104 protein-coding genes and 2 tRNA genes (2 of these 106 only partly in view) are annotated in these 112,972 nt (G+C 63.5%); 56 read left to right on the top strand and 50 right to left on the bottom strand.

Going from position 1 to position 112,972, the window contains the following annotated elements; all coding sequences use genetic code 11:
• The 3 genes from LB545_RS13085 to LB545_RS13075 all read left to right on the top strand — a co-directional run.
• On the top strand, positions 1–221 hold the 3' portion of the coding sequence (locus tag LB545_RS13085; RefSeq protein ID WP_140495662.1) for an RNA polymerase sigma factor. 340 nt of this gene lie to the left of the window's left edge; only the last 221 of its 561 coding nucleotides appear in the window; its start codon lies off the left edge, out of view; its stop codon occupies positions 219–221.
• A 2-nt stretch (positions 222–223) separates the two neighbouring features.
• On the top strand, positions 224–2,338 hold the full coding sequence (locus LB545_RS13080; protein ID WP_224705201.1) for a vWA domain-containing protein: 2,115 nt from the start codon (positions 224–226) through the stop codon (positions 2,336–2,338).
• A gap of 207 nt (positions 2,339–2,545) precedes the next feature.
• Positions 2,546–2,809, top strand: coding sequence for a hypothetical protein (locus LB545_RS13075; RefSeq protein ID WP_181165302.1), 264 nt, complete (start codon positions 2,546–2,548; stop codon positions 2,807–2,809).
• 16 nt (positions 2,810–2,825) lie between these two features.
• On the opposite strand, the gene bmt is transcribed toward LB545_RS13075, so the two are convergent.
• On the bottom strand, positions 2,826–3,848 hold the full coding sequence (bmt, locus tag LB545_RS13070) for a betaine--homocysteine S-methyltransferase (protein ID WP_181165301.1): 1,023 nt from the start codon (positions 3,846–3,848) through the stop codon (positions 2,826–2,828).
• 115 nt (positions 3,849–3,963) lie between these two features.
• Complete coding sequence (locus LB545_RS13065) at positions 3,964–4,821, bottom strand: helix-turn-helix domain-containing protein (protein ID WP_140495665.1); 858 nt, start codon at positions 4,819–4,821, stop codon at positions 3,964–3,966.
• Between the two features lie 229 nt (positions 4,822–5,050).
• Here LB545_RS13065 and LB545_RS13060 point away from each other — a divergent pair, with 229 nt between their 5' ends.
• Positions 5,051–6,058 carry a fatty acid desaturase gene (locus tag LB545_RS13060; RefSeq protein ID WP_224705199.1) on the top strand — a complete coding sequence of 336 codons (1,008 nt, stop codon included), beginning with the start codon at positions 5,051–5,053 and terminating at the stop codon, positions 6,056–6,058.
• A gap of 91 nt (positions 6,059–6,149) precedes the next feature.
• On the top strand, positions 6,150–6,980 hold the full coding sequence (locus LB545_RS13055) for a phosphate/phosphite/phosphonate ABC transporter substrate-binding protein (protein ID WP_224705197.1): 831 nt from the start codon (positions 6,150–6,152) through the stop codon (positions 6,978–6,980).
• Here the strand turns inward: LB545_RS13055 and LB545_RS13050 are convergent.
• The 4 genes from LB545_RS13050 to LB545_RS13035 form a co-directional block, all read right to left on the bottom strand.
• Complete coding sequence (locus tag LB545_RS13050) at positions 6,945–8,300, bottom strand: M24 family metallopeptidase (protein WP_224705195.1); 1,356 nt, start codon at positions 8,298–8,300, stop codon at positions 6,945–6,947. The genes LB545_RS13055 and LB545_RS13050 overlap by 36 nt on opposite strands.
• Before the next feature lie 9 nt (positions 8,301–8,309).
• Positions 8,310–10,892 (bottom strand): FAD-dependent oxidoreductase, encoded by a 2,583-nt coding sequence (locus tag LB545_RS13045; protein ID WP_140728947.1) that lies wholly within the window; start codon positions 10,890–10,892, stop codon positions 8,310–8,312.
• Complete coding sequence (locus tag LB545_RS13040; RefSeq protein ID WP_140728946.1) at positions 10,889–11,374, bottom strand: endonuclease domain-containing protein; 486 nt, start codon at positions 11,372–11,374, stop codon at positions 10,889–10,891. The genes LB545_RS13045 and LB545_RS13040 overlap by 4 nt, the downstream gene beginning before the upstream one ends.
• A gap of 164 nt (positions 11,375–11,538) precedes the next feature.
• A complete protein-coding gene (locus tag LB545_RS13035; RefSeq protein ID WP_140521093.1) occupies positions 11,539–13,116 on the bottom strand; it encodes a trimethylamine methyltransferase family protein in 1,578 nt (525 codons plus the stop codon).
• Positions 13,117–13,332: 216 nt separating this feature from the next.
• Here LB545_RS13035 and LB545_RS13030 point away from each other — a divergent pair, with 216 nt between their 5' ends.
• From LB545_RS13030 to LB545_RS13000, 7 genes are all read left to right on the top strand, one after another.
• Positions 13,333–15,222, top strand: a complete 1,890-nt coding sequence (locus LB545_RS13030; protein WP_224705193.1) for a phospholipase D-like domain-containing protein — start codon at positions 13,333–13,335, stop codon at positions 15,220–15,222.
• A gap of 165 nt (positions 15,223–15,387) precedes the next feature.
• The gene (locus LB545_RS13025; RefSeq protein ID WP_224705191.1) at positions 15,388–16,563 is read left to right on the top strand and encodes an MFS transporter; all 1,176 of its coding nucleotides are present in this window, start codon (positions 15,388–15,390) and stop codon (positions 16,561–16,563) included.
• A 94-nt stretch (positions 16,564–16,657) separates the two neighbouring features.
• Positions 16,658–17,818, top strand: a complete 1,161-nt coding sequence (locus LB545_RS13020; RefSeq protein ID WP_224705189.1) for an MFS transporter — start codon at positions 16,658–16,660, stop codon at positions 17,816–17,818.
• Between the two features lie 104 nt (positions 17,819–17,922).
• Positions 17,923–19,983 (top strand): prolyl oligopeptidase family serine peptidase, encoded by a 2,061-nt coding sequence (locus LB545_RS13015; protein ID WP_140559630.1) that lies wholly within the window; start codon positions 17,923–17,925, stop codon positions 19,981–19,983.
• Positions 19,984–20,050: 67 nt separating this feature from the next.
• Complete coding sequence (locus LB545_RS13010; protein WP_140495676.1) at positions 20,051–20,191, top strand: capsid protein; 141 nt, start codon at positions 20,051–20,053, stop codon at positions 20,189–20,191.
• Positions 20,192–20,240: 49 nt separating this feature from the next.
• Positions 20,241–21,620: an aspartate aminotransferase family protein gene (locus LB545_RS13005; protein ID WP_140559631.1), complete on the top strand. Its 1,380-nt coding sequence runs from the start codon at positions 20,241–20,243 to the stop codon at positions 21,618–21,620.
• 136 nt (positions 21,621–21,756) lie between these two features.
• Positions 21,757–22,401, top strand: coding sequence for a cytochrome c oxidase assembly factor Coa1 family protein (locus LB545_RS13000; RefSeq protein WP_140579804.1), 645 nt, complete (start codon positions 21,757–21,759; stop codon positions 22,399–22,401).
• Between the two features lie 271 nt (positions 22,402–22,672).
• On the opposite strand, the gene mmsB is transcribed toward LB545_RS13000, so the two are convergent.
• Both mmsB and LB545_RS12990 read right to left on the bottom strand, forming a co-directional pair.
• On the bottom strand, positions 22,673–23,557 hold the full coding sequence (gene mmsB / locus LB545_RS12995; RefSeq protein WP_140665284.1) for a 3-hydroxyisobutyrate dehydrogenase: 885 nt from the start codon (positions 23,555–23,557) through the stop codon (positions 22,673–22,675).
• A 26-nt stretch (positions 23,558–23,583) separates the two neighbouring features.
• A complete protein-coding gene (locus LB545_RS12990) occupies positions 23,584–24,750 on the bottom strand; it encodes an isobutyryl-CoA dehydrogenase (RefSeq protein ID WP_140564135.1) in 1,167 nt (388 codons plus the stop codon).
• Between the two features lie 144 nt (positions 24,751–24,894).
• Here LB545_RS12990 and LB545_RS12985 point away from each other — a divergent pair, with 144 nt between their 5' ends.
• A complete protein-coding gene (locus LB545_RS12985; RefSeq protein ID WP_140670306.1) occupies positions 24,895–25,509 on the top strand; it encodes a dimethylsulfonioproprionate lyase family protein in 615 nt (204 codons plus the stop codon).
• Positions 25,510–25,512: 3 nt separating this feature from the next.
• Positions 25,513–26,988, top strand: coding sequence for a cobyric acid synthase (locus LB545_RS12980; protein ID WP_224705187.1), 1,476 nt, complete (start codon positions 25,513–25,515; stop codon positions 26,986–26,988).
• Here LB545_RS12980 and LB545_RS12975 read toward each other — a convergent pair whose 3' ends face one another.
• The 3 genes from LB545_RS12975 to LB545_RS12965 form a co-directional block, all read right to left on the bottom strand.
• Positions 26,989–27,405 (bottom strand): VOC family protein, encoded by a 417-nt coding sequence (locus LB545_RS12975; RefSeq protein ID WP_140670310.1) that lies wholly within the window; start codon positions 27,403–27,405, stop codon positions 26,989–26,991.
• Positions 27,406–27,490: 85 nt separating this feature from the next.
• The gene (locus LB545_RS12970; RefSeq protein ID WP_224705186.1) at positions 27,491–28,330 is read right to left on the bottom strand and encodes a helix-turn-helix domain-containing protein; all 840 of its coding nucleotides are present in this window, start codon (positions 28,328–28,330) and stop codon (positions 27,491–27,493) included.
• 307 nt (positions 28,331–28,637) lie between these two features.
• Positions 28,638–29,423 carry a TSUP family transporter gene (locus LB545_RS12965; protein ID WP_140670314.1) on the bottom strand — a complete coding sequence of 262 codons (786 nt, stop codon included), beginning with the start codon at positions 29,421–29,423 and terminating at the stop codon, positions 28,638–28,640.
• A 185-nt stretch (positions 29,424–29,608) separates the two neighbouring features.
• On the opposite strand from LB545_RS12965, the gene LB545_RS12960 reads away from it, so the two are divergent.
• Positions 29,609–30,040, top strand: coding sequence for a TerB family tellurite resistance protein (locus LB545_RS12960; protein ID WP_140495687.1), 432 nt, complete (start codon positions 29,609–29,611; stop codon positions 30,038–30,040).
• 95 nt (positions 30,041–30,135) lie between these two features.
• Here LB545_RS12960 and LB545_RS12955 read toward each other — a convergent pair whose 3' ends face one another.
• The 5 genes from LB545_RS12955 to LB545_RS12935 all read right to left on the bottom strand — a co-directional run bounded on the left by LB545_RS12955 (position 30,136) and on the right by LB545_RS12935 (position 36,709).
• Positions 30,136–31,758, bottom strand: a complete 1,623-nt coding sequence (locus tag LB545_RS12955) for an ABC transporter ATP-binding protein (RefSeq protein WP_140670316.1) — start codon at positions 31,756–31,758, stop codon at positions 30,136–30,138.
• Complete coding sequence (locus LB545_RS12950) at positions 31,755–32,624, bottom strand: ABC transporter permease (protein WP_140579797.1); 870 nt, start codon at positions 32,622–32,624, stop codon at positions 31,755–31,757. Before LB545_RS12950 ends, LB545_RS12955 begins: the two co-directional genes overlap by 4 nt.
• Entirely contained in the window at positions 32,621–33,568 is a 948-nt protein-coding gene (locus LB545_RS12945; protein WP_140495690.1) for an ABC transporter permease, read from the bottom strand. The genes LB545_RS12950 and LB545_RS12945 overlap by 4 nt, the downstream gene beginning before the upstream one ends.
• Before the next feature lie 229 nt (positions 33,569–33,797).
• Complete coding sequence (locus LB545_RS12940) at positions 33,798–35,276, bottom strand: ABC transporter substrate-binding protein (RefSeq protein ID WP_140670318.1); 1,479 nt, start codon at positions 35,274–35,276, stop codon at positions 33,798–33,800.
• Between the two features lie 158 nt (positions 35,277–35,434).
• A complete protein-coding gene (locus LB545_RS12935) occupies positions 35,435–36,709 on the bottom strand; it encodes an acetylornithine deacetylase/succinyl-diaminopimelate desuccinylase family protein (protein ID WP_140665270.1) in 1,275 nt (424 codons plus the stop codon).
• Positions 36,710–36,926: 217 nt separating this feature from the next.
• Here LB545_RS12935 and LB545_RS12930 point away from each other — a divergent pair, with 217 nt between their 5' ends.
• Positions 36,927–37,355, top strand: a complete 429-nt coding sequence (locus LB545_RS12930) for a L,D-transpeptidase (RefSeq protein ID WP_140665267.1) — start codon at positions 36,927–36,929, stop codon at positions 37,353–37,355.
• A gap of 46 nt (positions 37,356–37,401) precedes the next feature.
• Here LB545_RS12930 and LB545_RS12925 read toward each other — a convergent pair whose 3' ends face one another.
• From LB545_RS12925 to LB545_RS12900, 6 genes are all read right to left on the bottom strand, one after another.
• Complete coding sequence (locus LB545_RS12925; RefSeq protein ID WP_181175111.1) at positions 37,402–38,343, bottom strand: lipid A biosynthesis lauroyl acyltransferase; 942 nt, start codon at positions 38,341–38,343, stop codon at positions 37,402–37,404.
• Positions 38,344–38,382: 39 nt separating this feature from the next.
• Entirely contained in the window at positions 38,383–39,411 is a 1,029-nt protein-coding gene (locus LB545_RS12920; RefSeq protein ID WP_140521074.1) for a zinc-binding dehydrogenase, read from the bottom strand.
• Between the two features lie 37 nt (positions 39,412–39,448).
• On the bottom strand, positions 39,449–40,720 hold the full coding sequence (locus LB545_RS12915; protein ID WP_140495696.1) for a beta-ketoacyl-ACP synthase: 1,272 nt from the start codon (positions 40,718–40,720) through the stop codon (positions 39,449–39,451).
• 41 nt (positions 40,721–40,761) lie between these two features.
• Positions 40,762–41,949, bottom strand: coding sequence for a beta-ketoacyl-ACP synthase (locus LB545_RS12910; protein WP_140623294.1), 1,188 nt, complete (start codon positions 41,947–41,949; stop codon positions 40,762–40,764).
• Between the two features lie 17 nt (positions 41,950–41,966).
• The gene (locus tag LB545_RS12905; RefSeq protein WP_010909964.1) at positions 41,967–42,248 is read right to left on the bottom strand and encodes an acyl carrier protein; all 282 of its coding nucleotides are present in this window, start codon (positions 42,246–42,248) and stop codon (positions 41,967–41,969) included.
• A gap of 303 nt (positions 42,249–42,551) precedes the next feature.
• Entirely contained in the window at positions 42,552–43,100 is a 549-nt protein-coding gene (locus tag LB545_RS12900) for a histidine phosphatase family protein (RefSeq protein WP_140517227.1), read from the bottom strand.
• Between the two features lie 263 nt (positions 43,101–43,363).
• Here LB545_RS12900 and LB545_RS12895 point away from each other — a divergent pair, with 263 nt between their 5' ends.
• The 3 genes from LB545_RS12895 (at position 43,364) to LB545_RS12885 (ending at position 47,108) form a co-directional block, all read left to right on the top strand.
• Positions 43,364–44,314, top strand: a complete 951-nt coding sequence (locus tag LB545_RS12895) for an AEC family transporter (RefSeq protein WP_140521072.1) — start codon at positions 43,364–43,366, stop codon at positions 44,312–44,314.
• 228 nt (positions 44,315–44,542) lie between these two features.
• Positions 44,543–46,000: an NAD-dependent succinate-semialdehyde dehydrogenase gene (locus tag LB545_RS12890; RefSeq protein ID WP_140517224.1), complete on the top strand. Its 1,458-nt coding sequence runs from the start codon at positions 44,543–44,545 to the stop codon at positions 45,998–46,000.
• Between the two features lie 85 nt (positions 46,001–46,085).
• A complete protein-coding gene (locus tag LB545_RS12885) occupies positions 46,086–47,108 on the top strand; it encodes an aldose epimerase family protein (RefSeq protein ID WP_140495701.1) in 1,023 nt (340 codons plus the stop codon).
• A 3-nt stretch (positions 47,109–47,111) separates the two neighbouring features.
• Here the strand turns inward: LB545_RS12885 and LB545_RS12880 are convergent, their stop codons facing one another.
• Positions 47,112–48,032, bottom strand: coding sequence for a sugar kinase (locus LB545_RS12880; protein WP_224705184.1), 921 nt, complete (start codon positions 48,030–48,032; stop codon positions 47,112–47,114).
• A 152-nt stretch (positions 48,033–48,184) separates the two neighbouring features.
• Between LB545_RS12880 and LB545_RS12875 the strand changes: the two genes are divergently transcribed.
• Together LB545_RS12875 and LB545_RS12870 are read left to right on the top strand one after the other, a co-directional pair.
• Entirely contained in the window at positions 48,185–48,634 is a 450-nt protein-coding gene (locus tag LB545_RS12875) for a FixH family protein (RefSeq protein WP_224705183.1), read from the top strand.
• 7 nt (positions 48,635–48,641) lie between these two features.
• Entirely contained in the window at positions 48,642–49,841 is a 1,200-nt protein-coding gene (locus LB545_RS12870; RefSeq protein WP_224705182.1) for a cytochrome-c peroxidase, read from the top strand.
• Position 49,842: 1 nt separating this feature from the next.
• Here LB545_RS12870 and LB545_RS12865 read toward each other — a convergent pair whose 3' ends face one another.
• Positions 49,843–50,295, bottom strand: coding sequence for an Lrp/AsnC family transcriptional regulator (locus LB545_RS12865; protein ID WP_140564121.1), 453 nt, complete (start codon positions 50,293–50,295; stop codon positions 49,843–49,845).
• Between the two features lie 163 nt (positions 50,296–50,458).
• Here LB545_RS12865 and putA point away from each other — a divergent pair, with 163 nt between their 5' ends.
• The gene (gene putA / locus LB545_RS12860; protein ID WP_224705181.1) at positions 50,459–54,070 is read left to right on the top strand and encodes a bifunctional proline dehydrogenase/L-glutamate gamma-semialdehyde dehydrogenase PutA; all 3,612 of its coding nucleotides are present in this window, start codon (positions 50,459–50,461) and stop codon (positions 54,068–54,070) included.
• A 28-nt stretch (positions 54,071–54,098) separates the two neighbouring features.
• On the opposite strand, the gene LB545_RS12855 is transcribed toward putA, so the two are convergent.
• The 3 genes from LB545_RS12855 to LB545_RS12845 form a co-directional block, all read right to left on the bottom strand.
• Positions 54,099–54,413, bottom strand: coding sequence for an antibiotic biosynthesis monooxygenase family protein (locus tag LB545_RS12855; RefSeq protein WP_023763446.1), 315 nt, complete (start codon positions 54,411–54,413; stop codon positions 54,099–54,101).
• 71 nt (positions 54,414–54,484) lie between these two features.
• Positions 54,485–54,928 carry a hypothetical protein gene (locus tag LB545_RS12850; protein WP_140495707.1) on the bottom strand — a complete coding sequence of 148 codons (444 nt, stop codon included), beginning with the start codon at positions 54,926–54,928 and terminating at the stop codon, positions 54,485–54,487.
• Between the two features lie 2 nt (positions 54,929–54,930).
• Positions 54,931–57,120 carry a TonB-dependent hemoglobin/transferrin/lactoferrin family receptor gene (locus LB545_RS12845; protein ID WP_224705180.1) on the bottom strand — a complete coding sequence of 730 codons (2,190 nt, stop codon included), beginning with the start codon at positions 57,118–57,120 and terminating at the stop codon, positions 54,931–54,933.
• 201 nt (positions 57,121–57,321) lie between these two features.
• Here LB545_RS12845 and hemP point away from each other — a divergent pair, with 201 nt between their 5' ends.
• The 5 genes from hemP to LB545_RS12820 are packed head-to-tail and all read left to right on the top strand — an operon-like array spanning position 57,322 to position 61,431.
• Positions 57,322–57,528, top strand: a complete 207-nt coding sequence (hemP, locus tag LB545_RS12840; protein ID WP_023757683.1) for a hemin uptake protein HemP — start codon at positions 57,322–57,324, stop codon at positions 57,526–57,528.
• Between the two features lie 18 nt (positions 57,529–57,546).
• Positions 57,547–58,608, top strand: a complete 1,062-nt coding sequence (locus LB545_RS12835; RefSeq protein ID WP_140517206.1) for a hemin-degrading factor — start codon at positions 57,547–57,549, stop codon at positions 58,606–58,608.
• Between the two features lie 10 nt (positions 58,609–58,618).
• Positions 58,619–59,527, top strand: a complete 909-nt coding sequence (locus LB545_RS12830) for a hemin ABC transporter substrate-binding protein (RefSeq protein ID WP_140670328.1) — start codon at positions 58,619–58,621, stop codon at positions 59,525–59,527.
• 5 nt (positions 59,528–59,532) lie between these two features.
• On the top strand, positions 59,533–60,633 hold the full coding sequence (locus tag LB545_RS12825; protein WP_140670330.1) for a FecCD family ABC transporter permease: 1,101 nt from the start codon (positions 59,533–59,535) through the stop codon (positions 60,631–60,633).
• Positions 60,634–60,642: 9 nt separating this feature from the next.
• Entirely contained in the window at positions 60,643–61,431 is a 789-nt protein-coding gene (locus LB545_RS12820; protein ID WP_140517200.1) for a heme ABC transporter ATP-binding protein, read from the top strand.
• A 60-nt stretch (positions 61,432–61,491) separates the two neighbouring features.
• Here LB545_RS12820 and rirA read toward each other — a convergent pair whose 3' ends face one another.
• Complete coding sequence (rirA, locus tag LB545_RS12815; RefSeq protein WP_140495713.1) at positions 61,492–61,953, bottom strand: iron-responsive transcriptional regulator RirA; 462 nt, start codon at positions 61,951–61,953, stop codon at positions 61,492–61,494.
• Between the two features lie 398 nt (positions 61,954–62,351).
• On the opposite strand from rirA, the gene LB545_RS12810 reads away from it, so the two are divergent.
• From LB545_RS12810 to LB545_RS12800, 3 genes are all read left to right on the top strand, one after another.
• Complete coding sequence (locus LB545_RS12810; protein WP_140517198.1) at positions 62,352–63,647, top strand: DUF445 domain-containing protein; 1,296 nt, start codon at positions 62,352–62,354, stop codon at positions 63,645–63,647.
• A gap of 70 nt (positions 63,648–63,717) precedes the next feature.
• On the top strand, positions 63,718–64,146 hold the full coding sequence (locus LB545_RS12805; RefSeq protein ID WP_140517196.1) for a phasin family protein: 429 nt from the start codon (positions 63,718–63,720) through the stop codon (positions 64,144–64,146).
• Positions 64,147–64,394: 248 nt separating this feature from the next.
• The gene (locus LB545_RS12800) at positions 64,395–64,892 is read left to right on the top strand and encodes a MaoC family dehydratase (RefSeq protein ID WP_140495716.1); all 498 of its coding nucleotides are present in this window, start codon (positions 64,395–64,397) and stop codon (positions 64,890–64,892) included.
• 34 nt (positions 64,893–64,926) lie between these two features.
• On the opposite strand, the gene LB545_RS12795 is transcribed toward LB545_RS12800, so the two are convergent.
• On the bottom strand, positions 64,927–66,372 hold the full coding sequence (locus tag LB545_RS12795; protein WP_140521059.1) for an MFS transporter: 1,446 nt from the start codon (positions 66,370–66,372) through the stop codon (positions 64,927–64,929).
• A gap of 136 nt (positions 66,373–66,508) precedes the next feature.
• On the opposite strand from LB545_RS12795, the gene LB545_RS12790 reads away from it, so the two are divergent.
• Positions 66,509–67,399, top strand: coding sequence for a LysR family transcriptional regulator (locus LB545_RS12790; RefSeq protein WP_140728927.1), 891 nt, complete (start codon positions 66,509–66,511; stop codon positions 67,397–67,399).
• A 23-nt stretch (positions 67,400–67,422) separates the two neighbouring features.
• Here LB545_RS12790 and LB545_RS12785 read toward each other — a convergent pair whose 3' ends face one another.
• Positions 67,423–68,823, bottom strand: coding sequence for a PLP-dependent aminotransferase family protein (locus LB545_RS12785; RefSeq protein ID WP_140631149.1), 1,401 nt, complete (start codon positions 68,821–68,823; stop codon positions 67,423–67,425).
• 108 nt (positions 68,824–68,931) lie between these two features.
• On the opposite strand from LB545_RS12785, the gene LB545_RS12780 reads away from it, so the two are divergent.
• Complete coding sequence (locus LB545_RS12780; RefSeq protein ID WP_140555108.1) at positions 68,932–69,831, top strand: DMT family transporter; 900 nt, start codon at positions 68,932–68,934, stop codon at positions 69,829–69,831.
• On the opposite strand, the gene LB545_RS12775 is transcribed toward LB545_RS12780, so the two are convergent.
• The 3 genes from LB545_RS12775 to LB545_RS12765 form a co-directional block, all read right to left on the bottom strand.
• The gene (locus LB545_RS12775; protein WP_140517186.1) at positions 69,828–70,868 is read right to left on the bottom strand and encodes a zinc-dependent alcohol dehydrogenase family protein; all 1,041 of its coding nucleotides are present in this window, start codon (positions 70,866–70,868) and stop codon (positions 69,828–69,830) included. The genes LB545_RS12780 and LB545_RS12775 overlap by 4 nt on opposite strands.
• A 133-nt stretch (positions 70,869–71,001) precedes the next feature.
• Entirely contained in the window at positions 71,002–71,652 is a 651-nt protein-coding gene (gene maiA / locus LB545_RS12770) for a maleylacetoacetate isomerase (protein ID WP_140517184.1), read from the bottom strand.
• A gap of 4 nt (positions 71,653–71,656) precedes the next feature.
• The gene (locus tag LB545_RS12765) at positions 71,657–72,355 is read right to left on the bottom strand and encodes a fumarylacetoacetate hydrolase family protein (protein ID WP_140517182.1); all 699 of its coding nucleotides are present in this window, start codon (positions 72,353–72,355) and stop codon (positions 71,657–71,659) included.
• A gap of 226 nt (positions 72,356–72,581) precedes the next feature.
• Between LB545_RS12765 and LB545_RS12760 the strand changes: the two genes are divergently transcribed.
• Positions 72,582–73,265 carry a response regulator gene (locus LB545_RS12760; protein WP_140495724.1) on the top strand — a complete coding sequence of 228 codons (684 nt, stop codon included), beginning with the start codon at positions 72,582–72,584 and terminating at the stop codon, positions 73,263–73,265.
• Positions 73,266–73,274: 9 nt separating this feature from the next.
• On the opposite strand, the gene LB545_RS12755 is transcribed toward LB545_RS12760, so the two are convergent.
• Both LB545_RS12755 and LB545_RS12750 read right to left on the bottom strand, forming a co-directional pair.
• Entirely contained in the window at positions 73,275–74,615 is a 1,341-nt protein-coding gene (locus LB545_RS12755) for a hybrid sensor histidine kinase/response regulator (protein WP_140495725.1), read from the bottom strand.
• 8 nt (positions 74,616–74,623) lie between these two features.
• Positions 74,624–75,760, bottom strand: coding sequence for an FIST signal transduction protein (locus LB545_RS12750; RefSeq protein WP_140685886.1), 1,137 nt, complete (start codon positions 75,758–75,760; stop codon positions 74,624–74,626).
• A 304-nt stretch (positions 75,761–76,064) separates the two neighbouring features.
• On the opposite strand from LB545_RS12750, the gene LB545_RS12745 reads away from it, so the two are divergent.
• The 5 genes from LB545_RS12745 to LB545_RS12725 all read left to right on the top strand — a co-directional run bounded on the left by LB545_RS12745 (position 76,065) and on the right by LB545_RS12725 (position 82,783).
• On the top strand, positions 76,065–76,553 hold the full coding sequence (locus LB545_RS12745; RefSeq protein ID WP_140665239.1) for a (2Fe-2S)-binding protein: 489 nt from the start codon (positions 76,065–76,067) through the stop codon (positions 76,551–76,553).
• An 84-nt stretch (positions 76,554–76,637) separates the two neighbouring features.
• The gene (locus tag LB545_RS12740; protein ID WP_224705179.1) at positions 76,638–78,989 is read left to right on the top strand and encodes a xanthine dehydrogenase family protein molybdopterin-binding subunit; all 2,352 of its coding nucleotides are present in this window, start codon (positions 76,638–76,640) and stop codon (positions 78,987–78,989) included.
• 162 nt (positions 78,990–79,151) lie between these two features.
• Positions 79,152–79,949: an FAD binding domain-containing protein gene (locus LB545_RS12735; protein WP_140517171.1), complete on the top strand. Its 798-nt coding sequence runs from the start codon at positions 79,152–79,154 to the stop codon at positions 79,947–79,949.
• A gap of 192 nt (positions 79,950–80,141) precedes the next feature.
• Entirely contained in the window at positions 80,142–81,164 is a 1,023-nt protein-coding gene (locus LB545_RS12730; protein ID WP_140495730.1) for an acyltransferase family protein, read from the top strand.
• Positions 81,165–81,403: 239 nt separating this feature from the next.
• Positions 81,404–82,783, top strand: coding sequence for an OFA family MFS transporter (locus tag LB545_RS12725; RefSeq protein ID WP_140495731.1), 1,380 nt, complete (start codon positions 81,404–81,406; stop codon positions 82,781–82,783).
• Positions 82,784–82,938: 155 nt separating this feature from the next.
• Here the strand turns inward: LB545_RS12725 and LB545_RS12720 are convergent, their stop codons facing one another.
• Both LB545_RS12720 and LB545_RS12715 read right to left on the bottom strand, forming a co-directional pair.
• Positions 82,939–83,433: a GNAT family N-acetyltransferase gene (locus LB545_RS12720; RefSeq protein ID WP_140495733.1), complete on the bottom strand. Its 495-nt coding sequence runs from the start codon at positions 83,431–83,433 to the stop codon at positions 82,939–82,941.
• Complete coding sequence (locus LB545_RS12715) at positions 83,430–84,188, bottom strand: copper homeostasis protein CutC (protein ID WP_140495734.1); 759 nt, start codon at positions 84,186–84,188, stop codon at positions 83,430–83,432. Before LB545_RS12715 ends, LB545_RS12720 begins: the two co-directional genes overlap by 4 nt.
• A 199-nt stretch (positions 84,189–84,387) precedes the next feature.
• On the opposite strand from LB545_RS12715, the gene LB545_RS12710 reads away from it, so the two are divergent.
• Entirely contained in the window at positions 84,388–84,816 is a 429-nt protein-coding gene (locus LB545_RS12710; protein ID WP_140495735.1) for an SRPBCC family protein, read from the top strand.
• Between the two features lie 122 nt (positions 84,817–84,938).
• Complete coding sequence (locus LB545_RS12705; RefSeq protein ID WP_140495736.1) at positions 84,939–85,394, top strand: carboxymuconolactone decarboxylase family protein; 456 nt, start codon at positions 84,939–84,941, stop codon at positions 85,392–85,394.
• Between the two features lie 69 nt (positions 85,395–85,463).
• Here LB545_RS12705 and LB545_RS12700 read toward each other — a convergent pair whose 3' ends face one another.
• The 4 genes from LB545_RS12700 to LB545_RS12685 form a co-directional block, all read right to left on the bottom strand.
• A complete protein-coding gene (locus LB545_RS12700) occupies positions 85,464–85,910 on the bottom strand; it encodes a hypothetical protein (RefSeq protein ID WP_140521047.1) in 447 nt (148 codons plus the stop codon).
• Between the two features lie 229 nt (positions 85,911–86,139).
• Positions 86,140–86,571 (bottom strand): cupin domain-containing protein, encoded by a 432-nt coding sequence (locus LB545_RS12695; protein ID WP_140521046.1) that lies wholly within the window; start codon positions 86,569–86,571, stop codon positions 86,140–86,142.
• Between the two features lie 107 nt (positions 86,572–86,678).
• A complete protein-coding gene (locus LB545_RS12690) occupies positions 86,679–87,029 on the bottom strand; it encodes a RidA family protein (protein WP_140896064.1) in 351 nt (116 codons plus the stop codon).
• Between the two features lie 70 nt (positions 87,030–87,099).
• Positions 87,100–88,446, bottom strand: a complete 1,347-nt coding sequence (locus LB545_RS12685; RefSeq protein ID WP_224705178.1) for an NAD(P)/FAD-dependent oxidoreductase — start codon at positions 88,444–88,446, stop codon at positions 87,100–87,102.
• Positions 88,447–88,660: 214 nt separating this feature from the next.
• Between LB545_RS12685 and LB545_RS12680 the strand changes: the two genes are divergently transcribed.
• Both LB545_RS12680 and LB545_RS12675 read left to right on the top strand, forming a co-directional pair.
• Positions 88,661–89,662: an ornithine cyclodeaminase family protein gene (locus tag LB545_RS12680; protein WP_224705176.1), complete on the top strand. Its 1,002-nt coding sequence runs from the start codon at positions 88,661–88,663 to the stop codon at positions 89,660–89,662.
• A complete protein-coding gene (locus LB545_RS12675) occupies positions 89,646–90,809 on the top strand; it encodes an aminotransferase class V-fold PLP-dependent enzyme (RefSeq protein ID WP_224705174.1) in 1,164 nt (387 codons plus the stop codon). The genes LB545_RS12680 and LB545_RS12675 overlap by 17 nt, the downstream gene beginning before the upstream one ends.
• A 6-nt stretch (positions 90,810–90,815) precedes the next feature.
• Here LB545_RS12675 and LB545_RS12670 read toward each other — a convergent pair whose 3' ends face one another.
• Both LB545_RS12670 and LB545_RS12665 read right to left on the bottom strand, forming a co-directional pair.
• On the bottom strand, positions 90,816–91,820 hold the full coding sequence (locus LB545_RS12670) for a LysR substrate-binding domain-containing protein (RefSeq protein WP_140631167.1): 1,005 nt from the start codon (positions 91,818–91,820) through the stop codon (positions 90,816–90,818).
• Between the two features lie 152 nt (positions 91,821–91,972).
• Complete coding sequence (locus LB545_RS12665) at positions 91,973–93,268, bottom strand: amidase (RefSeq protein ID WP_224705172.1); 1,296 nt, start codon at positions 93,266–93,268, stop codon at positions 91,973–91,975.
• Positions 93,269–93,823: 555 nt separating this feature from the next.
• Between LB545_RS12665 and LB545_RS12660 the strand changes: the two genes are divergently transcribed.
• From LB545_RS12660 to LB545_RS12650, 3 genes are all read left to right on the top strand, one after another.
• Positions 93,824–94,609: a transporter substrate-binding domain-containing protein gene (locus tag LB545_RS12660; protein WP_140495742.1), complete on the top strand. Its 786-nt coding sequence runs from the start codon at positions 93,824–93,826 to the stop codon at positions 94,607–94,609.
• 73 nt (positions 94,610–94,682) lie between these two features.
• The gene (locus tag LB545_RS12655; RefSeq protein ID WP_224705170.1) at positions 94,683–95,405 is read left to right on the top strand and encodes an ABC transporter permease; all 723 of its coding nucleotides are present in this window, start codon (positions 94,683–94,685) and stop codon (positions 95,403–95,405) included.
• 1 nt (position 95,406) lies between these two features.
• Entirely contained in the window at positions 95,407–96,093 is a 687-nt protein-coding gene (locus tag LB545_RS12650; RefSeq protein WP_224705167.1) for an ABC transporter permease, read from the top strand.
• Positions 96,094–96,541: 448 nt separating this feature from the next.
• Here the strand turns inward: LB545_RS12650 and LB545_RS12645 are convergent.
• A tRNA-Asn gene (locus tag LB545_RS12645) sits at positions 96,542–96,616 on the bottom strand.
• A gap of 221 nt (positions 96,617–96,837) precedes the next feature.
• Between LB545_RS12645 and LB545_RS12640 the strand changes: the two genes are divergently transcribed.
• Entirely contained in the window at positions 96,838–97,098 is a 261-nt protein-coding gene (locus tag LB545_RS12640) for a hypothetical protein (protein WP_140495745.1), read from the top strand.
• 55 nt (positions 97,099–97,153) lie between these two features.
• Here the strand turns inward: LB545_RS12640 and LB545_RS12635 are convergent, their stop codons facing one another.
• Positions 97,154–97,405: a hypothetical protein gene (locus tag LB545_RS12635; protein WP_140579773.1), complete on the bottom strand. Its 252-nt coding sequence runs from the start codon at positions 97,403–97,405 to the stop codon at positions 97,154–97,156.
• 221 nt (positions 97,406–97,626) lie between these two features.
• On the opposite strand from LB545_RS12635, the gene LB545_RS12630 reads away from it, so the two are divergent.
• The 4 genes from LB545_RS12630 (at position 97,627) to LB545_RS12615 (ending at position 101,102) form a co-directional block, all read left to right on the top strand.
• Positions 97,627–97,700: transfer RNA gene (locus LB545_RS12630), tRNA-Cys, on the top strand.
• Between the two features lie 90 nt (positions 97,701–97,790).
• Complete coding sequence (locus LB545_RS12625; RefSeq protein WP_140495747.1) at positions 97,791–98,459, top strand: protein-L-isoaspartate O-methyltransferase family protein; 669 nt, start codon at positions 97,791–97,793, stop codon at positions 98,457–98,459.
• Positions 98,460–98,637: 178 nt separating this feature from the next.
• Positions 98,638–100,017: a TolC family outer membrane protein gene (locus tag LB545_RS12620; protein ID WP_140495878.1), complete on the top strand. Its 1,380-nt coding sequence runs from the start codon at positions 98,638–98,640 to the stop codon at positions 100,015–100,017.
• Positions 100,018–100,274: 257 nt separating this feature from the next.
• Positions 100,275–101,102, top strand: coding sequence for a PopZ family protein (locus LB545_RS12615; RefSeq protein ID WP_224705165.1), 828 nt, complete (start codon positions 100,275–100,277; stop codon positions 101,100–101,102).
• Positions 101,103–101,295: 193 nt separating this feature from the next.
• Here LB545_RS12615 and LB545_RS12610 read toward each other — a convergent pair whose 3' ends face one another.
• Positions 101,296–102,840, bottom strand: coding sequence for an FAD-dependent oxidoreductase (locus LB545_RS12610; protein WP_140517150.1), 1,545 nt, complete (start codon positions 102,838–102,840; stop codon positions 101,296–101,298).
• 43 nt (positions 102,841–102,883) lie between these two features.
• Here LB545_RS12610 and LB545_RS12605 point away from each other — a divergent pair, with 43 nt between their 5' ends.
• From LB545_RS12605 to LB545_RS12585, 5 genes are all read left to right on the top strand, one after another.
• Positions 102,884–103,381, top strand: coding sequence for a MarR family winged helix-turn-helix transcriptional regulator (locus LB545_RS12605; protein WP_140517148.1), 498 nt, complete (start codon positions 102,884–102,886; stop codon positions 103,379–103,381).
• 259 nt (positions 103,382–103,640) lie between these two features.
• Positions 103,641–106,424 carry a valine--tRNA ligase gene (locus LB545_RS12600; protein WP_140521040.1) on the top strand — a complete coding sequence of 928 codons (2,784 nt, stop codon included), beginning with the start codon at positions 103,641–103,643 and terminating at the stop codon, positions 106,422–106,424.
• Positions 106,425–106,783: 359 nt separating this feature from the next.
• Complete coding sequence (locus LB545_RS12595; RefSeq protein WP_140495753.1) at positions 106,784–108,013, top strand: OmpP1/FadL family transporter; 1,230 nt, start codon at positions 106,784–106,786, stop codon at positions 108,011–108,013.
• A gap of 307 nt (positions 108,014–108,320) precedes the next feature.
• Positions 108,321–110,045: a dihydroxy-acid dehydratase gene (gene ilvD, locus LB545_RS12590; protein WP_140495754.1), complete on the top strand. Its 1,725-nt coding sequence runs from the start codon at positions 108,321–108,323 to the stop codon at positions 110,043–110,045.
• Positions 110,032–110,859, top strand: a complete 828-nt coding sequence (locus tag LB545_RS12585) for a tetratricopeptide repeat protein (protein WP_140517142.1) — start codon at positions 110,032–110,034, stop codon at positions 110,857–110,859. The genes ilvD and LB545_RS12585 overlap by 14 nt, the downstream gene beginning before the upstream one ends.
• Before the next feature lie 36 nt (positions 110,860–110,895).
• On the opposite strand, the gene LB545_RS12580 is transcribed toward LB545_RS12585, so the two are convergent.
• The 4 genes from LB545_RS12580 to erpA form a co-directional block, all read right to left on the bottom strand.
• Positions 110,896–111,213, bottom strand: a complete 318-nt coding sequence (locus LB545_RS12580; protein WP_140564102.1) for a hypothetical protein — start codon at positions 111,211–111,213, stop codon at positions 110,896–110,898.
• Positions 111,214–111,277: 64 nt separating this feature from the next.
• A complete protein-coding gene (gene xth / locus LB545_RS12575; RefSeq protein ID WP_140495757.1) occupies positions 111,278–112,072 on the bottom strand; it encodes an exodeoxyribonuclease III in 795 nt (264 codons plus the stop codon).
• 7 nt (positions 112,073–112,079) lie between these two features.
• Positions 112,080–112,472, bottom strand: coding sequence for a VOC family protein (locus LB545_RS12570; RefSeq protein ID WP_140495758.1), 393 nt, complete (start codon positions 112,470–112,472; stop codon positions 112,080–112,082).
• Between the two features lie 7 nt (positions 112,473–112,479).
• On the bottom strand, positions 112,480–112,827 hold the full coding sequence (erpA, locus tag LB545_RS12565) for an iron-sulfur cluster insertion protein ErpA (RefSeq protein ID WP_140495759.1): 348 nt from the start codon (positions 112,825–112,827) through the stop codon (positions 112,480–112,482).
• A 127-nt stretch (positions 112,828–112,954) separates the two neighbouring features.
• Between erpA and LB545_RS12560 the strand changes: the two genes are divergently transcribed.
• Positions 112,955–112,972: the 5' end (the start) of a deoxyguanosinetriphosphate triphosphohydrolase gene (locus LB545_RS12560; RefSeq protein WP_224705163.1), read on the top strand. It continues 1,197 nt past the right edge of the window; the window shows 18 of its 1,215 coding nt (coding positions 1–18); its start codon is at positions 112,955–112,957; its stop codon lies beyond the right edge, outside the window.

The raw sequence follows: 112,972 nt of genomic DNA, 5'->3' as shown, positions 1-112,972 counted from the left end.
AGGATCCTGCCGAGAACGAGGATCCTGCCGAGGCGATGTGGGTCGCGGTGCGGCAACTGCCCGACAAGCAGCGCGACGCCGTGCTGCTGGTCTATGGCGAGGGCTTGAGCCACGCCGCCGCCGCCGAGGCGATGGCGATCTCGGAGACGACGGTTTCCTGGCACATCCATGAAGCGAAGAAACGGCTGAAGACGCTCATGCGTTCAGCCGGGGAAGTGTGACCATGGTCGACGAGAACGAACTCAAGAGGCTGCGCGACATAGTGATCCCGGCTCCCGGCGAGAGCGCGAAGGCGCGCGCCTTCGAGGCCGCCTTGCGCGCCTATGATGAGGAAAATATTTCCGCCGTCAGCCAAGGATCGGCCGGCGGCCTTCGTCTCACAGAGCGAGCACGAAAGCTCTGGAGCGAAATCATGCAAAAGAAACTCATTGCCACGCCGGCTATTGCCGGGCTCGTCGCGCTGCCGATCGCCGGATACGCCACTTTCCATATGCTGAGGGAACAGCCGTCCACTTTCGGCGGCGGCGAAAAGATCACCGAGACGCTGGCCGACAAGCCCGCCACGGTGAAGCCGCTGGCTAAACAGGCCACGGGCGATCAGGCGATCGACAAACCGCTCGCAACGAGCGCGCCTGAGAAAGACAAGAAGACCGACGCGGAAAGCCGCGACGAAACGGAGGCCTTGGCGGCGCCGAGCAAATCCGAATCGGCCGTTGCTGGAGGCCTGGCGCCGCAGAATGCGCAGGAACAGGTTGCGCCGGCGGAACCTGCGCCACCTGCGCCAACGGGCGAGTTCGCCCTGGATAGCACTGCCGCGCCCAGCACGTCGCGAGCCGCACGCATGTCCAAAATGATAGCACCGCAGCAGCCCGCCATGGCGCCGGCGGACCAGATCGCACCACAGGAGGAAAACCGCGATCGCGTCCAGGATTTTAAGACCAATCCGGTACATTCGGCACTCGAGGACCCGGTCTCGACCTTTTCGATCGACGTCGACACCGCCTCCTATTCCTTCGTGCGCCGTTCGCTGAAGGAGGGCTTCCTGCCGCAGGCCGACACGGTGCGGGTCGAGGAGATGATCAACTACTTCCCCTATGACTGGAAGGGGCCGGATGCGGCGTCGACGCCGTTCAATTCGACCGTCAGCGTCATGCCGACGCCGTGGAACGCGCACAGCAAGCTGATGCATGTCGCCATCAAGGGTTTCGACGTCAAGCCGGCCGAACAGCCCAAGGCCAATCTGGTGTTCCTGATCGACGTCTCGGGCTCGATGGACGAGCCGGACAAGCTGCCGCTGCTCAAATCGGCATTCCGGCTTCTGGTCAGCAAGCTGAAGACCGACGATACCATCTCGATCGTCACCTATGCCGGCGATGCCGGCACGGTGCTGATGCCGACAAAGGTTGCCGAGAAGGACAAGATTCTCAACGCCATCGACAATTTGCAGCCGGGTGGCTCGACGGCCGGCGAGGCCGGCATCAAGGAGGCCTACAAACTGGCCGAGCAATCCTTCATCAAGGACGGCATCAACCGCGTGATGCTCGCCACCGACGGCGACTTCAATGTCGGCCAGAGCGACGACGACGATCTCAAGCGCCTGATCGAACAAGAGCGCAAGAGCGGCGTCTTCTTGTCGGTGTTCGGCTTCGGCCGCGGCAATCTCAACGACCAGATGATGCAGACCATCGCCCAGAACGGCAATGGCACCGCCGCCTATATCGACACGCTGGCCGAGGCGGAAAAGGTGCTGGTCGAGGATGCCTCCTCGACGCTGTTCCCCATCGCCAAGGACGTGAAGATCCAGGTCGAGTTCAATCCGCAGAAGGTCTCGGAGTACAGGCTGATCGGCTATGAGACCCGCGCCTTGAACCGCGAGGATTTCAACAATGACCGCGTCGATGCCGGCGACATCGGTTCGGGCCATTCGGTCACCGCGATCTACGAGATCACGCCCAAGGGCAGCGGCGGCGAACAGATCGAACCGCTTCGCTATGGCCAGGCCGCGGTGAACAATGGCGGCGTCGCCAACGCGGACGAATACGCCTTCGTCAAGATCCGCTACAAGCTGCCCAACGAGGACGTCTCGAAGCTGATCACCACGCCGGTGACGTCGGCCAACGAGGTTGCGTCCTTCGACCAGGCCAGCACCGACCAGCGTTTCTCCGTCGCCGTCGCGGCATTCGGCCAGAAACTGCGCGACGAGGATGCGACGGCGAAGTTCGGCTATGACAGGATCATGGAGATCGCCACTGCCGCCCGGGGAGCCGACCCGTTTGGGTACAGGTCCGAGTTCCTCTCGCTTGTGCGCCTTGCCTCGGCGCTGGGCGGCAATCGGTAATGATGACGGCCGGTTTCTTTCAGATGAGATCGTTCTGACGTGAGAAACCGAACCACGGGCGGGTGAAGCAGGCCGGCGAGGGGACATTCCCTGCCGGCCCTTTTTCTTGCGGAATTTGCGATCGTTAAATTGCGCGGCATTTCCGGTACCGGATCGCAATTTCCTCTTGTTACGCCGGATAGGTGTGTGGGGCTGAGGGAGTCGGAATTGCAGATCAGGACTACCGCCAACTCGACACCGCCGGCACGGGACGCTTCGGCGGCCGCCCAATCAGCCGAATCCAGGCGCATCGGCGACGATGTCGCGCAGGCGCGCCACACCGCCATGTCGGCTCTGACCAACGATCGTTTCCGCATCATGCTGGAGCAGATCACCGATCCGGTTTCATCCGGAGCGCTGATGACGATGCGCGGCGCCAATGTCGTCGATCTTAAATCGGCGCAGTCGAGCTACGCCGACAACAGCGAATAATTAGAAAGCGGTGGCTTCAGGCCCGGCTGCGACGACGCTCGCGTCGGGCCTCACTGGTCTCGGCGGTGTTCGCCGTGGCCACCTTGTTGCGCATCGGACCGATGCGCTCGACGATCGTCTCGACGGTCGGACGATCCGCCTTGGTGTGGGCGTCGAGCGCCTTGCGCATGGCGGCCAGGTGCTGGAACGAGGTGCCGCAGCAGCCGCCGATGATTTTCGCGCCGCCGTCGACGGCAAGGCGCACATAGTCGGCCATCAATTCGGGCGTGCCGGAATAGTGGATCTCGGTGCCGCGGAATTCGGGAATGCCGCAATTGCCCTTGACGATCACGGTTGCCTCCGGTTTCGCCTGCGTCATGTCGAGCAGCGAGGCGAGGATGTCGGAAGCGCCGACGCCGCAATTGGCGCCGACGCCGAGAGGGGCTTGCGACAAGCCGTCGGCGACGCCGTGTATGTCCTTCGGCAGCAGGCCCATCATGGTGCGGCCGGCTGTGTCGAAAGACCCGGTATAGGTATAGGGCAGGCCGACGCGGATCGCCGCTTGGGCGGCGGCACGGATCTCGTCGGGCGCCGACATGGTCTCGATCCAGGCGACCTCGGCGCCGCCCTCCTTGAGGCCTTCGATCTGCTCGGCGAAGGCGTCTACCGCCTCGTCATAGGTCATGGCGCCAAGCGGCACCAGCAACTCACCAGTCGGGCCAACGGAGCCGGCAACGATCACCTTGCGGCCGGCCTTGTCGGCGACCGCGCGGGCGATCTCGGCGGCGCGCTTGTTCAGGGCGTGCACGCGGTCCTGCGCATGATGCAGCTTCAGCCGGTGACGGGTGCCGCCGAACGAATTGGTCAGGATGATGTCGGCGCCGGCGTCGACGAAATTCTGGTGCAGGCGGGTGATGGTGTCGGGCGCGGTCTCGTTCAGCAACTCAGGCGCCTCGCCAGCCTCCAGACCCATTGCGAACAAATTGGTGCCCGTGGCGCCGTCGGCCAAAAGCACGCCTTTTTGCGCCAGCAGCGCGTCGATCGGGTTGGTCGTCGTCATCGGATTGGCTTTCACATTCTGAAGTCGAATAAGGATATAAAGAAGTCTTTATGTCCAGTCAATGAAATAGCGACGGCGGAGTCGCAGTTGAAGGGCGCGGTTACGGGTGCCGCTGTCATGCGGAACCTGATGGAAACGACAGGCCAGCCAGATTGCGCGCGAAGCTTGCTGCCTCATGCGGGTTGACGTCGGCGGCCCGGATCAGATTGTCGAAATGCCGGGTCAAGGCCTGGACCGGCTGGGTGGCATTCAGCACGACGTACATGTCGCCGACATAGATGGCGGCGCGGTAAGGTCCGAAGATGGTGAGCGGGATCGAATAGCGCATGCGGCCGTCGTAGAGAAACAGCCGGAAAGTCGGATAGAGATCGTCAAGCAGCGTCGCCATATGGGCGAGTTGCTGCCGACGGTCGGCCTCCGGAAAGCGGTCCCAGACGCCGAGGCCGCGTGCGAAAATCTCCAGCGTGTGTCGCGGCATGCAGACTTCCATGTCGGTCTCTGGGCGCCGGTTGTATTCGATGCGGTATTGGGTCTCGCTGGCCTGTGCGAGCCTGCTCCTGTTGGTGATGTTTGCCTCATAGTCGACCAGCGCGTGCGTCCGCAGAAGATCGGGGATGCCGGCCGGCACATAGCGGATCTTGGTGCCTGCGGCCTCGGCGAACCATCTGGCCAGAAGCGTGCGGTCGAAACCGTCGGGGGCTTCCTCGATCTCCAGGCTTTCGCGGATTTCACCGGTGACGCCCTCGTCCTGGCTGAGGCCGAGCAGCCAATCCAGCGACACCTTGAACTCGGCCGCGATATTGAGGAGCGTTTCGGCCCGCGGCAAGCGCGTCGAGGCGCCCGACATCAGCTGCGACAGCGCCGACCGATCGATGCCGACGGCGGTGGCGAAGGCGGACTGGTTGAGGTCGGACCGTGTCAGGAGCAGCTTGAGACGCTCCCGAAAGATTGCTGACAAATCCCGTTTGTCCATTTTCCGACTCTCCGAATCATGAGGAAAAATTTTCGCTGGAAGGTCCTGACGGGGCGCTTCAGGCGCAAATGAATCCCTAGGTCTGTTTACAATCTGTAACATGTGCGGTTGAAAATGCGCAATCGCAACATTTTGTACACTTTGTCTCGTTGAGTGGAATCGTTTCTCCTGACACTATGCTGTCAGGAGCCGCTGGGGTTCCGGCGACTGAGGGGCAGTGGTCGATAGCATGACTGGCAAGAGCATAAGGCGACGCAATACACCGGCCATCGAGTGGCCAACCGCAGCCCTCGCTTTCTTCTGTTACGGAGCATGGCTCGCCACCGGTCTACTGCTCTGGCCGTCCTATCCGATCTTCGCGCTCGCTCTCCTCGGTTTCATCCTGGCACTTCAGTCGTCGATCATGCACGAAGTGCTGCACGGCCATCCGACGCGCAATGCCCTGATCAACGAGGCTTTCGTCTTCCTGCCGATCGGTCTGGTCTGGCCGTTCCGCCGCTTCAAGACGCTTCATCTGCGCCATCATGCCGACGAGCGCCTGACCGATCCGCTCGACGATCCGGAAAGCTACTACCAGGCGCTTTGGCAGCATGACGACCTGCCGCGAGCAATGAAATTCCTGCTCAGGATCAACAACACCATGGCCGGCCGGTTCTTTCTCGGTCCCTGGCTGTCCTGCATCGGCTTCTTCATCGACGACGCCAAACATATGATGGCCGGCGACAAGGCCATCCGCAAAGCCTGGCTGCTGCATGCGATCGGCCTCGCCGTCGTGGCGCCGATCGTGCAGTTCGGCTTTGGCATTCCGCTTTGGCTCTATATTCTCCCGGTGTGGCTCGGCCAGTCGCTGATCGCGATCCGCACCTTTGCCGAGCATCAATGGTCCGAGCATCCCGAAGGCCGCACGGTGATCATCGAGCGCTCGCCGCTGTCGTTCCTGTTCCTTAACAACAATTTGCACTTCGTCCACCACAAGACACCAACGGTGGCCTGGTACAGACTGCCCCAGCTGTTTCGTGAACGTCGCGAGGAATGGCTGCGGATGAACAATGGCTATGCCTATCCCAACTATTTCGCGCTGATCAGGTCCTATGCTTTCAAGGCCAAGGAGCCGATCGTGCATCCGGTGTTGCGGCGCCAGCCGGAGCCGGGCAGGGCGTTCAAGCCGCGCGTCAGGGCGCGCAACATCAGCGGGCTCGGCACCGCGCCAGTCCCGGCCGAGCCGCCCAAGGAATGAAGCCCGCGACACGACGGACGGTGTCGGCTATCTCAAATCCGACGCCGCGTTTTTGTGAACCTCTCTCCAGATTTAATGGTCAGATCCCGGCATGAGCGAATTCGTTGCAGCGCTGCCGATGTATGACTGGCCGGAAGTGCGCCGCGAGGTCGACGCCCAATGGGCACTGCTGCGCGACGCCTTCCGTCAAGGGGGGATAATCCATGCGCCGGAGACCGTCATTCGCCGCAACGGCGATCTGCCGCCGGTGCCGGGCGGCATTCATAGTGCCACCGGCGTTCTGATCGCGCCCGACCCCGCGACACTGCCGCCGGACGCGCTCGATTTTCACCAGCTCTGGCTGCATCCCGCACTGCTGTTCGCGCAGACTTGCTGGGGGCCGATGGAGCTTGGCCTCGCTGGCCATGTGCAGGTTGTCAGCCAGCCGAGCTATAATGCCTACGAAGGCGGGCAGGGGCCGCTTTATTCGAGCGCGCTTGTGATGCGGGCGGACGGCAAGGCGTCGGTGCCTGCGCCTGCCAATGGCAGGCCCGTCATCCCGCTCGATCTGATCCGCGGCAAACGCTTTACCTTCAACAGCCTCGATTCCATGTCCGGTATCATCGCGCCGACGCGAGACCTGGAGGCGCTGGGCGAAAGCCTCGACATATTTTCCTCGCGCAGCGAAAGCGGCGGACATCGCGCTTCGATCGTCGCCGTGGCCGAGGGCAGGGCCGATGTCGCGGCGATCGACTGCGAGAGCTGGGCGCTGGCGCAGCGCTTCGAGGGGGCCGCCCGGCAAGTGAAGGTCGTCGGCTGGACGGGCCTGCGCAAGGGCCTGCCCTTCATCACCGCGAAAACGACGCCGGAAAAAACGGTTGCCGCGATGCGCGAGGCCCTTGCCGGCTTAGCCGAGCAGCCTCGCATCCAGCGGATAGGTTGAAAGCTTTTCGTTGCCGGTGCCGGTGACCAGGATCTGTTCCTCGATCTTGACACCCTCGCGCCCGCCGAGCCTGCCGATATAGCTCTCCACGCACAGCACCATGCCTGGCTCGATCACGCCGTCGGGCGTGTCCGATGTCCAGTCGTCGGCATGCGGCAAGGTCGGGTATTCGTCGGCCAGCCCGACGCCATGGTAGAGCACACCATAGCGGGTCGGGAAACAGTCGCCGGGCGGCACCGCCGAGCGGTCGACAAGGTCGCGGAAGGCGGTGCCCGGCTGTATCAATTCGGTGTTGTGCGCGATCTGGTCGGCGGCGATGCGGAAAAGATCGCGCTGTTCGTCGGTTGGCTTCACATCCCCGCACAGCCAGGTGCGCGACAGGTCGGCGCAGAAGCCGTAGGGGCCGATCAGGTCGGTGTCGAAGGCGACGAGATCGCCCGCCTCGATGAGGCGCGAGGAGCATTCCTGGAACCAGGGGTTGGTGCGCGGGCCGGATGCCAACAGCCGCGTCTCGATCCATTCGCCGCCGCGGGCAATGTTGCCGCGGTGCAGTTCGGCCCATAATTCATTCTCAGTGGTGCCGGGCTTCAGCGCCTGTTCCATCTCGCCCATTGCCGCCTCGCAGGCGACGATGGCGCGGCGCATGGCAAGGATCTCGTCCGGCGATTTCACCAGCCGGGCGTTCTCCATCACCGCTTCGCCATTGCCGATGGAAATGCCGAGGCGCGCAAGTTCCTCGACGCCTTCCGGGTTGATGTGGTCGACCGCGATGCGGCTGTTGCCGCCGCCATGTTCCCGCACCAGATCGGCGATTCCGGCCGCCCAGCGGCGGACTTTCTGCTCGGTGAGTTCGCCGCTGTAGAGATACATCCACGAGACGGCGGGGCGAACCTCGTCGACGACGCCGGAATGGTCCGACAGATGTTCGCAGGAGAAATAGTCGAACAGCACCACCGGCCCGTCGGTGGCAACGAAACAATGCCGTGTCGGGTTGTGCGCCACCCAAAGCTGCATGTTCGTGGAATCGATCGCATAGCGGATGTTGACGGGATCGTAGAGCAGCGCGCCGGCATAGCCGCGGCGCTTCAGCTCGGCGCGGATGCGCGCCAGCCGGTATTGGCGCATTTCGGCCAGGTCGGGGGCGGCAATGCCTGCCGCCGCCCATTCCGCTTCGGCTGTCGCGCCGTAGCCCAGCACATGCTGGTTGAGATCAGCCGCCTTCCGGCGGGAGGCCTCGCGCAGCACCTCGATCGAGCCCGGCACAAACGGCATGATCTTGCGGTGGCGGCCGAAGCTCCCCTTTGGCGCCGCGCTGTCCATGGCGAAACCTCAGCTCCGCATCTTCTCGCCGCTCGGGTCGAACGGCGCCTCGACATTGATGCGGGCCGGACGGCGATGGCCGAGAATCTCGATCTCGAACAGGCCGGCGCTTTCATCCTGGGCCAGCGCCGCCGGCACGTAGCCCTGCGCCATCGACTTCTGGACGTAGTGGGCATAGCCGCCGGAGGTGACCCAACCGACCACGCGCCAGTCGCCGTCGACGATGCCGCGCACGGCGGATGCGCCTTGTGCCGCCTTGGAGCCCCGCACTTCCTTGCCGGCCGCATCGAAGCGCGGCGCGCCAAAGCCATGCGGCTTTTCCACCGTACCGTAGTCCTTGCCGACCTTGGCCCAGATCGGCTCGTCACCCATCACGTCGGCGTCGGCCGCCTCGACGATAAAGGACACGCGGCGCAGCTTCGGTCCTTCAGCCCGTTCCCTGGCGGCCGCGTCGCGGCCGATGAAGTCGTTCTTCTCCAGCTTGATGAAGCGGTCCATCGAGCCTTCGAACGGTCCGTAGATCGGGCGCAATTCGCGGAACCAGGTCGGGAAGTTCTTTTCCAGGCGCATGGAGAGCAGGGCGCGCATGCCGAAATCGACCAGGCCGAATTCTTCGCCTGCGTCCCTGATCGCCTTGTAAACCAAGCGCTGATAGGCCGGCGCCATCCAGATCTCGTAGCCGAGGTCGCCGGTATAGGTGATGCGGTTGACCATGCAGGGCGCGCCGCCGACCGCCATTTCGCGGAAATCCATGAAGCGGAAGGCCTTGGTCGAGATGTCGACATCGACCAGCTTCTGCAGGAGATCCCGCGACTTCGGTCCGGCAATCGACAGGCCGACAAGCGTCTGGTCGAAGCGGTGGATGCGCACCTCTGACGCGCTTGGACCATCCTTCGGCAGGTGCTTTTCGAACCAGCGCATGTGATATTTCTGCGCGGCCGACGAGCCCCAGATCATGAAGCGGTCTTCCGCGGCCTTGGCGATTGTGAAGTCGCCGATCAGCTTGCCGAATTCGTTGATCATCGGGGTCAGCACGATGCGGCCGGCCTTCGGCATGCGGTTGGTCATCAGCCGGTTGAGGAAATCCTCCGCCCCCGGTCCGGAGACTTCGTATTTGGCGAAGTTGGCGATTTCGGTGACGCCGACGCGCTCGCGCGTGGCGCGCACTTCCTCGCCGATCGGCCCAAAATCGTTGGAGCGGTGGAAGGACACGATATCCTTCGGCTCCTTGCCCTTCGGCGCGAACCACAGCGGGGTCTCGAGGCCCCAAGAGTCGCCCATGACGGCGTTGTTGGCGAGCATGGTGTCATAAAGCGGCGTCGTCTGCGCCGGGCGCGCTGCCGGCAGTTCCTCGTTGGGGAAGCGGATCGAGAACCGGCGCGAATAGTTCTCGCGCACCTTGGCGTTGGTGTAGCGCAGGCTCGCCCATTCGCCGAAGCGGGCGACGTCCATGCCCCAGACGTCGAAGCCGGGATCGCCATGCACCATCCAGTTGGACAGCGCCAGGCCGACACCGCCGCCCTGGCTGAAGCCGGCCATGACGGCGCAGGCGCACCAGAAGTTGGTCAGGCCCTGCACCGGGCCGACCAGCGGATTGCCATCCAATGCGAAAGTGAAGGGACCGTTGATGATCTGCTTGATGCCGGCCTTCTCGATGCCGGGGAAATGCTTGAAGCCGACCTCCAGCGACGGGGCGATGCGGTCGAGGTCGGGCTGCAACAGCTCGTGGCCGAAATCCCAGGGCGTGTTGACCGGCGACCACGGCTTGCACGCCTTTTCGTAAGTGCCAAGCAGGATGCCGTTGCGCTCCTGGCGGGTGTAGATCTCGCCCTTGAAATCCATCACGCCGATCATCTCGCGGCCGGTCGATTTGTTGAATTCCTCGACCTCCGGCATGGGTTCGGTCAGGAGATACATGTGCTCCATGGCGAGCACCGGCAGCTCGAGGCCGACCATGCGGCCGATCTCGCGCGCCCACAGGCCGCCGCAGTTGACGACATGCTCGGCGTGAACCGTGCCTTGTTCCGTGATGACGTTCCAGGTGCCGTCGACCTGCTGCGTCAGTTCGACGACGCGGTTGCGCAGCACGATCTCGGCGCCGAGTTTCTTCGCCGCCTTCGAGTACGCAATCGTGGTGCCGGACGGATCCAGATGGCCTTCGACCGGATCCCACATGGCGCCGACGAAATTCGTCTCGTCCATCAGCGGGAACATCGCCTTGGCCTCGGATGGCGTGATCAGCTCGGTATCCATGCCGAGGTAGCGACCCTTGGCGTGGGCAAGCCGCAGGAAGTCCATGCGCTCGGGCGAATCGGCCATCATCACGCCGCCGGTCAGGTGCAGCGAACAGGACTGGCCGGAAAGCTCCTCGATCTCCTTATAGAGCTGCACGGTGTAGGCCTGCAGCTTGGCGACGTTGGGATCGCCGTTGAGCGTATGGAAGCCGCCCGCCGCGTGCCAGGACGAGCCGGAGGTGAGCTCCGAGCGCTCGATCAGCATGATGTCTGTCCAGCCGGCCTTTGCCAGGTGATAGAGCACCGAGCAGCCGACGACGCCGCCGCCGATGACAACCGCTTTTACATGGGATTTCATGAAGCTAGGTCCGTTTTTGAAGAGATTGAATCGGGTGAGTGCGGTGTGAAAACAAAGCGGAGGTCGGATGCAGCGATGTTTTCGACCAGCCTGTCGTCGAGCGCGGCGAGGATGGTTTCGCACACGGGAGTACGGTGTTTCAGGACTTCATAGCTCCAGAGGCGCAGGATCGAGTAGCTTTGGGCGCGCATGAAATCGTCGCGGCGGCGGTCATAGGGACTGTCGGCGTGCTGTGAGTCGTCGATTTCAACGACCAGCCATTTTTCGCGGCAACAGAAGTCGGCGTAGTATGGTCCGATAGAGAACTGGCGTGTGAACTTGTAGCGACCAAGTCTGCGGGCTTTTAGTTCGAGCCAAAGCAGTGCTTCGGCCTGATTGTTGCCTTGCCTGAGTTTCCTGGCTCTCTGGGTTGTAACTGACTTTCGGCGACTGCGGGTTTTACGAGCGGCTTCCCCCACTCCGTCGCTGCTTCGCAGCGCCACCTCTCCCCCCTCCGGAGGGAGAGGAAGGGAGCCAGCCCGGCCAAGCTCACGCCCTTCCTCTCCCCCGTCGATCGGGGGAGAGGTGTCGAGCGCAGCTCGACGGAGTGGGGGTCGACCGTTCATCGAATCCATACGCGTGATCAGTTCATCGACAACGCAGACGATCAAAAATCGGTCGGGGCGCCGCCTTCGGCGCGGCGCTTCTGGACGAAGGCGTTGAGCTCTTCGCGGATCGCCGGGTCCATGTAGGGCTCGTCATAGGAGGCCAGCCGCTCCTTCCACACCTTGTTGGCCTTTTCGAGCGCCGTCGGCGAGCCGGCTTCGGCCCAGGTCTCGAAATTGCGCCAGTCGGACAGGATCGGCGAGTAGAAGGCGGTCTTGTAGCGATCCTGCGTGTGCTGTGTGCCGAAGAAGTGGCCACCGGGGCCGACCGACTGGATGGCGTCGAAGCCAAGCGCCTGTTCGGACAGGTCGAGCGGGGTCAAGAATTCCGCCACCATCTGCAACAGGTCGATGTCGAGGATGGTCTTCTCGTAGGAGCAGCGCAGGCCGCCTTCGAGCCAGCCGGCGGCGTGCATCATCAAATTGCCGCCGCCCTGGATGGCGCCCCACAGCGAGAACACGCTTTCATAGGCGGCCTGTGCGTCGACCGTGTTGGCGGCGCAAGTGTTGGAGGTGCGGTAGGGGATGTTATAGCGGCGGGCGAGCTGGCCGCCGACGAGCTGCGCCTTCATGTATTCGGGCGTGCCGAAGGCGGGCGCACCGGACTTCATGTCGACGTTGGAGGTGAAGCCGCCATAACCGACCGGCGCGCCCTTCCTGACCATCTGGGCAAACGCGATGCCGGACAACGCCTCGGCGTTCTGCTGCACCAGCGCGCCGGCAATGGTCACCGGCGCCATGGCGCCCGACAGGGTGAACGGCGTGACGATGACGACCTGGCCCTTGCTCGACATCTGGATGATGCCTTCCATCATCGGCACGTCGAGTTTCAGCGGCGAATTGGTGTTGATGATGGTGAAGACGGACGGTTCTTCGAGCAACTGCTCGTGGCTGATGCCGCGCGCGATACGGGTGATCTCGATGCCGTCGACATTTCGTTCCTTGCCGAGCGAATAGATGTGGAACACCTTGTCGGTCAGCGTGGCGAGGTCGCGGATGCATTCGAGGTGGCGGACGGAGGGGTGGATGTCGATCGGCTCGACCGGATAGCCGCCCGTGCAGTTCAGTATGTTGTGCATCTGCGCCAGGCGCAGGAAATTGCGATAGTCCTGCTGGTTGCCGGGCCGGCGGCCACGATCGATGTCCGAGCAATTGGGCGCCGAGGCCATCATCGAGATGATCAGGTTGTCGCCGCCGAAGCGCACATTGTGCGCGGGGTTGCGGGCATGGATGGTGAATTCAGGTGGGCAGTGCGACACCAGATCGAGGATCATGTCGCTGTCGAAGCGCACGCGCTCGCTGCCTTCGCGCACGTCGGCGCCGTGTTCCTTCATGATGCGGCGGGCTTCGTCATGCAGGACGTCGACACCGATCTCCTTCAGCACGCGCAGCGAGGCCAGGTGGATCGATTCCAGCTCGTCGTCGGAAACCAGCTTGGTCGGCTGGAGCGGGATTTTCAGCTGGCGGAACGGCGGCTGCTCGAACGCGGCCGAGCCGCCTGCGCGTTTTCCGGCGCGGCCGCCGCGGCGGGCACGATCGGTTGCCAATGCCGGTTCGGCGGGTTGAAGGGCGGCGGTCATGAGGGGCCTCGTACGATGCGAAAGTGGGCGGCATAATGGACCGGCGGCTGTCCGGCCATTGCGGAGGCGGCGACCACTAGAGCGAGGGAAGCGACATGCCGGAACGGCAGCTGCGTGGTCCCGAGGCGGGCCCGCGGATAAGGGGGCGCCATTCGTTGCAGTATCGTCTTTTGCTTCTGATAAACTTGTGCGTCGAATATCTCCGGAGGGAGAGCCATGCCTGACGTCGTCAAAGTGCGTGCCGCCACCAACAACGAAGTCGCGTTCCTCTCCTGGGACCTCGACGGGATGATCCCAGGCTGCCTGGGCTTCGAGATCGTTCGCCTCTATCCCGACACCGGCGAGGAGCGTTGCCTGGCTTCCTGGGTGCCCTTCAAGGGACAGCGCAACAAGGATTGGATCCCCCAGGATACCGGCGTCTGGCCGGTGCAGAAGACATTCTGGCGCGATCTCACTGTCCGGCGGCGCCGCGACAGCCTGGATGTCAGGCCAGACGGCCAAATGATAGCCTACCGGGTGCGTCCGGTCGGCGACATGAAGGCCGGGCTCGATCCCGTGCCGGTGCGCCCGGAAAAGACCTATACCGGTCCAGCGCGGCCGCTGGGCTATCTCGGCCGGGGCGCGGTCAGTCCGCCGATCTTCCTCGGCCAGATGTTCGGCAAGGCGCGCGTCGCCTTCACGAATGGCGTATTGTCGACGCAATGGATGTCGCGCGCGCTGGCCGAGGCCGGCATCAAGGTCGGGCAGCGCGACAAGATCAGGGCTGTGCTGCAGGATCCGACCAGCAAGATACGCGCCTACCTGCATGGCGACGTGCCTGATGTGCTGATCAGCCTGCTGAAGCGGGCCAAGGCCGAAGGCGGCACGGTCAGGCTTGCGCTCTACGAGCTTGGCGACGACGAACTGTGCGACGCAATCATTGCCGCCAGGGATGTCGTGGAGGTCATTCTTTCCAACTCGGGCAGGGATGACCAGACGAAGGCCTGGGACGCTGGCAACGCGCCTTACAGGAAGCGGCTGCACGACGCAGGCGTCGCGATGACGGATCGCCTGTTCAACAACAACCATATCGGCCACAACAAGTTCGCCGTCTATCGCGATGCCCAGGGCAAGCCACAATCGGTGATGACGGGCAGCACCAACTGGACCTCGACGGGCATTTGCGGGCAATCCAACAACGCCTTCATCCGCGACGACCCGGCGATGGCCGAGATATTCGACGCCTACTGGCAGCGCATGAAGGCCGACCTGTTCCCGCCGCCGGCCACGGAAAGCGCCGCCGGCCATGTCGCGCAGACGCAAGGCGTGCCGTTTCGCAGGGAAAACCACAGGCCAAACCCGCTCAACGGCGCCACGGCGGCGCTGGACGGCATGACGGTGTGGTTCTCGCCCAATGATCCCGAGCGCAACAAGAAGGACATCTCGGTGCGGCCGGTCGATCTCGAGGACCTCTTCGCCCGCATCAAGGCAGCCAAGCGCGCCGTGCTGTTCCTGGTGTTCAATCCTTCGCGGCTCGGCGACAATTCGATCGTCGACCAGGCGGTGGCGGCGGCAAGGGCCGATCCGAAGCTGATCGTGCAAGGGGCAATCAGCGATGAGACCGCCATGCCCAACTATGTCGCGCCGACTAAGGATCCGGTCACCCATAAATCAAACAGGGACGGCAAGTCGCCCTTCGTCTATCCGGAGAAGGTCTGGGAGGCGCCGAACGTTTCCATCGTGCGGGCGGCGAACCTGACCGGCGCCACGATCGCCCGCGATTTCCAGGCGGAGGTGCTGACCGTCGGCCATGCCATCGTGCACGACAAGATCGTCATCATCGATCCGATGGAGGACAACGCGACGGTCGTCACCGGCAGCCACAACCTCGGCTACAAGGCTTCCTACGAGAATGACGAGAACATGGTGATCGTCGAAGGCGACAAGACCTTCGCCGCGGCCTATGCCGTGCATATGCTCGACGTGTTCGACCACTACAAGTTCCGCGCCTGGCGCAAGACCATCGGCAAAGGCCCTTCGGATGACGATGGGCTCTCCATCGACGACAAGTGGCTGAAGCCTTACGCGCAAGGCAGGAAAGGCGCGATCGCACGGTATTTTCCATAGTGCTGCCGGCGGGTGCTGACGGCTTTTGACGCGAGCCTTCCGGTGCACGGCGCCGGCCGTTGGCGCAAGCGGATTTCGCTGTCCGGCCCTTCCTTTCCCGGGATCGAACCGGTAGCTGATGGCTTGCCGATCCGCAGGTCGGCGATTCACTCATGGAACGGCAGCATGGTCGCGACCGGCTCGAGCCAAGGCGAAGCGGCAACGCAGTGGGCAGCGCTCGCCGGCGTCACCGCGGCGCTGGCGATGTTCGGCGCCGCGCAAGGGCTGAGCTCGCCGCTGTTCACGCTGCTGATGCAGAAGCAAGGCATGTCGCCGGGCCTGATCGGCCTGTCGGCGGCGATGATGCCGGTTGGCTTGATCCTGTCTGCCTCGTTCGTGCCCGCCGCCGTGCGGCTGGTCGGCGCCCGCACGCTCGCCGTCGGCTGCTCGCTGATCGGTGCGCTGTGCTTCCTGGGCATCGGCTATCTGCAGGATTGGGTGGCGTGGTTCGTCCTCCGTTTCCTCATCGGCGTGGTCATCAACCCGCTCTATATCCTCGGGGAGGTGTGGGCGCTGTCGCTGGCGCCGCCGGCGCGACGCGGCCGGGTGATGGGCGTGTTCAACACGCTGATGGGGGCCGGCTACTCGGCCGGGCCTTTCACACTGACCCTGCTCGGCACGTCGGGCTGGGCTCCCTTCAGCGTCGGCATTGGTGGTTTCGTGCTCTGCGCCGTTATTCTGCGCCTTGTCTCCTCAAAGCTCACCGGTTTCGAGGATGACGGCCAGCCAGCCGGCAGCTTTATCGGTTTTGCCCGGCTGGCGCCGGCGCTGCTGCTGGCGGTGCTGGTCTCGGCAGCGGTCCAGCAAAGCACCTATGCGCTGGTTCCGGTCTTCGGCGCCGGCTATGGCTTGCCGGAAGCCGTGCTCGCCGCTCTGGTGATGGCGTTATCCTTGGGCAATATCCTGCTGCAGATCCCGCTCGGCCTGCTCGCCGAACGCTTCGGCGGCCGCCCCATGATCCTGGCCTGTGCGGTGGCGACCACCGTTTGCGCGCTTCTGCTGCCGCTGCTGATCACGACGCCGCTGATCTGGGCGGTGCTGCTGGTGATGGGAGCGGTCGGCTATGGCGTCTACACGATGGCGTTGGTGGAACTCGGCAGCCGCTTCAAGGGCTCGCTGCTGGTCACCGGCAACGCCGCTTTCGCCTTGTTGTGGGGCGTTGGCGGCATTGTCGGTCCGCCCAGCGCCGGTCTGCTGATGCAGGCGATCGGGCCTTTGGGATTGCCGGCGGTGATCGTCGGCCTGGACGCGCTGCTGGTCGCCTTCGTGCTCTACAGATCGGCCAGCCGCAGAGGCTCCTGACAGGGTTTGGCCGGAACAAGCGTGGGTTCGGGCTTTGGGGCTTACGGCTGTCGGGTCGAAACGCTAAGCCTGCAGCCGAGAGGCGATGTGGATCATGGACCGGGTGGAACCGAAGCGCGACGAGACGATGCAGTGGGCAGCGATCACCGGTGTGATCGCGACCGTGTCGGTGTTCGCCATCGCGCAGGGACTGTCCTATCCGCTCTTGAGCTTCATCCTGCAGCGGCAGGGCGTTTCGCCTGTCATGATCGGCCTGTCGGCGGCGATGACGCCGATTGGCTTCATCGTCTCGTCGCCGCTCATCCCGTCACTGGCGCGGCGGTTCGGGGCAGGGCGCACGGCGCTGACCTGCGCGGCGCTTTCGGCGGTCGTGCTGGCGCTGATCGGCTGGACACAGAACGTCTATCTCTGGTTTCCGCTGCGGTTCCTGATCGGCGCGGTGACCAATCCGCTCTATGTCTTAAGCGAAATCTGGGTGATCGCGCTGGCGCCGCCGGCCCGGCGCGGCCGCATCATGGGCGTCTATTCCACGATCATCTCGGCCGGCTTCGCCGCCGGGCCGCTTTGCCTGCTGGCCGTCGGTACGGAGGGCTGGCCGCCATTCCTGGTCGGCATTTCCGCTTTCATCTTCTGCGGCGGGTGCCTCGCCCTGGTGGTCGGGCGCCTGCCTAAGGTCGACGAAGCCGGGCATCGGCTTTCGGTGATGGGCTTCATGCCGCTCGCCTGGCTGCTTTTGTCGGCAGTAATCGTGGCTGCCGGCTTCGAGCAGGCGGTGCTGGCGCTGTTGCCCGTCTACGGCACGCATTACGGCATCGCCGAGAACCGCATGTCGGCCCTGCTGTCGACGATGATCGCCGGCAACATCGCCATGCAGGTGCCGCTCGGCCTGCTGGCCGAGGGGCTGACGGCGCGCCTGGTGCGGTTCATCTGCCTGGTGCTGACGCTGCTCGGCTGTCTGCTGCTGCCGCTATTGATCGAAACGCCGCTGGTCTGGCCGATGATCTTCGTCTGGGGCGCGGTGTCCTACGGCATTTATACGATGGCGATCATCGAACTCGGCGAGCGTTTCAGCGGCTCGGCGCTAATTGCCGGCAATGCCGCTTTCTCCCTGATGTGGGGCGTCGGCGGCATCCTCGTCCCGCCGCTTGCGGGCGGCGTGATGGACGGGATCGGCGCGAGCGGCCTGCCGGTGACGCTCGGCGCGATCTGCCTGGCGCTGGCGGCTGCGACCGTCATCCGGCGGCGGATCGTGTGACGGCCTGAAGCGATCTGCCGCGATGACGCGGCTTCAACACCTTGAATCCGGCGCCCTTTGACGCGATGTAGGCAGGGCCGCCCCCCGATTTCCCGGAGACCCGCATGACCATTTCGACGACAAAGCCTGGCTTGGCGACCGATGATCCCTTTCTTTGGCTGGAGGAAAGGACGAGCAAGGAGGCGCTCGACTGGGTACATCGCCAGAACGAAGTCACGGTGGGGCAATTGCAGGGCGATCCGTCCTACCAGGCGTCGTTCGAAACCGCGCTCGATCTGATGACCGCCGAGGACAACATCGCCGTCGGCTCCGCGCTCAACGGCTATGTGTATAATTTCTGGCAGGACAAGACCAATGTGTTGGGCCTGTGGCGCCGCACGACGGTGGCTTCCTACAAGACCGACAGACCGGACTGGGAAACCATCATCGACTTCGACCAGCTCGCGGCGAAGGAGGGAGTGAAGTGGGTGTTCGGCGGCGCCAACCGGCTCTACCCCGATTTCAACCGCTGCCTGGTTTCGATGTCGCCTGATGGCGGCGACGCCAGCGAGATGCGCGAATTCGACATCGCCGCCAAATCGTTCGTCGAGGACGGTTTTCGCGCGCCCGCTTCCAAGTCCGGCTTCGGCTGGCTCGACAAGGATACGGTGATCGTCTCGGCAGCCTTCGAAGAGGCCGACAAGACCGAATCCGGCTACCCGCGCGTCGTCAAATTGTGGACGCGCGGCACGGACCTTGAAGACGCGACGCCGATCTTCGAAGCGCAGAAGGAAGACCTCGCCGTCGGCGCCGGCCTGGAGTTCGATGGCGAGAAGCGGCATTTGTTTCTAACGCGGACGCTCAACTTCTTTGCATCGCACAGTTTCCTGCGTCTCCCGTCAGGTGAAAACAGACGCATTCCGTTGCCTGACGACGTTACCGACACGGCGCTCTTCAAGGACCAGATGGTGTTTGGCGTGCGTACGCCTTGGACGGCGCCGGATGGAACGGCCTGCCGGCCGGACGGGCTCTATTCGTTCGATTTCGCTCATTGGATCGAGACCGGCAGTTTCGGCGCCATCGAGACCTTGCTCGCGCCGGCGCATCGCGTGTCCATCGCCGCTCTCGCCAGGACGCAGGACCACCTGTTCATCAGTCTGATGGACAATGTGCGCGGCAAGGTTGTGGCCTGCGAACGCAGGGAAGGCGCCTGGTCGCTGAAACCGGTCGCATTGCCGGAAAACGGCACGGTAGGCATCAGCCATGCCGAACATTTCGGCGCCAGCGTCTCCTTCTCTTTCACCGATTTCCTGACGCCGAGCTCGATCATCTGGTCCGACGACAATGGCGAGACGCTCGCCACAGTGAAGTCGCAGCCGTCGCGATTCGATGCTTCGCAGCTCGTCTCGGAACAGTTCGAGGCGCGCTCGAAGGACGGCACGATGATTCCCTATTTCGTCGTCAGGCGGCGTGACCAGAAGGGCCCGGTGCCGACGCTGCTCTACGGCTATGGCGGCTTCGAAGTGCCTTTGCTGCCTGGCTATGCCGGCGTGCGCGGCAGGCTGTGGCTGGAGAAGGGCAATGCCTATGTGCAGGCCTGCATCCGCGGCGGGGGCGAGTTCGGCCCGGCCTGGCACCAGGCAGCGCTCAAGGGCAACCGGCAGAACGCTTTCGACGATTTCGCGGCGGTCGCGCAGGATGTCGTCAGGCGCGGCATTGCGACAGCTGCCTCGCTCGGCATCCAGGGCGGCTCGAATGGCGGCCTGCTGACGGGCGTCTCGTTGACGCAGCATCCGGAGCTGTTCGGCGCCGTGATCATCGAGGTGCCGCTGCTCGACATGCTGCGCTACACCGAATTGCCGCCCGGCGCGTCGTGGATGGCCGAATATGGCGATCCGTCGAAGCCGGAAGATGCGACCTGGCTGGCCGCCTACTCGCCTTACCAGCATGTCGAGGCCGGTGCCTATCCGCCGGTGCTGCTCACCACCTCGACCGCCGACGACCGGGTGCATCCCGGCCATGCGCGCAAGATGGCCGCCCGCCTGCAGGAGGCCGGCCACGCCGGGACGCTCTTCTTCGAAGAGACCGAGGGCGGCCATGGCGGCCGCGGCGACCGCCGGCCGCAGGCGGCACAGGCCGCGATGAAGTACGTTTTCCTGCAGAGGACGCTGGGCGGGAAGGGCTGAACCGAAAGCCTTCGGACCGGAGCGAAGGGTGGTTCACCTCGAACCTTCTTTGCTCTAAGGTGCCTTCATGGCTCCCGTGGTGACATTGGCCGGCCTTTTCGGGGTTCGGGCATTTGGGGGCGCGGTGACGCCGTCGCTGCGCACGTTGCGCGCCGAGCTTTTGCGGCTTTGCGCCCGCATAGGCTATTCGCCACCCGCTATCCTCTGAAGAATCCGCCCCGGCGCAGCCGGATTGGTTCCAGAGGAAGATCAGATCCATGACCTATCAAAATTATTCGCTGAAGCAGCTTCAGCAGATCGACGCCGCGCATCATTTGCATCCGTTCACCGACCATAGGGAATTGCGCGAGGCCGGATCGCGCATCATCACCCACGCCAACGGTCCCTTCATCTACGATTCCGAAGGGACGGAACTGCTCGACGGCATGGCGGGGCTGTGGTGCGTCAATATCGGCTATGGCCGCGACGAGCTCGCCGAGGCTGCCTATGCGCAGATGAAGGAGCTGCCTTACTACAATTCCTTCTTCAAATGCTCGACGCCGACGCCTGTGCTTCTGTCGAAGAAGCTGGCGGAGATCGCGCCGAAGAATGTCAACCAGGTGTTCTATGGCTCGTCCGGCTCGGAAGCCAACGACACTGCGCTCAGGCTCGTGCGCCACTATTGGGTGCTCGAAGGCAAGCCGCAGAAGAACCGCGTCATCTCGCGCAAGATGGCCTATCACGGCTCGACCATCGCCGGCACGTCGCTCGGCGGCATGGACGCCATGCACAAGCAGCTCAACGGAGAGGTGCCCAACATCGTCCATGTGATGACGCCGTACGCCTATGAGCTGTCGCTGCCGGGCGAGAGCGATCATGATTTCGGCCTGCGCGCGGCAAAGGCGGTCGAGGACGCCATCCTCGAAGCCGGCGCCGACAAGGTCGCCGCCTTCATTGGCGAGCCGGTGATGGGAGCTGGCGGCGTGAAGATACCGCCGGCAAGCTATTGGCCCGAGGTACAGCGCATCTGCCGCAAATACGATGTGCTGCTGATGCTGGACGAGGTCATCACCGGCTATGGCCGCACGGGCGAATGGTTTGCCGCGCAGACGCTTGGCATCCAGGCCGACACCATCACCACCGCCAAGGCGCTGACGTCGGGCTACCAGCCGCTGTCGGCGCTGCTGGTCGGCGATCGCATTGCCTCGACGCTGATCGAGAAGGGCGGCGAGTTCAATCACGGTTATACCTATTCCGGCCACCCCGTGGCTTGCGCCGTGGCGCTGAAGAACCTGGAGATCATGGAGCGGGAGGGTCTGGTCGACCGCGTCAGGAGCGACACCGGGCCCTATTTCGCCAAGGCGCTGCAAGAGCGCATCGCCGGGCACGAGCTGGTCGGCGAGGTGCGTTCGATCGGGCTGATGGGTGCGATCGAGATCGTCAAAGACAAGGCGACCAAGGAGCGGTTCCTGCCGGCTGGAAGTGCCGCGGTGACCGTGCGCGACCATGCGATCGCCAACGGCATGATGCTGCGCGCCACCGGCGACACAATGATCCTGTCACCGCCGCTGATCTGGACCCGCGACACGATCGATATGGCCTGCGAGCGTATCGGCAAGGCGCTCGACCTGGCGCAAGCGGATCTGCGCAAACGGTAAAAGAAATGGCCGGGCGTTCGTGATCGAGACGCCCGGCCGTCGGTGACCCAATGCCGGCCCCAGACAGACTGAGGGTTCCGGTCGCCGGCGCTATCGGTTACAACCCGCCAAGGCAGTTTTGCCGACGGGGAACGCGATGGCCGGACAACCGCTCAACCAGCCCGCCGAAATCCCGGCTGAGCTCGATCGCTGGAATTGGGGCGCCTTCTTCCTCAACTGGATCTGGGGCATCGGCAACTCCACCTTCATCGCCCTGCTGGCGCTGATCCCGATCGTCAACATCGTCATGATCTTCGTGCTCGGCGCGCGCGGCAGCCGCTGGGCATGGCGGAACCGGGTGTGGCGCGATGCCGAGCAGTTCCGCAGAACGCAGCGCAACTGGGCGATCGCCGGTCTTGCCGTCTGGGTGCTTAGTATCGGGGGCTGCGCGACGATGGTCGGCGGCATCCCTTTCATGATCAAAGGCAGTGACGCCTATCACATGACCATGGAGGTCGTTCGCGCCGATACCCGGGTGAAAGCCGCTATCGGCGACGACGTGACCGCCAATTTCTGGGTCGGCGGCCATCTCAACGTCAACGCAGATGGGACGGGTGACGCGCAGTTCAGCATTCCCATCCACGGCGCTAAGGGAAAGGGCACGGTGTTTTCGCATCTTGTTCGCAATGCAGGCACGTGGAGCACGCACCTGCTCGTGGTCCGGGTCGAGGGCGCCAATGCGCCGATCGTGCTGACCAATGAAGATCACGTGCCGATCCCGAACGCGGCAATCGGAATATGAGGGATGTCGGATCCTGGAACGCAAAAACCGCGCCCCACCGGGAACGCGGCTTTGCCAGATACGCTTGGCGTTTCGCTACGCAAACACTTGGCGAAACTTACGGGCTCCGGTACGCGAGACCTGATCCGGAGCGCCGGGCGGACGCGATATCCGCCTCGCAGTCCGTTTTATAGGGACATCGTTACCGCGGAGTTATCGAGAGCTTAAGCAAACCTAAATTTTGCGGTTCTCCGGCGAGGCGTACGAAAGAAAAACGAGCTTTATCAATTGCTTATTGATTGGCGCCGCGCAGAAAATTTATGATCCCGGAAAAATCGGCGCCGGCATTCCCTTGCGCGTTGAACAGGCCGTAGAGCTGTGTCGCTTCGGCGCCAAGCGGTGTCACCGCGCCGGCGGCTTGTGCGGCTTCCTGCGACAGCTTCAAATCCTTCAGCATGAGCGCGGCGGCGAAGCCGGGCTTGTAGTCGCGGTTGGCGGGCGAGGTCGGCACCGGGCCGGGCACCGGGCAATAGGTGGTCAGCGACCAGCACTGGCCTGAAGAGGTCGAGGCAACGTCGAACAGGGCCTGGTGCGCCAGGCCGAGCTTTTCGGCCAGCACGAAGGCCTCGGCGACGCCGATCATCGAAATGCCGAGAATCATGTTGTTGCAGATCTTGGCCGCCTGGCCGGCGCCGTCGCCGCCGCAATGGACGATGCGCCCGGCCATGGGCTTCAGGATCGGCTCGGCGGCGGCGAAGGCGTCGTCCGAGCCGCCGGCCATGAAAGTCAGCGTGCCGGCGGCGGCACCGCCGGTGCCGCCCGAGACCGGCGCATCAACCGACAGCAGGCCGTGCTTTGCGGCGATGGCATGCGCCTTGCGCGCCGATTCGACGTCGATGGTCGAGGAATCGATGAAAAGCGCGCCCTTCTTTGCCTTGGACGCGATCTCTTCGTAGACCGACAGGACATGCTTGCCGGCGGGCAGCATGGTAATGACAACATCCGCATCTTTCACTGCGGTCAAGGCATTGGCCATGATCGTAACGCCATGTTCTTTGGCGACGGTGAGGTTTTCGGACATTAGGTCGTAGCCGTGCACGGCATACCCCGCTTTGACCAGGTTCGCCGCCATTGGATTGCCCATATTCCCAAGGCCGATGAAGGCGATTGTGGTCATTGTGTCTCTCCCGGAGTTTGCACGCTTCAGCGACCGATCAACGCGCGGGCGATGATGACGCGCATGATCTCGTTGGTGCCTTCGAGGATCTGATGCACACGCAGGTCGCGCACCAGTTTCTCGATGCCGTAATCGTGCAGGTAACCGTAGCCGCCGAGCAGCTGCAGCGCATCGTTGGCGACGTTGAAACCGGTGTCGGTGACGAAGCGCTTGGCCATTGCCGACCATTTCGAGGCATCCGGTGCCTTGCGGTCGAGCTTGGAAGCGGCGGCATAAAGAAAGATGCGCGCCGCCTGCAACTCGGTTTCCATATCGGCCAGCCGGAACTGCAGCGCCTGGAACTGGTTGATCCTGGAGCCGAATGCCTTGCGCTCGGCCGTGTAGGACAGCGCCTTGTCGAGCGCCGACTGGGCCCCGCCAACCGAACAGGCGGCAATGTTCAGCCGGCCGCCATCGAGTCCGGCCATGGCGATGCCGAAGCCGGCGCCTTCGCCTGACAAAAGGTTTTCGGCCGGCACCTTGCAATCCTCGAAAATGACCTGGCGGGTCGACTGCATATGCCAGCCCATCTTGTGCTCATTGGCGCCGAAGGAGAGTCCCGGCGCATCTTTCGGCACGACGATGGTGGAAATGCCTTTCGGTCCCTCGGCGCCGGTGCGCACCATGACGGCATAGATATCGCTGTCGCCGGCGCCGGAGATGAACTGCTTGGCGCCGTTCAGCACGTAGTCGCCGCCGCTCTTCACCGCCCGCGTCTTCAGGGCAGCGGCGTCCGAGCCGGAACCCGGCTCGGTCAGGCAATAGCTCGCCAGCCATTCCATGGAGGTGAGCTTCGGCAGGAAGCGCTGGCGCTGGCCGTCGTCGCCGAAACGATCGATCATCGAGGCCACCATATTGTGGATCGAGATGAAGGAGGAAAAGGCCGGGTCGGCGTGGGACAGCGCTTCGAAGATCAGCACGGCGTCGAGCCGGCCGAGCGCGGAGCCGCCGACATCGTCCCTGACATAGATGCCGCCGAGGCCCAGCGGGCCAGTCTCGCGGATCACGTCGGCGGGGAAATGCTTGTTGCGGTCCCAGTCTAGCGCATTCGGCGCGACGCGATCGGCGGCGAAGGCCTGAGCCATTTCCTGGATGGCGCGCTGGTCCTCGTTGAGTTCGAACTGGCTGGTGCTCGCATCGACCGCGGCGTCCATGGCGTGCTCCCTATATACTGGCCAGCTGGCTCGCTGGCCTGTCGTTTTTGGCTTTGCGCGCGCACCAATCTAGACCAATGATGCCGCCGCGCAACCCGAGCCGCCGCGGAGCGGCTGTGCGTCAATGCATGTCCGGAGCAAGATGTGACGACAAAATTCGATGAGCTGCTAGAGCGGTTCCACGCCTATCTCGCTTCCGTGGATGACTTCCTGGTGCAGGATGCGGTGGCGCGCATAGGGTGGGATATGCCCGCCCGCGAGCTTGAACCGCACTCACTCGGCTGCCTGCGCCATCTCGATCGTGCCGCCGAATTGACACCGGCGCGGACCAAGCAGCTGGTGCAATTTCTGGCGCAGGAGCGCGGCGAATTGCGCTGGGGCCAGACCTACGGCGAGTCGGATTTCGGCAAGGCGTTCATCGACAATTATGGCTGGCTCGAAGTATTCGGCACCCGCGGCCACTTCGCCAACGACGAGGTCGCCGCCGGCGTGCTGATCCTTGGGCCTGATATCGTCTATCCCGACCACCATCATGTCGCCGAGGAGATCTATATCCCGCTGACCGGCGGCACCGAGTGGCGCATGGGCGAGGACAGCTTTCACAAGCGAGAGGCCGGCGAGGTCGTGTACCACGCTTCCAAGGTCAATCACGCCATGCGCACCGGCAAGGAGCCGTTGCTGGCGCTCTATATCTGGCGCGGCGGGCCGCTGGCGCAGAAATCCACGATCACCGGGACCGTGACGCAGGGCAGGGGCTGAGCCATGGCTAAAGCCATTATGCTGCAAGGCACGGGTTCGGATGTCGGCAAGACCGTGCTGGTCGCCGGGCTGTGCCGCGCCGCGAAAAAGCGTGGGCTGAAGGTGCGTCCGTTCAAGCCGCAGAACATGTCGAACAATGCCGCTGTCGCCGATATTCCCGGCGACAACAGGGCTGGCGGCGGCGAGATCGGCCGCGCGCAATGGCTGCAGGCGATCGCCTGCGGCGTGCCGCCATCGGTTCACATGAACCCCGTGCTGCTCAAGCCGCAGACCGATGTCGGTGCGCAGGTCATCGTGCAAGGCAAGGTGTTCGGCGAGGCGCGGGCGCGCGACTACCAGGCGCTGAAGGGCCGGCTGATGGACGCGGTGCTGGACTCCTGGGGCAAGGTCGGCGAGGGCGCCGATCTCGTCATCGTCGAGGGCGCGGGCTCACCGGCCGAGATCAATCTCAGAAGCCGCGACATCGCCAATATGGGCTTTGCGACGCGTGCCGACGTGCCTGTCGTGCTGGTCGGCGACATCGACCGCGGCGGCGTCATCGCCTCGGTCGCGGGCACGCATCTGATCCTGCCGGAGGAAGACCGGAGCATGATCGTCGGCTACCTCATCAACAAGTTCCGCGGCGACGTCTCGCTGTTCGACGACGGCATCAAGGCGATCGAAGGGTTCACCGGCTGGCGCTGCTTCGGCGTCGTGCCGTGGCTGAAGGCGGCAGCGCGGCTGCCCTCGGAGGATTCGGTGGTGCTGGAACGGCTTGCCTCCGGGGAGGCGCGCGCGCTGAAGGTGGCGGTGCCGATGCTTGGCCGCATCGCCAATTTCGACGATCTCGACCCGCTCAAGGCCGAGCCGCAGGTGGAAGTGGTGTTCGTGCCGCCTGGAAAGCCGTTGCCGCAGGATGCGGGACTGGTGGTCATTCCCGGCTCGAAGTCGACGATCGGGGATCTGCTGAAATTTCGCGAAAATGGCTGGGACCGTGATCTTCTCGCCCATCGCAGGCGCGGCGGCCATGTCGTCGGCATTTGCGGCGGCTTCCAGATGCTTGGCCGCATCGTGCGCGATCCCGACGGCATCGAGGGCAGCGTCACCGAAGCGGAAGGGCTTGGCCTGCTCGACATCGAAACAGTGATGGAACCGGAAAAGACGGTGCGCAACGTCAGCGCCCGCTCGGTGCCGTTCGATCTGCCGCTCGAAGGCTACGAGATCCATCTCGGCCGCACCACCGGCCCGGACATGCTGCGGCCGTCGGCGATCATCAATGGCGCCGAGGACGGTGCGGTCTCGGCGGATGGCAAGGTGGTCGGAACCTACATGCACGGCCTGTTTGGCGCCGACGCCTTTCGAGGGAGGTTCCTCGAAAGCCTCGGCGTCAAGGGCGGCGGCATCGACTATCGCGCCGAGGTCGAGAGGGCTCTCGACGAGGTCGCTGCCCAGTTGGAGAGCCATCTTGACTGCGACGCGATCTTTTCGCTGGCGCGGTAGCTAGTTGGCCATTTCGCCTGCCTTCGGCCAGTAGGTGCCAAAGGACCAGACATTGTCCTCCGGGTCGCGGCAGATGAATTCGCGGCTGCCATAGTCGCGGTCGGTCAATTCCTGGAGGATCGTGGCGCCTGCCCTCTTCGCCTTGGCGTAGGCGGCGTCTGCGTCGTTGACGGCGATGTAGATCGACTTGCCGCCGCCTGTGCCGGGTTCGCCGACCATCTTGCCGTAGTCATCGTCGCGCGCGCTGCCGAGCATGATCATCGAGGAGCCGGAGACCAGTTCGGCGTGATGCACGACATCGCCTTCGCCGTAGCGGGCACGGATGCTGAAGCCGAAGGCTTCGCAGAGCCAGTCAATCATTTTTGCCGCGTTCCTGTAACGCAAGGCGGGGTAGAGGCGGGGGGCTTCAGCGGGCATGGCAACTTCCTTCATTCGAGCTCATCGATGAACCCAGTCTGAGCGACAGCCGTTCCGGCGTCTTGAAGAAATGTTACCCGGGACTTCAGGCCTGTGCCGAACCCTCGATCGCGGTCGGTGTCTCGCCGGCAAGGTCGCGGAACTCACGCACCAGATGCGCCTGGTCGGCATAGCCGCAATCGGCCGCGATGTCGGCCCAATCGCAGGCTTGCTGCCTCGACAGGCCAAGCGCGCGGTTGAAGCGGACGATGCGCGACAGCGTTTTCGGGCCGATGCCGGTCGCGTCCGCGAATTTCCCCGCCAGATGCTTGCGGCTCCAGCCCAGCCTGTCGGCCAGTGACGAGACGCGCACGCGGCCGCCGGAGGCGAGGATCCTGTCATAGGCCCAGGCAACCCCGGCCTGCGTTTCCGGCGCATCGGCCAGCCGGGCGGCGACGAACATCTCGACAAGGGCAAAACGTTTGCTCCAGTCCGCCGCGTTGCCAAGCCGCTCGCGCAAGGCGACGCCTTCGATGCCGAGCACATCGTCCAGGCTGACCATGCGGTCGGTCAACCCGCTCATCGGCTGGCCAAAGAATCGGCGTGCGCCAAGCGGGGTGAAATTGACCTGGACGCAGCAGGCGCCGCCGAAGGATTCGATCATCACGGGTCCGGCATAGAGGCCGGCGGCGAAACTGGCGAAGCGATCATTGTCGCCGGGCGGCTTGCCAAGGCCGATGGCGAAAGGTTCGGCGAAGCTGATGACCAGAGGCACGGTAAGGGAGGCATATTCGACATTGCGGTAATGGCCGGGCGCCGTTTCGCGATAACCGCAAATGTCTGACACAATGCCCGCGAGGGCAGGGCTGGGAAGGCGCCGCCGCATCTCGAACCGCCCGGGGACTGACCGGTCCTGTTCCTCCTGACGTGGCATCTCGATTGGCATCGACAGGACTCTAGCAGAGCCCGGACCCGAATCAAAAGCGCCCGGCTTTTGGCCGGGCGCTCCGAATTGCCTGAGATTTGAATGTCAGGCGCCGCGCATCAGGCAGCCGCCGGCACGCACGAGGTAAGCAATGGGCACGGTCCACACCGACGCGAGTGGATGAACGAAGAGGCCGAGGGCGGCGAGAATGCCGATGAGGCGATGACAAGGGAGATGATGAAAACAATCTCGGTAGGTGCGCTGAGATTCATGTGCGGGTCCTCTCCTCGACATGATTCGAACAGCGGCATTCCATCAGGCGCGCGGGTCACACACCAATCAGGACGCGCAGCGGGTTCGCCGGGTCGGCCAGGAGCTTCGCCGCCAGAGCGACGCAGACGATGACAAGCAGCGGCTTGATCAGCCTGGCGCCGATGCGCATGGCCAGGCTGGCGCCGAGGCGGGCGCCGAGGAACTGGGCGACGCCCATCATCAGGCCGATCTTCCAGGAGATGACGCCGACCGCGGCGAAGACGACGAAGCCGCCGATGTTGGAGGCGAAGTTGAGCAGCTTGGTGTGGGCCGTCGCCTTGAGTACGCCGTAGCCGGCAAGCGCGACGAAGGCCAGCATGTAGAAGGACCCGGCACCCGGCCCGAACAGGCCGTCGTAAAAGCCGATGGCCGGCACCAGCGTTATCCCGAACAGGAAGGGCGTCATACGTTCGGCGCGGTCAACGTCGGTCATGTTGGGCTTCAGGGCGAAATAGAGCGCGATGGCGATCAGCACCAGCGGCAGAAGCGCCCGCAGCAGATCGCCGGGCACGACCGTTGCCAGCAAGGCGCCGACGGCACCGCCGGCAAGCGCCAGCAGCGCAGAAGGCAGTTGCCGGCGAAGGTCGACATGGCCTTTCGCGGCATAGTGGATGGTCGCAGATCCCGAGCCGAACATGCCCTGCAGCTTGTTGGTTCCCAGCGCCTCGACCGGCGAGAAGCCGGCCAGCAGCAGTGCGGGAATAGTGATCAGCCCACCGCCGCCGGCAATCGAGTCGACAAAGCCCGCGGCAAAACCGGCGAAGGCGAGCACGGCGACGGATTCTAAGGTGAGGTCGATCATCAGGGAGAAATCAAGCCAGAGATGCTCCGGCTTCGATCACGAACACCCCGTTTGCGCAAGACCGATTTCACGCTACTTCTATCCAAGCGCGTCGCGCCTGGATTTCGCGTTGTGCTGTCATTATCCCAAAACCGCTGCGCTTTTTTGGGCTACATGGATTAGAGGAATCGGCAAAGGGGCTCCCGATGGCATTCGAACTGCTCGACCAGATACGCTCGATCTTCGATGGCGACCCCGGGGTGCGCAAGGTGGCGGACGACCCCGTGTTGTCGGCGGAACTTCTGATGCTGTTCCGCATGATCCTGGCTGACGGAACGGTCAGCGAGAGCGAGATGGTTGCCTTCCGGCGCATCTGCAAGGATGCCTTCGGCATTCCGGAAACCAGCATCGACGCCGTCATCGAATATCTCAACGAATTCGGCTACGAAACCAATGGCTCACAGGCCATCGCGCTGTTCCGCGACCTCGATGTCGAGCGGCGCAAGCAACTGGCGCAGCATATGGCCGAGATCGCCAAGGCGGACGCGCAATTGGCCGAGACCGAGGTGCGCCTACTGCGCCGCACGCTCGACCTGCTCGACATCAGCCCGGTCGACGTGGTGAAATCTGAGCAGTAGGTTGATGGGATCCCAGCCGGGCCGGCTGTCTACGGCAGCCTCCGGCATTTGCGGCCTTTCACTCACACGGCGGATTCGCTTCGCGAACCGATCGCTCACCCCTGCTCCTGCATACGGCGTGCAATTGCCCTGTGCAGGTCCGGCGCTGCGGCGACAAGCGTCTTGGCCGCCTCGGATTGCGGGTGATCCAGCACCTCGCTCGTCCGGCCACGCTCGACGATCTGGCCGTCATGCATGACCAGCACTTCGTCCGTTATGGCGCGGGCGACGGTGAGGTCGTGGGTGATGAAGAGATAGGCGATGCCGAGTTTCTGGTTGAGCTCGGCGAACAGGTCGAGGATCTGAGCGCGGATCGAAACATCGAGCGCCGAAACCGGCTCGTCGGCGACGACCAGTTTTGGGCGGGTGATGATGGCGCGGGCGATCGACAGGCGCTGGCGCTGGCCGCCGGAAAATTCGTGCGGATACTTTTCCATGTCGTGCTGGTCGAGGCCGACCTCGTGCAGCGCCTGCGCCACCATCTCGCGGCGCTCGGCACGCCCCGGTTTCCTGTCCAGCACGTGCAGCGGCTCGGCGACCAGTTTCTCGACCGTCTGGCGCGGATCGAAGGAGCCATAGGGGTCCTGGAATACCACCTGCATGTCGCGCCGCGCCGGCTTCAGGTCCGCCTCGCTCTTGCCGGTGAGGGGCTCGCCGCGAAAGCGGATGATTCCCGAACTCGGCCGGTCCAGCGCCAGGATCATGCGCGCCAAGGTGGACTTGCCGCAGCCGGAGCGGCCGACCAGCGCCACCGATTGGCCCGGCGCCATCGACAGCGACACGCCGTCGACGGCGCGGATATCAGGCGCGCGCCGGAACAGCGAGGTGCGCCGGCCTGGATAGTCGCGCGTCACGCCCTCCACCTCGAGCAAGGGCCGGGCTGCCGAGGCGCCATGCGGCCGGGCGCGGGCCGGCACGTGCATCGAGGCCAGCGCCAACTGGCGGGTATAGGGGTGGAGCTGTTCAGAGAGCGTGCGGGCCGTATCGCCGGCTTCCATGACTTCGCCCCGACGAAGAATGGTGATGCGATCCGCCATCTCGGTGACCACGGCGAGGTCATGCGAGATCAGGAGCAGGCCCATGCCGCTCTCCGCGACAAGGTCGCGCAAGAGGGTGAGGATTTGCGCCTGCAGCACCACGTCGAGCGCCGTGGTCGGCTCGTCGGCGATCAGCAGCTTCGGCTTCAGCGCGCAGGCCATGGCAATGACGACGCGCTGGCGCTGGCCGCCGGACAGTTCGTGCGGATAGCGCGACAGCGGGAATTTTGCCGACGGCAAGCCAACCCGGTCGAGCGTTTTTCGCGCCCGCTCTTCCGCCTCGGCGCGGCTCGCCTTGGCATGCCAGCGTATACCTTCGGCGACCTGCTCGCCGATGGTCTTGAGCGGGTTCAGCGCGGTCATCGGCTCCTGGAACACCATGCCGATATCGTCGCCGCGCAGGGCGCACATCTGATCCTCGCTTGCCGCGAGGATGTCGATGCCGTCGAAGGTGATGCGCCCGCTGGCACGCGCGGCATATGGCAAGAGCCGCATGACGCTCAGAGCCGTCATCGATTTGCCGGAGCCGGATTCGCCGACCAGCCCCATTACCTCGCCGGGCGCGATGGAGAACTCGATGCTCCGGAGGATCGGCGTGTCGCCGATCGCCAGCGACAGATTGTCGATTTCCAGCAGGCTCATCGTTGCCGCCGCGATTTCGGATCGAGGATGTCGGCGATGCCGTCGCCCAAAAGGTTCAGCCCAAGCACGGTGATCACGATCGCCATGCCGGGAAAGATCGCCATCCAGGGCGCCACCACCATGCGGGTCTGGGCGTCGAACAGCATGCGGCCCCAGCTCGGCATTGGCGGTTGGGCGCCAAGGCCCAGATAGGAAAGCCCGGCCTCGGCCAATATGCCGAGCGCGAACTGGATAGTGCCTTGCACCAGGAGCAAGGTGGCGATGTTGGGCAGCACATGTTCGATGGTGATCAGCGCCTTGCCCTTGCCCGCGGCGCGGGCGGCGAGGATGAATTCGCGCGGCCAGATCGCCAAGGCGCCGGCTCGGGCGACGCGGGCAAAAACCGGGATGTTGAAGATGCCGATGGCGATGATGGCATTAACGGCGCCGGGGCCGAAGATGGCGGTGATCATGATGGCCGACAAAAGCGCAGGGAAGGCGAAGACCAGATCGTTGACGCGCATCAGCGCCTCGTCGACGAGGCCGCCGCGCGCCGCGGCGAAAGCACCGAGCGGCACGCCGATGCCCATGCCGATGCCGACCGCGACCAGCGCTACCGCGATCGAATTGCGGGCGCCGACCATGATCATCGACAGGATGTCGCGGCCGAAATGGTCGGTGCCGAACCAGTGCGCCCAGGACGGCGCCAGCGTCTTGTCGGATATCACCAGCCGGGTCACGTCATAGGGCGTCCAGAGATAGGAGAGGATCGCCACCGCCGCCACGAACAATGTGACGACGAAGCCGGCAAGAAACGAGCGGTTGCCGAACGCCTTGACGAGGATGCCGCCCAGCGTCTCTTCGGGGATGTCCGGATGCAACATCATTGCCGGCTTCGGAGGCGCGGATCGACGACGGCATAAGAGAGGTCGACGACGAGGTTGACGGCGATGACCGCGGCGACCAGCAGCATGACGACGCTTTCCACGACGATCAGGTCGCGCTGGGTGATCGCCTGGAACACCAGCCGGCCGAGGCCGGGCAGGTAGAAGACGTTCTCGATGATGATGGTGCCGGCGAGCAGGAAGGCGAATTGCAGGCCCAGAATGGTCAGCACCGGGATCATGGCGTTGCGCAGTGCGTGCCGCCACAGGACCGCGCGATAGGGCAGGCCCTTGGCGCGGGCGGTGCGGATATAGTCCTCGTTCAGCACCTCGATCAGTGCCGAACGGGTGACGCGTGCCAGGATCGCGGCCTGCGGCAGTGCGAGCGCCACAGCCGGCAGCAGCAGTGATTTCAGCGCCGGCCAGGCACCGGCCCCCCAACCGGGAAAGCCGCCGGCCGGAACCAGCCGCAGCCAGACCGCGAAGAGATAGATCAGCATCAGCGCGAACCAGAAATTGGGAATGGCGACGCCGAGCTGCGCGGCGCCCATCGCCGCTGTGTCACCTATCCGCCCGCGATGGTTCGCTGAAAACAGGCCGACCGGGATGGCGATGAGGGTGGATAGGGCGAGCGCGATCAGCGCCAGCGGCAGCGAGACGACGAGACGCTCGCGCACGAGGTCGATGACCGGCACCGAATAGGTGTAGGAGCGGCCGAAATCCAGGCAGAGCAGGCCGCCGGCCCAGTGCAGGTAGCGCCAGGGCAGGGGCGCGTCGAGGCCCATCTGGTTGCGCAGCAGCTCGACCTGGTCGGCGCTGGCATTCATGCCCAGCATCAGCCGCGCCGGGTCGCCGGGCAGGATCTCCAGCACCGCGAAGACTACCATGGAGGCCAGCGCCAACGTGGCGGCGGCGATCGCGAGACGCCTGAGGAGGTAGGCGGTCATGGGCGGTAGACGGGCGGGCGAAAGTCGAGTTCCCGCGCACCCCCCTCTGTCCTGCCGGACATCTCCCCCGCAAGGGGGGAGATCGGCAGTTTCCATGTCGTCGACCAGCATTCAACGTCGGCGATTAGCGAAAGCATAAAGGAGGGTGCAATCTCCCCCCTTGCGGGGGAGATGCCCGGCAGGGCAGAGGGGGGTGCGGAGCGCAAGCGTCGCCTCTTGGCCAACGGCTTCACTCGTTCCACTTCACCTTGGTGAGATCATTGGCCTGGATCGGCGCGTTTTCCCACAGGCCCTGCAGCTTGGCGTCCCAGACGCCGACCTTGGGCAGTTCGTAGAGGAAGCCGACCACGGCGTCGTCGGCCAAGATCTTCTGTGCCTGCCCCAGCAATTCCTTGCGCTTGGCTTCATCGGAGGTGACGTCCAGATCGGCGATCACCTTGTCGAAGGCCGGATTGTCGTAGTTGAAGTAATAATCCTTACGCGCATAGATACCGATGTCGTTGGGCTCGGTATGGGAGACGATGGTCAGGTCGTAGTCCTTCTTGGTGAACACCTGGTCCAGCCACTGCGCCCATTCAACCGGGATGATCTCGAGGTTGATGCCGACGTCACGGAGCTGCGAGGCGATGATCTCGCCGCCGAGCCTGGCATAGGTGGGCGGCGGAAGCTTCAGCGTCGCCTTGAAACCGTTCTCCAGGCCTGCTTCCTTCAAGAGTTCCTTGGCCTTGGCGACATCGTGCGGATAGCGGCCGGTGAGGTCGACGTAGTCCTTGTTGGCCGGCGACATATGCGAGCCGATCGGCAGGCCGAGGCCGGCCGAGGCACCGTCGATGATCGCCTTGCGATCGAGCGCGTAGGAGATCGCCTGCCTGACCTGCAATTTGTCGAAGGGCGGCTTCTTGTTGTTGATCGACAGGATGGTTTCGCCTTCGGTCGAACCGATCACCACCTTGAAACGCGGATCGTCCTTGACCTGCGCGAGACTGTCGGGATCGAAGAATGGGAACGCCTGGATATCGCCGGAAAGCAATGCCGGTACGCTAGCGGCGGCATCGGGCACGATGCGGAATTCGACCTGGTCGAGGTAAGCCGGCGTGCCCCAATAGCTGTCGGATTTCACCAGTTTGATCGAGGATCCCTTGGCCCAGCTCTGGAATTTGAACGGGCCGGTTCCGACCGGCTTTTCCTTGTTGGCGTCAGCGGATTTCGGCGAGACGATGACAGCATCGCCCCAGCCCATATTGTAGAGGAAGGACCCCTGCGGATTCTTCAACGTCACCTTGACCGTTGCCGGGTCGACCACGTCGACCGTATCGATGGCCGCAAACAAGGCTTTTTGCGCGTTGACCGAATTGTCGGCGCGGGCACGGTCGAGCGAGAATTTCACGTCGTCGGCGCTGAAGCCGGCGCCATCGTGGAATTTCACGCCGGTGTGCAGCTTGAAGGTGTAGGTCTTGCCGTCGTCGGAGATGGTCCAGCTTTCAGCCAAATCCGGCAGGACCTCGCCATTTGGCCCGATGCGGGTCAAGCCTTCGAACACGTTGGCGTAGAGAACCTCGTCGATTGCCGCGGCCGCGCCGGCGGTCGGATCGAGATGTGGCGGTTCGAGCGGGATGCCGATGACCAGATCGGTTCGCGCCGCCAGCGCGGGAGTGCCGGCGATCAGCGCCAGGACGGCCGCGGCTAGGATGGTTTTCCACAATTTCATCGTGCTACTCCCCGTGTGGTCAAACATGCGCTCAAACCGGGCGAATAGAAGCGTGATTTCGCACGGGAGTAAATTGCGTTTCGTGCCGCGCGGCGGCGTAGCCGGGAATGTTTTTCTCCGGACGGCCGCGTCGACCGTTGGCTCTTGCCCGTGCGGCGCTATCGGGCGCCGCGCAGCAGCACGTTGAGCCCGAACGCCATCACCTTGGCCGATTCCACCATATCCGAGATGCCGACCCATTCGTCAGGCCGGTGGGCGAGATCGAGAATGCCCGGGCCATAGGCGATGCAATCATAGACATGGCCGATGCGGGCAATGTGCTTCTGGTCGTAGGTGCCCGGTGAAATGACGTAGTCGGGCTCGCGATCGAAGATCGCGTGGACGCCTTGCGCGATTGCCTTGACGACCGGAGCGTCGCGTTCGGTCATCAGCGGCAGCACCTCCATCAGGTCACGGATCTCGTAGTCGAACTTTTGCCGATCGCGCTTCAGCCGCTCGAGAATGCCGGTCACCTCGCCCTTGACCGTGGCGAGATCCTCTTCGAGCAGGAAGCGGCGGTCGATGGTCAGCCGGCAGGAATCGGGCACGTTGGGCGAGGGCAGGCCGGGCCGGAAATCCTCGGTCTGGCCGCCATGGACGGAGTTGATGTTCATGGTGGAACGCTTCGCCCCTTCGGGCACGACCGGCATGCGCGTCATCTTGCGGTCGAGCGCGGGGAACAATTCGTCCTCGAAGGCCTGCAGCACGGCGCCCATATGGCGCACCGCATTGTCGCCGAGGAACGGCATCGAGCCATGCGCGATCTCGCCCTTGGTCTCGATCTCGGCCCACCAGACGCCGCGATGGCCAAGGCAGATGCGGTCCTTGTTCAGCGGTTCGGGAATGATGACGTGGTCGACCCTGGGTTTCGAGAAATAGCCGAGCCTCGCCAGATGCGCGACACCGCCGAAGCCGCCGGATTCCTCGTCGACCGTGCCTGATATCTCGATAGCACCGGGAAAATCGGGAAATACCTCCATGAAGGCTTCGGCCGCGATGATCGAGGAAGCCAGGCCGCCCTTCATGTCGCAGGCGCCGCGGCCGTAGACCTTGCCGTCCCTGACGATGCCGGCGAAGGGATCGACGGTCCAGCCGTCGCCGGCCTCGACGACATCGATATGCGAGTTGAAATGGACGCAGGCGCCAGGCGAGCGCCCATCGAAGCGAGCGACGACGTTGACGCGCGGGTAGCGGTCGGTGTCGCCGGGCGTGCCCTCGGCACGGATGAACTCGGTTTCGAAGCCGCTCTTCTTCAGCCGCGCGGCAAGAAATTCGGCGCATGGCCGGTACGCTTCGCCGGGCGGGTTGATGGTGGGAAAGCGGATCAGCTCGGCGGTCAGCGCGACGAGATCGTCACGCCGGTCATCGATCGCTTGGAAGAGTCGCTCGTTCATGGCCCGAGTTGAGCAGCGATCGGCGTCGTTTTGCAAGTCCGCTGGCAATTAGGCCGTTGCGGCGTGTCGTTACGGCAACTCTTGCGGGAATTCGTTCAAATTCGCTGCTTTGGATTGGCGAATTGGTCAAGGGTATATGTTATGCCGTTCACCTGTCATTAAAGAGATGAAAAACGACGTGAAGGCAGGCAAGGGGCAATCAAAGGGGTTTGATCGCATGAAAAAGACAGTTCTCATGGCAGCAGCACTTGTCACGATGCTGTTCGGTGCTTCGGTGCAGAGCTGGGCAGCCAGCCTCATTGCAAATATAGACGTGTCGTCGCAGACGATGACGGTCAGGTACGGCCAGGAGGTCTACCGGTGGAGCGTGTCCACGGCTCGGTCCGGCTACTTCACGCCGCGCGGCACCTACCGGCCGCAGCGAACGGCCCGGATGTGGTATTCGCGCAAATACGACATGTCGCCGATGCCTTATTCCGTGTTCTTCCACGGCGGCTATGCCATCCACGGAACGGGCGCGGTGAGGCAGCTCGGCCGACCGGCGTCGCATGGCTGCGTGCGGCTGCATACGGCCAATGCGGCGGCTTTCTACTCGATGGTGCGAGAAGTCGGCTTCGGCAACACGCGCATCGTCGTGAGGAACTGACTGCTAAGCCGGCCACTGTGTCGGAGGCGCATCGGACGGCTCCAGACTACGCGCTTCGGGTCTTTGCCTTGCGTCGCTTGCGGCTGATGTCCCATCTCTTGTGGAACCACATCCACTGGCCGGGATCCTCGCGCACCCAGCGCTCGACCACGTCGTTGAGAAGCTGGGTGGTGGCGCGCACGTCGACACTGCCATCGGCGGTGCGGGGCAATGTCAGCTTCTCTTCTATCTCGAGCCTGAAGCGATTGCCCGGCAGCCTGACGCAGCGCGCCGGGTAGACGTCGCAATCATAATGACGGGCAAGTGTGCCGAGCACGCGATTGCTCTGGCAGGGGCGGCCGAAGAATGTCGTTTCCAGGCCGCCCGTGAACTTCTGGTCGACAAGGACCCCGATATTGCCGCCGTTTTCCAATACCGAGGCGAGCGCGAACGAGGCGCCCGCCATCGAGGGCAGCAACGATCCCATGGTCGCGCGGCGCGTCGAGAGGATGTAGTCAGCCAGGTACGGATTGTTGGGCGGGCGAAACAGCGCGGTGATATTCATGCCGAAAGTAGCCGCCGCCACCGGCAGCAATTCAAAATTGCCGAGATGTCCGGTGAAGACGATGTGCGGCTTCTTTTCGGCCGCGATCTCGACGAAATGGTCTACTCCCCTGACCTCGACACGGCCGGGACTGGTGGCGGCTGGATCGTAGTCGAACAAGGCGTCGAGAAAGATGTATTCGGCGGCCAGACGCGCCATGTTGCCCCACATGTCGGAGGCGATGGCCTGGATCTCGGCTTCGCTCTTGTGCGGATAGGCCTTGCGCAGATTGTCGACGGCCACATGATGGCGTCCGACCCATGGACCGATGCGGCGGGCGACGCGGTCGGCGAAATTCAGCGCGCTGTCGGGCGGCAGCAGGCGCAGCACCGAGATGATGATCATCGCAATGCGCGCGACCAGCCAGTGCTCGAACCGGCGCAATTGCCGGCCGTAGCGGAACATCAGGTCGCGGCGAAGCTTCTTCAACACAGAAGTCAGGGCCTAGACGACGCGTAGGATGATCTTGCCAAAGACGTCGCGGCCTTCCATGCGCTTCAGCGCGGCGTCGATGTCGTCGAAGCCGACTTCGGTATCGATGACGGGTGCGACCTGTCCCGCCGCCATCTTCTGCATGGCGTTGGCCATGTTCTCCATGCGGCAGCCGAAGGAGCCGAGCAGCTTCAACTGCTGCTGGAAGAGCTGCATCAGATTGACCTGCGCCGACACGCCGGACGTCGAGCCGCAGGTGACGAGTCGGCCACCGCGCTTCAGGCACAGCATCGAGCCGGCAAAGGTGTCGGCGCCGACATGTTCGAAGACGACGTCGACGCCCTTCTTCTTGGTCAGCTTGCGCACGACGCCCTCGAACCGGTCGTCACGGTAGTTGATGACATGATCGGCGCCGAGCGCCTTGGCCTTGTCTATCTTGTCGTTCGAGCCGACCGTGGTGATGACCGTGCAGCCCATCCGCTTCGCCAGTTGGATGGCGGCCGAGCCGATGCCGGATCCGCCGGCGTGGACAAGGATCGTCTCGCCGGGCTCGAGCCTGGCATTGTCGAACAGCATGTGTTCGACGGTGCCGAAAGTGACGGGGGCGACAGCCGCGCCGATCTCGCTCACGCCTGGAGGGACGGGGACCAGCAGGCGCGCCGGCAGGTTGATCTTCTCCTGCGCGAAGCCGTCGAGGTGGAAGCCATGAACGCCCGAGACGTGTTCGCAAAGATTGTCGCGGCCTTCGCGGCAGGCACGGCAAAGGCCGCAGGTGCGCGCGCCGTAGATCGAGACCAACTGTCCCGGCAGCAGGCCGGAAACGCCGGGACCGACGGTCTCGACCTCGCCGGAGGCTTCCGCGCCGACGACCAGCGGCAGCTTGCGCTTGGCGAAAGCCATGCCGCGCCAGCCCCAGACGTCAATGTGGTTCAGCGCCACTGCCTTGATGCGCAGCGTCACCTCGCCGAGCGCGGGCGGCGGCGGGGGCGGCAGGTCCACCGTTTCAAGACGGCGGTCCTCGATAAGTTGCAGTGCGCGCATGGAGCCTGTCGGTTCTGTTCTAGCGGAAGTGGCTCGCTTAGACCGGTTCCCGCGCCATGACAAGGCAAGTGTTCTGGCCGCCAAAGCCGAAGGAGTTCGAAAGCACGGTGCCAACCTGCGCATTGCGCTTCTTGTTGGGCACGACATCGAGCACGATCGCCGGATCGGGATTGTCGTAGTTGATGGTCGGCGGAATGACGCCTTCGCGCATGGTCATCAGGGAAAATGCCGCTTCCACCGCGCCGGCGGCGGACAGCGTATGGCCGATCATCGACTTGTTGGACGAGATCGGCATCGAGCCGATCCGCTCGCCGAACACCGTCGACAGCGACAGGTGCTCCATCTTGTCATTTTCCGGCGTCGAGGTGCCGTGCGCGTTGACATAGTCGATCTCGTCCTCGCCCAGGCCGGCATCGGCGAGGGCGGCGCGCACCGCCGCGATCGCCGGCGAACCATCCGGCTTGGAGCGGGTGCGGTGGAAATCGTCCGCCTTTTCGCCGCAGCCGCGCAGAATGCCCAGAACGCTCGCTCCACGGGCGAGCGCTGCCTCCAGCGATTCCAGCACCAGAGCGCCGGAACCTTCGGCCAGCACGAAGCCGTCGCGGTCCTTGGAGAAGGGCTTGGAAGCCTTTTCCGGGATGTCGTTGTGGGTCGAAAGCGCCGACAGCAGCGAAAAACGGATCAGCGCCTCGGCGGTCGCCGAGCCGTCCGCGCCGATCGACAGCGCCCGGTCGCATTCGCCTCTGCGGATTGCCTCGACCCCAAGCTGGATGGCCGTGGCGCCGGAGGCGCAAGCGGTCGACAGCGTGATCGGCAGGCCGCGCGTGCCGAAACGGTCGGCGAGCCGGTCGGCGATCGACCCGAACTGCGTGGTCTCGAAAGTATCGAGCTCCTTCAGGCCGCGCGCCACCCGAAGCAGCCTTTCGGCACCGGCGTCGTGCTTGTCGGAATTATAGAGCGCGAACCGCTCATGCCAGTCGAGTTCGACCGGCGGCGAGGCCAGAAACAGCGGTCCGCCGAAGTCGCTGGAATTGAGGCCGGCTTCGGCAACGGCTTCCTGCGCGGCCGTCTCCGCCAGTTCGTATGTGAGGGGGCTGGCGCCCTTCGAGCTCGACGCAAGGAAATCGACCATGCCGGAAATGCGGGTGTTGAGGTGGTCGACAGGGAAGCGGGTGATCGGGTGGATGCCCGATCTGCCCGAGGTCAGCGCCGTCCAGTTGTCTGATTTGCCGGCTCCAAGGGAAGTAACCACGCCGATGCCTGTGACGGCAACGATCGGCCTGCCCATGTGATCTCTGAGATTGGCCATCCGGAAGCCCTAACCTTTGTCGTTGTATGTGGCTGGCCGCTCTATGCGGCGTTGACCAGCGCCATGCCCTCGAATTGGTGGTAGCCGATCGCCGTTGCAAGGACGCTTCTTGGAATGCCTTCGAACGGTTTCTCGGCAGCGGCATCGAAAACGGGGTAGGCGGCCTTACGGTCGACGGCGAGCGCCGCCAGCGCCACGGCGAAGGGAAACTGCGCTTCCTTCATGTGGCCGGTCAGCGTCGCGAAGCCACGCGCCGCGATCGCGGGATTGGCGTCGAATGCCGACTTCTCGGCGGAGGTAGCCGCGTGAGCGCCTGAGGCGCCAGACATGGTCAGCAAGCCGCCATTCGGCACGGCGGTCTTCTTGAGCAGCGCGGCGATCTCGGAATCGAGCTCGCCCTGCCGCCGCCTGGCACGGCCGGAGACGACCGGGCCGAGCTCGGCATAGATCTTGCGCCCCCGGCTTGCCGCGTGTTCGCGCTGCTCCAGCACCAGGAAAGCGCCGCCGGATCCCGACACCACGCCGCCACCTTCGGCGCCTTGCCGCTGCCAGACGGGCTTCCAGGCGCCGCGATGCAGGTAGCCGGCAAGCTCATAGCCGAGCAACATATCGGAATGTTCGGTCTGGAAAGCGCCGCCCACCAGTATATGCGTCGACTGGCCGGAACGAATGCGCGCGGCAGCCGTCTCGACGGCGGCTACGCCGGCGCCTTCCTCGCCCATGAAGGTCCTGGACGATCCCGTCACCTTGTGGACGATGGAGATGTTGCCGGCGAGCAGATTGGAAAGCTGTGCCAGGAACAGGGTGGGGCGCAGTTCGGTGGTGAGCTTCTCGTTGAGCAGCACGTCACGGTCGTTGCGGCTTTCTGAGGCGGCCAGGATGGCGGCATCGACCGCTTCGTCGCGCTCGCCGCCGCCGGCGGCCACGACCATGTCCATGGTCGTGCAGAGCTCGTCATTGCCCTTGATGCCGGCATCGTCCAGCGCAAGACCCGCGGCATAGGTGCCGAGCCTTTGCCAGGTTTCCATCTGGCGCTGGTCGCCGCGCTTGGCGATCTGCAGGTTCCAGTCGATCTCCGGCAGCGGATGGACGGTGTAGGGCGCGAAACGCTCGGCTTCGAGCACCGGCTTCTGACCCGGCTGAGTGAGCTTGCGCCAGTGTTCATCGGGGCCTTCTCCCAACGAGGAGACAAGGCCAATGCCGGTGATGACGACGTCGCGGGGGCTCATGGATGATCGGGTACGGATCAGGCGGTCTTGGCGGCGACCAGTGCGTCGATCTTGGCGCACAGGTTCTTCATGACAAAGTAATCGTCCGTCGAGGCCTTGCCGTCATTGACTTCCTGGGTCCACTTTTCCAGCGGCACCTTGATGCCGAATTCCTTGTCGATGGCGAAGACGATGTCGAGGAAATCGAGGCTGTCGATGCCGAGATCGTCGATCGTGTGGCTCTCGGGCGTGATGGTGTCGATATCGATCTCGCTGGTGTCGGCAATGATCTTGGCGACTTTGTCGAACGTGGTGGACAAGGGCTTTTCCTTCGGTTGCGGGCGGAATCTGTCCGCATCTTGTTTGGGCGCTGTCTAATCGGTTTTTCCCGGCAGGAAAAGGCCTGATACGCCGGGCGCAGATGGGTAGCGTGCCCAAGAAACGCAAGACGGGCCGCCGGTCAACCCGGCGGCCCCTCCATGGCTGGCGACCGCGGATGATGTTGGCCTCATTGTCGCGGCCCTAGCGCGGCATCTTTTTTGGGTGGTATTTTGGCAACATTACCTCTGTCGCAAGTCCTCATCGACGCGTGGCTGCTCGCGGATGCGCCGGTCGGCCCCGATTTAGAACGTAACCCGGCCGAGCACACGCAGACCGTCGCCCTGCGGCTCGACGACAACGGCTTCGCCCTCGCGCGGCGAGACGCCGGTCAACGCAGCGATATTTTCCAGATGAGTGACCATGACCAGGTTGTCAGAGCCGGAATAGGCGCGGATTTCCTTCATGATCGCGGCGATCTGGGCCGCCTTTTGCGCCGCGTCGCCCTTCAGCAGGTCGAGCGGCGCGAAAGGCTCCGGCTCGGTCTCGAAGGCGATGCGCGCGGTGTCGAGGCAGCGGCAATAGCGGCTGGACAGCACGCGCTCGATCGGCGCGGCGCGGGCGGCAAGCAAGGCGCCGATCTTGCTCGACTGCTGCTTGCCGCGTGCGGACAGATTGACCTGGGTGGCGCAGCTGTCGATATCAAAATTGGCGGGATCGGTGGTGCCGGTGACCATGGCATGGCGCAAAAGCACGACATGGCCGCCATCGCGCAGCAGCGCCCAGCCGGCATCCGTCGCATGCGCTGCAGCCGGAACGCCAAACAGGAACAACGCCAAGGCAAATCGGATCATCGTAATCCTTCCAGAAGCCGGGTACCGGCCACCCGCATATAGGGATCGGAAAGCAGGTACAAAGACAAGCGAAAGGCCTGCGGTCTCCGCGGTCTCACTTCTCCTTCGTCATCCGCTGCTTCACCAGATCGGTCTTCCGGTCGTGAGCGGGATGGGAAAAGTCCAGCCGCCTTCGGCGATGCCCCGCTTGGCAGAACAAATTCGGGGTCGAAGAAATTCGGGCGCGATTGCACCGCGACCTTGGCTCGCCTATCCCTGGAAAAATGTCTCCGCTTACCGAAACCGTCCTTTTCGTCTTCAGCCTCGTGGCGCTCGGCTACCTCGCCGGGTTCACCGGTTATATGAAGCCGGCGAGCGGCGAGGGGATATCCGATTTCGCGGTCAGCGTTGCGATGCCGCTGCTGTTGTTCCAGACGATGGTGAATGCCGATTTCCACGGGGTGGCACCGTGGTCGCTATGGGGGGCCTATTTCGCGGCGGTGGCAATCACCTGGGCCGCCGGCCATGTCGTTACCACGCGGATATTCGGACGCGACGCACGCGCGGGTGTCGTCGGCGGGGTGTCGTCGGCCTATTCCAATGTTGTCCTGCTCGGCGCGCCGTTCATTCTCGGCATATTCGGGCGGGATGGATTCGAGGTGCTGTCGCTCCTGGTTTCCGTGCATCTGCCTGTCATGATGATGGCTTCGATCGTGCTGTTCGAGATGTTCGGCCGCGGCGGCGGCGAGCATGTGCACCCCGTGCGCGTCGTCCGCAATTTCCTGAGGCGGCTGTTCATCAATCCGCTGATCATCGGCATTCTTTTGGGTCTCGCATGGCGCTTCAGCGGCATCCCGCTGCCCGAACTGGTCATGCGGCTGGTGGACGCGCTGGCCGGCACCGCCGGGCCGGTGGCGCTGTTCGCCATGGGGCTCAGCCTGCGCCGCTTCGGCATATCAGGCAATGTCCGCCCGGCGCTGGCGCTATCAACACTGAAGCTGTTCCTGATGCCGGCGCTGGTTCTGATCTTCGTCTGGTTGCTCGGCCTGCCGCCCTTGACCGCCAAGGTAGCGGTCGTGGTGGCGGCGCTCCCATCCGGCATCAATTCCTATCTCATTGCCGTGCAGTTCAACACAGGCCAGGCGCTGGCGTCGAACCAGATGACCATCGCGACCGCGAGCGCGGTCGTTACCACTGCTTTCTGGCTGGCGGTGAGCGTGCACGTGTTCGGCTGACATGAATAAGACCGGGGTCTGAGCCGCTCGGCGTGAATCCGGTTTGACGCGATGTCTCAGCGGTGAAATCAAACCTCGGCTCTCGCCTTGCACTGGCATAACCCCTATATGCCATCTTGCGATTGCTTGCGGGGCTTTCCCTAGGTTAAGAGCAATGGCCCCAGCGCACGGTGCGCTAATCGAAGACATCCAGATAGCGGCCCGTGAGCGCCGAACGGAGGCTAGACCATGCTTCAGAAAACCAGCCATTTCATGCGCCAGGCCAATCTTATCAACGGCGAATGGGTGCAGGCCGACAGCGGCCAGACGGTCGACGTCACCAATCCGGCAACCGGCCTCAAGATCGGCACCGTGCCGAAAGCGGGCAAGGTCGAGACCCGCCGCGCCATCGAAGCCGCCGACGAAGCTTTCAAGACCTGGCGCAAGACGACCGCGCTCGAGCGCTCGAAGCTGCTGCGCAAGCTGCACGATGCCATGATGGACAATCAGGACGTTCTGGCGGAGCTCCTGACCATTGAACAGGGCAAGTCGCTGTTCGAATCGAAGGGCGAGATCGGCTCGGCCGCCTCCTACATCCTGTGGTTCGCCGAGGAGGGCCGCCGCACCTATGGTGATGTCGTGCCGTCGCCGTGGGCGGACCGCCGCATCCTGGTGACCAAGGAACCGGTCGGCGTCATCGCCGCCATCACGCCGTGGAATTTCCCGTCCTCGATGCTGGCCCGCAAGCTCGGCCCGGCACTCGCCGCGGGTTGCACCGCCGTGGTCAAGCCCGCCTCGCAGACGCCTTACTCCGGTCTCGCCTGGGGCGCGCTGGCCGAGGAAGTCGGCTTCCCCAAGGGCGTAATCAACATCCTGACCGGTGCGGCCGGCGAAATTGGCGATGAGATCTGCGCCAATCCGCTGGTCAAGAAGATCACTTTTACCGGCTCGACCGAGGTCGGCAAGATCCTGATCCAGAAGTCGTCCGTCACCGTGAAGAAGGTGTCGATGGAGCTCGGCGGCAATGCGCCGTTCATCGTCTTCGACGACGCCGACATCGACCGCGCCGTCGCCGGTGCGATCACGGCCAAGTACCGCAATTCGGGCCAGACCTGCGTCTGTACGAACCGCTTCCTTGTCCAGGCCGGCGTCTATGACCGGTTCGTCGAGAAGCTGGCTGCCGCCAGCGACAAGCTGAAGGTCGGCTCCGGCCTGGAGGAGGGCGTGCAGCAGGGGCCGCTGATCGACGAGAAGGCGGTCGAGAAGGTCGAGGAACTGATCGCCGATGCGACTTCGAAGGGCGGCAAGGTCGTCGCTGGCGGCAAGCGCCATGCGCTCGGCGGCTCGTTCTTCCAGCCGACCGTCATCGCCGATGCGACGCCCAAGATGCGCTTCATGAAGGAAGAGATATTCGGGCCGGTGGCGCCCGTCTTCAGGTTCGAGACCGAGGAAGAAGCGATTGCGCTTGCCAATGACACCGAATTCGGCCTCGCCTGCTATTTCTACACCGGCGATCTCGGCCGCGCCTTCCGCGTCATGGAAGGGCTGAAATATGGCATGGTCGGCGTCAATGAAGGCCTGATCACCACGCCGGAAGCACCGTTCGGCGGCGTCAAGGAGTCCGGGCTCGGCAAGGAAGGCGGACATCAGGGTATCGAGGATTACCTCGACACCAAATATGTCTGCATCGGCGGCCTCGGCCTCTGATAGACTGTCGCCGGGACAGGCAGGCCTATGATCTGCCTGCCCCGGCTACGAAACGGGCCGTCTGGATCAACTGACGTTTGCGGGCATGGCAATGAAGGACGGCGAGGTTTTCGGCACCACCCAGGCGGGCGACCCGATTCGCCGCTTCACCATCAGAGGCGGCGGACTTAGCGCCAATATCCTTGGGCTCGGCGCGATCATCCAGGACCTGCGCCTGGCCGGCCACGATGCGCCTCTCGTGCTCGGCTATGATAATCTATCATCCTATGAAACCGACACGGCTTTCTTCGGCGCGGTCGTCGGCCGCTATGCCAACCGCATCCGCGACGGCCGCTTCACCATCGCCGGCAAGCGCTACCAGACCGAGCGCAATTTTCTCGACAAGCACACGCTGCATGGAGGCTCGCAAGGCTTTTTCCATCGGCCGTGGACGGTTTCGCTGCACGGGCGGGACTTCGTCACGCTGACGCTGCACGATCCCGACGGCACGATGGGCTTTCCCGGGGCACTCGACGTCACCTGCACCTACCGGCTGAAGATCCCCGGTACGCTCAGCGTCGAGATATCAGCGACGTGCGAGGAGCCGACGCTGTGCAATCTCACGCAGCATTCCTACTTCAACCTCGATGATGGCGGGACGGGCGACATCCTCGATCACCGGATGATGCTCAATGCCGGCGCCTATCTGCCGGTGGATGGCGAAATGATTCCGACGGGCACGGTGAAGCCTGTCGACGGCACGCCCTTCGATTTCCGCCAGGCGCGGCCCCTGCGCATGGAGACCGAAGGCGAGCAGCTTGCCTACGACCAGAATTTCTGCCTCGCCTCGGCGCGTGGGCCGCTCAAGCAGGCGGCGTGGGTGCAAGGAGCGAGCTCCGGCGTCGAGATGGAACTGTGGACCACGGAGCCCGGCGTCCAGCTCTATACCGGCCAGTATGTGACGCCGCGCACGGGGCTAGAAGGGCGAAACCACAAAGCTTTCTGTGGTTTTTGCCTGGAGCCGCAAATATGGCCGGACGCACCGAACCGGCCCTATTTCCCGCAGGCGACACTGTGGCCGGGTGCGATCTACCATCACGTGACGGAATATCGGTTCCGGCTGCCCTGACCCTCAATCCGTTTCGAATGCCGTACGCAACGTCTCGAATGGCGCCAATGCGCCGCGAACCTGCACCACGCTGGCCGCGACACGGTGCGCGCGCTTTGTAGCCTCCGCAGGGGTGTGTCCGGCGAGACGCGCGGCGAGATAGCCGCCGTTGAAGGAATCGCCCGCGCCCGTGGTGTCGACGGGCGTGGCCACATGGATCGCCTGAACGTCCCGCAGCGTCCCGTTCTCGACGATCAGCGCCGGCTGTTCACCGTTCTTGACCACGACTTCGCCGACCAGTTGCCCGAGCCGCCCAGCCGTTGCCTGTGGCGCTTCATCGCCGAACAGCATCTGCTCGTCCGGGAAAGTCGGCAATGCGATGTCGGTGACGGCGAGCGCCTCCAGGATCGCGGCTTGCGCCTCCTCGCGATCGCGCCACAGCCGTGGCCGGTAGTTGGGATCGAAGGCGATCAGCGACCCCGCGGATCGCGCCTCGGCCACGGCCGATAGCAACGTGGCGCGCGCAGCGGAGTCCAGAATTCCCAAAGTGATTCCGGAAAAGTAGACAAGCGCCTGCTTTTCAAGGCTTTTTGCCAACGCAGCCGGATTGGAGGCAAGCTGCCTGGCAGCTGCATCGCCGCGCCAATAGGTGAAGGAGCGTTCCGCGCCGGTCAGCGTGATGGCATAGAGGCCGGGCCGCGCCCCCGGGATAACAGGGCTTTCGCCAATGCCGATGCCATTGTCCGCGAAGAAGCCGATCTGGTCTTGCGAGAAAGGATCGTCTCCGAAAGCCGAGACGTAGGTCGCTGGCCTTCCACTCAGCGCATGCAGGGCCCACAGCGTGTTGAACGTATCGCCGGCAAATCCCATGCGCCAGTTCGAACCCGTTTGGCCCGAAAGCTCGATCATGCATTCGCCGATCGAGGCGACACCTTTGCCGATCATGATCCATTCCCCTGTTACGATGCTGCTGTAGCTTTTTGGAGAGTAGAGCGCCATGCTTGGCAAGGGCGGTTTTTTCCGTCACCTGCGATTCCAACAGGTTTGGCGGGATGCGATCGGTGCGGCAAAACGTTATCCCCTGAAGAGGAACCGGCTTGGCTTCGATATGGCGTTATCTTTTGGCGGGTCTTGGTCTGGCAGCCTTGCTGGCTGGCATCCTGGCAGTGGTCTATCTGACCGCACCGCGAACCCCGCAGGTTGCCGGCCCGGATATCTCCCGAACCAAAAAGACCGAGAACGGATTGTTCATGGCGAGCTTCGCGCCGGAACGCGGCGTCGTCCGTCAAGGCGAACTGGAAGCCTGGCTGTTGACGTTGAAGACGATAGCCGGGACGCCGGTGGAAGGGGCCGCGATCGCGGTATCGGGAGGCATGCCGCAGCACCGCCACGGCCTGCCGACCAGCCCGCAAGCGACGGACTATCTCGGCGACGGGCGCTATCGCATCGAGGGAGTGAAATTCACCATGAGCGGCTGGTGGCAGTTGCATTTTGCCATCTCCGCGACGGCTGGGTCGGATACGGTCGTCTTCAACGTCGTGCTGTGAGCCGCAGATGAGGCGTCTTGCGCGCTTTTTCGTCTTGATGGCGATGGCCGTTCTTGCCGGCTGCGGCAAGCCGGACTTTTCCGATGCCGAGAAGAAGACCATCGCCTCGCTGGCGCTGTCGAGGCTGCCGGCGCTGAAACCCGACACCACCAACCGGTTCGCCGATGTCCCGGCCGCCGCTGCCCTTGGCTCGACGCTGTTCTTTGACGCCAGCATGAGCCGCGACGGCACGGTGTCCTGCTCGACCTGCCACAAGATCGACAGGCAGTTTCAGGACGGCCTGCCGCAGGCGGTTGGCGTCGGCCGCACGAACCGGCGTACCATGCCGCTCGCCGGCATCGCGCGCGATCCCTGGTTTTTCTGGGACGGACGGCGCGACAGCCTGTGGGCGCAGGCGCTGACGCCGCTGGAGAACCCCCTGGAGCAGGCGGGAAACCGCGCCGCCTATGCGCATTACATCAAGGCGCGCTTCGGCGACCGCTATGAGCGCATCTTCGGCCCGCTGCCCGATCTGTCCGACATACCAGCCAATGCCAGTCCGCTCGGCAGCGATGCCGAGAAGGCTGCATGGCGCGCCATGAGCGACCAGCAGCGTGACGCGATAAACGGGGTGTTCGCCAACATCGGCAAAGCAATCGCTGCCTTCGAACGCTCGATCGAGCCGCCGCAGGCCCGCTTCGACCGGTTCGCGCTGGACCTGGCGACCGGCGCCGAGCCGAAAGGCGACGCCGCCTTCTCCCGGGAGGAAATCCTCGGCCTGAAACTGTTCATCGGCAAGGCCAATTGCGTGACCTGCCACAATGGGCCGCGCTTCACCGACAATGGGTTCCACAACACCGGCGTGCCGCCGGTCAACGGGCTGCCGCCGGATCGCGGCCGCGTCGACGCGGTACGCCAAGTTCAAGCCGACCCGTTCAACTGCTTCGGCGCCTATCGCGATGGCGATGTCGGCGCCTGCGGCGAATTGCGGTTCATGGTCAAGGATGCGCCGGAATTGGTGCGCGCCTACAAGACGCCTTCGCTTCGCGGCGCGGCGACGCGGCCGCCCTACATGCACGCCGGTCAGTTTGCGTCGCTCGACGAGGTGGTGGCGCATTATGCCAAGGCTGCCCCCAGCGTTGAGGGTACATCCGAAATTCATCCGCTTGAGCTGTCGGACCGCGAGCGCGCGGCGCTGGTGGCGTTTTTGAAGACCTTGGCGGAGTGAATTATCGATCCTTCACAGTCTCCATCGCCACGAAGGTCGAGGTCTGGGCGACATGGGGCAAGGCGGAGATGCGTTCGCCGAGCACGCGGCGGTAGGCGGCGATGTCCCGGGTCCGCACCTTCAAGAGGTAGTCGAAGCTCGACGCCATCATGTGGCACTGCTCGATCTCGGGCACGGCCTGTACGGCACGGTTGAAGGCATCGAGTGCGGCGGACCGGGTGTCGGACAGTTTCACCTGGACGAAGGCGACATGGCCTTCGCCCATGCGCTCGCGATCGATAATCGCCTGGTAGCCTCTGATATAGCCGTCCTTCTCCAGCCGCTTCACCCGCGCCTGAACCGGCGTCTTGGACAGGCCGACCTTGGCGGCGAGCTCCGACATGGAAAGCCTGCCGTCGCTTGCCAGCGCCGACAGGATGTTCCTGTCGATGCGGTCCAATTGGTCTTCCCTCATCGAAAATGCAGCCTTCTTCGGGTAGTTTGCGATGATGTGATAGATCGATCGAACTGCAATGTCGATTTCTTCAGACCGCCTGAAAATCGGGACCTGTGCTAGCTTGCGCCATTCGGTCCGGTGACCGCCGGCCCGCTCCCTTGTGCTTGCCGTAGGACCCGCCATGCCAGCGCTCGACGCCATCCGCCAGCAAATCCGCGCCAACTATCTGCCCGACGAGGATCAGGCCGTGAAGGCGCTGGCCGAGGCGAGCGGCCTCTCGGCGGAGGATCGCCGGGCGATTTCGGCTCGTGCCGCCGATCTGGTGCGGGCGGTGCGCGGCTCGTCCGATCCGCGGCTGATGGAGGTTTTCCTGTCCACCTATGGCCTCTCCACCAAGGAAGGCGTGGCGCTGATGTGCCTGGCCGAGGCGCTGCTGCGCGTGCCCGATACCGAGACGATGGACGACCTGATCGCCGACAAGATCGCGCCGCACGACTGGTCGGCGCATTCGGGCGGCTCGAGCTCCATCTTCGTCAATGCATCGACCTGGGCGCTGATGCTGACCGGCCGCGTGCTCGATGAAGGCGAGGGCGGCATCGAAGGCACGTTGCGCGCCATGGTGCGCCGGCTCGGCGAGCCCGTCATCCGCAAGGCGGTGGCGGCGGCTATGCGCGAGATGGGCGAGCAGTTCGTGCTCGGCCGCACCATCGCCGAAGCGGTGAAGCGCGGCCGGCCGATGACGCAGAAGGGTTATCTCTATTCCTTCGACATGCTGGGCGAGGCGGCCCGCACCGAGGCCGATGCGCTGCGCTACCACAAGGCGTATGCCGATGCCATCTCGTCACTCGATGCCGGTTCAAACGGGCCTGATATCCGCCACAACCACGGCATCTCGGTGAAGCTCTCGGCGCTGCATCCGCGCTACGAGGAAGCGCAGAAGGAAGAGATGCTGCCTGTCATGGCCGAGCGGCTCCTTTCGCTGGCGCTCGCGGCGCGCCATTCGCGCATGGGCCTCAATATCGATGCCGAGGAGGCCGATCGCCTCGACCTCTCGCTCGACGTCATCGAGCGCGTGCTTGCCGAGCCGGAGCTTGCAGGCTGGAACGGCTTTGGCGTCGTCGTCCAGGCCTATGGTCCGCGCGCTGCCTTCGTCATCGACTGGCTCTATGCGCTTGCCACGAAATACGATCGCACCATCATGGTGCGGCTGGTCAAGGGTGCCTATTGGGATACCGAGATCAAGCGGGCGCAGACGCTGGGGCTCGCCGGCTACCCCGTCTTCACCCGCAAGGTCAACACCGACGTTTCTTATCTCGCTTGCGCGAGAAAGCTTTTGTCGATGACCGATCGCATCTATCCGCAATTCGCCACCCACAATGCCCACACTGTCGCCGCCATCCTGTCGATGACGAAGAACCGTGAGCGCTTCGAGTTCCAGCGCCTGCACGGGATGGGCGAGGCGTTGCACGAGACGGTGCGTAAGGCCGAAGGCACGCGCTGCCGCATCTACGCGCCTGTCGGCGCGCATTCCGACCTGCTCGCCTATCTGGTGCGCCGGCTGCTGGAGAACGGCGCCAATTCATCTTTCGTCCACCAACTCACCGACGAGGATGTCGAGCCCGAAGACATCGCGCGCGACCCGCTAGAAGCGGTCGAGAGCCAAGGCCCCGCCGCCAATCCCGCGATCCCCCGGCCTGCCGTCATCTTCGGTGCAAGCCGCCGCAACTCGAAAGGGTTCGACATCACCGATCCGGTGACGTTGGCAGCAATCGAGAAGGAGAGGACAGCCTTCGCGGGCCCTAGCCGCTGGCACGCCAAGCCGATCACGCGCGCGGCCGGCTATGGCGAGCAACGCCCGGTCGTCAATCCCGCCAGGCCTTCGGAAGTGGTGGGCACGGTCAGCGAAGCCACCGCCAAGCAGGCGGCAACCGCCGTGCGCATCGCCGTCGAAGCGCAGCCAGCCTGGGCAAAGCGTCCGGTTGCCGAGCGCGCGGCCATCCTCAATCGCGCCGCCGATCTCTACGAGGCCAATGCCGTCGAATTCTTCGCGCTGGCCACCCGCGAGGCCGGCAAATCGCTGGCCGACGGCGTCGCCGAAGTGCGCGAAGCGGTGGATTTCCTGCGCTATTACGCGGCCGAGGCGGCCAATGCCGAAGCGGGCACCGAGGCGCGCGGCGTCATTGTCTGCATCTCGCCGTGGAATTTCCCCCTCGCCATCTTCACGGGCCAGATCGCCGCAGCGCTCGTCACCGGCAATTCGGTAATTGCAAAGCCCGCAGAACAGACGCCGCTGATCGCTTTCCGAGCCGTCGAAATGCTGCGCGAGGCCGGCGTGCCGGAAGACGTCATCCAGCTTCTGCCGGGCGACGGCCCCTCGGTTGGCGGGCCACTGACATCAGATCCGCGCATTGCCGGCGTCTGCTTCACCGGCTCCACCGACGTCGCCAAGCTGATCGAGAAGCAACTGGCCGAGACAGCCGCGCCCGATGCCATGCTGATCGCCGAGACGGGCGGGCTGAATGCCATGATCGTCGATTCCACCGCGCTGCCCGAGCAGGCGGTGCGCGATATCCTCGCCTCCGCCTTCCAGAGTGCGGGCCAGCGCTGTTCGGCGCTGCGCGTCCTCTATGTGCAGAAGGATGTCGAGAAGAAGATGCTGGAGATGCTGAAGGGCGCCATGGAGGCGCTCAAGGTCGGCGATCCCTGGGCTATCTCGACGGATGTCGGTCCCGTCATCGACGACGAGGCGCAGGGTTCGATCCGCGATTACTGCACGACGATGGGTTTGCAGGGACGGCTGATCGCCAAGCTCGAAGCACCCAGGGATGGCCGCTTCGTCGCGCCGCATGTGTTTCGGGTCAAGGGTATCGAGGAGATGGAGCGCGAAGTGTTCGGGCCGGTGCTCCATGTCGCCAGTTTCGACGCCGATGAGATCGATGCGGTGATCGCCGCCATCAACCGCAAGGGCTACGGCCTGACGTTCGGTCTGCACACCCGCATCGAGGGTCGCGTGCAGCATTTCGTCGACGGGATCCATGCCGGCAACATCTATGTCAACCGCAACCAGATCGGCGCGGTCGTCGGCTCGCAGCCGTTCGGCGGCGAGGGGCTGTCCGGCACCGGGCCCAAAGCCGGCGGACCGCATTATCTCCGGCGCTTTCGCAAGGGACCGGAGGCAGGCACGCCTGTTGGCGACGGCCACAAGGTGACGGCGACCGAACTCGCCGACAATCTGCCCGATCCCGCGCTTGGCGGCTGGTCGACGCGGCCGGACCGCATCGCCATCCTGCGCAAGCACCTGCGAGGCAAAGGTGCCGCGGCGATCGGTGCCGCCGCCGCAATCGATTTCGGCCAGGTCGACCTGCCCGGGCCGACCGGCGAGGCCAATACATTGTCATTGGCGCCGCGCGGCCGGGTGCTGTGCTTGGGACCGGACGGCGACACGCTGCTTGCGCAGACGATCCAGGCGCTCGCCGCCGGCAACGCGGTGCTGGCGGTGGCGCCAGGCGCGCCGGCGGCGCTTTCGGCGCTGACCGGCAAGGGCCTGCCGCTGGCGGCGATCGACGGCCGCCCCGATCCGGTTGAGGCGCGTTCGTTACGCGTCGACGTCGTCGCCTTCTCGGGGACGCCGGAGGCGGCGCGCATCGTGCGCAAGGTGATCGCCGAACGCTCAGGGCCGATCGTGCCGCTGGTCAGCGAAGTGCTCAACCCCGCGGCCTATGCGCATGAGCGGGCCGTCTGCGTCGACACGACCGCGGCGGGCGGCAATGCCAGCCTGCTTGCTGCCGCTTAAGGACGCCTTTCCGGCGGGCGAGGTCGTTTCAGGCGCCCTCGACGACCGAAAAACCCTCGAACTGGGGATGGCCGAGATAGTGGACCTTCGTCGTGCCGACATTCCTGTGGGCCGCGCGAAAATTCTCCGACTTGGTCCAGGCGACGAAATCGTCGTGGCTTGCCCAGACCGTGTGTGAGGCAAACAGCGTATAGCCTTCGGTCTCGTTGACTGGGCCGCGCAGCAGATGGAACTCCCGGAAGCCCTTCATTTCCGCAAGGCTGGAATCACGGTTTTTCCACACGGCCTCGAAATCGGCTTCCGAGCCGTTCTGCACCTTGAAGCGGTTCATGGCGATGTACATGGAGTTCCTTTCGATTTCCTGGACTTAGACGGGTGGTGCCGCAGGATGCCACGTGCGGCCCCACGCCGTGCTCAGACCCCGAAGGCGATGCCGGTCTTGGCATCTGTCTTGAGTTTTCGCATGCAGGTGTTCGGCTCGACGCCGGTGCCGACGCATTCGGTCGCGCTGTTGATCAGCACGCGGCTGACCTTGGCGCAGTTGGTGCCAGCGAGATCGAAGCGCGTCACCTTGGTCTTGCCGGCCGGCAGGTCCTTGAAGTCGAGCACGGTCAGGCGGTCGACGACGCCGGCGTCGTTGAACAGCGCGATCTCGAACGCCGCCCTGGAAAGGTCGGCGCCGAGATTGTTGGTGACCACGAAGGTCAGGCGGCAGCCCTTTTCAGACGGTTGCGCGCCATTGAGTTCGAGGGAGAGAGCAGGCGCCGGCGCGGACTCTTGTGCCCACGCCGGAACCGCTGCAAGCGACATCGCCAGCGCCGAGGTCAGCAGACGAAGGGATGCCGTCAAGTTCGTCATCATCATCCTCCAAATCGCATCGTTGCCGCCAGCTTCAGCGTTATGCCCGGTTCATAGACCGCGACCGTGGTGCTGCCGTTCAACGGATTGGCGTATTTGACATCGAACAGATTGTCGGCGCGGAAATCAACCTTCAGATTGTCGGTCGCCTGGTAGCTGGCGAAAGCGTTGACCAGCGTATAGTCCTCGGCGATCGGGTTACCCTTGGGCTTGCCATTGTACTGCACCTCGCCGCCGACAGTGAGTTTGTCCTCGAGGAAGCGCAGGCCGAGCTGCACGGTGACCTGCGCGGACGGGATCGTGGCAAGGTCCGCCCGATCGCCTTCGTAGGATATGGTGTGACCATTGATGATGGAGGCGGAAAGTCCGGCGTAGCCCCATGCTGCATCATAAACGCCTTCCATCTCGAAGCCGTTGATCTTTGCCTTGGCGAAGTTCTGGTACTGGAAGCAGATCGGAATGCCCGGCCCGAAGGGGCAGCCGCTGGTCGGATCGAAGGCCGACAGCGTAACGCCGTCAATATAATCGTCGACGTCGTTGTTGAAATAGGCTGCCTTCAGCCGAAACGCGTCGCCGGACTCGAGAACGTCGTTCTGCTTGTAATTGACACCAAATTCGACGGTCTTACCGGTTTCGGGCTTTAAATTGGGATTGGGCAGGAACGGGAAGCTGACACCCGCCGGATGGTTGCCGCTGATCAGGGTTTCGGTCAGCGAAGGCGACCGGTAGCCCTCCGCGTAGGTGCCGTAGAATTGCAGGCCGGCAAGGCCGGCGCTTTCGAAAGGCGAGACGCCGACGGTGACGCGCGGCGACAGGCGGTCGCCCGACGTTTCGTGCGTGTCGTCCTCGAGGCTGTAATTGTCATAGCGCAGCCCGGCAATGACTTCGAGCCAATCCCAGCTGAGCTTGTCCTGGACGTAGGCGCCAGAAACGTTGCGCTTGCCGGAAGGCGTGTAGAAGCTGTCGCCGCCTGCCGTGCCGCCAGTCTCGACGTCGTCATTCACCCAGTCGCCGCCATAGGTCAGTTCATGCGCGAGGCCGCCTGTCTCGAATCGCGACGTGTTCCAGATGTCGATGGCGGCTGTGCCGACATCGAAGGTCGACGTCGAACCTGCCGGCAACATCACGGGAAGGCCGGTGACGGGATCGAAGCGGCGCTGCGGAACAAGGCCGGTCAGGTCGAGATTGGTCTTGTTGTAGGAGGTGTTGACGTGGAGGTCGAGCCAGCTCCTGTCTTCGTCCGTGACATTGTAGCGAGCCGTGAAGGTGTTCGATTTCAGGTCGACGTCATTGACCGGCATGCCGCCGCTGACCTCGTTCCAGCCGTCGCTCGAACCGACCCAGCCGAGCTTCAGTTCGCTATTGTCGCTCGGGCGGATCGTGGTCTTTAGCAATCCGCTCAGCACGTCGAAGCCGGTGCCCTTGACGGTGTCGCCGTCGCCATCCTTGTAGTCGTCATAATTGCGGTAGACGATATTGCCCAGCGCATCCAAATTGTCGTTAAAGCGATAGGCGCCGGATGCGCTGGTGGTCCAGCCCTTGCCGTTGCTCTCGTAGCGTCCGGTGACGGAACCAGCCCATGTCTCGTCCGGCTTGAGGATGTCCTGGGCGTCCTTGGTGTCGAAGAAGACCACGCCGCCTATCGCGCCCGAACCATAGGTGTTGGCGACCGGACCACGGATGACGTCGACGGATTTGATAAGCTCGGGGTCGACATAGAAGGTCGATTGGGTGCCATGGTCGGAACGCTGGAAGTTCTGCCGCGCGCCGTCGACGATGATCGCGACGCGGCCGAAATCCTGCAGGCCGCGGATATTGACGCTGGTGCTGACGCGCCTGGCATCGGCCTGCGCCGCGACGCCGGGCACGCCGAACAGCATTTCGTTCGGCGTCGTCGCCATGCGGCGATCGAGCTGTTCCTGGTCGATATGGCTGGCCGAGGCCAGCGATCGGATGGCCGTTTCTCCGGTGCGGCTGATGACCAGAACCTTGTCGAGCAGCGTTGCGCCCGCTGGCGCCGGCTTTTCCCCCTCAGCCTGCTTCGATTGATCGGCCTGCTCTCCCGCCGCCTGTGCTGATTGCTGAGCGTTGGCAGGTGGCACGTATAAGGCAATCGCCGCCACGCCCGCCAGCAAAGCCGCCGCACCCTTCGCCGCCGACCAGCCGCGCCGTTCCCAAATCGCTAACCCCATGTGCCCCAACTCCAAAGTTTCCAGGTTCGATGCGGGCTGGCCTGGGGCTGGCTGGCATTTGTGATCGTATTCGCGTCTTAAATCTTGACTCATTTAATCCGGTATTGCACTGACTAGTAAACATGATTATTCAAGTCAAGAATGAATCGGATTACGCAAACGCCTAGCCAGACGCCCGGCACAGGAAAGGGACCGATCCACATGAACACGCACAATCCCAACGACTTCCGCTATCGCGTCCGCCGGTCCGACGATGCTTCCGCCCGCTTCGACCGCGTTCCGCTGGCGGTGCGGACGCTGTCGAGCAACACGCTGTTCCAAGGTGAGCACGAGATCGGCATCGAGCATCACGGCGCGCTCTACCGGCTCAAGATCACCCGTCAGGGCAAGCTCATCCTCAACAAGTAAGCGTAAGGCAGCAGGACAATGGACCAGCGCGTAAAACCCACCCCGCACGAAATCCGGCGGGCGCGGACGGATAATCCGAAAACGCGCGAGCGCGATCTGGCCGCACAGCTTGGCATTTCGGAGGCTGAGTTGGTGGCCGCGCATTGCGGCGACGGTGTCGTTCGCGTCGAGCCACGCGTCAACGATCTTCTGACCGGCCTCGAAGCCGTCGGCGAGGTGATGGCGCTCACCCGCAACGAAAGCGCCGTGCATGAAAAGATCGGCGCCTACGACAAGGTCGTCACCGGCAATCACAATGCCATGGTGCTGGGCGAGAACATCGACCTGCGCATTTTCCCGAAAATATGGGCGCACGGCTTTGCCGTGGAAAAACGCGACGGCGACGACATCCGCCGCAGCCTGCAATTCTTCGACGCGGCGGGCGAGGCGGTGCACAAGGTGCATCTGCGGCCGGGGTCAAACCTCTATGCCTATCAGAAACTGGTCGCTTCGCTGGAATCGCCGAACCAGGAGCCACTGGTCGCCATTTCGGGGCCAGCCGCCGAGAACGAAGGCGAGGCGGTGACAACGACCGCGAATCTCGACGATCTGCGCGATCGCTGGAGCCGGCTGACCGACGTGCATCAGTTCTTCGGCATGCTGAAGACGTTGAAGCTCAGCCGCCGCCAGGCGGTGCGCATGGTGGGCCAGGACTATGCATGGCTGCTCGACAATGATGCGGTGAGAGCCATGTTCAATCGTGCCGCCGAGGGCGAGATGCCGATCATGTGCTTTGTGGGAAACCGTGGCTGTATCCAAATCCATTCCGGTCCGGTCAAGTCGATCAAGCCAATGGGGCCATGGATCAATGTGCTGGACGAGACCTTCCATCTGCACCTGCGCACCGACCACATTCATGAGGTCTGGGCCGTGCGCAAGCCGACCAAGGACGGCCATGTTACGTCGCTGGAGGTCTACGACGCCGGCGGCAACATGATCATCCAGTTCTTCGGCAAGCGCCATGAAGGAGAGGGTGAGCGCGACGACTGGCGCTTCCTGGCCGAAAACCTGCCGCGCATTCCAAGCCCGACGGCAGCCTGAGGAAACGATGATGGGTCTTCTCTCCGGATTGACGGCTGCGCGCGGATCGATGCTTGGCCCGATGGTCGGCCTTTCCTTTGCTTTCACAGCGCTGCAGCCGGCCGGCGCCAGCGACGGTGTTTCCGTCTTCGCCGATCCCACCAGGATCGCGTCGATCGGCGGCTCGATCACCGAGATCGTCTATGCGCTCGGCGAGGAAAAGCGTCTTGTGGCGCGCGATTCCACCAGCCGCTATCCGAAAGCCGCTATCGACCTGCAAGATGTCGGCTACATGCGCCAGCTGTCGCCGGAGGGTGTGTTGTCGGTCAACCCTTCGGGCATGCTGGCGCTGCACGGCAGCGGCCCCAAGGAGGCGCTCGATGTGCTGAAGAAGACGAGCATACCCTTCATCGAAGTGCCTGACCTGTATGACCGTGAAGGCATCCTCGAAAAGGTCCGCGTGATCGGCAAGGCGCTCGGCGCCGACGCCAAGGCCGAAGCGCTGGCCAGGGAGATCGATGCCAAGCTGCAGGCGGCGGAAAAGCAGACGGCCTCGATCAAGGAGCGCAAGCGCGTTCTGTTCGTGCTGTCGATGCAGGGCGGCAAGATCATGGCGGCCGGCAGCGACACCGCGGCCAACGGCATCATCAAGCTGGCCGGCGGCGTCAACGCGATCGAAGGCTTCTCCGGCTACAAGCAACTGTCCGACGAGGCTGTTGTCACCGCCAGGCCGGACGCGATCCTGATGATGAGCAATGCCGGGCCGCCGGTATCGGACGATGAACTGTTCGGCAACGCATCGATCGCCTCGACGCCGGCCGGAACCGCGCGCAAGCTGATCCGCATCGACGGCGGGTATCTGCTCGGCTTCGGACCGCGTACGGCCGACGCCGTCCACGACCTTGCCGCCGCGCTCTATGGCACGCAGATTACAGACTGAGCGGCATGGTCGACCAGTCGATCGCCGGGCCGGCGGAGAGGAAGATGGCCAGCGACGGTGACCGTTCCGGGCGCGCCCGTCTGGTCATCGCGCTCGCCTGCGTCATGCTTGCGGCAGCGGTATTGCTGTCGCTGACCTCCGGCGCCTCGGATGCGTCCGCCGTCAAGGTCGTTGGCGACTGGCTGTTCGGCGCAGCGCCTGGCGACGTGGCGATGAGCGCGCGAGATCGCCTCATCGTCTATGACATAAGGCTGCCGCGCGTCGTGCTCGGCGTGCTGATCGGGGCCGCCCTCGCGGTGTCCGGCGCGGTCATGCAGGGGCTGTTCCGCAATCCGCTTGCCGACCCCGGCCTTATCGGTGTTTCGGCGGGCTCCAGCCTCGGCGCGGTGGCGGTCATCGTGCTCGGCACGACCGTGCTGTCGCCGGTGACCGCCTCGTTCGGCGCGCTGACCCTTCCTCTGGCGGCCTTCGGCGGTGGTTTGTCGGTGACGTTGCTGCTCTACAAGGTCGCGACGCGGCAGGGCCGCACATCCGTCGCCACCATGCTGCTTGCCGGCCTGGCGCTGGCCGCACTTGCCATGGCGCTGACCGGTATCCTGATCTTCATGGCCGACGACCGGCAACTGCGCGACCTGACCTTCTGGCAACTCGGCTCGCTGGCCGGTGCGACATGGCAGAAGATCGGCTCTGTCGGCCCGGTCATCGTGCTTTCGCTGGCGGCGATGCCGTTCCTGGCTCGCGGCCTTAATGCGCTGGCGCTGGGCGAGGCGACCGCCGGCCATCTCGGCATTCCGGTGCAGCGGCTTAAGTACACGGCCATCGTCGGCGTCTCGGCGGCGGTCGGCGCCTCCGTCGCCGTCAGCGGCGGCATCGGTTTCATCGGCATCGTGGTGCCGCATCTGCTGCGCCTGCTGATCGGCCCCGACAATCGCTATCTGCTGCCGGCCTCGGCGCTGCTCGGCGCCTCGCTGCTGCTTTTGGCGGACGCGGTCGCGCGCACCATCGTGGCGCCCGCCGAACTGCCGATCGGCATCGTCACGGCGATCGCCGGAGCGCCGTTCTTCCTCTGGATCCTGCTGCGCAAGCGCGGCGTCATCGACCTGTAGGGGTGTTTCATGATCGAAGCGCGCGATGTTTCGGTGGCGATCGGCAGGAAAGGCATTGTCGCCGGCGTCGATTTCGAGGTCAGGCCGGGTGAGATTTCGGCCATTGTCGGCCCCAATGGGTCGGGCAAGACGACCTTCCTCAAGGCGCTGTCGGGGGAACTCGCGCATACCGGCCGGATTGCCATCAACGGCCGCGAGCTCTCGACGATAACGCCAGTCGAGGCGGCGACGCTGCGCGCGGTGCTGCCGCAGGCGACGACCTTGTCGTTTCCCTTTACTGTGCGCGAGATTGTCAGGCTCGGCCTTGTCGGAGGCCGCTCAGGTGTGCTGCCGGGCGAGGACGAACGCCTGCCGGAACGGGCGCTGGCGCGTGTCGACCTCGACGGTTTCGCCGGCCGCTTCTATCAGGAGCTTTCCGGCGGCGAGCAGCAGCGCGTTCAACTCGCCCGCGTGCTGTGCCAAATCTGGGCGCCGGTGCTCGACGGCAAGCCGCGCTATCTGTTCCTGGACGAGCCGGTGTCCAGCCTCGACATCAAGCACCAGCTGATCATCATGAACATTGCCCGCGACTTCGCCAGAAGGGGCGGCGGCGTGGTTGCCATCCTGCACGACCTCAACCTGACGGCGATGTATGCCGACCGGATTTTCGTCATGCACCGCGGCCGGCTTGCCGCCACCGGTTCGCCGCAGGATGTGCTGAGCGACGATCTGATCGAAAGGGTATTCGGTTGCCGCTTAAAGGTTGGAGTCCTGCCAGCCGGCAATATGCCGTTCGTGCTGCCTCAATCAGCGGCCTAGATTCTGGCAGCGGCCTAGATTCTGGACGTTCGCCGCAGGTCCAGCCTGCGGCGAACCGGATCAGGCCGCCGGTGCGCGGCGCTCCAGCAGGTCAATGCCGAGCAGGTTGCGCACGTTCGGACGCGCCGCCACGAGATCGGCGATCGTATAGCGGGCAAGGACCGCGAAGAAGGCGTTGAGCGCCTCGCGCAACGCGGAATTCAGCGCGCAACTGTCGACCAGAGGGCATTCCGCGGCGTCGTTCTCGAAGCACTCGGCCATGGCGAAGCTTTCCTCCGTCACGCGCACGACGTCGAACAGGTTGATCGATTCCGCGGCACGGCCAAGCCTGACGCCGCCATTGCGGCCACGCACCGTCTCGACAAGGCCATTCTCGACCAGTGGCTGGAGGATCTTGAACAGGAAAAGCTCCGACACCGAATAGGCGGCGGCGATCTCGGGGATGCGGCTCAGCCGATCGGTATTGGCCGCGCAATACATCAGGATGCGCATGGCGTAATTGGTCTGGCGGGTAAGTCGCATCTTGTCCTCACAAAGCGCCGGCGAGCTGCGATCACGCCAGATTTTGAACTTTGCTGGTGCGGCTTTGCTCCGAGCTTTCGGATTCGCCACACTGGCCTCGGCGGAATATGGCCTATACCTTGGAATAATTCCAGACTAGCTTCGCCTAATAGCTGAATATTCCCGTCAACTTTGTGTGCGCAAGGCGGCAAGACGCGGGCCGAATCGGCTGTCACGCGCATTTTCTCGGGCGAAACACCAGAGCGGTCCAGTGATTGGCAGAATGGCCGACCGCCCTAACTCTTTGTTTTCACGCAATTCCCTGGGGAAAGCGCCAGGCGCTTTTCCAGAGAACAGCGTTACACACCTTTCCTGGAATGCTCTAAATAGATCAGAGATCGACGAGGAGCGGCTCTGACATGTCACAATCAGCCACGGCCCTGGCTTCCGGCGGATACGATGCCGACGCGCATGCCAAGCTTACAATGCTGCGGCGGACCAAATTCGTCGCCACGGCGGCACTTGCGCTTTGCGTCGCCGTGTTCGCTCTGGCCAAGTCCTTCGAGAGCACCTATCCCTGGCTCGGCTTCGTCGCCGCCTTTGCCGAGGCGGCGACCATTGGCGGCCTGGCCGACTGGTATGCGGTGGTCGCGCTGTTCAAGCGGCCTCTCGGTCTGCCGATCCCGCACACCGCGATCATTCCCGAGAACCAGAACCGTATCGCCGATAGTCTCGGCCGTTTCATCGAAGCCAATTTCCTTGCCCCCGAGCCGGTGCGCGAAAAGTTGGCCGAGGTCGATTTCTCGGCGCTCGTCGCCGACTGGCTGGCCGATTCCGAACGTGCCGCGGGCCTGTCGCGTTTCGTCGTGCGCCTGGTTCCGCAGACGCTTGCCGCCGTCGAGCAATCGGGGCTGCGCGGCTTCGTCACCAGCCGGATGCTGGAGCAGATCGAAAAAGTGCCGCTGGCGCCGTTGGCGGCCGAATTGCTCTCGGCCCTGACCGACGATCGCCGTCACCAGAGGCTGTTCGATGAGTTCATCAAGGTGATCGGCCGGTTCCTCAACGATGAACAGGCGCTGACGACCATGCGCGAAAAGATCCGCGAGGAACTGCCGTCGCTGTTCAACCTGTTCAGGGCCGACGCCTATCTCCTGAAGAAGATCGTCGCCTCGGCCGGTTCGCTGCTCGACGAGGTGAGAGCCGATCCCGAGCACCCGATGCGCGCAGAATTCGATCGTTTCGCACAGGGCTTCGTCGAGCGGCTGAGAACGTCGAAGCAATATGCAAGGCGCGCCGAGAAGCTGAAGCGCGATTTCCTCGCCAGGCCGGAAGTCAAGGCGCTGGCCGGCGACATGTGGGAAAGCCTCAGCCTGTTCATCGAGCAGGATGCCAAGGCGCCGCGATCGATCATCCGCGCGCATCTTGCCAACATGTTCGTCGAGGTCGGCCGGCATCTGGCCGGAGACGCCAAGATCAGGGCCGACATGAACCAGGGATTCGTGGTGGCGCTGTCCTCTTTCGTCGAGAGCCAGAAGAGCGGCGTATCGAAATTCATCGCCGACCAGGTCAAGCGCTGGGACCTGGCGCAGCTGACGCGGCTGATCGAGATGAATATCGGCCGGGACCTGCAATATATCCGCTTCAACGGCATGATCATCGGCGGTCTGGCCGGCATCGTGCTTTACACCGCGGAGCGGCTGTTTCTCGTCAATTGACGGGCGCACGCCATGCCCTATTCTCATGGGCGGGGCATCAGCAGTCGCGGCAACAGGGGAGCAGATGAGCATGGCCAAACAACCGGATTCCGATTCCTTCACGGACATGTTCGGCCGGTTCGGCCGCGATCTGAAACTGCCCAATGTCGATGTCGAGGCAATCCTCGCGCACCACCGCAAGAACCTTGAAGCGCTGGAGAAATCGGCGCGGGCAAGTGCCGCCGGCGCGTCGTCGCTGTTCTCCAGGCAACGCGAGATGCTGCAGGACACACTGCGCGAAATTGCCGACATGACGCAAGGCTACAGAGCGCCCGGCACGCCGCAGGACCTGATGGCCAAGCAGACTGAGTTCGCCAGGAAATCCTTCGAGACCACGCTGAAGAATGCCAGCGAAGTGGCCGAACTGGTCAGGACATCCGGCACCGAATCGGTCGACATCCTGCGCATGCGCATCAAGGAGGCGATGGAGGAAATCCGCGCCGGCTACGAGAAGAAGTAGCTTGCGTGACAAAGACCGGTTGCCTGCCAACCCTGCGCCAGGCGTAGTTTTGTTCGGATGCTCTTTCATCGGCCGCCATGCTTTTACACCATGGGTACCCTCAAATGCCAAGGCCGGGCGAACACGGCTTGACGTAGGACCATGCCAGGATTCGCGTCGGTCCCGGCGGAACGGAATCATGCAGGGCGAATTGACAGAGGCCGCCGGTTCGTGGTCCGGAAGCGTTGGAAGCCATCGGGAAAACAGGAATGACCGAAATACGGCCTAAGACGCCGCCGACCTACGAGCAGTTGAGGACGATGTCCGGGCAGGAGCTTGGCGTCTCGGAATGGACGACAGTCGACCAGAACCGTATCAACCAGTTCGCCGAATGCACCGGCGACCATCAATGGATCCATGTCGACCCCGAACGGGCGCGGCGGCAAAGCCCGTTCCGCACGACGATTGCACATGGCTATCTGACGCTGTCGATCATCGGCGCGCTGGCGCTCGGCATGGGAATCGTGCCCGAGAACACGCAGGCCGCCTTCAATTACGGCTTCGACAAGGTGCGTTTCCTGGCACCGGTCAAGGTGGGCGCACGCATCCGGTTGCGCACCACGCTGCTGTCCATGGAGGACAGGGGGCCGGGCCAATACCTGATGAAGGCCGCCAACACCGTCGAGATCGAGGGCGAGGAAAAGCCGGCGCTGACGGCCGAGACGCTGGTCATGCTCTATGAGCGCCGCAAGCGGGCAGGGGCCTGAGCGGCATTCGCCCAAGCCCCTGAATTGATCTTCGTCAGGCATTCTCCGCCCGCCGGCTCGGCAAAAGGCTGAGCGCCAGCGCCGCCACCGCCAGTGCCGTTGCCGTCTGGAAGGTCACCTGCATTCCGCTGGCCGCCGCCGCTGACGTCAGCATGCCTTGGCCGCCGGCTTCACGTCCTCCGGCCGATGCGGCGGCGAATAGGGCGCCCATCACGGAGGCGCCCGTGATGAGGCCAAGGTTGCGCGACAGATTGAGCAGGCCGGAGATGACGCCGCGTTGACCGCCGCCGACGCTGCTCATGACGGCGGCGTTGTTCGCTGTCTGGAACAGGGCATAGCCGAAGCAGGTCACGGTGATGGGGACGACATAGCTGACGATGCCGAGTGTCGTTATCGCCAGGGACAGGAGGAACGTGCCCGTGGCAAGGCCGAGCAGGCCCGCGACCATCATCCTTTTGGCTCCGAAGCGATCGGCAAGGCGTCCGGCAAGCAACGCCGACAGCGCCGAAACCAGCGGGCCTGTCGAGAGCACCAATCCGGCGTTTGCCGCGTCCAGTCCGAGCCCGCGCGAGAGATAGAACGGCGCGACCACCAAGGTCGCCATCATCACCGTGGCGACGATCAGGTTCATGGCAAGGCTGGTGCTCAGTGAGAGATCGCGGAAGGCGGAAAGCTCGACCAATGGGTTTTTCGCCATCCTTTGCGCCGTGGCGAACAGGAAGATGCCGATGCCAGCCGCGACCAGCAGGCCGATGTTGATGGGGCCGAAACTGCCTCTACCCAGTGTCATCGCCAATGCGTAAGCCGCCAATGCCAGGGCCAGCAGGCCCGTGCCCAAACCATCGAAGCCGGCTTGGCCGGTCCGCACCGTCCGGTTGCCGGTAGGCAAAGCACGCCAGGCCATTGCAAAGGTCAGGATGCCGAGCGGCACGTTGACCAGGAAAATCGAACGCCAGCCGAGAGCGGCGATCAGCAGGCCGCCCATGGAGGGGCCGAGCGTGGTGCCGATGGCCGACATGGCGCCGAGCAGGCCCATGGCGCTGCCGGTCCTGGCCTTGCTCACCGTCTCGGCGACAAGGGCCAATGTCAGCGCCATCATCAGCGCCGCGCCAAGCCCTTGCACCGCCCGCGCCGCGATCAGCAGCCACAAAGCCGGCGAGAGGCCGCAGAGCACCGACGCCGATGTGAACAGCGCGATGCCGAAAAGCAGCAGCGGCCGCCGCCCGAGCATGTCGGCGAGGCGCCCGGCACTGACGATCAGGATGGTGATGGCGAGCAGATAGGCAATCACGACCCATTGCACCTGTTGGAACGAGGCATCGAATGCCTGCATCAGCGCGGGAAGGCCGACGCTGGCGATGCTGGTGCCGAGCGACGACAGCAGCGTGGCCAGCGACAGGCTCGCGAGCGCCCATCCAGCCGATGGGATTTTCTGTGCGACCGATGCGTGCTCGTTGCGATGTTGCTCAGTGACTGCCACGGCGATCTCCCTTTGTCGGCTTCAGGTCGAAGCTTCGAAGATCTAATCGTTTGCATGATGTGGCGGAACGCGCAGCATTTGCATTCTATTCGTGCGTTGCACGCCACATCAGCGGATTTCGTGCTAGGATCGAACCATGTCGCCGCCCGATCTCAACCTGCTCGTCGCCCTCGATGTCCTGCTGGACGAAGGCAGCGTGGCGCGTGCGGCGACGCGATTACGGCTCAGCCCCTCGGCGATGAGCCGCACGCTGGCGCGCCTGCGCGCGGCGACGGGAGATCCGCTGCTGGTGCGGGCCGGTCGCGGTCTGGTTCCAACGCCACGCGCGCAGGAACTGCGCCAGCAGGTCGGTCGTGTGGTTCAGGATGCGGAAACGCTGCTGCGCCCGGCGAGGCTGCTTGATCTGCCGGGCCTGGAGAGGACCTTCACGCTGCGCACCAATGAAAGCTTCGTCGAGGAGTTCGGGCCGCGCCTGATCGCCCGCATCCAGGCCGATGCGCCGGGCGTGCGGCTGCGTTTCGCGCCGAAGTCGGACAAGGACATGGCGTCACTGCGCGAAGCGGCGATCGACCTGGAAGTAGGTGTGGCCGGCGAGACCGGGCCGGAGGTGCGCATCCAGGCGCTTTTTCGCGACCGTTTCGTCTGCGCGGTGCGCAGCGGCCATCCGCTGGGCCAGGGCGCGATGACGCCGGAACGCTATGCGGCCGGCCGCCACATCAATGTTTCGCGGCGGGGCCGCGAAAGGGGGCCGGTCGACGAGGCCTTGAGCCGGCTCGGATTGCAACGAATGGTCGTGTGCATGGCTTCCGGTTTTTCGGCCGCGCTCGCGATGGCGCGCGCCTCGGAGTTGATCGCCAGCGTGCCCGAGCGGCATACGCAAGGCGCGCGCGCCGGCATGCAGACTTTTTCCCTGCCGGTCGACATTCCGGCGGTCACCATTTCCATGCTCTGGCATCCGCGGCTCGATGCCGATCCGGCGCAGCGCTGGCTGCGGAGTTGCGTGCGCGACATTTGCGTGAAGTCCTGATCGCGCAAGCCGCGCCGCAGCCGTCAGCGCGGCATGGCTGCCTCCAGCACCTTGAAAATCCGCTCGTCTTCGCATTGTGCAACGTTGAAGCGCAGGAATCGGCTGGCTGATCGCGACAGGCTGAACGCGTTCCCGGGCGCCAGCACGACATTGGCCGCAAGCGCGCGGCGGGCAATCTCGGCTGCGTCCACTGCATCCGGCAGGCTGCACCAGAGGAACAGACCGGCGGGCTGCTCGATCCAGGGCGTGATCCCGATCGCCTTCAGCCGAGCGCCTGTCTCGATCATGGCGCGTGAGAGCCGGGCGCGCAGCAGGTCCATGTGCTTGCGATAGCTGCCATCCCTGAGCAGGGTCAGCACCAATTCGGCCGCGAGCCGCCCGCCGCCGAAGGTGGTGGCGATCTTGAGGTCGGCCAGCCCTTCCATCCAGTCACGGGGCGCGGCGATGAAGCCGCAGCGTATCGAGGCCGAAAGCGTCTTGGAGAAACTACCGATATGGACGACACGCTCGAGACCGTCGAAAGCCGCGAGCCTTGGGGCAGGAGCGTGTTCGAAATCGGCGAAGATGTCGTCCTCGACGATGGTCAGGTCCGATTGATCGGCGAGCTTGAGCAGCCGGTGCGCGGTGACCGGCGACAGGATCGCGCCGGTCGGGTTGTGGATGGCGGAGTTGGTGATGTAGAGGCGCGGCCGATGCTCGGCCAGCGCCTGCGCAAACAAGTCGATATCCGGCCCCGATGGCGTATAGGGGACGCTGACGACCTTGGCCTGATGGGCACGCAACAGTGCGTGGAAATTGAAATAGCAGGGATCGTCGACCAGCACTGTATCGCCGGGTTCGAGCAGGAACCGGCACAGGAGATCGATGGCCTGCGTGCCCGATTCCGTCAGCATGATCTGTTCGGGTGAAGCCTCGATGCCATGCGTGGCCATGCGCCGCGCCAGCAATTGGCGCAGCGGCGGCAGCCCGAGCGGCGTGCCGTAGTCGGCAAGGGCCACATCATCGGCGCGCGCCACGTTGCGCAGCGCGCGACGCAGCGCTGCCTGCGGCATCCACGAGGCGGGCAGCCAGCCGCAGCCGGGCTTCAGCATCTCATCGCCCGCTTCCAGCGACTGCCGCGAAACCCAGAGCGGATCGACGGCGCGATCGAGTCGGGGGCCGATCTCGGCCAGCGACAGCGGCGCCAGCGATCCGGCGGCATAGAAGCCGGAGCCTGGCCGGGAACGGATCGCGCCTTCCGCCGCCAGTCGCTCATAGGCCTCGACCACTGTCGATTTGGAAACCTGCATGGATTTCGCGAAGGCGCGGATCGAGGGCAATCGGGCGCCGGGCGTGAGGCTGCGCGCGGCAATTCGCTGGCGGATGGTGGACATGACGCCTTCGACAAGGGTTCCGCTGTTGTCGAATCTCGCTGATACGTTCATCTGTACCTTCCGGCAAACCATTACAGTTTTGTTGAATTGTACTGCATTGTCTCTGGTGACGCCATGGGTATGGGCCCGATAGAGGGCGCAACGGATGGAGTGCCTGCAATGGACAAGACGACGAGCGGCTGGGTGAGCGGATTCATCGGCGTGTTGATTTTCAGCGGCTCCTTGCCGGCAACGCGCGTGGCGGTGATGGATCTCGATCCGACATTCCTGACGTCGGCGCGCGCGGTGATAGCAGCTTTGCTTGGCCTCGCGCTGCTGCTCGTCTTCCGCGAGAAGCGCCCGGAGCGTCATGACCTGATGTCGCTTGTCATCGTCGCGTTGGGTGTGGTGGTCGGCTTTCCCTTGCTGACAGCCTTGGCGCTGAAGCATGTCACCTCTGCTCATTCCATCATCTTCGTCGGCCTGCTGCCGCTGGCGACCGCGATCTTCGGCGTGCTGCGCGGGGGCGAGAGGCCGAGACCGGCCTTCTGGCTGTTCTCATGCCTCGGCAGCGCGCTGGTGGGCGGGTTTGCCCTTGCGCAAGGCGTGACGGCCTCGCCGGTTGGCGATGCACTGATGCTCGCCGCAATCGTCGTTTGCGGCCTGGGCTACGCAGAAGGCGCCGCGCTGTCGCGCAGGCTGGGCGGTTGGCAGGTGATCTGCTGGGCGCTGGTGCTGTCACTGCCGGTCATGCTGGTGGTGACCCTGGTCACCTTGCCACCGTCCTTCGCCACGGTCGGGACCAATGCATGGATCGGGCTTGCCTATGTCTCGCTGTTCAGCATGCTGATCGGCTTCGTGTTCTGGTATCGCGGCCTCGCGCAAGGCGGCATCGCCGCCGTGGGGCAGTTGCAACTGCTGCAGCCCTTCTTTGGCCTCGCCCTGGCGGCGTCCCTGCTGCATGAACAGGTCAGCCCCCTGATGGTCGTCATCACGCTCGGCGTGGTGCTGTGCGTATTCGGCGCCAAAAAGTTTGCCAGGCGGGATTTGCCACGGCCCGCAACCGGCGCCGCTGGCTAAAACTTCGTCACCACACCGATGCCGATGCCTTCGAAGCCGCCCATCGCCATCAGTGCAGCCGGCGCTTCCTCAAGGCTGATCTTCTTGCCGACCAGAAGCTCGGGTTTCAGCTTGCCGGTGCGGATCATCTCCATCATCGCGGGGTAGCGGTAGGCCTGCATGCCGTGGCTGCCGAGGATTTCGAGCTCGAACGCGATCACCTTGTCCATCGGAACCTGCGGGCGGGCGTGATCGCCCAGCATCAGGCCGACCTGCACATGGCGGCCGCGCCGGCGCAGATTGGCGATCGAATTGAACGAGGTCGTGGGATGACCGAGTGCATCCATGGACATATGCACGCCGCCATTGGTGATCTGCTTGACCGCCTTGACGACGTTCGGGGTCGTCGCCGCGTTGATGGTCGCCACCGCGCCGATCTTCCTGGCAAAGTCCAGCTTCTCTTCGGTGAGGTCGATGGCGATGACATTGGCACCCATGGCGCTGGCGATCATGATCGCCGACAGGCCGACGCCGCCGCAGCCATGCACCGCCACCCATTCGCCCGGCCTCACCCGGCCCTGGTCGACGATGGCGCGGAACGAGGTGACGAAGCGACAGCCGAGGCTGGCGGCAGTGGCGAATTCCATCTCGTCGGGCAGGCGCACGAGGTTGGTGTCGGCGTGCTCGATGGCGACATATTCGGCGAACGAGCCCCAGGCGTTGAAGCCCGGCTGGGACTGGTGCTCGCAGACCTGGTGATTGCCGGACGTGCATTCGAAACAATGGCCGCAGCCGACGGCGAACGGGACGGTGACGCGCTCGCCAGCCTTCCAGCGGGTCACCTGCTTGCCGGCGGCTACCACGACGCCGGCCAGCTCGTGACCGGGGACATGCGGCAAGCGGATATCGGCGTCATGGCCCATCCAGCCGTGCCAATCGCTGCGGCACAGGCCTGTCGCCTCGACCTTGATGACGACGCCGTCCGGCGCCGGCTTCGGATCGGGAACGGTCTGGATCGTCGGCGCCTCGCCGAATTTTTCGAAGACGACGGCTTTCATCGGCAACTCCACCTTGCGCGCACTTCGGGAAACGATAGCCGATTCCCTGGCCGGTCAAGCGGAAATCGATTCCGCCAGACAAGCCGGCCGTTTGGGCATACGCCGATGGCGACGCTGCGCGTCGCCGAAAAGGTTACTCGGCATCGATCTGGTTTTGCGGCGCGGCGTTCTGGAAGGCCGGCAGGGCCATGCAAGCGGCGTTGATGCGCGAGATCGTCGGGTAGGGCGCCATATCGACGCCGAAACGGGCATTGCTGGTGACTTGTGCCGCCAGGCAGATATCGGCCAGCCCCGGCGTGTCGCCGTGGCAGAAGGTGCCGGTCTCGGGCGAAGCCATCAACAGGTCTTCGAGTGGCTTGAAACCCTCTTTGACCCAGTGCCGGAACCACTTGGCGACATCCTCGTCGCCGGCGCCGAACAGGGTTCGCAGCGCGGTCAGGATACGCAGATTGTTCACCGGATGGATATCGCAGGCAATCATCTGCGCCAGCATCCTGACACGGGCGCGCCCAACTGCGTCCTTCGGCAGCAGAGGCGGTTCGGGCGTCGTCTCGTCGAGAAATTCGATGATCGCCAGCGATTGCGTCAGCAGGGTGCCGTCGCCCAGGATCAGCGCCGGCACTAGGCCCTGCGGGTTGACCGCGAGATAGGCCGGTTCGAGATGCTCGCCATGGCGCAGGTGATGCGGCACGTAGTCATAGGTCAGCCCCTTCATCTCCAGCGCAATCCGCACCCTGTAGGAGGTGGAGGAGCGGTAGTAGTTGTGAAGGACGATGTCGCTCATGCACTCACCGATTTGGCTGGCCGATGGTCACTTCGATCGTGCCGATGCCGTCGACGCCGCCGGTCATCGTCTCCCCAGGGTTGACCGCGCCGACGCCGGCCGGCGTGCCGGTGAAGATGAGGTCGCCTGGCTGCAATTCCATGCCTTCGCTGCAGATCGAGACGATGTCGGAGATCGGCCAGATCAACTCGGCGAGGTCGGCGTCCTGCCGGACCTTGCCGTCGACGGCCAGCCAGATACGGCCTTGGCTCGGATGGCCGGATTTTTGCGCGGGAACCAGAGGACCGCACGGCGCGGAGCGGTCGAAAGCCTTCGACCAGTCCCAGGGCCGCGCCGCTTTCTTGGCTTCGTCCTGGAGATCGCGGCGGGTGAGGTCGATGCCGACGGCATAGCCCCAGACATGATCCAGCGCCTGGGCGCGCGGGATGCGGAAGCCCGGCTTGCCGATCGCGGCCACCAGTTCGATCTCATGGTGCAGGTTGGTCGTCAGCGGCGGGTAGGGGATCGTGGCGCCGGAGTCGGCCACCGCATCGGCGGGCTTGGTGAAGAAGAAGGGTGGATCGCGCTCGTCATTGCCGAACTCCCTGATATGCGCGGCGTAGTTGCGCCCGACGCAAAAGATGCGGCGCACCGCAAATCGTTCGTTCGAGCCGGCCACCGCGACCGAGGGCGTTGGCGGAGCGGGGAGGACAAAGGCGGTCATGGTCTGTCTCTGCTGTTGGATGTCGGGGTCGCGGGCACCTTCGGCCGAATTAAGGGGTCGGGCAAGGCGTCGCTTTTCATAAAGCATTGGCTTGCCGGCCCGTATAAGGAATCCGGAGTTTCCATCACTTTCGCGGCGATGCATCCTCCGTTGGGATAGACTATTTGCCAATAAGTCGGCCATGGTCGCGGGATTATGCTGCGGCCGGCAAACCGAAACGAGCCACATGACAGCAGCCACTGACAGCGCCCGGTTCCTGATCATCGACGATCATCCGCTGTTTCGCGAGGCGCTGCACAGCGCCGTTCAGATGGCCTATCCGGAGGTCGACACGGTGGAGGCGCGGTCGATCGCCGAGGCACTCGACCTGCTGGCCGGGACAAAGCCGTTCGACCTTGCCCTGCTCGATCTCAGCATGCCCGGCGTGCACGGATTCGAGGGGTTGCTGCAGCTTCGGACCCGCTATCCGCGCCTGCCCGTGGTCATCGTGTCCGGATACGAGGAGCCCAAGATCATCTCCGAGGCGCTGTCCTACGGTGCTGCCGGCTTCATCCCGAAATCGGCGCGCAAGAGCGATCTGGCCAACGCCATACGCTCGGTGATGGAAGGTGCCATCTATGTTCCGGAAACTTATGAGGGCCGCCCGCCCGACGCCGACAGCACCGACCGCGCCGACATGGTGCAGCGCCTTTCGACATTGACGCCGCAGCAGTTGCGCGTGTTGCAGATGCTACGCCAGGGCCTGCTCAACAAGCAGATCGCCTATGAGCTGCAAGTGGGCGAGACCACAGTCAAGGCGCACGTCTCGGAGATCCTGCGCAAGCTCAACGTCTACAGCCGCACGCAAGCGGTGATCGAGGTTTCGAAGCTTGATAATGCGGAGCTTTTCAGGGATCAGGCGGGGTTTTGAGGGGCAGGTCTAAGCCAGCAGATGTGCCAGCAGCGCCCTTAGTTGCGCGGGCTTGAGCGGCTTGCGCATCAACTCGATGCCGCCGGCCCGCGCCGCCTTGGCGACGGCTTCGGAACTGTCGGCGGTGACGATCAGCGCCGGCACCGCGCGGCCGAGATAGCGGCGGACCTTCGATATGGTGGCGGTGCCGAGATCGCCGCCGTCGAGATGCTGGTCGGCTATGACGATGTCGGGCACCCAGTCCGTGTCGCCGAGCATGTCGAGCGCGTCGTCGGTCGAGGTCGCGGCGCGCACCAGGCATTGCCAGCGTTCGAGCAACGAGGTCATCGCCTGCAGCACCTCGACATCGTTCTCGACCAGCAGAACCTTGGTGCCGAACAAGCCGTAGCCGCGCGGCCGCTCCAGGCTTGCAGCGCTGGCGACGGCGTCCGCCGTGGCACCGATGCCGACGGGGACATCGATGTGAAAAATCGTGCCGCGACCGACCTTCGAGGAAAACGTCACGGGATGGCCGAGCGCGCCGGCGATGCGCCGCACGATGGCCAGCCCAAGGCCGAGGCCGCCGCCGGCGAGTTCGGCATTGGCAGGCATGATGCCGCGATGAAATTCCTCGAACACCGCCTCGCGCTGGTCGTCGGGAATGCCGCAGCCGGTGTCGGCGACATCGATGCGGATGGCATCGCCGCGGTGCCTGGTGCCGACAAGGACACCGCCCGAGCGGGTGTAGCCCAGCGCATTGGAGAGGATGTTCTGCAGGATGCGGCGCAGCAGCGTGCGATCGGAGCGAACCACGGCGTTGACGGCGCGGAATTTCAGCGACAGGCCCTTCAGTTCGGCCACAGGCTGGAAATCCGACCGCAGCGACGAGAACAGCGCCTCCAGGCTGACGTCGCCAATGTCGGGCTGGACCACACCCGCATCGAGCTTGGAGATGTCGAGCAGCGTGCGCAGCAGGTCCTCCATCGTCTCCAGCGAGCGCTCGACCTGCCGTACCAGTTTCCGGCCCTCGTCGCTGGTCTGCACTTCGGCAAGGGCGGAGACGGACAGATGCGCCGCATTCAACGGCTGCAGCACGTCGTGGCTGGCCGCCGCGAGAAAGCGGGTCTTGGACAGGTTCGCCTGCTCGGCATTTTCCTTGGCGGCGCTGAGGTCGATGTTCGATTGTTCCAGCCGCCGCAAGGTCGAGTGCAGTTCCTCGGTGCGGGCGCGTACCCTGCTTTCCAGTGAGATCGCGGTCTGGAACAGCGAGAAGGCGTTGCCTTGCTGGTCCATCGAGCGCTCGACGCGGCTGACCAGCGCAGCGTTGATCTTCTTCAGCCTGTCGGGATCGTCTATGTCCTTGAGGGGCACGGCAGCGCTCACTCGGCGGCCGGGCGCTCGCCGAAGGCGATGCCGGTGAAGGTCTGGTTGAGATGCATCGACCGGTATTGTTCGCCATAGGTGCCGAAGCCGATGACGTTGTTGACCCGGTAGAGTTCGGAAATCTCGCGAAAGACCTGGCGGTTGCGCGCATCCAGCCGGCGCAGGACACAGTCGAAGCCGATGATCATGTCGATGCCGCCAAGCCTCGCCTCGACGTCGAGCAGAGCCGCGCGGGTCGATTCCACCATGTCCTTGGGTTGGGCGATCGACAGCACGACACCATCGTCGATGGCGCAGAAGAACGACAGCGAGCCGTCCGCATGCATCTTCTGGATGGAGCGGCAGTAATATTCACCGCCTACCTTCACCACCACCGGATGCGAGGCGAAGCTCAGCGGTGTCAGCGTCTGCGCGACGATGCCGACCGAAGCGGCATATTCCTCGGCCGCATTGGTGGCATTGAACTCGCGCACGATGCGGTGATCGGGATCGGACGCGGTGACCACCAGCTTTTCGTCGGTGGGAACGAAATTGTCGGTCTTGAAAACATGGAAAGGGATTTCCGTGGCGACCAGCACGATGATGGCGCTGTCGGAGGTGACCTTGCCGTTGGAGATCAGGCTCGTCGTCTCGAATTTCAGGTCGTCACCGGCGGAACCGCCGAGCAGTGGTATGTCATCGAGGCCCCAATGGATGGCCGAACTCACCGCTTCCTCGGCATAGGACAGTCCGTCGATGAAACAGAGCGCGAAGGTGTTCCTGGTCCGCTCGCCGCCGATGCGCCCATGCAGCGTACGTCGCAGATCCTCGACATCACCAGTGACCCTGTCCAAGCCCGATGACGAAAGGTTGTCGACCGTGGTGCTGACCGCGGTGAATGAACCCGAAGGGAGCAGCATGGCGAGGATATGGCCTTCCTCGAGGCCCTGCGGCGTGATTTCGCCGGCGGTCGAGCAGCCGGCGTAGTGTAGCGCCGGCGCATGGGCCGCGATTGCGCGCGAAAGGGCGCCGGCCTCGACAAGGCGCTGGGAAAAGAACAACAGGGCGAAGCCGGCCTCGATGGCGGCCGCCTCCGCCGCCACCGCGCGTGCGAAGACGTCCGGGTCGGGCTCGTCCGTGGTCAGCGCCGACAAACCGCATGCGTAGCGCGTCCGTGAAACGGTCAGCGACGTTCTCCCGCATTTCCTCCGACGCTGCCTGTGCGCGGCTGTTGATGTGCTTCTTGCGCCAACGTCGAAAGCCATTGTTGCCGCCAATCGGCATTTTGGCAATGGGGCGAGGGGAATGCGTGTTTCGCCCTGCCATGGCCGAAAGTACAATGATCCGGCTTTTGCGCCGCGCTGTTTTTTACGGCTTGTGCGGTGTACGAATAACGCATGGCCGAAGCCAACACCGCGTCGGCAGCGTGATGACCAAGGTGATACCCAGGGAGGATTCATGTCGGACGTTTCGTTGATGGTGAACGGAAAACAGGTCCGCGGTGCGGCCGAGGACCGGACGCTGCTGGTTCACTTCTTGCGGGAGAATCTCGGCCTCACCGGCACCCATGTCGGTTGCGACACCTCGCAATGCGGCGCCTGCATCGTCCATGTCGACGGCAAGGCGGTGAAGTCCTGTACGATGCTCGCGGTGCAGGCGTCCGGATCGAGCGTGGTGACGATCGAGGGACTTGCCAACGGTGCCGACCTGCATCCCGTGCAGACGGCGTTCAAGGAGCATCACGGACTGCAATGCGGCTTCTGCACGCCCGGCATGATCATGACGGCGACCGACATGATCAAGCGCCACCCCGAAGGCCTCGACGAAGCGACGGTGCGCGCAGAGCTCGAGGGCAACATCTGCCGCTGCACCGGCTACCACAACATCGTCAAGGCGATCCTCGCCGCATCGGAGGGGATGAGCGGCAAGGTCAGGCAAGCGGCGTGAGAAAAGTAGTGAGTAGTCGGTACGAACCGGCGCCGATCTCCACCACTCACTACTTCCTACTCACTATTTCGGGAGGAATTTCTGATGGGCATTGAAGGTGTTGGCGCTCGCGTGGCGCGCAAGGAAGACAAGCGGTTCATCACCGGCGCCGGTCGCTATGTCGACGACATGGTGGTACCCGGCATGAAGCATGCGGCCTTCGTGCGCAGCCCGCACGCGCATGCCCAGATCGTGAAGATCGAGGTCGACAAGGCTCAAGCCATGCCGGGCGTCATCGGCGTGCTGACCGGCAAGGAGCTGAAGGCCGATGGCATCGGCAATCTCATCTGCGGCTGGATGATACATTCCAAGGACGGCTCCCCGATGAAGATGGGAGCCTGGTCGCCGCTGGCGGTCGACAAGGTTCGCTATGTCGGCGATGCGGTCGTCGTCGTGGTCGCCGACACCAAGGGCCAGGCGCGCGACGCCGCCGAAGCGGTCGAGATCACCTACAATGAACTCGAGGCGGTGGTGGATGCGACGAAGGCGCTCGAAAAGGGCGCTCCGCAACTCCATCCGGAAGCCGAAAACAACCTGATCTTCGACTGGGAGATCGGCGACGCCAAGGCGACCGACGCGGCGATCACCGCGGCTTCCCACGTCACCCGCATGAAAATCGTCAACAACCGGCTGGTGCCCAACGCCATGGAGCCGCGGGCAGCGCTGGGCCACTACGACAGGGCAGAAGACCACTATACCTGCTGGACGACCTCGCAAAACCCGCATGTCGCCCGGCTGGTGATGAGCGCCTTCTACAACATCGCGCCGGAAAACAAATTGCGCGTCATCGCGCCCGATGTCGGCGGCGGCTTCGGGTCCAAGATCTACATCTATCCAGAAGAAATCGTCTGCCTTTGGGCGTCCAAGAAAACCGGCGTGCCGGTGAAATGGGTAGCCGACCGCACCGAAAGTTTCCTTTCCGACGCGCATGGCCGCGACCATGTCTCGACAGTGGAAATGGCGTTCGACAAGAACAACAGGATCACCGGCCTCAAGGTCGACACGTTGGCCAATCTCGGCGCCTACATGTCGCTGTTCTCGTCCTGCGTGCCGACCTATCTCTACGCGACGCTGCTGTCGGGCCAGTACGATATCCCGGCGATCCACGCCAATGTCCGCACGGTCTACACCAACACAGCACCGGTCGATGCCTATAGGGGGGCAGGGCGGCCCGAAGCCACCTATCTCATCGAGCGCACGATGGAGACCGCGGCGCGGGAACTCGGCGTCTCGCCGGCGGAGCTTCGGCGGACCAACTTCATCACCACGTTTCCGCACCAGACGCCGGTCATCATGAACTATGACGCCGGCGACTATGGCGCCTCGCTCGACGCGGCGATGGGGGCCGCCGACTATGCCGGCTTTGCCGGACGCAAGGCGGAGGCCGCCAGGAACGGCAAGCTGCGCGGCATCGGCATGAGCTGCTACATCGAAGCATGCGGCCTGGCGCCGTCGGCCGCGGTGGGCTCGCTCGGCGCCGGCGTCGGCCTTTGGGAATCGGCCGAGGTGCGCGTCAATGCCGCCGGCACCATCGAGGTGCTGACCGGCTCGCACAGCCATGGCCAGGGCCATGAGACGACCTTCGCGCAACTGGTCAACGAACGGTTTGGGGTGCCGATCGACAGCGTCTCGATCGTCCATGGCGACACTGACAAGGTGCAGATGGGTATGGGTACCTACGGCTCGCGCTCGGGTGCGGTCGGAATGTCGGCGATTGCCAAGGCGCTGGACAAGGTCGAGGCCAAGGCCAAGAAGATCGCGGCGCACCTGCTCGAGGCCGACGAGGGCGACATCGTCATCGAGAACGGCGCGCTGAAGGTCGCCGGCACCGACAAAAACGTGCCGTGGTTCCAGATGGCGCTGGCGGCCTATACCGCTCATAATTTGCCCGGTGGCATGGAGCCGGGATTGAAGGAGACGGCGTTTTACGACCCGTCCAATTTCACCTTTCCGGCCGGCTGCTACATCTGCGAGGTCGAGATCGATCCGGAGACCGGAACGACCGAGATTATCCAGTTCGTCGCGGCCGACGATTTCGGCAACATCATCAACCCGATGATCGTCGAGGGCCAGGTGCATGGCGGCATCGCGCAGGGCATCGGCCAGGCACTGCTCGAAGGCGCCCACTATGATGCCGACGGCCAGCTTCTGACAGCGAGCTACATGGACTATACCATGCCGCGTGCGGATGACCTGCCTTCGTTCAAGGTCTCGACCTCGAACACGCCGTGTCCGGGCAATCCGCTCGGCATCAAGGGCTGCGGCGAGGCCGGCGCTATCGGCTCGCCGCCGGCGGTGATCAACGCCATCACCGACGCCATAGGAATCGCGGATATCGCCATGCCGGCTTCGCCGTCTACGGTGTGGGCCGCGATCCGTGCGACGGCGAAGCACTGAAAAAAGGAGAGTGAGTAGTGAATAGTGAGTAGTGAACAAAAACGCGGTTGCCGCGGCAATTGATCACCCGCTATTCACCACATTACCGACCAATGCCTACTCACTAATCACTACTGACTACTGACTACTGACTATCCACTCTTCACCAGGGAGAGCCTCCAAATGTACGCAGTCAATTACCACCGCGCCGCCTCAGTCGCCGATGCCGCGAAGCTCGTCACGGGCGGCGACGCCAAGTTGCTGTCGGGCGGCATGACCCTGATCCCGGCCATGAAGACGCGGCTGGCGGCCCCCTCCGATGTGGTCGACCTGTCGCGGATCAAGGAATTGCAAGGCGTGACAGTGTCCGGCAGGGCAGTCACGATCGGCGCCGCCACCACGCATTTCGATGTTGCCAGCGACGACAAGTTGAAACAGGCCTGCCCGGCGCTCGCGCATCTGGCATCGCTGATCGGCGATCCGGCAGTGCGCTATAGGGGCACGATTGGCGGCTCGATCGCCAACAACGACCCTGCGGCCGATTATCCAGCGGCCATGCTGGCGCTAAATGCCACCATCATTACCAACACGCGCCAGATCGCGGCCGACAAGTTCTTCGTGGGCCTGTTCGAGACGGCGCTGGAGGACGGCGAAATCCTCACGGCCGTCACCTTCACCGCGCCGGCAAAGGCAGCCTATAAAAAATTCCGCAATCCGGCCTCCCGCTACGCCATTGTCGGCGTGTTCGTGGCCAAGGGTGAGGACGGCGTCAGGGTGGCCGTGACCGGGGCCGGCGACGATGGCGTCTTCCGCTCGAAGGAGATCGAGGCCGCGCTCGCGAAGGACTTCGTGGCTTCGGCGCTCGACGGCGTCAAGGTGCCGGCGACCAAGCTGATGAGCGATATCCACGCTTCCGCCGACTACCGTGCCAATCTGGTCGCGGTCATGGCCAAGCGCGCGGTGGCCGCCGCGAACGCCTGATTCCTTCCTGCTCCTGTCAGGCAGGAGAGGGACTTCTCGCCCCTTTTCCGCAGACGGGCGCATTGTGGCAATCTCGCACTTGCACAAAGCGATATTGCACTGCACTATGCCGGCGATCAAACGCGAGCCGGGTTCGGAGTGTTCATCACGACCTGCGACCCTATTCGCATGTTTCAATGCGAAGGGAGCGGCATGACCGACATCTCCGCGACGCATGTTGTGCCGCCAAGATCCGTCGCCGACAGATCCGCCAGGACAAGACTGGCCTATCTCGACGGCTGGCGCGGACTTTCGATCGCGCTGGTGCTTATCGGCCATTTCTTTCCCGTTGCAGGGATCAATCTCGGCGTACTGGGCGTCGAATTCTTCTTCGTGCTCAGCGGCCGGCTGATGGCCGAGATCCTGTTCGTCGAGCGCTACCCGCTGAAGAAATTCTTCAAGCGCCGCTTCTCCCGCATCTATCCCGCGCTGCTGGTGTTCGTGATCGTTTCGATGATTGCGCTGTCGGGCACGTTCGTCGCCTTCAAATGGAAGGCGGCGCTGACGGCGCTGACATTCACCTACAACTATGCCGGAATTCTCGTGAACCGCGCCGGCGCGCTCGACCACATCTGGTCGCTGTGTGTCGAAGAGCATGCCTACATCATCCTGGCAGCGATCAGCGCACTTGTCGCAAGCCGTAGCCGCGTCATCCCGCTGCTCCTGGTGCTGGCGGTGCTGGCCATGGCAAACGGTGCGGTTTCGTACTGGTTCCTGCACATGGACTACGAGACCACATACTGGCGCACCGACGTGCATATTGCGTCGATCCTGCTGTCGGCCGCCATCTGCCTGCTGAAGACCGACGGCAAGCTGCCGGCCCTGTTGAAGGGCCCTTATGTGGCGGTGGCGGCGGCCACCGCGGCGGTGCTTCTGTTCATGGACCCGGTACCAACCCCGATCCACTATCTGGTCGCCGTGCCGCTGCTGGCGCTTGCCGTCAACGGTCTCGATTTCAGCACGAGATTGTTTTCTGGACTGCTGTCGTCCTGGCCTATGGCGACGCTGGGTCTATGGTCCTATTCGCTCTATCTGTGGCAGCAGCCATTCTACAAATTCGTCTATGAGCGAGGCAGCGACCCATGGCTGATGCTGGCTGGGGTCTTTGCCTGCGCGCTCTGCAGCTATTATGTCATCGAGCGGCCGTCGCGTGAGTGGCTGAACCGCAACTGGTGAGTGACGCCGCAGTGTCCCTCCCTTGCGTTGCATAGCGGCCAAGGTCAGCCTCGCTCGATGCCGCCTGTCCGGCAGCTTGTTTGGTAAGTTCGTCCTAATATAGCCAGGGGTGACCTGGCGATCTGCTTGCCGGATAGCCCAATGTCCTTAGACATTGGTATTATGGCAGCTATTCCTTGTTGTCCCGCCCCGTGCTCCGCCTAGTTTATTCGAATCGGAGCATTGCATGGGAGGATGGAATGGCAACGACCAGGGAAAACGCTGGCGGCTGGCTCGACCGCTCGCGCACGATCGCCGAGCCCGGTTTCAGCAGATGGATGGTGCCGCCGGCGGCGTTGTGCATTCATCTTTGCATCGGTCAGGCCTACGCGTTCAGCGTCTTTAACCTGCCGATGTCGAAACTGATCGGTATCACCGATTCGGCGCCCGACGACTGGAAGCTGACCGGACTCGGCTGGATTTTTTCGATCGCGATCCTGTTTCTTGGCCTCGCGGCAGCCTTCGGCGGCGGTTGGCTGGATCGCGTCGGCCCGCGCAAGGCGATGGTCGCGGCCGCCTGCTGTTTCGGTGGCGGTTTCATCGTGTCGGCGCTCGGCGTCACCTTGCATCAACTGTGGATCATCTATCTCGGCTACGGCGTCCTGGGCGGCATCGGCCTCGGGCTCGGCTACATCTCGCCGGTCAAGACGCTGATCACCTGGTTTCCCGACCGGCCGGGCATGGCGACCGGCATGGCGATCATGGGGTTTGGCGGCGGAGCCTTCATCGCTTCGCCGCTTTCGGTCTATCTGCTGAAGCTGTTTTCGACCCCGCAGCATATCGGTGTCGCCGAAACCTTCATCGTGCTGGGCATTGTCTACTTCATCTTCATGCTGATCGGCGCTGTCATCGTCAGGGTGCCGCCCGATGGCTGGCGTCCGGCCGGCTGGACGCCGCCGACGACACAAAACACGATGGTGACAACCGCCAACGTCCATCTCGACGACGCGTTGAAGACACCGCAGTTCTGGCTGTTGTGGGGCGTGCTGTGCCTCAACGTGACGGCCGGCATCGGCGTCCTCGGCCAAGCCTCCGCCATGAGCCAGGAGATGTTCCCGGGACGCATCACGCCGGCCGCCGCCGCCGGCTTCGTCGGCCTGCTATCGATCTTCAACATGCTCGGCCGCTTCTTCTGGGCGTCGACCAGCGACTATATCGGCCGCAAGACGACCTACGCGGTCTTCTTCGTGCTGGGCGTGATCCTTTATGCGGTGGTGCCGTGGACGGGCCAGTCGGGCAACGTGTTCCTGTTCGTGCTGTTCTATGGCGTCATCTTGAGCATGTATGGCGGCGGCTTTTCCACCATTCCGGCCTATCTGCGCGATGTCTTCGGCGTGCGGTATGTCGGTGCCATCCATGGCCGCCTGCTGACGGCGTGGTCGGTGGCGGGCGTGCTGGGGCCGGTCCTGGTCAACTACATCAGGCAGTACCAGATCGATGCAGGAGTAGCGAAGGCCGATGCCTACACGGTCACCATGTACATCATGGCCGGCCTGCTCGTCGTCGGTTTCCTGCTCAACCTGATGATGCGGCCGGTGGATGCACGGTTCCACATGAAGGCCGAACCGGCTGCAGCGTAAGGAGAGTGATCATGGCGCAAGACAACAGCAATTCTGTCAAATTGGTCCTTGCCTGGCTGCTGGTCGGCATCCCGCTGTTGTGGGGGTTCTGGACGACGCTGGTCAGTGCAGCGGCGTTGTTCCAGTAGTGGCAGAGACCTGGAAAGGAGCAGCGCTCAGGCGATGATCCGCCTGACGTAGTAGCGCACCGCCTTCTTGCCGCCATGGATCACCGCGTCGCCGACCTCGGTGAAGCCGAGCGCTGCATGGAAGGCGTCCGAAGCCGGGTTGGGCGGGTCGGCATTGACCTCGCATGTGACCAGTGCATGGCCGGCGCGCGTGGCGTGCTCGAACAGGTCTTGGTAGAGCAGGCGGGCATGGCCGCGGCCACGAGCTTGCGCCGCCACCACGACGCGATCGACATAGACGAAGCGCTCGTAGCGTTCGCGAAACCAGAGAAAATTCGGACTGTCGTACCGAGCCCCTTGATCGAAGGTCATGATGAAGGCTTCGAGCGCGCCGATGCGGCGCGCATAGAACGCCTCGCCAAGCAGGAAAGACAGGCGCTCGGGCTCAAGCCACGACAATTCGGCGGCATGCTCGTTGTTGAGCGCGAGTATGGCCGCTTCGTCGCTTTGCCTGACACGGCTGATCGGGGAGAGGGCGGTCATGCCTTGGCCCCCGCGATCGTCGCTGCCACAAGCGGCGTATCGGTGAGCGTATTGCGATACTCGCGGTCGAGATCGGAGCCACCCATGCCGACCTTGGGATTGCGGTAGCGCATGGCGCTGGGCACGTCCTTAAGGACGGCGAAATGCATTTCGGACAGTCCGGTCCTTTGCCGCACCTCGGCAATGTTGCCGAGATCGAGCCCGCCGCAGCCGAGAATGACGATGCGGTCGCCCCCCTGTCGCACCAGGTCCGCCAACAGCGACAGGCCCTCCATCGCCGTGTCGCGTTGGCCGCTGGTCAGCACGCGGCCGACCTTGCAACGGATCAGCGCTTCCAAAGCCTCGGCCGGGTCGCGCGTCATGTCGAAAGCGCGGTGACACGTGACGTTAAGGCCGCCGGCGGCCTCCGTCAGTTCGCTCATGCGGCGCTCGTCGATGGTGCCTTCGGCGGTGAGGCAGCCGAACACCACGCCGGGCACGCCGAGGTCGCGCAGGGCGGCTACGTCGGCCAGCATCGAACGGTACTCGGTTTCGCTGTAGAGAAAATCGCCGCCACGCGGCCGCACCATGACATGGAACGGCACAATCGCCTGGTCGAGCGCGGCGCGCACGGTTCCCAAGCTCGGCGTGATGCCGCCTTCGACGAGGCTGGCGCACAGTTCGACCCTGTCGGCGCCGCCGGCCTGTGCGGCCAGAAGGCCATCAATGCCCTCGACACAGATTTCGATCAGCGGCGGGCGGGCTTCTTCAGTCAAGGTGTGATCCTGTCCATGATGTTGTGAGAAGCCCGTAGCACCCGCGCGGCGGGCGCGAAAGCAGGAACGGCACGGCGCATTGGACCAGGGGGCATTTCCCTGCTTGACAGTCTTATAACTACATGGTTATGAGTTAACCCATAGCCATCGAGTTATTGATCGCGAGCGGTGGCTCGACGACGACTAAGAGGAGCACGGCATGACACAGACCAAATCGATCGTCGTTGAACGGCTGATTCCGCATTCGGCGGAGAAGATATGGCGTGCGCTGACAGTGCCCGAACTCGTCGCAGAATGGCTCATGCAGAATGACTTCGCGCCGCAAGAGGGGCATCGCTTCACGTTCCGCGCTTCACCGGTACCGGGCTGGTCCGGGGTGACGAACTGCGTCGTGCTGAAAGTCGAGGCGCCACGCCTGCTTGCCTATAGCTGGGGCGACGGAAGCGAATCCGACAGCGGACTGAAAACCGTGGTGACCTGGTCGCTCACGCCTGAGGGCGCGGCGACCCGGGTGCGGATGGAGCACTCGGGGTTCCGGCCGGCCGACGAGCGTGGATATGTCGGCATGGGAAGCGGCTGGCCGCGTATTCTTGAGCGACTTGAGCAGGTGGCTGCGAAGCAAGGCTGAGCGCCGACTCTCCTCGACCAACCGGTCGCCATGGCCGGCGAACCACAACAAGTCTCCCGGATGCGCCGCTTCCGGGCATGGCAAACCGCGCCATGTTCAAAGGTTTCAAACGGAGAAAGACCATGGAAGCCAGGCTCAAGAACCCCGTGATGCTCATCCCCGGCGCCCTGCAGGCGCTGCTGGCGCTGGACAAGTCGACCGAGGCGGCCGATTTGCCCTATGTGACGCGCAAGCTCGTCCATCTGCGCGCCAGCCAGATCAATGGCTGCTCGGTTTGCGTCGACATGCATGCGCGCGAACTCAAGAAGGCTGGCGAGAAGGACGAACGCATCTTTGCCTTGTCGGCCTGGCGGGAGACGCCGTACTTCACCGATGCCGAACGCGCCGCGCTTGCCCTTGCCGAAGCCGGCACAAGGCTGGCCGACAGAACGGATGCCGTGACGGACGAGGTATGGGACGAGGCCGCCCGGCACTATGACGAAAAGGCGCTTGCCGGGCTCGTCATCCAGATCGCCGTGATCAACGCCTTCAATCGGCTGAACGCCACGACACGCCAAATGGTCGGCGCCTGGGGCTAAGGCCGCGCGAAGGCGAGCCGTGCCACGGTGCAATGGCGGCTGGACTCGCGGTGCACCAAACCTGCTTGCCTAGCCCGGCCGGGTCGCGGCCGGCGGCAATTCGAACAGTTTGGCGCCATTTTCCTCGCCGCGTTCGACATAGCCGATGGTGCGAAACCATTTTGCGATTTCCGGTCCCGTGAGCCAGCTGCGGGAGTGAATAGGGAGATTGCCGGCGAGCGCCTGGATCTGCCTGATATGCCGCCTGCAGAAACGCACGGTCGCGGCCCTGAAAAAGCCCTCGCGCGCGGCGAACAGCGTGTCCGCGGCGTCGCCATGCTCGTGCCAGGCGACGATCGCTACGGTCCCGTCGTTGTCGACAAGGGCATGGGCGCGGCCCTCCTTCAGGTTCATCATCAGATTGTCGTAGGCGACCTTGCTGTCCTTGCCGGCGGCGATGTATTCGTCGGACATGCGCTTGGACAAATGGCGAAACACGTCTTCCAGATCGCCGACCGTCGCTGTTCGTGCTCTCATTTCTGCTCCTTGAGCCCCGGCAGGGAGTTTGCTCCAGGAAAAGGCATTCACCAAGCAAAGGGATTTCGCGAAAAACCCAACGGGGGGAATCCGGTTCCGCCGGTAAGGCGGGCAACCGGCATAGCATCGTCAGCCCGGTCGTGCGGAACCGGATGTGAAGAGCTGGGCCAACACTTAACGCGGCGCGCTCCCGTGGCGAGACAGTTCGAGGAGCCGGAGCAGCGGTGGCTTACTGGCGCAAAACCGTGTTCTTGGTGCCTTCCTCGACCTGGTCGATCACCAGCAGCTTGACCGGGCCTTCACCGATATTGGTGGCCTGATGCCACTGCCCGATCATCTCGATGATGAAATCGCCAGTCTTGTAGGTGTTGCTGTTGCCGGTGTCGACATTGGTGACCTTCAACGTGCCGGCCTCGACATAGGCGTAGCGCGGGAACGGATGCTTGTGCACCGGCAAGGTCGCGCCCGGCGCTATGTCGTAGGTCGACACCAGCACCTGCACGTTCTTCTGCGGCAGCGTGATCGGCTGGCCGGAAGCGGTGGTCGTGCGCGAGGCGAGGGGTGTCACGACGACGGGCGTGCCGCTGCTGTCCAGCGCATGAGCGCCGGTCGCGAACGCCGCAGCCGCCAGCAGCAATGCCGATGCCAGGATTTTTCGCATAATTCCTCCCCGAACCGCCGCATCTATCGCGCCGCGAAGGCCGGTGCGCAAGCATGTCCCTGACGAATCTGATTGGACTCGCTTGCCTGGACGTGGCGTGCGACGTGTCAAATCGCTGCGGTAAGCTGGATCTCGACACGGATCTCGGGCAAGGCGAAGCTCGCCCCGACCGTGGCGCGTGCCGGGGGCTCCACGCCGTCGAGCCATGTGACCCAAGCCTTGTTCATCGCGTCGAGGTCTTCGACATCCCTCAACCAGATCTGCGCGAACAGCAGCTTCGATCTATCCGAACCGACGCTCGCCAGAAGGCGATCCGCCTTTTCCAATATCTCCTTCGTCTGGTCAGACGTGCCGGTTTTCTTGTCATCGGCCGTCAAGCCCGAGAGATAGGCCGTGCCGTTGTGGACGACGATACGGCTAAGCCGTTCGTTCTTGTCGAATCGTTCGATGTTCCCCATGGCGGAGGCCCCTGGTTGCGTTGGTCAAAAGCAGGCCGCCGTACGCAATCCAGCGGTCTGCTGAGCGGGATCAGACGTGCGCGACAGCGGAGCGCTGGGCGTGGGCCTGGAAGAAGCGTTGCGGACGAAACGTTTCCATTTCGTCATGGATTTTGCCGCGCACGACTTCGTCGGCGACCACCTTGCCCAATTGCGGGCCGATGGTCACACCACTGTGCGTTACGGCCATGTAGTGGCCGACGATATCCGGCATGGCGCCGGCACAGGTGTAGCCGTCCTCCGGGAACGGCCGGACCGTCGTGCGAATGGCTTCCACACCTGCGTCGCGGAGCGAAGGCAGGACCTTGGTCGCCGCATCCAGGAGCGTCGCCGCCTCGTTCCCGGCAGGGCTGAGCACCTCCGGCTTCTCCAGGGTCATGTCCACCGAGACCTTATGGATCATGATGCGGCCCGCTCCGTCGGGACGGATATCCAGATCGTCGGCATGCAGCTGGCTGCGGAGCGTCAGGGCCACCGGCGGGGTGAAGGCGAGCACGCCTATGGTCGAGGAAAGTGGAATACCCTGGGCATCGCCGAGCCTCTCACTAGACCAGCCGCCGGTGCAGCTCACGACGGCATCCGCAGGGTGTCGGTCTCCGTTCGCCGTCCGAACTGCCCGTACGCGCCCGCTTTCGGTCTCGATCTTGGTCACGCGTGAACCGAGTTTGACCTGTGCTCCCCAGCGCTCCTTCGCCGCCCGCAAAAGCCAGGCCGAGTAGAGCACCGGATCGACCCAGCCTTCTTCCGGATAGTAGGAGATTGGACAATCGCCGAAAGCGGAGACATCGATATCGGGTTCCATCTCGGCGACGCGCTTCTTGTCGATCCACTCGACGCCGTAGCCCCATTCCTTCATCTGCCTGAAGTTCTCGAAATAATCGTCCATCGACTCCGGCTCTGTTCGCCAATCGAAACTGCCGGTCTGGGTGAGCCAGGGAGCGATGCCGAAGTCGCGCTTGAGTTCAAGATGGGCGCGCATTCCCGAGACGTTCAGATCGAAATACGGCCGGGGCTGCTTGGTCGTCGCATTTGTCCAGGCAAAGCTTACCGCCGACGTGCCGCCTGCTATCCGTCCGGCCTCCAGCACGACGACGCTTGCTCCCGCCTTGGCGCATTCATAGGCGGCGGAACTGCCGACGATACCGGAACCAATGACCACGACACGCATAAAGATGACCTCCAAAAATTCCCGGGCTAATGACGTCATCCGATACGAGTAATCTCTGAAAGACGAATCGATGCAAATGCCGCTATATCGTTGAGAGATGTTGCTGGAGTTCTTGACAGTACTGCTGACGCCGCTCTTCTTAATTCGATCGGCGCCTGCGATGTGTTTGCAACCCCGCACAACATCCTCGGTTGCCTGAAAACATTGCAATGGGTGCCAACTGCGGTCAATTGAACTGGTCGCTGCCGTTCATGGCCAAAAGTTATGAACCAATGTCCCAGCCATCTGCGGCTGCCCAGGTCGGCCCATTAGCCCGCACGGGCAACTTCTCGTGCGAAGTTATCAAATTCGGGCGCAACCGTTTGCGAGAGCAATGCTACGCTTATCGGCGCATCGGGGATCGCGGAATGGAAGAGACTGCACGGTGAGTGGCGAGCCGGAATTCCTCCTAATCGACAAGAACGCGATCCGGGACATTTTGAGCCTATCCCTGGCTCTTGAAGCGACCGAGGCCGCACTGCGCAAAACATCGAGCGGCATGGCGCGCCAGCAGATCAGGCGCACACTTGAGCTGCCGGGTGCGGCCGGGAGTTGTCTGTCGCTTATGTATGCTGCGCTGGATGACCGGCCGCTGTTCGGGGCGAAGGTGCTTTCCGTGTTTCCTGACAATTTCGCGCATGGGTTCGCGTCTCATCGCGGCGGTGTCTTCCTGTTCGACAAGGATCATGGACGGCCTGTAGCCTTGATCGACGGGGGAGAGCTTACGGCTTGGCGGACCGCGGCGGCCAGTGCTGTCGCGACCAGGGCACTTTCGCGCGAAGACAGCACCACGCTGACACTGTTCGGATATGGCGAGCAAGCGCGCCGGCATGTCGCGGCTATTGCGGACGTCCGGCCGATCCATGCAATCCATGTTTGGGGTCGCGACTTTGCAAAGGCGCAGCACTTCACCGAGGAGCAGTCAGCCGCCGGATTCCAGGCGAAGGCACATCGCGACCCTGGCGAGGCCGTTCGCGAGGCCGACATCATCTGCACCACGACATCTTCCGAAAAGCCGGTGCTGTGCGGCCAATGGCTTCCGCCTGGTGTCCATATCAATGCGGTCGGGGCGAGCGTCGCTTCATGCCGCGAGCTCGACCTCGACTGTGTGCGCAGAGCGCAGATCTGGGTCGACTACCTGCCTATGGCGCTGACGGCCGCGGGAGAACTGATCGAGGCGATTGAAACCGGCGTGATCGGCGTCGATCATATCCGTGGCGAGGTCGGCGACGTGCTGGCAGGTGCGAAACCCGGCCGCACTGGCGACGATCAGATCACGCTTTTCCGGTCTCTCGGCGTTCCCGCGCAAGACATCGAGCTTGCCAATCTTGTCTATATCTCCGCCCGCAACGCCGGACTCGGCACCTCAATTGATTTCAGGTTGTGATGCCATGCTGAGCTGCCAACGAGATCTCTTCTCCATTCCCCGCGAGACAGCTTATCTGGATACCGCATACATGTCTCCGATCCCGACCGCCGCCGTCGCGGCCGGCGAGGCCGGCGTCAGGGTGAAAGCCGAACCCTGGAAAATGACCATCGCCTCTTATTACGACGAGGTGGAAGAGGCGCGGCAACTCGCCGCATCAATGGTGGGCGCCGATGCCGATGAGATCGCCATTGTGGCCGCCACCAGCTATGGCATGGCTATCGCAGCCGCCAACGTTTTGGTTGCGGCAGGTTCGGCCATCCTTCTGATGGAGAACGAACACACCTCGCACAGATATGTCTGGTATGACCTCGCGCAACGCGCCGGCGCCTGCGTTGATATCGTCCCGCAACCAGCCGACGGCGACTGGACCAGCGCGATCGTATCGGCAATCCAAGACTCGAGCCGTCCCATCGCGGTCGTTGCGGGGACGCTGGTGCATTGGTTCGAGGGCGTGGCGATCGACCTGGAGGCGGTGGCCGCCGCCACACGGGCAGCGGGCGCCAGTCTTGTCGTTGACGGAACCCAGTGGGTTGGCGCGATACCCTTCGATGTCCGGCGCGTCCGACCGGACTTTCTCGTCTTTGCCACCTACAAGTTCCTTCTGGGGCCATATCGCCTCGCATTCCTTTACGCCGACCGGCGTTGGCACACAGAGGGGCGCACTCTGGAGCATCATTCATGGAACCGGATGGGCGGGGACAAATCGGACTTCTACAAGGTGGCCGTGGCCGAGTTTCTTCCCGGCGCGCGGCGGTTCGACATGGGGGAACGCTCCGATTTCGCGGTCCTGCCCATCGCAATCGCCGCAATGAAGCTCATCCGCGGCTGGACCGTCGGGCGCGTGTTTGAGCGCCTGCGTCACCTTAATGAGCTTGTCTGGGCGCAGGCGGAAAGCAGAGGGCTGCCGGTCGCGCGTCCGCGACACCCAACGCCCCATATCGCGATCCTCGACATAGGGGGCCGTCTCGCGCCGAATGCGGCACAAGAGCTGAAGCGGGCTGACGTGCACGTCACGCTGCGCGGCACGAAGATGCGCGTGTCGCCGCATGTCTACAATGACGAAGCCGATATCGGCCGCCTGTTCGAATGCCTGCCGCTCCGCTAGAGGCTTTCAGCGGTGAATGAAAACAGTTCTGTCGGCCTGGCGGCGAGGACCCAGGGCGGTGATTCCTGCCTCTACGCCATTCATAAAGCTTCGCGTCGTCTGGATGAGATGCTCGGTGAAGGCGTCCGCCGCCGTCGATGCAATGACACCCCAAGGCCGGTAGACGCTGAGGTTCAGATCGAGACGTGGCCGGAAATCCCTGATCTCGATCGGCAGGTCGCGTGCCAGCCACGCCGAAAGCCTGTCGACGACGCTCACGCCCGCCCCCGACGCGACAAGGGCGATGCACGCACTGGACAGGCTGGCCTCTATCTTCAACAGACGTCCCACTCCGCGTTCTTCGCACAAGGCATCGAGCTGCTGCCGCATCGGATCAGCGGAGCCCATCGCGATGAAGTCGAGACCGTCGAGATCTTCTGCCTGCACCACGTCGAGCTCAGCCAGACGGTGACCCGCCGGCATGACGCAAACCGGTGGGGTCGCTGTCAGCGCTCGCCTGACGATTGAAGAATTCTCGTCCGATGCCGTTACGCCTATTCCGATGTCGAGCTGATTGCGGCTCGCCCGCTGCACCACCGTGGCGGAGCTGCGGATATCCAGGGAAATCGACACGGATGGATGCTGTTTTGAGAAGCTCGTGATGATGGACGGCAGCAGCGTGGACCCGAAGGCCGGGAGCGCGCAGATGTTCAGCCTGCCACTTCGCAACTCGCGTATTTCCCTCGCGGCGCGCGAGATGCCGCGCGCGGACTCGAAAACGCGCTTAACCTCGGCATAGAGCATGTGCGCTTCAGGAGTGGGGATCAGCCGCTGCCGGCTTTTCCTGAACAGCTGGAAATCCGCCTTCTCGCTGAGTTGCTGGAGCATCTTGCTGACAGCCGGCTGCGTGATGTCAAGTGCGTCGGCCGCCTTGGTGGTTGTTCCATGCAGCATGACCGAAGCGAAGACCTCGATCTCGCGAGGCGTAAACTCTGCCTCCTTCGTGACGGTGTCCTTTTCGCCAAATTTCATGCCCGCTTACCTTGCCAGGCAGCTGGATCGCTGTGCGAAACAGCGAGCTGCGAACGCCAAGATTAATGGGAAGGGCCGGATGTTCCAAGAGGCGCGCGAAGGAAGTTTATTCCTGGAGGTTATGAACTTTCAGCGATTTGGCGGAGCTGATTTCAGTTGCCTGTCAACATTTCGGCGAGGTCGAGCAAACCGGCGTCCCGACCCGGACCTGCGGCAAGTTGCGCCGACACCGGAAGCCCGTCAGGAACCAACAAAGGAATAGCCAACGCCGGCATGCCAAGCATGTTTGCCCAGCGGCGGAAGCGGCCGCCGGCCATTCCCCACGGCACCATTTCCCCATTCACCTCGGTGAGTTCGTCGGAAAGCCGCGGCGCCGATCCAGGCGCCGTAGGGATGGCAAGAGCGTCCAGGCCCGCGATTTTCTCCAGAAACCGGCCTCGCACGCCGTTACGGATTTCGATGGCGCTATCATAGGCGCCGGCATGGATGCGAATGCCGCCCTGCAGGAATAAGTGAACCGCGTCGCCGACCATGTCCGGCTTCTGCTCGATTGCATTGCGGTAGATTCGCGCGAACTCACATTGGAGGATTGTCAGTCCCGCGGCAACGAACGCCTCCCTGTCGTCGAAGGTGATCTCGACCGTGCGCACTTCAGGACGATCGAGCATGGTAGCCAACGCGATATCGACTGACGTGTCGACGTGAGCGCCAAGCAGTTCGGGGCAGATGCCGATCGTGATGCCCGTTGTCGTTCTGCTGCCCCCGCTTGCCGACGGGGCGAGCCGTTTTCCGGCAAGCGCCTCGGTCATCAGGCGAACGTCCCTGACCGAGCGTGCAAGAACGCCGACGCAGTCCAGCGAAGGCGCTATGCTCATGACGCCCTGCACAGCGATCAGATCATTCGTCGGCTTGTAACCGAACAAGCCGGTTGCAGCAGCCGGGGATCGGTTTGACCCGCCGCTGTCCGTGCCAACCGCTGCCAGGCAAAAACCGGCCGCGACCGCTGCGGCCGACCCGCTGCTCGTGCCACCTGTCCCACGGTCCGGATCAAGCGGGTTGGCGACCTTGCCGTGCCAAGGGTTGTCATGGCCGCCGACGCACAGTTCGTGCAGGTTCGTCTTGCCGATGATGATGGCGCCGGCCGCCTGAAGATTGGCAATGCATGTTGCCGTTTCCGTCGCCACGTGATCCCGAAACAACCGGGAGCCAGCGGTTGTCGGCCAATCCTTGACATCGATAACGTCTTTGACCGCGATCGGCACGCCATGCAGCGGGCCGCGCCTGTGACCGGATCTGATTTCGCGCGTGGCCTGAAGCGCGGCGTCCAGGGCATCAGCTTCGGCCACGAATATCATGGCCTTGATGTGTTCATTCAGTTCCTGGATGCGATCGAGGCAACCCTCCATGATTTCCACGGGCGACAGGCCGGCAGCGATCTTTTCGCTCATCTCCTCGATCGACCGGTAAGGGCTGCTATTCATATGACGACCTTAGAGCGAACGGGCCGGGCCGACTGCATTGCGGCCGGCCATCCCGGAACCGGCCGACGATGCCACATCAGAAATTTGGTGGACAGTCGCGAGCTTATTCCCGTGGACGCGGGACTATCGCTGAAAACTCATAGTCGCGATCAATGGCGGCGTCGTGAACCGTTCAATTCAGCCCTGTCCTCGCACGCGCGGATCAACGAGCGGCGATCGTTTGCCGGTCGCCGGACTGCGTCACTCGAAGGGGCTATCGCTGTCATAACTATTGGTGATGAACCGCACGGCAGGGGGCATTAGATCGAGATCATTTGAACTGTTAGCGTTTTCAAACACCGCCCTGAAAGAAGGTCGACCGAGCCGAATGGCCAAGTTCGCATCGCCGACATCCGAACCAGTCCACGATGCTCGATGCTCCCGGCTGGTCACGGGCCGACGTCGAAAGATCGGCAGATGCCCGGCTACCAGCATCATCATTGCGGAAGATACAAATCCACATAAACAAAAAGGGGAACAATCATGAAAAAGCTTGCACTCGCCTTGTCACTGATCGTGGCGGTATTTGGCGCCGCCAATTCATCGTCGGCGGCCGACGATGTCATCCGTTTCGGTGTCGCCGCGGAGCCATACCCGCCTTTCTCCGTCAAGGATGCCAGCGGCACCTGGCAGGGCTGGGAAATCGACCTGATGAATGCCGTTTGCAAAGAGATGAAGGCGAAATGTGAGATCGTCGATATCGCCTGGGACGGCATCATTCCCGCGCTGTTGGCCAAGAAGTTCGACGTCATCTGGAGCTCGATGTCGATCACGGACAAGCGCAAGGAGGTGATCGATTTCACCGACAAGTACTACTATTCGCCCAACGTGCTTGTCGGCGCCAAGGCGGATACGCGGCAGTTCGACGTGACCAAGCCGGAGACATTCAAGGGGATTGCGGTCGCGGCACAGAGTGCCAGCCTGCAGGCGACCTACATGCAGGATAAGTTCAACGGCATTGCCGAAGTGAAGATCTATCCAACACTCGATGACGAAATCGCGGACATCCAGGCCGGACGCGTGGATCTCATGGCTGCGGCAGGCATCCAGATCCAGGATTTCTTGAAGAAGCCGGAGGGCCAAGCTTATGAAATCAAGGTGACGCTGCCGCATGAGAAAATGTTTGGATACGGCGACGGCGGCGGCCTGCGCAAGGAAGACACCGCTCTGAGGGACCGCCTCAATGCAGCACTCAAGGCGGTGCGCGCCAGCGGCGAGTACGAGACGATCACCAAGCGCTATTTCGATTTCAACATTTACGGCGATTGATCATCTGGTTCAGGCCCGGGAACGGCCGCCACGGGGCGGCCGTCGCCATCTTCATTGAACTGGAACGCGCTGTATGAACTCGACCGTGTCTTGGGCAACCCTGCTCAGCTTCGGGGACAAGGGCTGGGGCGACGAATTGCTTCTTGGCGCTTGCCTGAGCCTTGGAATTTCGATCAGCGCCTATCTCGTGGGCCTGACCCTCGGCCTCATGGGTGCGGTGGCCAAGATCTCGAAGAACCGCGTGGCGGTCTCCGCAGCCGTTGCCTATACGACAATCATCCGGTCCGTACCGGACATTCTCATCATATTTCTCGTCTACTATACCGCGACGGACGCGTTGCGCTGGGCCGTGAGCCTGGCGGGACTGACTTCCGAATTCCAGGTCAATGGGTTTGTCGCCGCGACGCTGTCGCTTGGGATCGTTCAAGGCGGCTACAGCACGGAGGTCCTGCGCGGCGCGATCGTGGCCATCCCGCGAGGTCAGGTCGAGGCAGCCTATTCACTCGGTCTGACACGGCGCCAGACCTTCTTCCTGGTGACCGTGCCGCAAATGGTTCCCCTGGCCTTGCCGGGGCTTGGCAATTTGTGGCTGGTCGTCTTGAAGGAAAGCTCACTGGTCAGCCTGATCGGTTTTACCGAGCTCGTTCTCGCCGGCAAGATGGCTGCCGGCGCGACGCGCGATTACTTCATGTTCTATTGCGCGATCGCGTTCGTGTTCCTCGCCATGTCGGGCATATCGGCGATGCTTTTCCATGCCCTCGAAACAGCCACCGTCCGTAGCGGGAGGCGGGGCTAGCGTGACTGAGTTTGGAGCCTACCTTGCCAATCAGCTTCTGGCCGGCGTCCAGGTCACCATAATCCTGTTCCTCGGCTGTGCGGTGGTCGGCAATTTGCTTGCCATCCCGGTTGCACTGGCCCGGCTATCCAACAGCAAATGGCTGCGATATCCAGCGGTTGCGTTTATCCTCGCGTTCCGGGGGACCCCGCTCTTGGTCCAGCTTTACCTCTGCTACTTCGGTATCGGCCAAATTCTCTCGGGTATCCCCTCGATCCGCTACAGCCCGCTCTGGCCCATTTTGCGAGGCGCGGACTTCTATGCGTTTTTTACCCTTTCCCTGAACACTGCGGCCTACTGTGGCGAGATTTGGAGAGGGGCGATACAGGCCATTCCAGAAGGGCAGCGTGAGGCCGGCCAATCGCTTGGCCTGTCGAAAACACGGATCATGATTTCCGTCCTTCTCCCGCAGGCTTTCAGGTTGGCTTTGCCGGCGATCGGCGGCCAGAATATCCTGCTTTTGAAGGGGACCGCACTGGCGTCGACGATCACGGTGTTCGAACTGATGGGCGCGGCGAACCTCGTTCGCGCGCAGACATTTCGGGTCTACGAGCCTCTGTTCGCCGCCGCGCTAGGATATTTCCTGCTGGCGGCATTGATCACTATCGGCTTTGGTTTCTTCGAGAGACGGCTTGCTCGACAACATTGAGCGGAACGGATCGGTGTATCGAGCCGCTGCGTGGAAGGCGACGTGACCTTCAGGCACGCCGAATTCGACATAGAATCGCGCCGCTTCGATGACCTCGCCAAATCCCGTTTTGCAAGCAGCGGCTATTTCGTCGCGGAACTGATCCCACTCTGTCGGGGCCGTTCGCGCGCTTGACCGCGTCGGACAAAAAACTTCTCGGCCCCTGCATGAACCCCAGGGTATTTCTTGAGGGCCTCCTGGTCAGTGGCGCCAAGCGGGCACGAGGTGTTCTCGCGTGCCCAAAATAACCCGAAGTTCTCCAGGGATTTTGCGCCTGTAGCGCCATCCGGCTTTGCCGCGTTTCTGAATGTGGTTCACGCCGATCGTCATAGCCCAGTGTACCCCGCAGTGTACCTCTGGGAGGCGAAACCCTTGCAGTGCTTGGGTTTAAAGACATTTCTGGATTAAGTGGCTCCCCGGGCCGGATTCGAACCAGCGACCAACCGGTTAACAGCCGGTTGCTCTACCACTGAGCTACCGGGGAACAGAGGCTCTCATGCGAGTGGCGCAGCCTATAGCAAACCCTTTTCGGCTTTGCAAAGAACCATTTCGCATTTTTCCGAGACTTTTTCGCTCAGGCGTTTCTCGCAATCGGCGGCGTTCGTCCTCATATTAGCCGTCTTGCGAGGGGCGCGGAACCGAATGCGCGGTCGCGGCTTTCGTCAAGTGACATCCTCAAGCCACCAGACGGACCAGCCATTCGAGATGACTGCAGCAGAAGAAAACCAGGCACCGGCGCGAAAGATATCGGTCTTCGGGCGCAAGTTCACCATGCCGCGTTCGCGCGGCCTCAGGATTGCAATCGGCGTGCTTTTGACGATTGGCGGCATTCTGGGGTTCTTGCCGATTCTCGGTTTCTGGATGGTGCCGCTCGGACTTTTGGTGCTCTCCTACGAATTCGCCATGGTGCGCCGCCATCGGCGCCGGTTCGTCGTCTGGTGGGAACGGCGGCGCCGGCCGGATTGATCGGCCACGCCGGGGACCTTGCCCGGCTTCGTCGCGGCGGCCTTTGGGGCCCGAATCAAATCGCAGCGCTATCCTGCGTTCCAGTGCTCGCCTCCTCCGGGGCGTCCTGCTGGCCTGCTCTCAGATCCTCGCTGATTTCCTTCAGGACGGCGGAAGCCGAGGCAAGGCGCGCGCGGTCGCGCGGCGAAAGCCGGCCGGTGCCTTCTATCTTGAGGCAATCCATGGCGTAGCGCACCAGCTCCTCGCACCCCAGCAGCGGTGAGCTGTCCGCATTGTTGGTCGACTCGTCAGGTTTGGCCAGCCGCATGGCGCAGTCCTCCTCGGCCTCAACGCAGCCCGGTGCGCGGAGTTTCTCTCGATCATCCGCCATGCTTAACGGCTTGCTAACGCAGCTCGAACCGCCCTGTCTCGCATTTGGGGCGGGGTGCGGGGACTGGCGCAGGCGAAACCGTCGCGAATGCATTGTCGCCGCTTGACGGCTTTTTCGCCGCAACCTATTGGAACCGGGTGGAACGCCGGGAGTAACGAGGCCTCGTGGCGGAGTGGTTACGCAGAGGACTGCAAATCCTTGCACCCCGGTTCGATTCCGGGCGAGGCCTCCAATCTCCGGGCTCCCGCGCGTCAGCGCAGGGAGCTCGCCGTTCCCGTCTAAATGAACCGCGATGTGGCGCGGCAAGCGGATTGGTTGGGACATGAGCGCTGATTTCTCCGAGCTTCGCGTCAAGATGGTCGATGGCCAGATCCGCACCACCGACGTGACCAGCACGCCGCTGCTCGACGCCATGCTTTCCGTGCCGCGCGAGCTTTTCGTCGACGAACGCCAGCGCAATCTCGCCTACATCGACGAAGACATCCGCATCGCGGACGGCCCCGGCGGCGCGCGATATCTGATGGAGCCTTCGCCGCTGGCCAAGCTGATGCAACTGGCCGAGATCAGTCAGGCTGATTCGGTCCTCGATGTCGGCTGCGGCACCGGCTATGCCTCGGCCATCCTGTCGCGACTGGCGGGCTCCGTGGTGGCGCTTGAAAGTGATTCGGCGCTGGCCGAAACCGCAAAGTCGGTGCTCTCATCGCTGGGCTGCGGCAATGTGACCGTGGTCCAGGGCCCGCTGCCGCAGGGATATGCGGCCAAGGCGCCCTACGATGTCGTCTTCGTGGGCGGCAGCGTTGGCAAAGTGCCGGCGGCGCTGCTCGACCAGCTCGCCGAAGGCGGCCGCCTCGTCGCGGTCGAAGGGCAGGGCAATTCTGGCGTGGCGCGGCTTTTTTTCAAAGCAGGGGGGGTTGTAACCGGTAGACGGGCATTTAATGCGGCAATTAAGCCACTACCCGGGTTCGAACGTGAGCATGCTTTCGAATTCTGAATGATTTGGCCTTGCAGCAGAGGCTTTGTCATGGTCGCTTGCATTTGAACAATCGTTGCTGATCCCAATGGGGGCACTTTGGGCCGAGCGACAGGGAACATTCTGACACGCCGCTCCGGTTCTCTAAGGAGAAGCCGGTGCGGCGTGGTTCCCATGGAAAACGAATGAGGGTTTAATGGTGCCGTCTCTACGCAAGTCACTTTTCACCGCCGTCCTCGTTTCGGCGACCGCGCTTTCCCCGCTGGCCGCCTCGGCCGAAACCATCTCCGGCGCGCTTGCAAAGGCCTATCAATACAATTCCTCGCTGAATGCCTCCCGAGCCGGCGTACGCGTCACCGATGAGAGCGTGGCCATCGCCAAGTCCGGCTGGCGCCCGACCATCACCGGGACGGCCGACACGAATTATGTGAATACCCGTGCCAGCGGCGCCAACGTCAAGACGGGGTCGGCCAGTGTGGCCATCGTCATAAACCAGAGCCTGTTCGACGGCTTCCAGACGAGAAACAATGTGGCGGCAGCCGAATCGCGGGTCAAGGCATCCGTCGAAAGCCTGCGCAACACCGAGGAGAACACGTTGTTGAGCGCGGCCACGGCCTATATGGACGTGATTCGCGACCGGCAGATCGCGGTGCTGACGGAGCAGAATCTGCAGTTCCTGACCGAGCAGGCGCGCGCCGCGCGCTCACGGTTCGAGGTCGGCGAAGGCACGCGCACCGACGTTGCGCAGGCCGATGCGTCGCGCGCTTCCGCCGTGGCGTCGCTCAGCGCCGCCCGCGCGCAGGCGCTGGCAAGTGCGGCGAGCTATCACCAGATCGTCGGTGACGAGCCGGGCAAGCTCAGGCCTGCCTCGCCATTGGCCAGGCTGCTGCCGCCGAGCCTCGATTCGGCGATAGCCATCGCCTCGGCCGAGCATCCGGCGATCCTCGCCACCCAGCATCTGGTCGATGCGGCCGCGTTTTCGGTGAAGTCGTCCGAGGGCGCATTGCTGCCGCAGCTTTCCGCGTCGGCCGGCATTTCGGAGGATTATCTGCATCGCAATCCCGACCTCCAGGGGAGCAACGGCGGTTCGACCTCGGCCAACATCGGTGCGACACTGACGATCCCGATCTATTCGGGCGGCCGCACCTCGGCGGTCGTGCGACAGAACAAGGAATCGCTTGGCGAGGCCCGCATCCAGGTCGATGTCAGCCGCGACCAGGTGCGCCAGGCCGTCGCCTCGGCGTGGTCGCAATACACCGCCGCGCAGCAGAGCGTCGCCGCCAACAGGCAGGTGATCGACGCCGCTCAACTGGCGCTGAACGGTGTCATCGAGGAACGCAATGTCGGCCAGCGCACCACGCTGGACGTGCTCAACGCGCAGGCCACCGTCATCACCGCCAAGATCAACCAGGCAAATTCCGAGCACGACGTTGTGGTGGCGAGTTATGCCATCCTGTCGGCGATCGGCCGCCTCTCGGCCGAGCGCCTTGCGCTGCAGGCGACGAAGTACAGGCCTGAAGAGCACTACAATGCCGTCAAGGACAAGTGGATCGGCCTGCGCACGCCGGATGGCCGCTAAACTCCACAGATTCGAGTAGTTCTCTCGAAGCGACCCGGCGTTCGATCGAAACGCCGGTCGCTTCGTTGTTTGCGCAACTGCGCCGGCAACCCGTCACATGCTTTTCGACGAATTGCGCTAATCTGTTGAAATCCCACATGTCCCCAGAATGGGGATTCTCGTACGGCGCTCCGTCGGTTACGCTGTCGCCATGATTCGAATCCGGCTTTTACCGGAGCGGAAGTCTGTAACAGGTCACAAGGGCGGCGGATGTGACGATGGCAACGGCAAGCAGCGCACAGCGCGAACCTTCCATGGAAGAGATACTGGCTTCCATCAGGAGGATCATCGAGGACAGCGACAGCGGCCGCAAGCAGCCGGACGATGCCGATGACTTGCGGCAGGATCTGAAGCCGGCGGGCGCCGCTCCCGACGTCGATGCGTTCCGCGCCGAATTGCATGCCGCTCCCGAGGTCAGGAAGCCGGTCACGCTGGCGGAGGTGCAGGCACAGACATCGGCGGCCGAACCAACGGTCGCGCGCATGGAAGCGCCGGAGCGAACCGATCCCGTGGCACCAAGGGCGTCGATGACGCTTGCCGAGGTGAGCGCCCGGATCGCCGCCGAGCCGCTGCCCGCCGAAAGGACCGACAGGCCCGCGACGCCCGAGGCCGGCGCGGCAAGCGATGCCATCGTCGCCGATTGGCGCCGCGAGATCGCAGCGGTCGGCGAGCAGGCGAAGGCGATACCAGGCATTCGCAAGCCGGTTGTCCAGCCCGAAGCGCCGGTGGACGAGCCGATGCCGGAGCCGGCGTTCGAGCGGACCCCTTCGATCGCCGCCCCGGCGAGCACCGACGAGGCGCGCAAGGCGGCGGATGAAACGCCTGCGGCCCGTCCGGCAATCCTTTCCGAGCATACGGGCCGGCAGGTCGCCGCGGCCTTTGGCGAACTCTCCGACGCCTTTGCCAGCCGCAGCAAGAAGACATTCGACGAGATGGCCGAGGAGATGCTGCGGCCGATGCTGCAGGACTGGCTGGACAACAACCTGCCAACGCTGGTCGAGCGCCTGGTGCGCGAGGAGATCGAGCGCGTGGCGCGCGGCGCGTAATGATTTTCCCGGGTCGCCTTAGGTGGCTAGTTGGACACCGCTGCGCCTTCACCCTGGCGCAGGCACGGTAATCTCAGGATCGGCACGTCGAAGGAGGCGGTGGCCGCAATAATAGCTCCGATGATGGCGATTGCCACGACCACGCCGCTCCACGCTTCATATAGGCCCGACCCAAGCATAGAGCCCGCCAACCTCATTGTTCGAACATATCTCGGCAGTCTTTCGGGTCTTCTCCGGGTTGGACTAGGCCCATGCGGGCCAAATAGGTTTCGAGCTTCGCGGTTCGGTCTGCATCAAGAATCGCCATCACACCGATATATCCGTCCGGCCGGATCAGCACACACTCGCCCGGTGCCAGTGCATAAGCATCGCGAAGGTGTCCCCAGGCATCGATGACATCGCCTTGCGGGCCGATGTGGTGGACATGCAGCCCCTTGAGTGGCCCAACCGTCTCTCTCCCGGCTTGATGAACAAGCAGTGTCCAATGCGGCCCTTGCAGCAATTGGAACAGTCGCCATGGTTGCCCCGCCGCGCCCCTGATTTGGGCATCCGGCGCGCGGTCCCCCGCGTGCGGGCCGCTGCTGCGTTCGGCCATTTCCCTGGAGAGCGGCGATTCCGGATAGGCGATATCGAGCTGGCGCACCTCGCGGCCGCGGTGCATTCCACCCTGTTTCTGGGTGTCGAGCAGCCGGGTCGAAAGGCCGAGAACCGATTCTGCGACCGGACGTCGTTCCTGCTCATAGGTGTCGAGCAGGCAATCATCCGCGCCGTCGAGGACGGCGGCAAGTTTCCAGCCCAGATTATAGGCATCCTGCACGCTGGTGTTCAGGCCCTGGCCGCCGGTTGGCGGATGGATATGAGCTGCATCGCCAACGAGGAATACCCGATCGACCCGGTAGCGATCGGCAAGCCGGGCGTTCATCAGGTAGGCCGACGCCCAGGCGACCGAATCCACCCGCACGTCGCCGCGGCCGGTCCGCTCATTAATCAAGCGCCCCAGCTGTTCTGCTGAGAGGTCCACTTCGCCGTCCAGCAGAATGGGTGCCTGAATCTGGAAGAGATCGGTTCCGGCGAGCGGGCAAATCGCGACCATTCGCTCCATGTCACCGTCGTTGAACTGGTGCCACGCATCGCGGTCCAGCCCGGTCAACAGCACATCCGCCACGACCGCACGCACGCCCAGCGTCTTGCCGGGGAAATTCAAGCCGAGCGCGCCGCGCACGAAGCTGTGCCCGCCGTCCGCCCCGACAAGATAGCGTGCGCGAACGGTTTGCTCGCCATTCGGCCCCGCAAGACGTGCCATGACACCGTTCTCACCTTGCTCGAACCCAACCAACTCACATCCGTACTCGACCCTATGGCCTAGTTCTGCCAGCCGCTCTCGCATGATCCGCTCGGTGAGGAATTGCGGAATCATTAGCGCGATGGCGTAAGGCTCTGCCGGCGTCGGATCGGGGCGCTCGCCGGTGTCCTTTTCGATATAGCTGCCGTCATCGCCATACACGCGCATCGGCGGATAGACGCCGCCTGCGGCAACGACCCTGTCGAGAATGCCAAGATCTTCGAAAATCTCCTGTGTCCTCGGCTGGATGCCCTTGCCGCGCGAGCCACGGAAGGGTTCGCTCATCTTCTCAATGAGCTGGAAGGATATACCGCGCCGTGCAAGCTCGATCCCCAGCGTCAGGCCAGCCGCTCCTGCGCCGCAGATGAGCACATCTGCCGCAAAACCGTTTGTCATGTCGATCTCCTTGTGTGTAAAATGCACATAATGGAGAGTCGGAGTGCTGTCAATGAAAAGCGTGAAAAATACACATATTGGGAGTCATCAGATTCGTGAACTCCACGGAGCGCTGATCGAGATTGCCAGCCTTATGAACCGGCCTCAGCGCGATGAGCAGATGGTAAAGGAGGCCGGAATTGCGCTCGACCGCGCACTGTTTCCTCTGCTGGTCGGGATAGAGCGGCTTGGGCCGATAGGGATAGTGGACCTCGCCGACCGGGCTGGCCGCGATTACACCACTGTCAGCCGTCAGGTGGCGAAGCTCGAAAGCCTTGGCCTGGCCGTGCGCCGGCAGAGCGAGACAGACCGCCGCGTGAATGAGGCTGTCGTCACGCCAAAGGGCAAGGCGATGACCGACAAGATCGACGCAGCACGAGAGAGAAACGCTCGCGCCGTTTTCGAAAGCTGGGACGCACACGACATCGACGAACTCGTGCGGCTCATGCGCAAGTTCGCCGAAGCTTTGAAAGAAAAACCAGAGGACTCCAGCGCGTCCTGAGACGTCGCACTATTCCTCGTTTCGTACGACGCGAGCTGGCATTTGGGATTGGGCGGCGTAGGCGTGCAATGCCTCTCCGGCTGGAGCCGGTGACAGTGCCGACGCCACCAGGGATTGTCGCATACGGGACAGACACTATCTGAACGGTGATCCTCTTTCTGTTGTGCCGGTTGCCGAGGCGGCCCCTACGGTTGACTCGGTCAAAGCCTTCCGATTTACACCGGACCAGCAAAAATCCGACAGCGCGGACCATTTTCCCATGCTTGAAAAGACCTACGACGCCAAAACCGTCGAACCGAAGATTGCCAAGGTGTGGGAAGAGGCCGACGCGTTTCGCGCCGGCGCCGGCGCCGAGGAGGGGGCTGAGGCCTTCACCATCGTCATCCCGCCGCCCAACGTCACCGGCTCGCTGCATATGGGCCACGCGCTCAACAACACGTTGCAGGATATTCTCGTTCGCTTCGAGCGCATGCGCGGCAAGAACGTGCTGTGGCAGCCGGGCATGGACCATGCCGGCATCGCCACGCAGATGGTGGTCGAGCGGCAGTTGATGGAAAAGCAGATCCATCGCCGCGACCTCACCCGTGAACAGTTCATCGAGAAAGTGTGGGAGTGGAAAGCCGAATCCGGGGGCGCGATCCTCAACCAGCTGAAGCGGCTCGGCGCCTCGGCCGACTGGTCGCGCGAACGCTTCACCATGGACGAAGGCCTGTCCAAGGCCGTGCTCGAAGTGTTCGTCACGCTCTACAAGGAAGGCCTGATCTACAAGGACAAGCGCCTTGTGAACTGGGATCCCAAGCTGCTCACCGCGATCTCCGATCTCGAGGTCGAGCAGCAGGAGGTCAACGGCAATCTCTGGCACTTCCGCTATCCCGTCGAAGGCGTGGCCTTCGATCCGGAAAACCCGAAGACCTTCATCATCGTGGCGACGACGCGCCCCGAGACGATGCTGGGCGATACGGCCGTCGCCGTGCATCCGGACGACGAGCGCTTCCGGCACCTGGTCGGCAAGAATGTCGTCCTGCCGATCGTCGGCCGCAAGATTCCCGTGGTGGCGGATGAGTATTCCGACCCCGAGAAGGGCTCTGGCGCGGTCAAGATAACGCCGGCGCATGACTTCAACGACTTCGAGGTAGGCAAGCGCCACAAGCTGCCGGCGATCAATATCCTCACCGTCGAGGCGGCGGTAAACCTCAGGGACAACGAGGATTTCCTCGCCGGGCTCGAGGTGACGCCGGAGCGCCAAGCCGTCTGGGATGAACTCAACGGCCTTGACCGCTTTGTCGCGCGCAAGAGGATCGTCGAATTGATGGAAGAAGGCGGCTTCCTCGACAAGGTCGAGCCGCATCGCCACGCCGTGCCGCATGGTGATCGCGGCGGCGTGCCGATCGAGCCGTTCCTGACCGAGCAGTGGTATGCAAACGCCGCCGAACTGGCCAAGCCGGCGATCGCCTCGGTGCGCGAGGGGCGTACCAAGATCATACCCGCGAATTGGGAAAAGACGTACTTCCAGTGGATGGAGAACATTGAACCCTGGTGCATCTCGCGCCAGCTTTGGTGGGGCCACCAGATTCCGGCATGGTATGGGCCGGACGGGCGCGTCTTCGTCGAGAAGACGGAGGAAGAGGCGCTGAGTGCCGCGATCGAATATTATCTGGCGCTCGAAGGACCCTGGAAGGCCTGGGTCGAGGACAAGCTCGAGAATTTCCAGCCGGGCGAAATCCTGACCCGTGACGAGGACGTGCTCGATACCTGGTTTTCCTCGGCGCTGTGGCCGTTCTCGACGCTGGGCTGGCCGGATGAGACGCCGGAGCTGAAAACCTACTACCAGACCGACGTGCTGGTGACCGGCTTCGACCTGATCTTCTTCTGGGTCGCGCGCATGATGATGATGGGCCTGCACTTCATGGACGAGGAGCCGTTCCACACCGTGTACATGCACGCGCTGGTGCGCGACAAGAACGGGCAGAAGATGTCGAAGTCGAAAGGCAACGTCGTCGACCCGCTTGACCTCATCGACGAATATGGCGCCGACGCGCTGCGCTTCACGCTGACGGTGATGGCGGCGCAGGGGCGTGACGTGAAGCTCGACCCGGCGCGCATTGCCGGCTACCGCAATTTCGGCACCAAGCTTTGGAACGCGACGCGCTTCGCCGAGATGAACGAAGTCGCGCGCAACGACGATTTCTGGCTGAACGACGCTAAGCTGGCGGTCAACCGCTGGATCCTGACCGAGCTGACGCGCGCCGCGCGAGAGGTCACGGACGGCATCACCTCATATCGCTTCAACGAGGCGGCGGGGGCGGCCTACCGCTTCGTCTGGAACCTGTTCTGCGACTGGTATCTGGAGCTGCTGAAGCCGGTGTTCATGGGCACGGACGAGGCGGCCAAGGCCGAAAGCCGCGCCTGCGTCGCCTTCGTGCTCGACGAAATCTACAAGCTCCTGCATCCGATGATGCCGTTCATGACCGAGGAACTTTGGGCGCAGACCGCGGGCGAGGGCAAGGAGCGCGCTTCGCTGCTTTGCCATGCCGCGTGGCCGTCGCCGGATTTCGAGGACGCTGAAGCGGCCGCCGACATCAACTGGCTGGTTGATCTCGTCTCCGGCATTCGTTCCGTGCGTTCGGAAATGAACGTGCCGCCGGCAGCCATCGCGCCGCTGATGGTGATCGGAGCCAACACGCTTACCCGCGAACGGCTGGGGCGCCACGCCGCCGCGATCAAGCGGCTGGCGCGCGTCGGCGACATCTCGCAGGTTGACGCCGCACCCAAGGGCTCGGCGCAGATCGTGCTCAACGAGGCAACGGTCTGCCTGCCGCTCGGCAGCCTGATCGATCTCGCCGCCGAGGCCGCGCGCTTGCAGAAAGAACTGGCCAAGGTGACCGAGGAGATCGCACGCCTGCACAAGAAGCTGTCGAACGAAAGATTCGTCGCCAGCGCGCCGGCCGAGATCGTGGAAGCCGAGCGTGAAAAGCTGGCCGAATACCGCGAGGCGCAGGGCAAGCTTTCGGTGGCGCTGGCCAGGGTTCGCGAAGCGGGTTGAGGGCAGATTCGGGAGACTTTAGGGCCCTCTAAAATGGGGTGGCTTTTTGCCTCGAAACCGGCATTCCGTAGCGTTAATGTTGACGTAAACGGAAGTTTTCGCCCCATTGTTGCCATAATGTAACAATGGGGCATTCGACTGCTCAAAACTGATTATTTTTGGCCTTTTTGGCCGATTTTCTCCCGTTTTTCTGAGTGAGACACGCCCGGCGAACCGTTTTTCTGCCTCGCTGCGCTGGTCTGCATTTTGTCCGGAATGCGTCCGGTGGACATGTACATGTACGCCCCAAGAATTCGTTGTTGCACCGTTAACCCGAATTGGTTCTAGCTGGATGCACTGACTATTCGGGGAGGACATCCATGAACAATCTGCGTTTGAAAGCACTGCTGGGGGCAGGGTGCTTTTCGCTGGCTTTGCTGGGGACGGCAATGAGCTCGGCACATGCCGGCGGCCTGGAACGTGGCGGCTACGATATCGACCTGCTGTTTGATCCGGCGCCGTTCGCGACGGACGCGGAAGCGACCTATGTGATGCCGGACCGTAAGTACGAGAATGCGCGTGGTCCCGGCGGAGCCAATCTCGGCCTTGGTACCTCGGCCGACGGAGCCGAGGGCTATTGGGTACCGCGCATAGGAATGAAGGCCCAGGTTGTGCAGGGCGTCGACTGCATGGTCGATTATTCGCAGCCTTGGGGCGCGCATACCGCACCAGGTATGTGGAACGGAGCGCTTTCTAACGTCGAGACCGATATCAAGAGCAACAATTACGCCGGCACCTGTTCCTACAAGTTTGATGCTGGCAAGGGCCAGCTCCGCTTTATCGGCGGGTTGTTCTATCAGGACATTTCAGGCTTCAAGGAAAGCTTGGTCGGTTTTACTCCCCTCGGACAACCGCTGCTTGGTCGTGTCGATCTGGAGGCTAACGGTTGGGGCTGGCGCGCCGGCGTTGCCTACGAAATCCCTGATATCGCGCTCCGCGCCAGCTTGGTCTACAATTCGAAAGTCAAGCTAGACAACATTTCGGGCACACTCACCTTACCAGCTATTCTTGGAGGTTCTCGGCCGATCTATGGCGCAGAGGAGTCGATGCCGGATTCGCTGGAACTGAAACTGCAGTCCGGTATTGCGCCTGACTGGCTGGCCTTCGGCTCAATCAAGTGGGTCAACTGGAGCGTGCTGCAGAGCGTTCCGATCTGTCCAACAATTGCGCCTGGGGCGGCTTGCTTCACGAACGGCCCGGGTCAGGTGACGTCGCTCGACCTGATGTATCGTGACGGCTGGACCGTTTCAGGTGGTATCGGCCACAAGTTCAATGATCAATGGAGTGCCGCCGGTCAATTGACCTGGGATCGTGGCACCTCGCATGGCTATGGTGCGCAGACCGATACGTGGACCCTGGGCGGCGGCGTCGCCTATACGCCGCAGCCCAACATCGAAGTGCGGCTCGCTGGAGCGGTCGGCGTTTTGACCAGCGGCCACTCGGGGACATTGGCTGGTGAGAACGGCTATGTTGCAGGCGAGGATGCCAGCTACGATTTCGGGAATGATCTGATCACGGCGATCTCTGGTGGTGTGAAGATCAAGTTCTAAGTCTCTGTAAAATCAAATGAAAGGCCGGGCAATGCCCGGCCTTTTTCGTTCCGGGGCTGTGGCCGAGCCTGTCGGCCCCAGGGCTGCGTTGCAGATAAACCGCACCAGCTCCGCCTCGTGTCGTTGTGATGTTTTGGCAACACTTTCTGAACAACCCCTGCGCTAGAAGTCAGGCCGACGAAATTGCCCATTTCCCGCCATAAACCCGGCGCACCTCGATCTTGTCTCGGGACACGCGCCAAAAGGCTCGGCGATGGGAGCAGGCCGCACCGCCCTCTTGCGAGGAAGATGTGGGGCAAGGAAGAGTATGGACGCCAAAGTCATCTCCAAGGCTAAGCTCCCCAGCCGCTATGTGACCGTCGGTCCGGCGCGTGCGCCGCATCGCTCCTATCTCTATGCCATGGGCCTGTCGGCGGCCGAGATCGCACAGCCGCTGGTCGGCGTCGCCTCCTGCTGGAACGAAGCGGCGCCCTGCAACATTTCGCTGATGCGCCAGGCGCAAGTGGTCAAGAAGGGCGTCGCGGCCGCCAACGGCACGCCGCGCGAATTCTGCACCATCACCGTCACCGACGGCATCGCCATGGGCCACCAGGGCATGAAGTCGTCGCTGGTGTCGCGCGAGGTCATCGCCGATTCGGTGGAGCTCACCATGCGCGGGCATTGCTACGACGCGCTGGTCGGGCTCGCCGGCTGCGACAAGTCGCTGCCCGGCATGATGATGGCCATGGTGCGGCTCAACGTGCCGTCGATCTTCATCTATGGCGGCTCAATCCTGCCCGGCAGCTACCGCGGCCGCCAGATCACCGTGCAGGATGTGTTCGAAGCGGTCGGCCAGCACTCGGTCGGCACGATCGGCGATGCCGAACTGCTTGAAATCGAGCAGGCCGCCTGTCCCTCGGCCGGCTCCTGCGGCGCCCAGTTCACCGCCAACACGATGGCGACCGTGGCCGAGGCGATCGGCCTGGCACTGCCCTATTCCTGCGGCGCGCCGGCGCCTTATGAAATGCGCGACCGTTTCAACTTCGCCTCCGGCGAAAAGATCATGGAACTGATCGCCAGGAACATCCGGCCGCGCGACATCGTCACGCTGAAAGCACTGGAGAACGCGGCGACGGTGGTTTCGGCCACCGGCGGCTCGACCAATGCGGCGCTGCATTTGCCGGCCATAGCGCATGAGGCCGGCATCAAGTTCGACCTGTTCGATGTCGCCCGGATTTTCGAGAAGACGCCATACATCGCCGACCTCAAGCCCGGCGGCAAATATGTCGCCAAGGACATGTTCGAGGCCGGCGGCATTCCGCTGTTGATGAAGACGCTGCTCGACCACGGCTACCTGCATGGCGATTGCCTGACGGTCACTGGCCGCACTTTGGCCGAAAATATGGAGCATATTGCCTGGAATGAACACCAGGATGTGGTCCGCCCGGCCGACAGACCTATTACCCAAACCGGCGGTGTCGTGGGCTTGAAGGGAAACCTTGCCCCCGAAGGCGCGATCGTGAAGGTCGCGGGCATGACGGAGTTGAAGTTCTCCGGCCCGGCGCGCTGCTTCGATTCGGAAGAGGAATGTTTCGAAGCGGTGACGCATCGCAACTACCGGGAAGGCGAAGTTCTCGTCATCCGCTACGAAGGGCCGCGCGGCGGACCTGGCATGCGCGAGATGCTGTCGACGACGGCGGCACTCTACGGCCAGGGCATGGGTGGCAAGGTGGCGCTGATCACAGACGGCCGTTTCTCGGGCGCGACGCGCGGCTTCTGCATCGGCCATGTCGGGCCCGAGGCCGCCGTTGGCGGTCCGATTGGCCTCATCCGGGACGGCGATGTGATCTCCATCGATGCCGTGAACGGCACGATCGATGTGGCGTTGTCCGATAGGGAACTGGCTGCGAGGGCAAAGAGTTGGAAGGCGCGCACAACCGACTATCAGTCCGGCGCGATATGGAAATACGCACAGACGGTAGGTTCCGCCCGCGACGGCGCGGTCACCCATCCGGGCGGTGCGAAAGAAACACACTGCTATGCGGACATCTGAGTTGTTGAGGTCGTCTGTCCTTCCGGCACTGGTCGCGTTAGCGATCTTTGGCGCCGTCGGCCAGGCCATGGCCTTCGACGACAAGGTATTCGACGACAAGACCGGCGTGAAGCCGCAGTCGAGCCCCTGGGCGGTGTTCCAGTTCGGTTTCTCCGCCTACAAGAACGGCCACAAGGAACAGGCCGCGGAGGCCTATAAATACGCCGCCGAGAACGGCCAGATCGGCGCTACCTGGAAGCTTGCCCGCATGTATGCCGAGGGTGACGGCGTGGCGCGCGACGATTACGAGGCGTTCAAGTTCTTTTCGGAGATCGTCGATCAGGACGTCGAGCCCGGCTCACCGGAAGAAAGCTACGTTTCCGACGCGCTGGTGGCGCTGGGCGACTACCTGCGCAAGGGCATTCCCGGCAGCCCGGTGACCGAGAACGAAGTGGCGGCCCAGGAATATTACATGCGCGCCGCCGCCAACTACCGCAACCCGAATGCCCAGTTCGAGATGGGGCAGATGTTCCTGAAGGGCGAGGGCGGCGTGAAGGCCAGCGTCAAGCAGGCCGGGCGCTGGTTCCAGCTCGCCGCCGAAAAAGGCCATGCCGGCGCGCAGGCGACGCTTGGCCATCTGTTGTTCCAGAGCGGCAAGATCGTGCGCGGCCTGGCGATGATGACGGCAGCACTCGAACGTGCGGCGCCCGCCGACCAGCCCTGGATCCGCGGCATGCAGGAGGAGGCCTTTGCCGCCGCCGGCGAAGCCGACCGCCGCACAGCGATCTCGCTCGCTGACGACATCCTGACCAAGGGCAACAGCGCCGATCAGTAAGGATGATCTCCCCACGAGGAGATCGCTAATCAGACATTAATTCTCGGTCGGCTCCGCCGGCACCATGCTGGGAGCCGGCGCCGAGATCGGCGTCATCCGCCGGTGCGGCGCCAGCGTGTCTTGCGGGCAGCTGTCCCCGACTTTCGTCCATGAGGTGTTGTTGAGCACCATCTCGCAGCGGGCGAGGTGGCTCTTGTCGGCGATCGTCAGACAGGCGACCTGGCCGACCGGGTAGGATTTTCCATTGGCAAGACATTCCTCGGCGGCGAAAGCCGCCGCAGGGACGGCGATAGCGAATGCCAGGCCGATCGGACAAAGGACAAGTCGTATGGTCATGGGAACCCCAGCCGCCATGATGATCTCCCATCATGCGCCTGATTGTGGCGATACGAGGTCCAGCGCGGGCCCGGGGTCTCCCTCAGGCCGGCAGCAAATCGAGATCGATGGCCACCGGCACGTGGTCGGACGGTTTTTCCCAGGCGCGCACATGCTTTTCGATCGAGGCCGATGAAAACCGGTTGGCGGCCTCGGGCGACAGCAGCAGGTGGTCGATGCGGATGCCGTTGTTCTTCTGCCAGGCGCCGGCCTGGTAGTCCCAGAAGGTGAAGGTGTCGCCCGCATCGGTGACCGAACGCACTGCTTCGGTGAAGCCGAGATTCTTCAGCCTGCGGAACGCCTGCCGCGTCTGCGGCTGGAACAGCGCATCATTCAGCCAGTTCTCCGGGAACTTCGCGTCGACAGGTTCGGGAATGACGTTGTAGTCACCGGCCAGCACCAGGGCTTCCTCCAGCCTCAGCCGCTCCTCGGCCCAGCGCTCCAGCCGTGCCATCCAGGACAGCTTGTAGGAGAATTTCCTCTCGTCATCGATCGGATTGCCGTTCGGCAGATAGAGCGAGGCGACGCGCAATGCGCCCTTGTCGGTCGAGAACACGCCTTCGATGAAGCGCGCGTGCTCGTCGGCGTCGTCGCCGGGCAGACCTCTGATGACCTCGTCGAAGCGCAGTTTCGACAGCAGGGCGACGCCATTGAAACCCTTCTGGCCGTGGGTTTCCACATTGTAGCCAAGCGCCTCGATCTCGGCGCGCGGGAACTGCTCGTCGACCGTCTTGATCTCCTGCAGGCAGACGATGTCGGGGGCGCTTTCGGTCAGCCAATGGGTGAGATTGCCGATGCGGGCGCGAATGCCGTTGATGTTCCAGGTGACGATCTTCATGGCGGCCTCAATGTTCTTCCGGGGCAAGACGTTCGACCAGGCCGATCGTATTGCCTGCGGGATCCTTTAGAAAGGCCATCCACTCGCTTTCCCCCGCCGGACCGAACTGGCCCTCGGTGTCGCGATGAACAAGCGTTGGAGGCGCGGTGAAGGGAACGCCCGCAGCTTTCGCGCCGGCGTGGAAATCCTCGAGACCTGATATGTCGAGATAGACGGTTCCGGCCGGAATGCCGTCGGTGAACAGCAGCCGCACGCTGCCGGCCATGATGAAGGCGATGCCCGGCGGATCGTAACGCACATGCACGCTCATCCCGAGCACGTCGCACCAGAAGGCCAGGGTCGCGTCGAGGTCTCGCCCGGCCGAGAGCGCGACCTGACGAACCGCGCCAATGGCAGGCATGTTGTTCCTAAATGGAGAAGCTTGTGCCGCAGCCGCAGGAGGCGACCGCATTCGGGTTGCGGATCTGGAACGACTGGCCCATCAGGTCGTCGACGAAATCAATCACCGACCCGCCCATATAGACCAGCGACAGATCATCGATCAGAACCGTGGCGCCGTCCTTCTCGATGGCGACATCGTCGTCGTTGCGCGCGTCGACCAGATCGAACTTGTAGGAAAAGCCGGAGCAGCCGCCGCCTTCGACGGAAACGCGCAACGCCGTCTTGCCGGCCTCGTCCGACACAATCTTGGCGATCCGCCTTGCGGCGGCATCGGTCATCTCGACTTTCATGGCGGTCTTGGCATCCGCGCCCATGGGCGTCACCTTGCTTTCGGTTTCACATGATAGGTATGAAGCGCGAAGGGCCAAGTCAACCGGCCATAGTCTGGCGGCCATAGTCTAGCGGCCAAAGTCAGGCGGCCAAAGTCAGGCGGCATCGACCATGACCAGCGAGTTGGGC

Source organism: Mesorhizobium sp. BR1-1-6, assembly GCF_020165355.1.
Classification (GTDB): domain Bacteria; phylum Pseudomonadota; class Alphaproteobacteria; order Rhizobiales; family Rhizobiaceae; genus Mesorhizobium.
This window is presented reverse-complemented; position numbering and strand designations above follow the sequence as displayed.

What these genes read in the sequence shown, in the direction of transcription:
- LB545_RS13080 (WP_224705201.1), top strand. Translation starts at nt 224, where the DNA reads ATGGTCGACGAGAACGAACTCAAGAGGCTGCGCGACATAGTGATCCCG.
- bmt (WP_181165301.1), bottom strand. Translation starts at nt 3,848, where the DNA reads ATGACGACGACCAACCCGATCGACGCGCTGCTGGCGCAAAAAGGCGTG.
- LB545_RS13065 (WP_140495665.1), bottom strand. Translation starts at nt 4,821, where the DNA reads ATGGACAAACGGGATTTGTCAGCAATCTTTCGGGAGCGTCTCAAGCTG.
- LB545_RS13060 (WP_224705199.1), top strand. Translation starts at nt 5,051, where the DNA reads ATGACTGGCAAGAGCATAAGGCGACGCAATACACCGGCCATCGAGTGG.
- LB545_RS13055 (WP_224705197.1), top strand. Translation starts at nt 6,150, where the DNA reads ATGAGCGAATTCGTTGCAGCGCTGCCGATGTATGACTGGCCGGAAGTG.
- LB545_RS13050 (WP_224705195.1), bottom strand. Translation starts at nt 8,300, where the DNA reads ATGGACAGCGCGGCGCCAAAGGGGAGCTTCGGCCGCCACCGCAAGATC.
- LB545_RS13045 (WP_140728947.1), bottom strand. Translation starts at nt 10,892, where the DNA reads ATGAAATCCCATGTAAAAGCGGTTGTCATCGGCGGCGGCGTCGTCGGC.
- LB545_RS13035 (WP_140521093.1), bottom strand. Translation starts at nt 13,116, where the DNA reads ATGACCGCCGCCCTTCAACCCGCCGAACCGGCATTGGCAACCGATCGT.
- LB545_RS13030 (WP_224705193.1), top strand. Translation starts at nt 13,333, where the DNA reads ATGCCTGACGTCGTCAAAGTGCGTGCCGCCACCAACAACGAAGTCGCG.
- LB545_RS13025 (WP_224705191.1), top strand. Translation starts at nt 15,388, where the DNA reads ATGGTCGCGACCGGCTCGAGCCAAGGCGAAGCGGCAACGCAGTGGGCA.
- LB545_RS13020 (WP_224705189.1), top strand. Translation starts at nt 16,658, where the DNA reads ATGGACCGGGTGGAACCGAAGCGCGACGAGACGATGCAGTGGGCAGCG.
- LB545_RS13015 (WP_140559630.1), top strand. Translation starts at nt 17,923, where the DNA reads ATGACCATTTCGACGACAAAGCCTGGCTTGGCGACCGATGATCCCTTT.
- LB545_RS13010 (WP_140495676.1), top strand. Translation starts at nt 20,051, where the DNA reads ATGGCTCCCGTGGTGACATTGGCCGGCCTTTTCGGGGTTCGGGCATTT.
- LB545_RS13005 (WP_140559631.1), top strand. Translation starts at nt 20,241, where the DNA reads ATGACCTATCAAAATTATTCGCTGAAGCAGCTTCAGCAGATCGACGCC.
- LB545_RS13000 (WP_140579804.1), top strand. Translation starts at nt 21,757, where the DNA reads ATGGCCGGACAACCGCTCAACCAGCCCGCCGAAATCCCGGCTGAGCTC.
- mmsB (WP_140665284.1), bottom strand. Translation starts at nt 23,557, where the DNA reads ATGACCACAATCGCCTTCATCGGCCTTGGGAATATGGGCAATCCAATG.
- LB545_RS12990 (WP_140564135.1), bottom strand. Translation starts at nt 24,750, where the DNA reads ATGGACGCCGCGGTCGATGCGAGCACCAGCCAGTTCGAACTCAACGAG.
- LB545_RS12980 (WP_224705187.1), top strand. Translation starts at nt 25,513, where the DNA reads ATGGCTAAAGCCATTATGCTGCAAGGCACGGGTTCGGATGTCGGCAAG.
- LB545_RS12975 (WP_140670310.1), bottom strand. Translation starts at nt 27,405, where the DNA reads ATGCCCGCTGAAGCCCCCCGCCTCTACCCCGCCTTGCGTTACAGGAAC.
- LB545_RS12970 (WP_224705186.1), bottom strand. Translation starts at nt 28,330, where the DNA reads ATGCCAATCGAGATGCCACGTCAGGAGGAACAGGACCGGTCAGTCCCC.
- LB545_RS12965 (WP_140670314.1), bottom strand. Translation starts at nt 29,423, where the DNA reads ATGATCGACCTCACCTTAGAATCCGTCGCCGTGCTCGCCTTCGCCGGT.
- LB545_RS12960 (WP_140495687.1), top strand. Translation starts at nt 29,609, where the DNA reads ATGGCATTCGAACTGCTCGACCAGATACGCTCGATCTTCGATGGCGAC.
- LB545_RS12955 (WP_140670316.1), bottom strand. Translation starts at nt 31,758, where the DNA reads ATGAGCCTGCTGGAAATCGACAATCTGTCGCTGGCGATCGGCGACACG.
- LB545_RS12950 (WP_140579797.1), bottom strand. Translation starts at nt 32,624, where the DNA reads ATGATGTTGCATCCGGACATCCCCGAAGAGACGCTGGGCGGCATCCTC.
- LB545_RS12945 (WP_140495690.1), bottom strand. Translation starts at nt 33,568, where the DNA reads ATGACCGCCTACCTCCTCAGGCGTCTCGCGATCGCCGCCGCCACGTTG.
- LB545_RS12940 (WP_140670318.1), bottom strand. Translation starts at nt 35,276, where the DNA reads ATGAAATTGTGGAAAACCATCCTAGCCGCGGCCGTCCTGGCGCTGATC.
- LB545_RS12935 (WP_140665270.1), bottom strand. Translation starts at nt 36,709, where the DNA reads ATGAACGAGCGACTCTTCCAAGCGATCGATGACCGGCGTGACGATCTC.
- LB545_RS12930 (WP_140665267.1), top strand. Translation starts at nt 36,927, where the DNA reads ATGAAAAAGACAGTTCTCATGGCAGCAGCACTTGTCACGATGCTGTTC.
- LB545_RS12925 (WP_181175111.1), bottom strand. Translation starts at nt 38,343, where the DNA reads ATGTTCCGCTACGGCCGGCAATTGCGCCGGTTCGAGCACTGGCTGGTC.
- LB545_RS12920 (WP_140521074.1), bottom strand. Translation starts at nt 39,411, where the DNA reads ATGCGCGCACTGCAACTTATCGAGGACCGCCGTCTTGAAACGGTGGAC.
- LB545_RS12915 (WP_140495696.1), bottom strand. Translation starts at nt 40,720, where the DNA reads ATGGCCAATCTCAGAGATCACATGGGCAGGCCGATCGTTGCCGTCACA.
- LB545_RS12910 (WP_140623294.1), bottom strand. Translation starts at nt 41,949, where the DNA reads ATGAGCCCCCGCGACGTCGTCATCACCGGCATTGGCCTTGTCTCCTCG.
- LB545_RS12900 (WP_140517227.1), bottom strand. Translation starts at nt 43,100, where the DNA reads ATGATCCGATTTGCCTTGGCGTTGTTCCTGTTTGGCGTTCCGGCTGCA.
- LB545_RS12895 (WP_140521072.1), top strand. Translation starts at nt 43,364, where the DNA reads ATGTCTCCGCTTACCGAAACCGTCCTTTTCGTCTTCAGCCTCGTGGCG.
- LB545_RS12890 (WP_140517224.1), top strand. Translation starts at nt 44,543, where the DNA reads ATGCTTCAGAAAACCAGCCATTTCATGCGCCAGGCCAATCTTATCAAC.
- LB545_RS12885 (WP_140495701.1), top strand. Translation starts at nt 46,086, where the DNA reads ATGGCAATGAAGGACGGCGAGGTTTTCGGCACCACCCAGGCGGGCGAC.
- LB545_RS12880 (WP_224705184.1), bottom strand. Translation starts at nt 48,032, where the DNA reads ATGATCGGCAAAGGTGTCGCCTCGATCGGCGAATGCATGATCGAGCTT.
- LB545_RS12870 (WP_224705182.1), top strand. Translation starts at nt 48,642, where the DNA reads ATGAGGCGTCTTGCGCGCTTTTTCGTCTTGATGGCGATGGCCGTTCTT.
- LB545_RS12865 (WP_140564121.1), bottom strand. Translation starts at nt 50,295, where the DNA reads ATGAGGGAAGACCAATTGGACCGCATCGACAGGAACATCCTGTCGGCG.
- putA (WP_224705181.1), top strand. Translation starts at nt 50,459, where the DNA reads ATGCCAGCGCTCGACGCCATCCGCCAGCAAATCCGCGCCAACTATCTG.
- LB545_RS12855 (WP_023763446.1), bottom strand. Translation starts at nt 54,413, where the DNA reads ATGTACATCGCCATGAACCGCTTCAAGGTGCAGAACGGCTCGGAAGCC.
- LB545_RS12850 (WP_140495707.1), bottom strand. Translation starts at nt 54,928, where the DNA reads ATGACGAACTTGACGGCATCCCTTCGTCTGCTGACCTCGGCGCTGGCG.
- LB545_RS12845 (WP_224705180.1), bottom strand. Translation starts at nt 57,120, where the DNA reads ATGGGGTTAGCGATTTGGGAACGGCGCGGCTGGTCGGCGGCGAAGGGT.
- hemP (WP_023757683.1), top strand. Translation starts at nt 57,322, where the DNA reads ATGAACACGCACAATCCCAACGACTTCCGCTATCGCGTCCGCCGGTCC.
- LB545_RS12835 (WP_140517206.1), top strand. Translation starts at nt 57,547, where the DNA reads ATGGACCAGCGCGTAAAACCCACCCCGCACGAAATCCGGCGGGCGCGG.
- LB545_RS12830 (WP_140670328.1), top strand. Translation starts at nt 58,619, where the DNA reads ATGGGTCTTCTCTCCGGATTGACGGCTGCGCGCGGATCGATGCTTGGC.
- LB545_RS12825 (WP_140670330.1), top strand. Translation starts at nt 59,533, where the DNA reads ATGGTCGACCAGTCGATCGCCGGGCCGGCGGAGAGGAAGATGGCCAGC.
- LB545_RS12820 (WP_140517200.1), top strand. Translation starts at nt 60,643, where the DNA reads ATGATCGAAGCGCGCGATGTTTCGGTGGCGATCGGCAGGAAAGGCATT.
- rirA (WP_140495713.1), bottom strand. Translation starts at nt 61,953, where the DNA reads ATGCGACTTACCCGCCAGACCAATTACGCCATGCGCATCCTGATGTAT.
- LB545_RS12810 (WP_140517198.1), top strand. Translation starts at nt 62,352, where the DNA reads ATGTCACAATCAGCCACGGCCCTGGCTTCCGGCGGATACGATGCCGAC.
- LB545_RS12805 (WP_140517196.1), top strand. Translation starts at nt 63,718, where the DNA reads ATGGCCAAACAACCGGATTCCGATTCCTTCACGGACATGTTCGGCCGG.
- LB545_RS12800 (WP_140495716.1), top strand. Translation starts at nt 64,395, where the DNA reads ATGACCGAAATACGGCCTAAGACGCCGCCGACCTACGAGCAGTTGAGG.
- LB545_RS12790 (WP_140728927.1), top strand. Translation starts at nt 66,509, where the DNA reads ATGTCGCCGCCCGATCTCAACCTGCTCGTCGCCCTCGATGTCCTGCTG.
- LB545_RS12785 (WP_140631149.1), bottom strand. Translation starts at nt 68,823, where the DNA reads ATGAACGTATCAGCGAGATTCGACAACAGCGGAACCCTTGTCGAAGGC.
- LB545_RS12780 (WP_140555108.1), top strand. Translation starts at nt 68,932, where the DNA reads ATGGACAAGACGACGAGCGGCTGGGTGAGCGGATTCATCGGCGTGTTG.
- LB545_RS12775 (WP_140517186.1), bottom strand. Translation starts at nt 70,868, where the DNA reads ATGAAAGCCGTCGTCTTCGAAAAATTCGGCGAGGCGCCGACGATCCAG.
- maiA (WP_140517184.1), bottom strand. Translation starts at nt 71,652, where the DNA reads ATGAGCGACATCGTCCTTCACAACTACTACCGCTCCTCCACCTCCTAC.
- LB545_RS12765 (WP_140517182.1), bottom strand. Translation starts at nt 72,355, where the DNA reads ATGACCGCCTTTGTCCTCCCCGCTCCGCCAACGCCCTCGGTCGCGGTG.
- LB545_RS12760 (WP_140495724.1), top strand. Translation starts at nt 72,582, where the DNA reads ATGACAGCAGCCACTGACAGCGCCCGGTTCCTGATCATCGACGATCAT.
- LB545_RS12745 (WP_140665239.1), top strand. Translation starts at nt 76,065, where the DNA reads ATGTCGGACGTTTCGTTGATGGTGAACGGAAAACAGGTCCGCGGTGCG.
- LB545_RS12740 (WP_224705179.1), top strand. Translation starts at nt 76,638, where the DNA reads ATGGGCATTGAAGGTGTTGGCGCTCGCGTGGCGCGCAAGGAAGACAAG.
- LB545_RS12735 (WP_140517171.1), top strand. Translation starts at nt 79,152, where the DNA reads ATGTACGCAGTCAATTACCACCGCGCCGCCTCAGTCGCCGATGCCGCG.
- LB545_RS12730 (WP_140495730.1), top strand. Translation starts at nt 80,142, where the DNA reads ATGACCGACATCTCCGCGACGCATGTTGTGCCGCCAAGATCCGTCGCC.
- LB545_RS12725 (WP_140495731.1), top strand. Translation starts at nt 81,404, where the DNA reads ATGGCAACGACCAGGGAAAACGCTGGCGGCTGGCTCGACCGCTCGCGC.
- LB545_RS12720 (WP_140495733.1), bottom strand. Translation starts at nt 83,433, where the DNA reads ATGACCGCCCTCTCCCCGATCAGCCGTGTCAGGCAAAGCGACGAAGCG.
- LB545_RS12710 (WP_140495735.1), top strand. Translation starts at nt 84,388, where the DNA reads ATGACACAGACCAAATCGATCGTCGTTGAACGGCTGATTCCGCATTCG.
- LB545_RS12705 (WP_140495736.1), top strand. Translation starts at nt 84,939, where the DNA reads ATGGAAGCCAGGCTCAAGAACCCCGTGATGCTCATCCCCGGCGCCCTG.
- LB545_RS12700 (WP_140521047.1), bottom strand. Translation starts at nt 85,910, where the DNA reads ATGAGAGCACGAACAGCGACGGTCGGCGATCTGGAAGACGTGTTTCGC.
- LB545_RS12695 (WP_140521046.1), bottom strand. Translation starts at nt 86,571, where the DNA reads ATGCGAAAAATCCTGGCATCGGCATTGCTGCTGGCGGCTGCGGCGTTC.
- LB545_RS12690 (WP_140896064.1), bottom strand. Translation starts at nt 87,029, where the DNA reads ATGGGGAACATCGAACGATTCGACAAGAACGAACGGCTTAGCCGTATC.
- LB545_RS12670 (WP_140631167.1), bottom strand. Translation starts at nt 91,820, where the DNA reads ATGAAATTTGGCGAAAAGGACACCGTCACGAAGGAGGCAGAGTTTACG.
- LB545_RS12665 (WP_224705172.1), bottom strand. Translation starts at nt 93,268, where the DNA reads ATGAGCGAAAAGATCGCTGCCGGCCTGTCGCCCGTGGAAATCATGGAG.
- LB545_RS12660 (WP_140495742.1), top strand. Translation starts at nt 93,824, where the DNA reads ATGAAAAAGCTTGCACTCGCCTTGTCACTGATCGTGGCGGTATTTGGC.
- LB545_RS12655 (WP_224705170.1), top strand. Translation starts at nt 94,683, where the DNA reads ATGAACTCGACCGTGTCTTGGGCAACCCTGCTCAGCTTCGGGGACAAG.
- LB545_RS12640 (WP_140495745.1), top strand. Translation starts at nt 96,838, where the DNA reads ATGACTGCAGCAGAAGAAAACCAGGCACCGGCGCGAAAGATATCGGTC.
- LB545_RS12635 (WP_140579773.1), bottom strand. Translation starts at nt 97,405, where the DNA reads ATGCGGCTGGCCAAACCTGACGAGTCGACCAACAATGCGGACAGCTCA.
- LB545_RS12625 (WP_140495747.1), top strand. Translation starts at nt 97,791, where the DNA reads ATGAGCGCTGATTTCTCCGAGCTTCGCGTCAAGATGGTCGATGGCCAG.
- LB545_RS12615 (WP_224705165.1), top strand. Translation starts at nt 100,275, where the DNA reads ATGGCAACGGCAAGCAGCGCACAGCGCGAACCTTCCATGGAAGAGATA.
- LB545_RS12610 (WP_140517150.1), bottom strand. Translation starts at nt 102,840, where the DNA reads ATGACAAACGGTTTTGCGGCAGATGTGCTCATCTGCGGCGCAGGAGCG.
- LB545_RS12600 (WP_140521040.1), top strand. Translation starts at nt 103,641, where the DNA reads ATGCTTGAAAAGACCTACGACGCCAAAACCGTCGAACCGAAGATTGCC.
- LB545_RS12595 (WP_140495753.1), top strand. Translation starts at nt 106,784, where the DNA reads ATGAACAATCTGCGTTTGAAAGCACTGCTGGGGGCAGGGTGCTTTTCG.
- ilvD (WP_140495754.1), top strand. Translation starts at nt 108,321, where the DNA reads ATGGACGCCAAAGTCATCTCCAAGGCTAAGCTCCCCAGCCGCTATGTG.
- LB545_RS12585 (WP_140517142.1), top strand. Translation starts at nt 110,032, where the DNA reads ATGCGGACATCTGAGTTGTTGAGGTCGTCTGTCCTTCCGGCACTGGTC.
- LB545_RS12580 (WP_140564102.1), bottom strand. Translation starts at nt 111,213, where the DNA reads ATGGCGGCTGGGGTTCCCATGACCATACGACTTGTCCTTTGTCCGATC.
- xth (WP_140495757.1), bottom strand. Translation starts at nt 112,072, where the DNA reads ATGAAGATCGTCACCTGGAACATCAACGGCATTCGCGCCCGCATCGGC.
- LB545_RS12570 (WP_140495758.1), bottom strand. Translation starts at nt 112,472, where the DNA reads ATGCCTGCCATTGGCGCGGTTCGTCAGGTCGCGCTCTCGGCCGGGCGA.
- erpA (WP_140495759.1), bottom strand. Translation starts at nt 112,827, where the DNA reads ATGGGCGCGGATGCCAAGACCGCCATGAAAGTCGAGATGACCGATGCC.